The organism is Clostridium muellerianum (assembly GCF_012926525.1).
Taxonomy (GTDB): Bacteria; Bacillota; Clostridia; order Clostridiales; family Clostridiaceae; genus Clostridium_AM; species Clostridium_AM muellerianum.
Genome location: NZ_JABBNI010000011.1, coordinates 1 through 115,343, shown reverse-complemented (window position 1 = coordinate 115,343; position 115,343 = coordinate 1). Strand labels below are relative to the sequence as shown.

The following is a 115,343-nucleotide window of genomic DNA, read 5'->3' as shown; positions in this document are numbered from 1 at the left end:
TAGGATATTAACCCTATAAAGCATATCAAAAAAATCATAAGAACCTTTTTTATGTTATTTGATATATCATTCATAATCTACCTACCCTCTTCTGATATCTTCTGAATTATACCTAAAGAAAAAAACGTAATAAGCATAGAACTTCCTCCATAACTTACAAGAGGTAATGTTATACCTGTAAGTGGAATAGCATTCATAACTCCCCCTACTATAACCAAAACTTGTGATGCAATCATAGCCGCATATCCTACTGCTAAAAGCCTTGAAAAATTATCTTCTTCATATACCGCAGCCCTCATACATCTGTAAAAAAGTAAGAAATACAATATTATTATAGCGAAACCTATAAGTATCCCTAACTCTTCACATAATGCTGCAAATATAAAATCTGTAGTATTAACTGGAACATATTCTGGATGTCCAAGTCCAAGTCCTGATCCTGTGAGTCCTCCTGATGCTATAGAAAACATAGACTGTACTACCTGATAACTCTTTGTTGTAGCATATGGCCAAGGATTCTGCCATATTAATACTCTTGTTCTTACATGATCAAAAAGCTTATAACTTGCTACAGCTCCTATTGAAGATAACGCAAAACATGCAATTACATACTTAAATTTAGATGTAGCTATATATAACATAGTTATTGATATTCCAAAAAATATAAGCGCAGATCCTAAGTCTCTTTGTAATACCATAAATCCTAAGCATAGCATTACTACTATTCCTGGCTCTATTAAATTTTTAAAATTTTTATATTCCTTTAAAGCAGATGCTAGATAGGCTACTAAAAATAGTTTACCAAATTCCGATGGTTGAAATCCATAGCTTCCTATGAAAATCCAGTTTTTAGAACCATTAACTTCCCTACCAAATAACGTAGCAACCCCCATAAAAACTATAGTAATTACTAAATATATATACTTATATTTACTAAAACTTTTTAAGTCTGGAAGTACAACAACTATCAATATAAAGCCTGTTACTCCTATAGCAAACCATATAATTTGCTTTATAGAACTAGCCATATTTAATCTATATATCATAACAATACCTATGACAGATAGTATGCTTGAAAATATAAAAATGTATTTATCTCCATCAGAAAAAAACTTTCTTATTATAAAATAAGAATATCCTATAAGCAAACATGTAACTACAGCCATAACCATAGCATTCCTATCTAGTGGTTGCTTAAGCACAGCCAAATTAGCAAAACACACCAAACACAAAAGGTATGTATATCTTAAAAGTTTTTTCTCATCTCTACTAGTATCCAAATTCACTCACCACCAATTTTAAATTAAAAATTTAATCTTACCTTATTACTTTAAATGATGTGTTTCCTATTGTAATTTCATCACCTGAATTTAAATACTTCCTGCCTTTTAATTTATTTCCGTTTAATAATGTGCCATTAGTACTATTTAAATCTTCTAATATGCAATCATTGTTTTTTAAAAATATCCTTGCATGATAACCTGATGCATATGGGTCGTCCAATACAATAAAATTCCCACTTTTTCTTCCTACGCTTATTTCACCATGAATAGGTATAACAGCACCTTTTCTTAAGTTAGAATTGTTACCAGCATTGATAACTTCTAATCCAAAAGATTTTCTATTTCTTCTTTTATTTTTTTTGCCCCCGCCTTTTATATCTTTATACATTATTCTAAGAGCTAAAAAAATTATAATGTAAACTATAGCTATTATTATAATTTTAAAGATTAAACTTAATTTATTCAGATCCATATAATCACCTTCTTGCTCCTATACTTTTTAATGAACTTTACTTAATATACCTCTTACACATGAAAAGACTAGCATCAGAGTAGATTAGCTGCTAGTCTTATTAAATTATAACATCTTTTTTAAATATTGTCCTGTATAAGACCTGCTACTTTTTACTATTTCCTCTGGTTTTCCAACAAAAATAACTTCTCCGCCTTTTTCTCCACCTTCTGGACCAAGATCTATAATACAGTCAGCACATTTTATAACATCCAAATTATGTTCTATGACGATCACTGTATTTCCCGTGTCTACAATTCTTTGCAATATACTTATAAGTTTGCTTACATCATCTATGTGAAGCCCTGTGGTTGGCTCATCTAAAATATACAGAGTCTTCCCGGTACTTCTTTTAGATAATTCATATGCTAATTTTATTCTTTGAGCCTCTCCTCCCGACAATTGGGTTGATGGCTGACCTAGTTTTACATATCCAAGCCCTACATCCATAAGGGTTTGCAATTTATTTTTTATCCTAGGTATATTTTCAAAGAACTGTAAGGCTTCCTCTACTGTCATATTCAAAATATCATCGATATTTTTACCTTTATACTTAACCTGTAAAGTTTCATTATTATATCTTTTTCCTTTACAAACATCACATGGTACATATACATCTGATAAAAACTGCATCTCTATCTTTATTATTCCATCTCCACTGCAGGCTTCACATCTTCCACCTTTAACATTAAAACTAAATCTTCCCGGCTTATATCCCTTCATTTTAGATTCTGAAGTACTAGCAAAAACTTCCCTTATGATGTCAAAAACTCCTGTATACGTAGCCGGATTAGATCTTGGAGTTCTTCCTATAGGACTCTGATCTATATTTATGATTTTATCTATATTTTCTACTCCAAGTATATTCTTATGAAGTCCTGGATTATTCTTAGATTTATTTAGTATCTTATTTAATCCTTTGTACAATACTTCATTTACTAAAGTACTTTTTCCTGATCCTGAAACCCCTGTAATGCATGTAAACATTCCTAAAGGAAATTTTACATCTATGTTTTTTAAATTATTTTGTCTAGCTCCTTTTACTGTTATATATTTTCCATTACCAGCTCTCCTATGTGCAGGAATAAGTATTTTCTTTTCTCCACTTAAATACTGACCTGTTATAGATCGTTTATTGCTAATTATCTTATCAATATTTCCTGCTTCCACTATTTCTCCACCATGTTCTCCTGCTCCCGGACCTATGTCTACAATAAAATCTGCTTCTCTCATTGTATCTTCATCATGTTCTACTACAACTAAAGTGTTACCAATATCCCTTAAATGTTTTAAGGTAGCAATTAATCTATCGTTATCTCTTTGATGAAGCCCTATACTTGGTTCATCAAGAATGTATAATACACCTACTAAGCTTGATCCCACCTGAGTTGCAAGTCTTATTCTTTGTGATTCCCCTCCAGATAAAGTTCCTGAAGCTCTAGATAAATTTAAATAATCAAGTCCTACATCTATCAAAAACTTTAATCTGCTTTTTATTTCTTTTAATATCTGGTCACTAATTACCTTATTTTTTTCCGACAATTCAACTTCATCTAAGAACTTCAATTCATCCTTTATGGACATTTTGCAAAACTCTGCTATATTTTTTTCTCCAACAGTAACAGCTAAAGCCTCTTTCTTAAGTCTAGTTCCACCACACTCAGTACATGGCGTATCGCTCATATATGATTCAATCTGGCTTTTAATGTAATCAGAATTAGTTTCTAAGTACCTTCTTTTTAAATTATTAATAACACCTTCAAAAGCATGGTTGAATTCCATTACTCCATTTTCGCCTTTATACTTTCCTTTTATCTTATGTCCCTTAGTACCATAAAATATAATATTCATTATTTCTGGATCCAGCTTTTCAACTGGTGTATTTAAAGAAAATTTATATTCCTTAGCAAGTGCCTTTAATATACTAAAAGTCCAGGAATCCTCTTTTAAACTTCCGCTGCCCATTGTTTCAATAGCTCCACCAGTAATGCTCTTGCTTTTATCAGGTACCACTAAATTTTCATCTATCTCCATAAGAGTACCTAAACCATCACAGCATTCACATTTTCCATAAGGTGAGTTAAAAGAAAATGTTCTTGGTGCTATTTCTCCTACACTTATACCACAGTCAACACAAGCAAATTTTTCACTAAATAAAATATCTTTTCCTCCAATAATATTTATAATAACAATACCATCAGATATTTTTAGTGCAGTTTCAATAGAATCAGCTAACCTGCTTCTTATATCTTCTCTAATAATAAGTCTATCCACAACTACTTCAATAGTATGTTTTACGGTTTTAGTAAGCTTAACATCTTCTTCATCTAACTCTACAATATTTCCATCTATTCTAGCTCTAACAAATCCATTCTTCTTTATATTTTCTAATACTTTTACATGCTCTCCTTTTCGTCCTCTTATTACAGGTGCCAATACTTGAATTTTTGTCCTTTCCTCCATGGAAATTATTCTATCTACCATTTGATCTATTGTTTGTTGTTTTATTTCTTTTCCACATTTAGGACAATGCGGTGTTCCTATTCTTGCATACAAAAGCCTTAAGTAATCATATATTTCAGTAACAGTTCCCACAGTAGAACGAGGATTCCTGCTTGTTGTTTTCTGATCTATAGATATTGCTGGAGATAATCCCTCTATATATTCTACATCTGGCTTATTCATTTGTCCTAAAAACTGCCTTGCATAAGCAGATAGAGATTCAACATAACGTCTTTGACCTTCTGCATATAATGTATCAAAAGCTAAAGAGGATTTTCCTGAACCAGATAATCCCGTAAATACAATTAACTTATCTCTTGGAATTTCCAAATCTACATTTTTTAAATTATGAACCTTGGCACCCTTTATTACTATTTTATCCTTCATTACTTCTATTTACACTCCTCATTTTTCTTATAGTAAATATACCTAAATACACTTCACTTCATAATCATTAGCTCTTATTTTTTTGTTTTTTTAATTTTAGTATTTTATCTCTTAACTGAGCTGCCAATTCAAATTGCAATTCTTTAGCTGCTTGCTTCATTTCTTTTTCATACTTTGATATTAATAAATCTATATTTTCATTATTTGCCTCTACAGCCTCTTCTAAACTATCATATTGTGCTTTATCCTCTAAAATCTTAGTAGCTTCAATTACTTCTCTTATGTCTTTTTTAATAGTTTTAGGTGTTATATTATGCTTTTTATTATATTCCATCTGTATTTCTCTTCTTCTATTTGTTTCAGATATAGCTTTATCCATAGAATCTGTCATATTGTCTGCATACATTATAACTTTACTTTCTGAATTTCTAGCAGCTCTTCCTATTGTTTGAATAAGAGAACGTTCAGACCTTAAAAAACCTTCTTTATCCGCATCAAGTATAGCAACCAAAGCAACTTCAGGTATATCTAATCCTTCCCTCAAAAGATTTATTCCAATTAAAACATCAATTTCACCTTTTCTTAAATTTCTTATTATCTCCATTCTTTTTATGGTATCTATATCAGAATGTAAATATGTTGTTTTAATATTCATTTCCTTAAAATAATCTGACAAATCTTCTGCCATCTTCTTTGTAAGAGTAGTTACAAGAATTCTAAATCCTCTTTTTATGGTTTCTAATATATTTGTATATAAATCATCTATTTGTCCCTTAATAGGTTTAATTTCAATTTTAGGATCTAAAAGTCCAGTTGGTCTTATTATTTGTTCTGCCACGTTGGTGGAATGTTCCAACTCGTAATTTGCTGGAGTGGCACTTACAAAAACTACTTGATTTAATTTTTCTTCAAATTCATTGAATTTAAGAGGTCTGTTGTCAAAAGCAGAAGGTAATCTAAATCCATACTCCACCAACGACTCTTTTCTGGATCTATCTCCAGCATACATAGCTTTTACTTGAGGCATAGTAACATGACTTTCATCTATAAAAAGCAAATAGTCTTCAGGAAAATAATCTATAAGTGTTTGAGGCGGGGTTCCTTTTGCCCTGCCATCCATTATTCTCGAATAATTTTCAATGCCGCTGCAATAGCCCACTTCCCTCATCATTTCTATATCAAAATTAGTTCTTTGCTTTAATCTCTGTGCTTCTAAAAGCTTATCTTGAGATGTAAGTTCCCTTACTCTTTCTTCTAATTCTACTTCTATATATTTTATAGCCATTTCCAACTTTTCCTTAGATGCTGCAAAGTGAGATGCTGGAAATATAGACACATGCTTTCTAGTTCCTATGGTTTCCCCCGTTAATGCATCAAATTCCTTTATTTTATCTATCTCATCTCCAAAAAATTCTATTCTTATAGCTTTACCACTGGAAGATGCAGGAAATACATCAAGCACATCACCTTTTACCCTAAATGTACCTCTTACAAAATTCACTTCGTTTCTTTCATACTGTATTTCTACAAGCTTTTTTAAGACTTCATCTCTATCCTTAATCATACCTTCTCTTAAGGATAAAGTAAGCTTCTTATATTCTTCCGGATTTCCTAATCCATATATACAAGATACTGATGCTACTACAATTACATCTCTTCTTTCTAACAAAGCAGAAGTTGCTGAATGTCTTAATTTATCTATTTCATCATTTATTGAAGCATCCTTTTCTATATAGGTATCTGTTTGAGCAACATAAGCTTCCGGTTGATAATAATCATAATAAGATACAAAATACTCTACACAATTATCCGGGAAAAACTCTCTAAACTCCGAACATAATTGTGCTGCTAAAGTTTTATTATGAGCTAAAACTAAAGTTGGCTTTTTTACACGTTCAATTACATTTGCCATTGTAAAAGTTTTACCTGACCCTGTAACTCCTAAAAGAGTTTGAAACTTTTCATTACTATTTATACTTTTTACTATACTATTTATAGCTTCTGGCTGATCCCCTGTAGGCTTAAATTTAGAATGTATCTTAAACTCTCCCATTCTCTATTCATCCTTATCTCTATTTTTTATTTTATCTAATATCTCCGCAAACCTTGTTTCATCAAATTTTACTACCATACTATCCTTTGGCACACCCTTTGGCACAAATACTATTCCTAATCTTTTCGAATTATTCATTTTATTATAACTTACTTCTTCAAATTTACCAGTAACCTTTTTTACCTTAAACCAAATGAAATTTGAGGTTTCCTTAATAATTTTGGTTACCTTTTCTTCATCCTCTATTTTTTCACTATTAACTTCTACTAACAAATCTCCAGTTGAAATCCCCATTTCATTAGCTGGAGAATTAGGCGCAACTTCTAAAACCATTATACCTTCTTCATTACTTATATACTTAGGAGTACCTTTCAACTCAAATTGTCTTTGTAAAATTAAAATTCCTTCATGTGCAAGTGGCGCAAATATAAGTACTAAAATTTTTAAAAATACATTTAACGTAGCTACCTGTGCTAATGCAAACAAAGCTAAACTATATACTATAGTTAGACCTCCAGAAATAAATTTCTTTTCCTTTTTACTTCTTGTAAAAGTTATACTATTATAGCCTATAACTCCATAAAAAGGCATTAAAACAAGAAGTGCATTTTTTAATATATTTTCAGGTAAAGAATTTTTTACTATAGGCCACCAGGTTGGTGTAGACACAGCTACCTGCGATGAAACTCCTATATTCGATGCATTATGCAGAATAAAAAACATGGCTACAGGAAGTGCCCAATATCTTTGAAGAGCGAAACCACCTATTATTTTACCATTTCTATTTGTAAATACAGGTATATAACCTGTACTACCATCTGCAATTATCAAAAGTCCTTCTATAAAATGCAGCACTGCGATCATACTCATAAGGGCTACTATATCTATTTTTAATAAATCTAACCTAGGCATTTGTAAACTAACTGCAAGAAATCCTAATAGCATGCTTATAATGCCAAGTGCTGATCCAGAATAAGAAAAACATATAAATCTCTGATTGAAAAACATAAAAACTATGGACAGCAAAAATATTAAATCTACAGCTGAAGTTTCATCAAACACAATACCTAAATATGACATCATAATACTAGCAAGAGTACCTGCAAAAATACCTATAACAATTTGAGATATAGTAAGCTCAAAAGCAGAATTTATTCTTTCTCCTATTATCATCTTCTGCATGATAGTAGTTTTTTTATTTCGTCTATAAAGCACAAATGCTAAAATCACTAAAAATGTCACTAAATACGGGTTTGTCAACGCAAATGCTACTGATTTTAAAGTATATAACAAAATACTCATTAAGCTATTTTCCCCTCTCCATAAATGAAGTTAGACAGAAAACACTGCCTAACTTAAAATCCATAAATATATTATGTATATTTACTTTTAATTAAAATCATAAATGTCTATTATTTTATTTTTGTTCTAGCTATCTCAAGTGCCTTATTAAATTGAGGATCTGCACTTCTATCATATTCCTTCTTTCTGAGTTCATCCGGATAAGTTACCTCTACATCTGGCTTTATACCAATATGATGTATATTTTCTCCTTTTGGAGTGTAATATTTTGAAACTGTAACCTTAAGTGCAGTCCCATTTCCTGTATCTAACATAGTTTGAACAACACCTTTTCCAAAAGTCTTTTCACCAACTAAAGTTCCTATCTTATAATCTCTTATAGCACCAGAAAATATCTCTGAAGCACTAGCTGAACCTACATTGGTAAGAACTGTAAGAGGTAATCCTACAAACTCTCCATTAACTTTTGATTTATATTCTTGTTTATTTTTATATTTATCTATAGTAGAAACCACAACTTTATCTTTCTGTAAGAAGTTAGAAACCATATCAACACACTCATTTAAAAGCCCACCTGGATTTCCTCTTAAATCTATTATAAGTGATTTCATACCTTTGCCTTTAAGTTCTTCAAGCTTACTTTTGAGATTTTTAGCTGTATTTTCATCAAACATTGAAATTTGTATGTAACCTACATTACTATCTATCATTTCTCCTTTTACTGTAACTAAATTTATTTTTGCTGTATTTAATTTAACATCAAAAACTCCCTTACCTGATCTATTTAAAGTTAAAGTAACTTCCTTTCCTTCTTTACCTTTCATTAAGGCAACTGCATTATCAAGCTCTTTTCCTGTTACTTGAGTATTGTTTACTTTTTCTATTTCATCTTTAGGAAGTATTCCTGCTTTTTTAGCTGGCGAGTCTTCAATTACATCAGCTATAATAATTTTATCATCTTTAGCTTGAACGTGTATTCCTACTCCACTATAATTCCCCTCTGTTTGAGTATTAAATTCATCAAATTCTTTTTTATTCATAAACACTGTGTAAGGATCATTTAGTGCACTTGTCATTCCTTTAATAGCTCCCTCTACCAAGTCCGATTCATTTATATTTCCATCATAATATCTATATAAATCATTCTCCACCTGAAATAGTTTGTAGAACCTACCTATTTTGCTGTTATTCACAATGTATGATTTTGTTCCAAATAAAGTAATGGTATTTGTAACAAGTACAGCTACTATGGTTAATGCTATCCATTTCTTTTTATTATTCAAATTTTTCACCTCTTTAATTTAAAACTTATACATCTGTATATTTATATACTTATATAAATCTTAAATAATTATAACATTAAAAATAAATTTGCAAAACTATTTCTAAAACTTATAAAAAATGAGCATGCAGTATTAAACTGCATGCCTATTAAACATCCAAGAATTTCCTTATAGAAGAAATACTACCTGCTGCTCCTATAATCATACCTGCTAATATAAATAATCCTAGAATATTGAATAAAACATATTGAGGTTCAACTAATTGAATCATTACTAATCCTGATGAAACTTTTGTATAAGCCATTCTGTAAGCATAATATAAAATTATATCTGCTACTATACCGCCTACAACTCCAATTATCATACCTTCAATTATGAATGGCCATCTTATGAACCAATCTGTAGCTCCTATATATTTCATTATACCTATTTCTCTTCTTCTTGAATATACTGTAAGTTTTATAGTGTTACCTATTAAGAATAATGAAACTCCCATTAGTATTACAAACATTACACTTCCAACCCACTTTATAGTCTTTGTTATTGTTATAATTTTGTTTACAACATCCCTACCGTCTTTTATCTGATCTATACCTGTCATATCCTTTATTGCAGTTACAACATTAGATACTACTTCTGGTTTTTGAACCTTTATTATATATGAATTAGGAAGAGGATTGTCCTTTTCCAATCCATCCAATAATCCCTTATTTTTATCTCCTAGCTGCTTTTTAAATTTTTCTATAGCTTGGGCTTTACTTTCATAGTTAACTTCTTCTACACCATCTACATCCTTTATTTTCTTTTCCAAATCTCTTTGCTGCAGCATGGTTATATTATCTTTTAATACAACTTGTACTTCTACTCTTGATTCTACTTCAAGAATTCCCTGGTTAACATTCAATATAGTAAGCCAAAAAACTCCTAATATGAAAAGAGTTGCTGCAACAGTAGCTGCTGCTGCGCTACTTATAGTTTTATTTCTCTTTAAACTCTTTAAAGAATCTATTATAAAGAATTTAATTGTACTAATCCTCATATCCGTATGCACCCCTTTGCTCATCTCTCACTATAACGCCTTTTTCTATAGCTATAACTCTTTTTCTCATAGTATCTACTATATCTTTAGCATGAGTTGCCATAACAACAGTAGTTCCTGCACGACTTATATCATTTAAAGTTTCCATAATATCCATTGAAGTCTCAGGATCTAAGTTTCCTGTAGGTTCATCTGCAATTAGTATAGATGGGCTATTTACTATAGCTCTTGCTAAAGATATTCTCTGTTGTTCTCCACCTGATAGCTCATGTGGGAAAGCCTTATATTTATTAGTTAATCCTACAAGAGATAAAACTACTGGTACCTTTTTTCTTATTTCTTTTAAAGGTGCTTCTACTACTCTCATAGCAAAAGCTACATTTTCATAAACATTTAGTGTAGGAATTAGCCTAAAGTCTTGAAACACTACTCCTATCTTTCTCCTATAATATGGTATTTTACTTCTTTTTAAATTTGTTATATCAGTATTACCTACTATTATACTACCACTGGTTGGTTGTACTTCTTTTAATAGAATTTTTATAAAGGTAGATTTACCTGCTCCACTAGGTCCTACTAAAAAAACAAATTCCCCTTTTTCTATATTTACGTTTATATTTGATAGGGCAAATATATTATTATTATACACTTTGCTTACATTATTAAACTGTATCATTCAAACATCTCCTTACATGCATATTAAGTTTACAGACTCTTGTGCATTAATAAAAACATTATAACATAATACGACATCAAATTAAAAAGTATTATGCTAATTTTTTGTTAATAAAATGATACACTTATAGAAAATTACTCCTAAACTTCAAGTTTCTTAAATTAAAATTGGCGGTATTTTATTAAAATACCGCCAATTACATATTATCCTATTTCAAGTTTAAACCTTTTTTAACTGCTTTTACTATATCGTCTGAAGTCAATCCATAAGCTTTTAAAAGCTCTGCTGGCTTTCCACTTTCACCAAAAGTATCCTTTATTCCAACTCTTACTACTGGTGTAGGAATGTTTTCACTTAATACTTCACACACGGCAGAACCTAATCCACCAATTATACTGTGCTCTTCAGCAGTTATTACCACTCCTGTTTCTCTTGCTGCACTTATTATAGCATCTTTATCTATAGGTTTTATTGTATGTATATTTATAACATTAACCTTTATTCCTTCTTCAGAAAGAGTATTATATGCTTCTAACGCTGCATCTACCATTATACCTGTAGCAATAATAGTTGCATCTTTTCCTTCTCTTAGTGTTACAGCCTTTCCTAGCTCAAATTTATACTCAGGTCTATCATTTATAACCGGCACACCTGATCTTCCAAGTCTTACATAGCAAGGCCCATTAAGTTCACTAACAGCCTTAATTACAGCTTCTGTTTCTACTGCATCACTTGGGCATATCACTGTCATATTAGGTATACTTCTCATTAATGAAATATCCTCTACAGATTGATGAGACGCTCCATCTTCTCCTACTGTTATTCCTGCATGAGTTGCACATATCTTTACATTTAATTTAGGATAACATATAGAATTTCTTATCTGCTCAAAAGCTCTTCCTGCTGCAAACATAGCAAAGCTGCTTACAAAAGGTATTTTACCACAAGTTGACATACCAGCTGCTACTGCCATCATATTACCTTCTGCAATTCCCATGTTTATAAATCTTTCAGGGCAAACCTTTTTAAATTCTGCTGTTTTAGTAGATTTAGATAAATCTGCATCAAGTACAACTATATTTTCATTTTCTCTACCTATTTTTGCCAAAGACTTTCCATAAGCTTCTCTTGTCGCAATCTTATTAGCCATTATTCTTCACCTCCAATTTCCTTTAAAGCCTGCTCGCATTGTTCCATACTTGGAGCGTTTCCATGCCAACCTACTTGATTTTCCATAAAAGATACTCCTTTACCTTTTATAGTTTTACATACTACTACTGTTGGTTTTCCTTTTACTTTCTTAGCTTCCTCTATAGCATTAATTAGCTCTTCAAAATTGTGTCCATCTGCTTCTATTACGTTCCAGCCAAAAGCTGCAAATTTGTCAGTAATAGGCTCTGCGGACATTACTTCTTTACATGGTCCATCTATTTGAAGTCCATTATGGTCAACAAATGCAGTAAGATTATCTAATTTATACTGAGCTGCTGCCATTGATGCTTCCCAAACTTCCCCTTCTTCTAGTTCTCCATCTCCAAGTAATGTATATACTCTATAATCTTTTTTATCAACTTTTCCAGCTAAAGCCATACCTACTGCTGCAGATATTCCCTGTCCTAATGATCCTGTGGACATATCTACACCCGGTACCTCATTCATATTAGGATGACCTTGAAGAATTGATCCAAGTTTTCTAAGTTTTTTTAATTCTGCAACGTCAAAATATCCTTTTCTTGCAAGTGTACTATATAATACAGGTGCAGCATGGCCTTTAGAAAGAACAAATCTGTCCCTATTTGTATTTCTTACATCTTCAGGGTTTACATTCATTTCATTGAAATATAATGTAGTTAAAATTTCTACTGAAGATAGTGAACCACCTGGATGACCTGATCCTGATTCAGTTAGCATCATTATAATATCTTTTCTAACTTTTTGAGCTATCTTTTTTAGCTCTTCTACATTTTTTTTCACAATCTCAACCTCCTAATAAGTAAACAATTGCAATTCACTTACTATTTTATCACAAAACTTCATTTTTATATATAAAAAAATAGGAAGATTGAATTCTTCCTATATCAAAGTTATTATAATCCTACACTCACTAAAAGTGCATCATCAACTTTTTTCATATCTATATCTGTCATATGACCTATCTTTTCTTTTAATCTTCTTTTATCTAGAGTTCTTATCTGTTCAAGCAATACTACCGAATCCTTATTGAGTCCATAAGCTTCTGATGAAATTTCTACATGTGTTGGAAGTTTTGCCTTATTTATCTGAGAAGTAATTGCTGCTACTATTACCGTAGGACTGTACTTATTACCAACATCATTTTGAATAATGATTACTGGCCTTATTCCTCCTTGTTCAGACCCCACTACTGGGCTTAAGTCAGCATAAAATATATCTCCTCTTTTTACTATTGTTGTCATCAGCTAAATCACTCTCCGAAAGCTTTGCTTCATATTCTTTAAAATCTTTCATGTCATTTGCAAAGCCCATTTCTGCAAATTCTAGATTAAGTTGTGCCATCTCTTTATACCCTTTTTCCATTGCTGCTATATTTGATCTTTTTTTCTCTTTAATATATAGTATGATAGCTTCTCTAATAAATTCACTGCTTTTTTTACAATCTTCTTGAAGTACTTTATTTAATTCATTATAAAGTGTTTCTGAGAGGTTTACCACTAATCTCTTTGAATTTGACATATGCAAATTAATACCTCCTATTAACTTAAGCGAAAATATATACATACTAATTATAGTCCTAATACCATTAATATGTCAAAGAAATTATCTGTATTTTCCCCATTTTTCTACTTGTATTTTTTACAAATAATCTCTTATTGTTGCAAATATATTGTAGTATTATGTACTATAAACATGTTATCTTAACTTAATATGTATATATATGTATAAATTAACAGAAAGCAGTTTAATATATAGTTTTCTAAAAGTTATATTCAAATGTAACTTATTAATATATTATGCTCAGTATAAATTTATCCATTCTCATTACTACTAATAATTCAACTTATAGTTTATAAAAGTAATGAATAGACATTCATTTTTTACATAAGCTCCGCTAAAAATCCCTCAAAATTCAAATTCTATATGTTTAAGCTTTACTTATATATATGTAATTTCAGTAAATTTATAATTACTCATGGCAGCAAAGAAATTTTTTCTTCACCACCCTATAATAAATTATTTAACATTTAATATATTCCCTGACCTTTACAATTTTATTATTCTTAATATAAACTCTAGGTACTCTTTTACTTATCATACATAGCAGCTCATAATTAATTGTTCCTAACATTTCTGCTATATCATCAGCATCGAATTTTAAGTTTCCATCGCTTCCCATAAGTATTACTTCATCTCCTACTTTCACGTTTCCTACATCTGTAACATCTATCATGCACTGATCCATACAGATGTTTCCAACTACCGGAGCAAATTTTCCATTAACTATAACTTTTGCCTTACCGGACATAAGCCTAGTATATCCATCTGCATATCCTATAGGTAATGTAGCAATAATACTGTTTCTTTCTGTTGTAAACTTTCTTCCATACCCTATACTTTCTCCTTTTTCAAGAACTTTTATGTGCATCACAGTAGCTTTCCATGTCATAACTCGTTTTATATTTAACATTTTCTTATCAACTTCATTTGAAGGATAATATCCATAAAGTATTATTCCTGGCCTTGACCCCTCATAATGTGTTTCTGGCAATTCCATTATAGCTGCACTATTAGCTATATCTCTAATATTTATTTTTACCCCCATTTCCTGTAACCTTCCGTAAAACCAATTATACTTTTCAAACTGCTTATGTGAATAATCTTTGTTCTTTTCGTCAGCAGTACAAAAATGTGAAAATAAACTTTCTATTTCCACATTAGGAAGCTTACTTATTTTATACACTTCCTTAATGCTGTTCTCATCAGGTAAAAATCCAATTCTCCCCATGCCAGTATCTATTGCTACATGAATTTTTACAATCTTACCCATAGCATGCGCTGCTTTAGACAACTCATAGGCATACTCATAAGAAGTTACTGCTGGTTCTATGTCATATTTTAACAAATCATCTGTTAGAGTATTAGGTGTAAGCCCTAATATCATTATATGTTCTTTAATTCCACTTTTTCTAAGTTCAATGCCTTCACTTAATACAGCTACAGCTAATCTTGTAGCTCCATTTTGTAAAAGTACTGGAGCCACATCTACTGCACCATGACCATAAGCATCAGCTTTTACTACGCCTATTAACTCTTTACTTTTTGATTTTACCTTAATGTTTTTCATATTATATGCAAGGTTATCTAAATCTACTTCTACCCACGTAGACCTGAAATGTCTAAACACAAATACTCCACCTTTCCTGATATAGTAAAATTTAAACTATATTTCTATATATTACTAATTATACAATACTTTTAACAACTATGCCTCTTAAATTTTCAAAAATTAAATTTATTTCAAAATAAAGTAATATTAAATCTAAAAAAATCTATGCAAAATTTCGTTTTGTTAATCTACATTAAAAATACTTTTATCTAATTTAGTATTAAAATCAAATTTAGAGTATTCTACTTTAATTTTTTCTTTTCCATTCCAATCATATATAATTAAATATCCTGGTTTATCATTTTGGGAATCTACATATAAATCAGCCTTGCTAATATTTTTATTATTTCCCGGAATATCTAAAGATATAACTTCATATTTTTTATTATTTATAATTTTTGTAGAAACCTTTATTTTTTCATTTGTATATATAAGGCCTATGTATTCCCCTACAAAACTTAACTTAAAAACACTATCAAAATTCTTATCTGTACTGTACTTAAATCCATTTTTTAAATCTTTTACAACTATGCTATTATCTTTATATATCATAATTCTATTATTTTCAAGCTCAAACCTATATCCATATCTTTTATCGTAAAATTGCTTTCCTTTATAATTTACAACTTGTTTATCATTTTCTATTTTCATATCTATATCACAACTATAGCTATCTAGATTCTTTAAATTATTAATAATTTTTTCTGAGCTGATTCCATTATCCTTACAACCTGATAACAACAAAAAAAATAAAAAAAACATAGTAGTCAATATTAATAGTTTACTTCTCATTTTATTCCTCCTGAAAAAAATTTGCAACAGAGTATCAATTTCACTATTAATAATATTCTTCTATGTCTTTTTATATTCTATAAGGTTTATAGATTATTTACTATTTTTGCAGTTTTTTAATCACAAATGGTATATTGTTTAATATATGTGTTGCATTTACACAAAACATTTCTTTTGATAATGTTTCACCACAATATCCGTGAATAAAGGCTGCAATACAAGCCGAATTCATAGTTCCATATCCCTGACCTATAAATGAAGCTACCATTCCAGTAAGACAATCACCCATTCCACCTGAGGCCATAGAACTATTTCCTGTAGGATTTATCATAATGCTGTTACCATCTGTAATTATAGTATTGTATCCTTTTAAAAGTACTATAACTTTATTTTCTTTAGCAAACTTTTGTGCTACTTCTAATCTATTCTCCTTTACATAATCTATAGATAAACCTGTTATTCTTGACATCTCTCCAAAATGAGGTGTTAAGACAATTTCACATTTTCTATGCTTTAAAACATCCAGGTGTCCTTCCAATACGTTTATCGCATCTGCATCTATAACTACCGGATTCTCGGCCTTATTTATAATCTTCTTTAGTATATTAAGAGTATCTTCATTGTTTCCCATTCCTGGGCCTATAGCTATAACATCACTTTTACATATAAGTTCTTCAACTCTATTTTCTTCTTCAATTAAAACAGTCATAGCTTCTACTAATTTAGAACTTAATATAGGCTGAATTTCGCTGTTGCAGCACAATGTTACAAGTCCTGATCCACTTCTTACAGCACCTTCAGTACAAATATATGCTGCTCCTGTAAATCCTTTTGATCCTGCAAAAATAGTAACCTTTCCATAATCCCCTTTATGACAATACTTATTTCTCTTTACTAAATTACTTTTTATCATGCTGCTATCCATAATAAATTCATTATTATGAAATTTGCTTACAACATTTTGGGGTATCCCTATTTTTTCTATAACTATTTTTCCAGTAACCTTATCTGTTCCATAATTTAAAAATCCTTTTTTATACATCTCAAAGGATACTGTTTTATCAGCTTTTATGCAGTTTCCTAATACCTTACCCGTATTACTATCGAACCCAGATGGTACATCTACGGATATAATATACTTACTATTCTCATTAATTATAGATATAACTGATTCATATATACCTTCTACATTTCTTGATAATCCTGTTCCAAAAATTGCATCTATAGTTACTTCGTTTCTTTCCACACACTCTCTTAGTTCATTAACATCTTCTAAATTGTCTACTTTGTTTATTTTAACTCCTATACTTTTTAATATATCATAGTTAACTTTACAATCAGGCTTCATATTATCTTTTCCGCCAACTAAAAAAACTTGCACCTTTTTACTCAAAATATGTAGGTGTCTAGCTATTGCGAATCCATCCCCACCATTGTTGCCTTTAGTACACACTATGCAAAAGCTTTCATACTTATCCAATTCTATATTTTTTATAACTTTTAAAGCTGCATTCTCCATTAGAACAATTCCAGGTATTTTTAATTCATTTATGCAGTAACTATCTATTTTATTTATTATTTCTGATGTTGCAATCTTCAAACTTATCCACCTCCATTACAGCATAAGCTACAGCGTTATCTAAGCTGTGAGATATACTTACATGAATCTTGTAATCTCCATACTTTTGCGCTATCATCTTAGCTTTGCCTCTTAGAACTACTATAGGTTTTCCTGACGCTGTCCTGTCTATTTCAATATCTTTAATTTCAAATCCACTAAACCCAGTACCCATAGCCTTAACTACAGCCTCCTTTGCAGCAAACCTTCCAGCCACAAATTCGGCCCTTAAGTTTCTTACTTTAAAATATTCTATTTCATTCTTGCTAAATAATCTATCTATGAAATTTGTATGTTTCTCCATAGCTTCTTTAATTCTTCTTATCTCAACAATGTCTATCCCAACACCCAAAATCAAAATATCACCCCCGTGTTTAATTAAACATGTATTTAAATATCCTTACTTAATATAATAAGATAAAATTATTTATTTTTAAAGTCTGAACTATTGCATTAACTTAGTATTCAAAAGAAAAAAAGAGGACTTTTTCCTCTTTATTCTGTAAATGCTCTAATAAGCAATATATTTTATTTCTTTATCAAAATCAACTATATATTCATCAATATTTTCACCCAATACTTCTATTAAGTGTATAGGTGATACCAAATTATCATATAACATTTTTAATAAATTATGAACCTTATATCTTTGGGTACTTATACTCTTAACGGAATCCCTTTCTATGTTCATTAACTTATTATCTACAAAATCCTGTCTTTCAACTTCAATACCATAAGACTGTAGTTTTACAGTATCTGTTCCATATGTTATTGAAATTTCATTTTTTAGTAGTCTGTAAAAATAATCATACCTTACTTTTTCTGTCTTCTGAGTTCTAGCCAGATTTTCTACTACCATGATTTTGCCCCCCCGTAATTAACTTCAACACTATATTAGCACATACTTTTAAAAAAATATGTCATTTCATGATAAGGGCAATTATAAGTTATCTCTTTTATATGACATTAAAAAGCCTGTAATACCAAATCCATCAACTTTTAAATTCCTTTACTGTAATTATTTTCATAATTATCCAGTTAGTATTGTCGAAACTTAAAATACCTTGACTACAATTTATTTACCTGAAAATCAATAGCCTCTACTAAAATCTCTTCTTCTATACTCATATATTTACATATATCTTCCAATATTAATATTACTGCAATTATTACTACACAGTTATCATTTTCATACTTTTTTAAATTATAAGACTCTTTATATCTATCTACCATTTCCTTTTTGCACTTTATGTCACAATATATACTTTCTAATGTATTATATAATTCTACAAAAGATAATATTAAAAAGTCCTTTTTAGACTTTTTATTACTATTTACTATGTAATGAACTATTTTGTTTAAGGAATTTTGTTTATACTGTTGTTCCATGTAAATTTTATAGTTATTGGCTACATGCCTTCCTATTATGTAACTATCTATTAGAGCTATTTCACCTTTTGTACTAAATATTATTGTGGCTTCTATGTTACTCTTTCCTTCACTTTCTATATCTTCAATCAATTGCTTTATTTTTGTATTAAAATCTGTGGTAAAACTAGAGTTCAAAATAAAGTATTCCAGCTCCTTACTAGAACATTCTGTTATAAAATCATAAAAGTTTTTATAAACCTTTCTCATGTAATCCTTACGCTTCAATCTATCACCTTCTAGAATAAGTTTTTTACTTTAGACACACACTTTATATTATTATTAACTTAAAAAAAATTTATACACATTCATAAATCAAACAAAAATTTAAAACTACAAAAATAAAAAGGCTGGTACCAATATTAAACCAACCTCTTTAAAAACTTTTTTCAGGAAATTTTTCTTTTCCTTCTCTATCAAAGGCTAATGTTGCATTTAATTCCCCTCCCATAACCACAGTAATTGATAAAAGAAATAGCCAGGTTAACAATATTATTACAGCACCAATGCTTCCATATATTTTAGAATAATTCCCAAAATTGTTTACATAAAATGCAAAACCAATTGACACTAGTATTAATCCGATGGTAGCAAATACTGCACCAGCACTAACTTCTTTCCAGGTAAGCCTTCTACAAGGCGTATAATGATATAATGCCGCTAAAATAAAAGTGGTTAGTATAATAATAATAATGTATCTTACTACATTCCACACAATTTTAAACTCCTCTGAAAACCCAAGGTTAAAAGCTAAAGCATTTCCGACTATTTGACCAAAAACCAGTAAAAAAATCATAGTAAATATTGCAATCACTAATCCTATAGTGCATAATATTGCTACAAATTGAACTTTCAAAAAACTTCTATGTTCTAACTCGTCATAAGCCTTATTCAACCCTTTAATAACAGCGTTAAATCCACTTGAAGCCGACCATATGGTAAAAATTAAACTAAAAGACAACAAATGAGGATTTTTATAGTCTACAACTTCTACTATAGTACTTTTAATTAATTCTAAAGCATTCCTTGGAATAACCTTATTTAATCCTGCTAACACGTCTGCACTATTAATAGAACTATATCCTAATACAGTCATAAGAAATATTAAAAATGGAAAAAAAGCAAATATTAAGCTATACGCAAGCTGAGAAGATAAGGATAGTACATCATCTTCATTAAATCTAAGCATTAAATTTTTAACATCTTTAATCACTTGCTGATTCATAAAATTTTCGCTCCTTTAATATTCATATCATTCTCTTCAAATTGAAAATAATTGTTCTATTCAGAATATTGACTTTTTTCAGCAGATATAGTATTATTTAATTAATCAATAGCTAACCTATAAACATAAGAACATATCTATTGATAATAAATAAGATTGGGGTGATACCACCAAAATTTTAAACTTTTGTTCAATATTTTAATCTGTAGAAAGAAGAGGGATACACCAATGGGCATTTAATGTTATGTCTAGTAGGTTCTGATTCAAATAATATATTCCCTTAATTTTAATGTTTCTATTCTAATTTTCTATAAGTATATTTTTTTAATATATTAAATTAAAGTATTGAATGGTATTGTTAGGTTAAACAGAGATCAATAAAAGTAATTTTTCTATTTACCTGTTATTCTTAGTCAGGATTTTAGACAATTGCTACAGAAAGGATGGTTGTTAGGATTCAAATATCTGAAAATGAGCTTATTGAATTAGGATCTACTTAGCAGCTGGTGTGTATATGATAAGGGCATATATAAACCAGCTGCTACACATTTTTTTGACCTTAATATTCAAAATATATAACTAGAAAAACATAATACTTTTATAAAATTATTTAAAATTTAAAGTTGATACTTTTCTATCTTTACCCAAAAATGTATTTTCAAATATGTTTGTTGCACTTAAAATATAATCTTCAGGATTTACAAGGGAAGGACTAAAGTGAGTAAGCCATAGTTCCTTTACCTTAGCTGCTTTTGCAATCGAAGCTGCTTCTGAAAAAAGCATATGCCTATTTTCTAATGCTTTTGAAAGTTTTTCATCATCTCCATACATTCCTTCACACACGAATATATCGGATTCTTTTACAAAAGAAACAAGTTCTTCTGTAGGTCTAGTATCTGTACAATAACTTAACTTTAGTCCTCTACGATCTTCTCCCAAAACCATATCTGGCGTATAGGTTTTTCCTCCTTGTTTTATACTTTCCCCTTTTTGCAGTAAGTTCCATAACTTTAAAGGCACGTTATTAAGCTTTGCTTTTTCAACATTAAATTTTTTACTTCTATTTATATTTATACTGTAAGCAAGGCAAGGCATAGTATGATATACAGGCTGTGCCCTCAACTCTATGTCACAAATCTGAATTATCTTATCTTCAAAATAGCTTCTATCATTAGTTGGAAGTTCTATTAACTCTACATAATACGGAAGCACTGGAGCTACCACTGTAATCCCTTTTACTACTTCTCTTAGTCCTTCTGGTCCAACTATGTATAAAGGTTCTCTTCGACCAGAATTTGCTATAGTAAGCAAAAGTCCAGGGAGACCAATCACATGATCAGCATGATAATGTGTAAAACAAATTACACTTATATCTTTAAATCCCCAACCTAAAACTTTCATAGATACCTGAGTACCTTCTCCGCAATCTATTAAAATTTTTTTCCCTTTATAAGATACTAATAAAGAGGTAAGATTCCTATCTGGTGTTGGCACATTACCACCACATCCAAGCAAACAAACATCAATCATAAATATACCTCTTTTCTTAAAAATTATTTATTCTTCGCACACATCTACCCATTCAGCATTAGTAAGTCCTTGAATGCTTAAGGGCTCTATCTTTAAAGCAGTTCCTTTTGGCCCTGCTGCAAGATATACAAAATCAAAATCTTTTATATCATATACGATTATTACAATTATAGTAACCATGTTGTATTATGTCAATTCATAAAAAAATTTAAATTACAGTTATATCTTAATCATAAAAGTCCATAAAAATTAATATAAGTAATTTATATTAATATTTGCTCAAATCATTCCTAATATGATAATTATTGACATAATTAGTCACGTATGTTATTATTGGGTTAAATGAAATATTGATTGCTTAAGAGATTTAGAGTCGAGCAAAAATAGAGGTTATTCGCATTGTTAACCTTTGTTATTTGCTTGACTTTTTTTACAAAAGGAGGAATTGTTTATGTTGAATTTTTTAAAACCAGCACCACACATCGCAAGAATGCCCGAAGATAAAATACCGTCAGCTTATAAAAGATACCGTTTACAAATGTTTTTAAGCATTTATTTTGGATATTTCATTTACTATTTTGTAAGAAGTAACTTTGCACTAGCTAAAGTGTATTTTATTCATCAAGGGTTTACAAAAACCGAAATCGGTTTCGTAGCTTCCGCTCTAGGATTTGCCTATGGAATAAGTAAGTTTGTTATGGGAAATGTCTCTGATAGATCTAATCCTAGATTTTTTCTAGCTATAGGCCTTATATTGTCTGGAGTGGTTAATCTATTTATACCTAATGCTCCAAATATCACACTTATGTTTATATTAATGTTACTAAATGGTTGGGCTCAAGGTATGGGTTGGCCTCCATGTGGAAGAATAATGACTCATTGGTTCTCGGACAATGAACGTGGAGTTAAAATGTCTATATGGAACACAGCACATAATATAGGTGGTGGCTTTATAGCAACTATCGTTTTAATTGGTGTATCCCTTTTCGGAACATGGAAAGGATCATTTTACTTACCTGGATTAATCGCAATTATAGGTGGATTTGTATACATGATATTTGCACGAGATACCCCTCAATCTGTTGGATTACCTCCAATAGAAGAATATAGAAATGATTATCCTGAAGTTGAAGAAAATGTAGAAAATGTAGAAGCAGAACTTTCAGCAAAAGAAATATTATTTAAATACGTATTTAACAATAAACTCTTATGGTGTATCGCTTTAGCAAACGTTTTCGTTTACTTGGTTAGATATGGTGTTATAAACTGGGTACCAACATATCTTCAAGAAGTAAGACACTTTAGCACAAAAGATTCATCTATAGCATTTGCATTATTTGAATATGCAGCAATTCCAGGAACTATAATAGTTGGATGGATTAGCGATCATATTTTTAATGGCAGACGTGCTCCAATAGGAATAATATGTATGGTTGGTGTTGCAATAGCAACAGCTGTATACTGGAAAAGTACAAGCCCTTTAGCTATAAATTGTGCATTGGCATCTATTGGTGCATTAATATATGGACCTGTTATGTTAATAGGAGTTAGTGCCCTGGACCTTGTACCAAAGAAAGCAGCTGGAACAGCAGCTGGATTTACAGGATTATTTGGATATATGGGCGGAGAAGTTTTAGCCGAAATGGCTATGGGATCTATTGTAGATAAATTTAGTTGGAATGGTGGCTTTATAATGTTACTTATTTCATGTGTTTTAGCAATATTTTTCTTATCATTTACATGGAATACTCATAACATAAAGCAAAAGGCTACAGCTAACTGTTGATCATGTTATATTTTTAATTTAATAAAATGACTACTGTATTCATTACACAAAAGTAAAAAATGCATGTTAATATTTCATTAAAAACACCTATGTTCTAATTGAACATAGGTGTTTTATTCATACACATAAATAATTATATTAGTTAATTAATCACCTTTTTGCTAGTATACTCATTATAGCTACTTTCACTTTGTAATAAGCTATTTTTATGTGAATATACTCCGTAAACAACTACCCCTAACGCAACCCATATTCCAAAATATAACCATGTTGTTTTTGATAAACTAAACATAAGAAATACGCAACATGCTACTGCTATTAGAGGCAATACTGGAACTAAAGGTACTTTAAAACTTCTCTCTAATTTTGGATGAGTTTTTCTTAGAATAATTATAGATATTGCTACAAGTGAAAATGTTGCTAGAAGAACCATATTTGTAATATCAGCCAATTGCTTTATATCTGCAACACCACTTAATAAAGCACTTAGACATCCTACTACCCAAGTTGAAAATACAGGAACGTTTGTTTTTTTATTTACACTACAGTATTTTCTAGGAAGTAATCCATCACGACTCATTGAAAATAATATACGTGACGCTCCGTAAACGTATGCAAGTATAACTGCTAAAATTCCTATAACTGCTCCTACTGAAAGTAAGGAGGCTGCCCAACCTTGACCTACAGAACTTAATGCATAGGCCATAGCATCACCAACATTTAGCTTTGTATAATGAACCATTCCTGTTAAAATCAAACTAACTATAACATATATAAGCGCACATCCTATCATTGAAGCAATAATACCTATTGGTAGGTTTTTTTGAGGATTTTTTACCTCTTCAGCAGAAGTTGAAACCGCATCAAAACCTGCAAAAGCAAGAAATACAGATGCTGCACCAGCAAATACGCCTTTAAAACCAAATGGCATAAATGGCTGCCATCTCACTGGCTTCACAAAGAATGCACCTACAACTATAAATAGAGCTATAACACCAAGTTTTGTAAACACCATAACATTATTTATCTTTTTGCTTTCCTTAGTTCCTCTTGATAGAAGAAGAGTGATAACCAATACTATAACTACTGCTGGAATATTTATTAATCCTCCCTGGCTTGGGATATTTACAAAAGCACCTGGTAACTTAATTCCAAATTGTTTTAGTAAACTGTTGAAATATGATGACCAACCACTAGCTACAGTTGCAGCACACACTGTATACCCAATAAAAAGTGACCAACCAACTAAATGAGCAATAAATTCACCTAATGATACATAGATATAGGCATATGCGCTTCCTGATGTTGGAATTGATGATGCAAATTCAGAATAACACAAAGCTACAAGAGTGCAAGCAATTGCAGACGCAATAAATGACAAAACTACGGCAGGACCTGCATCTCTTGCAGCCACAACACCTGCTAGTACCATTACTCCAGTTCCAATTGTTGCTCCAATACTCATCAATGTTACATCAAATGCACCTAAAGACCTTTCTAGAGAATTATTTTTATTATTGTCTAAAATAGAATTTACGTCTTTTTTTCTAGCAAATAAGTTCATATAATAACCTCCCTTAAAAAATATGATTACAACTAACTGTAAAAGTTATAACCTATTATAGATCTATGGTTTTTAACTATATCAAAAGGCTTTTCTTCACTCAATATGAAATATGTGTTATAAGCAAGTAATGTATGAAGGTATCCTTTATGATTCACTTTAAAAAATTAAATTCATTTCTTTGATGTTTATAAATAATCTTTATGTAGAATTCTTATATTTTCTTATCTCCCAAAGAATGTATCCTATAAATATAAATGAAAAACATACAATTAATTTATTTGAATAATTAGTTTTTCAATTGAATAAATTGAAATTAATTATACTAGTAATTTCATAATTGATTATACTAGACCGACTACAAAATGCTTCAGGCTGCTTCAGATTGCTTCAAAATATTTAATCAAAAAAATAAAATGCTTTTAAAAATTCTGAATTTTCAAAAGCATTTTATTTGATATTATACTTATACAACCACAACATGTAAAACTTTACACTTAATATTCAGCAAATTTTTAGTAGTCTTCACACTGCAATAACAATCCTTCAAAAAACTTACTTATTATTACCTTGCCTCCTGTTTTATTCTTTCCCTTTATATAATCCATTTCAGCTTTAACACTTACAAAATCAAACATACCCTTAGAATAATCCTGAAAACTTTCATTATAATAATCTTCTATTCCTATATATGCAAGATTGGTTAATCCAATTTTAATTGCTCTTCTTATTCTTTGTTGTACTGTTTTAGGGTTATCTCCAAGCATAGAACTTAATTCGTTAAAATTACATTCATCAAATGATTTTTTTGTCTCCAATAGGTACATACAAATTTTAATAATATCATTCGTTCCTTTTTCACCTAACATACCAAACCTACCTAGAATATGCTTTATTATTTTAATATTATTGTCTTGTGATTTCTTTTCAGGGCTAACGTCTTTAAATACTTTCTTTATACCATCAAGCATATTTTCAACTTCGATTTTCTCTGCCACCTTACTTGTAACTTTTTCCACCTCAATTTTGTTGATAGGTTTACTAATAAAAAACTCAATCCCAGAATTATAAGATTCTTCTATTAACTTTGCATTTGATACCTGAGAAATCATGATAAACTTAATCCTAGGGTTTAATAACTTTATTTCTCTTACTAAACTATTCCCATCTAATTTAGGTAGAAGCAGATCAACTAACACAATATCAGGATTGCAAACCATTATTTCTCTAAGAGCTGTTTCTCCATCATTAGAACTTCCTATTATTTCACCTAACTCATTTTCTTCAATCAAGTTAGTCAATATCTTAACAATACTGGCATCATCATCAATAATATAATATTGCACCATACTTACCTCCTAAATGAGTCTATTGGTATTTTTATTGTAAAAGTTGTACCTGTATTTTTTACAGATTCCACAGATATACTTCCTTTAAAGATATGCTGAACTAAATCTTTTACCAAGGTAAGACCTATTCCTCTGCATATACTTCCAGTTTTATCATATTTAGTAGAAAACCCAGGACTAAATATAAAATCCAAATTACTTTCATTTATGCCTGTCCCATTATCAGATACAATAAAAATGTATTCATCTCCTATCTCTTTGATCTTCAGCTTAACTACCCCTCTTTTTTTGCTATCTATAGCTTCTATTCCATTAAAAATAAGATTTCTTATGGCCGATACCAAATAAAAGTGTTGTGAAACATAAAAATCACACTCAGCCTGAAAATCCAGTTCAATATTTAATTTTTTGCTTATTATGTAATCCTTTGTATCTAATTCTAAAATACTTATAATATCTTTTATTTTCATATATTCAACATCTATTTTTTCATCAGACATTTCTTCGAGTCCTCTCATAACCCTGATATAATCCTTCTTAATCTCATGAACATCTTTAGCAATATCAAGGGTAAGATTCTTCAGTTCTTCAGAATAATTATTTTTAGAAACAATCTCGTAGGCTGAAAAAGACTTTTGCATTACATCTTCTATTTCAGAAGCATTCTTATTCATAAAATATATTTCACTTTTAAAACTAGACATCATTAACATCAACTTTCTATAACGTTCTTCGTGTTCTTCTTTTATAAGAAATGATTTATAATGTTTCATTGCTATTAATATAATCAAGGCCATTAAAGTTCTTACACAAGCCACTATGAAAAGAGCCTTAATCATATTACCATTTTCACCAATTATTTTAGTTCGAACACTTATTTCAACAACATTTGAAATAAAATCGCAGCAAAGTACCGAAAGTATAAATCTTGTTAGATCTTTATTCTTACTCTTATAATATAAAAAGTAAAATATAAATCCATAAATAGTAAAAAATATTATTTGTGGTGTAGTTATTTTAATGGTTTTCATAAAATTCATGTTACTGGAATAAACCCATATAAACCTATAAAGCGTACACGACACTCCTGTTAATATAGCTGTTCCTATAGGATTTAGCTCAATATAATTATAAAGAAATATAGGAAATATAACTACCGAAAGCGCTATAGTAAAATCTTGAATTAAAAAATCAAAATAAATTTGTGATGCTATAACTACACCAATTACAACTATAAGTATATGTTTTAATCTTTTCATCCGAATACACTTTCCTTTCGCTTACTTCAAGAAACTCAATAACTCAAACTCATCAGTGGACACGTGAATTTTACTTCCATATTAACTAAAAATTTGAATACACCCTCATAATATATTTTAGCATAATAAAGAACATCTCTCAATTTTATCTATGTGAAAGTGTTAGAATTGCTATATTAGTGCTTATTATAAAAATGTTATTGCTTTTTTATTTTATATTTATTTGCACATAACTCTATTAGGCATATGAAAGAAAATAGCAAGTCAAAGATGTTAGTATATTTTGCGATGGACAAGGAAACAGGTTCCGCTGATAGTTGTTCTATCAAAGGGTTCTGTTGACGCAGTATGACGCAAAATATACTAACATACTGACTTGTTATTTTTTTGAATATGCCTTAGTGAAACATCCCCTTCTTTGCGTCATATACAATTTATTTGTTTAACAAATATATAAAGTTTAATTAAAATAGTTTTAATATTCACATAACATTTGCATGGTAACATTAAATTCAAATAAACACTTATAGATATAAACCTATTACAATTTTAACTTTTAAATTTATACTACCTAAATAAATTCATATTATTACTTTGAAACATTTAAAAATAATTAGAAAGAGAGGTAAAGTTATTATGAGCGAAGATGAAAAGAAACTATATAATGTATTATTCCCTAATGACAATAATCGATATTACATAAATTATGCATATTTTACTGGTGGAACTATGAGATCATTATCAATATTAAAATCTAAAATTAGAAATAGTTATATAGATGTTAACTTACTTGAAGGAGAAAAAGATGATGGTTCATTCTTTATAAGAGTATTACAAAAAGATGTAGATATATTTTTGAATATGATTAAACCTTTAAAATATAGTGAAAGAAAAATACCAAAGAAGTATATTAGCAAAATCAAACTTTTATTTGGGGATAATTAATATTAAGCTATTGTAATCCTTAATACATGTCCTCTCTGTAAGTTCAAATATTATTGATTCTAGATACATATTATGTTTTTTCAAAAATTCTTTTGTAAACCATTTTTTATATATAAATGCTTTATAAATTTATATTATTATTTTAAGTTTACTTAACAATATCTTAAAATGTTCTTAAAAATAAGCATATATAATGTATTTAAAGGGGGGCTGATTTCCTATGAAGATACTAAACTATATACAGCATGGCGATACATTTTTACTTAAAACAATTAATATGTCACTGAAATGTAAATGTCTAGATTTTATTATGCCATTAGTTACTCGTTTAGCATCTAACTTTTCACTAATTACATTTTGTCTTTTTACGGAATTAAATCCAAATTACTTTATTCGTATAGTTGGAACAAAATGTACAATTTCTTTAATACTAAGTACTATTACTTCTCAAATATTTAAAAAAAGTATAAGTAGAATCAGACCATTTTTAATAGTAAATAACCTAAATATAAAAAAGATCGGAATAGATGAATATTCTTTTCCTTCAGGACATACAACAGCAGCTTTTACTATTTGTACTATGATTTCATTGTTTTATCCACCTATAACTTTTTTCCTTATACTATTAGCTTCTCTTGTTGGTACATCTAGAATTTATTTAGGAGTACATTATCCTTCTGATGTATTTGCCGGCGCAATTTTAGGTACTTTATCTTCATTCCTAGTTTTTTATCTAATATAAATTGCAGTAAAACTTATAATATTGGTTATAAAATGTCTTATTACCTACTACAACTTTGAAAAGGAAAGGTGAATTAAAAATGTTTGATTATGACAAACAGCAATTTATAATTGTTAGTATGATCTTAATGATAAGTTTATTTATAACCACAATTTCTAAAACATTGTATAACTCTAATTACAATTCAAAACAACAAATTAGCATTCCTAGCAAATTTATTACATTCATTAACTTAGAAGAAACTCCCGATGAAATATCAAGAAACTACCAAACTTCCATAATTAATTCTATAAATTAACAAAAAATGAAATTAAAGGTTGGTGTTAAATATGAAAAGTCTTAATATATGTATTGATATTGACGGAACAATTACTGACCCTTACTTTTGGCTAGATATTGCCAATAAATACTTTAATAAGAATGTAACTATTGATAAAGTAACAGAGTATAAAATTGATATAGTTATGGGAGTAACTAGAGATGAGTATTATGATTTTTTTAATAAAAACAAGTTCAAAATGCATAATGATAATGTGAGTTTAAGAGAAAATGCTAAAGAAGTAATAGAAGAATTAATAAAACTAAATAATATTTATTTTGTTACTGCCAGGGATAAAGATCTAAAACTTCTCACCTACTCTTACTTAAACAACAATGGTATTCCTTACGATGATGTTTTTGTTCTAGGTACTCATTATAAAGTAGATATGGCTCGAAAACTTAAATGTGATATATTTATAGAAGATTGCTATGAAAATGCTTTGCAGTTATCAGAAAATGGTTTTAAGGTATTACTTATAGATACTAATTATAATAGAAAACCCGTAAATGAAAATGTAACAAGAGTGTTAAACTGGAATGAAATATATAAAATAATAAAAGAAATGCCATTATGTAGCAAGGCTATATAATAGCATTTCTTTTGCTCAATTATTCATTCCACTTAAACTGTTTATTCTTATCTACAGTAATATCTCAATTTTCAAGGTATGATGATCTAAATTCATAATTATCAATATGAATAATAAAACAATCTTAATTAATATATTAAATATAAGGTTTTCCTGTAATGGATACAGGTTTTTCCCCCATTGATTTAGCAATAGATAATCCTACTTCTCTAGCAGCAATTACCGATTGTCTTACAGCATCTGAATCTCCTGTTATAGTTATGGTGACTTCGTTTGAATGTGAAGTCTCTTTGCTGCTTGGACTTAAATAATTAACAAGTTCAACATTTGCAGTTTTAAGCGCAGTATCTGCCATTACAACTCCAATTCCTGCTGGAGCACCTACAATTATTCCAAAGGCTTTTCCTATAGGAGCACCAAAGCCTTTATTCAAAGCAAAACTTGCCCTTGCAGTATAGTGCAAGTCTAAATGACCTGCATCAAATAAATAAACGTCACCAAAATTTCTTTCTGTATTACTAAGCGTAATTTCCACTGCCTTTCTTACATCAGATACATCTTCTGCTGCAAGTATGATTAAACAACCATGTCCTGCTCCACCCTTTGCATCTCTTGGAAGTTCAATACTTACTACTTTTGTATTAGTCGCTTTCACAGCTTCATCGGCAGCCATAATTTGCGAACCCACTCCTGTTCTATTGCTTATAATTCCTATGGAACGATGTCCATTATCTAATCCCATATTATCATGCAAAGAACTGTCCACATTTGCTATAACAAGACCTACTGTATCTCCATATTTTACTGATCCTACAAATTCAGTTATTGGTGATGCTACACTCATTATTTATTTCTCCTTTTTGAGGTGAATGTTTCTTTTACCTTTTACCTCTTTTAAATTTTTATCTTCTGATTTTATAATTTTACTAATTTACTTCTTCGGAGTCAAATTTTTTTAATCCACTCTTTTTTATCTCTTCTAAAACTTTTAGTTTCTATCACTTCTAATACTTCTTGTTTAAGTTATTCTTTTTCATTCCAAATGTCAGTTATAACTCATAACAAAGAAAAACTATGATTGATTTGTATTTACAAATTAATCATAGTTTTTATAAACTTATTATTATACACTTGTAATTATTAGCTATTATGAAACTTACCAATTTAATTTAATCAAATAAGCATATGTGGGTTATAATTAATATTGTCATAAAATACTGGCTAAAATATATATTTTTATATTTTGAAGCTGTCATAATTTATAAGTATCTTTGCCACAATCCGTATTAATTATAAGATAAAATGTCCTAATCTGTATTCGGCAATTAAGCAGTCCTTACAGGCTTATAACTATAAAAATATCATTCTAAATACTTATGCAAACCAATGCCCTTAAAAATACTAAAAAAGTTATTTCGTTTAATAAGAAAAATACGTATTATCCTATTCTCTCTATTTTATCGTCTAGAACTAACAATGCTTGGTCATTGTTTAAACGAGTAACCTCATAATTATATTTTGCTTCAAATTCTAAAATTCTTTCTGCTAATTCTGGATGGATGCCGCAATGTTCTTTAAAGTGAGGCCATATTCTTACATCTACTGCATTTAATGTGCTCATATCTGTTGTATGAAATATGTTATCTTCTGGATAAAGATAATTTAAAAGAAGGTTATCCTTTCCTAAAATATATGAGCCACAACTTAATCCAACCATAATTTTACCATCATCAATTAACCTTTTTAATATGATGTCACCACCAGTCCTCTTAAGATGGTGCAAAATATAGAAGGGGTATCCGCCATTTAAAAAAATAATATCATAATCTTGTAACTTATGTGGGTCTTCAAATTCAATATCAATGAAATTAACATTTTTAAATCCCATTTCATGAAATGTGTTTTTTACCGAAATCATTTGATGATGTTTTTCTTTTAGTTCAGGTTGTGATGTAGTAACAATGACTACTTTAAATGTTGAAAAATCTATATTTTCAGGAAGTAATTCGTAAAATGCTTCTTTTATTTTCTCTGTACATAATCCATATGCGGTTAATAATAATCTTTTCATATAAATGTCCTCCATTCTTCTATTTTTAAATATTTAGCTTATTAGGTATTAATAAATAAAAAAGCTCTCCTCCTTTACTCTATATTTCAAGGACGAGAGCATATGCTTCGTGTTACCACCTTAATTTATCTACATTTCACAATGCAGACCTCTTCAAGTACGGAATATAAATATATATTCGATACTCTGACGCTATAATGGGCGTTCCCATGGTAGCCTATACATTTATAGTAGTCGGTACTAAGCTCCAAGACCATTTTTAATAATGCCTTTTGTGCTTCTTTTCAGCAAACGAAGCTCTCTGTAACATATCTCATTATCTACTTTCCTTTTCGTTGCCTTTTATGGATTAAATTACAAAAATTGTAATCTAAAAACGTTGTTTTGTCAAGTGAGAGTTATATGGATAATATTTGCTTCACAAAATATTACTACTACTGAAGTACATTTTTATTTAAATACATTATCAAAGCTATAAAATCCTACAACATTTATTACCTATAATTAGTTACAATATTAATTATTAATATATTTTATAGTATCATAATGTCACAAAGCCTTCTTTTTATAATATAAAATACCATAGAGTGTATAATATTATTCGAAAATATATTTTTTATTTCTGTTATTTTATACCCTAGCTGTATTTTATACATTAAATTTCTTCCAAAATATACTCAAAAATACTTCCACTTTTTATAGAAACAATTTATTAACTAGGCAAATTTTCAATCCATTTTTTAGTCTCTTTTAACCTGAAAGAATTACCATTCATATTAATCATATATGACTTATAAGTAAGTCTGTCAGTCATTGCTGCTGTCATTACTGGATCTTGAAATATCTCTCCCCATCTGTCGAAAGACAAGTTAGTTGTAACTATTGTTGATTTTCTTTCAGTTCTTAAAGATAAATTTGTAAAAAGAAGTTCTGCACCCTCCTTATCAGCAGAAATGTATCCAAATTCATCCAACACTACTAAATCATATTTTTCAAATTTGTTTTGATAAGCTCGAAGAGTTCTGTTTGATCTGCATTCTTTGAGTTGATTTATAAATAAAGGTACAGTGGTAAATAATACTTTGTAACCTTCAAAGCATGCTTTTATGCCAATTCCTATGGCTATGTGAGTCTTCCCCGTACCAGCATTTCCAGCCAATATAATATTTTGACCTTCTTTAATAAAGTCTAACGACGATATAATTTTCATTTTTTTCTTTGCATCTTCTGGAAGATCATCAATAACCAAGTCTTCAAGATATTTTTTATAAGGAAACTGAGCAAGTCTTATCCTATTTTTCTTGCTATTTTCTACTCTTGTATCGTATTCTGATTCTAATAATTTCAATAAAAATTCCTCATAGCTTATATCATTTATAGTAGCTTCTTGCATAATGGGTTCTAAATTTTTTCTTATTGAAGATAACTTTAGATATTCAGTGTATTCTTTTATAGATTTAAGAATTGTTTTTTTATTTTTATCACTCACTAATTTATCACATCCCCATAAGTTTCTTCTTTAGAAGCAGCTGAAAGCATCTTTGTATAGTATCCAAGCATTTCTTTTGATTTATCTATGGTTTCAGAGCTTCTGTTTTCAAAGTAGTTATTATATACATCTAAGGAGTCATCTCTATTACATATAAATTTTATTTTTTCAGTACTTATATCCATAGAATTGGTTGATAGTATTACTTGAATTGCTTTTTCAATTTTCTCCAATCCATTTTCTCCTATAAATTTTAACAACTCGATAAATTCTTTTTCTTTTTGGGTATAATAACTACTGTATATTTTTTTTAGTCTGGAATCCATTTGTTTAACAGCTACGCTGTGAGTAAGTGATCCAGGCTTTTTTGTTAGAGTATTTAGATAATGATCTATATTAAATATCCATTCATTAAACCCATATTTTCTAACATGTTCTGCAATTTTCTTATTGTTATAGAAACATATTATTTTATTAGAATATTTTTTCACCCTAACTAAGCAATTGATATACTTATCTGATACTGAGTAATGACATGTATCAGTAACTATGGTTGAATACTTATCAACTCTTAAGTCTATAATTTCAGCTGTTTCATACATAGGCATTCTTGGAAGAATATATTCTTTTTCTTCGCCAAACATTTGTGATGCACTTTTATTACCATAACTAGGTTGAGATTTGTTATTTAAAGTATCGCAAATACTTTCAAGATAAGCGTTAGCTTCTTCTAAAGATTTAAAAGTATCTTTATCACAAAAAGCCTTATGTCTTATATAATCAACACTCCTTTCAACATGACCTTTTTCATTACCTGAATATGCATTACAAAATCTGAAATTAAATCCATAATAAAGCGATAGCTTTAAGAGCTCATCTGTAGGTTCTTTTTCTGTTCTACCTATAAATTTTTTCACCGCAACTTTCATATTGTCATAAACCATAGTTTTATATACACCTTGAATTTTTTCAAAGAATAGTGCATGTGATTCTAAAAAACAGTTGGTATTTTGTTTTGGAAACAATCTAGCATATCTGTAATTACCATGTGCTGTAGTAAATACAGCCATCTGGTACTCTCTTAAAATATTATTATCTGTGTATAATTTCACAGTACCCCAATCAAATTCACAGCATTCACCTAATTCATATTCTTGCTTTATATAGGCCTCTCGGCCTTTCCTTTGAATATCATTAACTGCTTGAGCTACCGTTGTATATCCTATTTCTATACCATCAGATAGTAAAGCTTCATATATATCAATTTTCCTTTTTTGCTGTTTACTCAATCCTTTAATTCTCTTAGTTTCATTTTCTTTTAAATAGTATTTTATTCTTTCTACAACCTCCTCAGTTACAACTTTTCTTTTTTTTTACCACCATGATACTTGGGAGCTTCTACTATATCTGATATGATATCTGCCTTTTTTACATCATCTCTATCTTGAAGATTATTAAGTTCTCTAAGCTTTTCATCATACTGTCGTATATATTTTCTTATAGTATCTCTAGCAATACCAGTTTCTCTTTGTACTGATCTTTGTGATTTCCCTTCTCTATAATATTTAAGAATTATTTGTTGCTTTTCATTCAAGGTAATCATCTCCACCAACTCCTCTTAGGTTAATTTTCCATAAGAGGATTTATTTTATGTAAAGTGGAAGAGTTTTTTAATAAATTTATGGTATAGTCTTAGTATGTAAAAAACCCTAGCTATAATCTTAAATTTACCATACCCTATAGATATCTTAATTATCATCAATCTGTAAAAACAAAAAACTCTGTATAAATTTTTAATTACAAATCTACACAGGTTTTTTCGAGAAAAATATTCGATTTTATCTTTATAAGAAACTGTTCAATTACCTCAAAATGTTTTATAGCGCATTAACTATAATACTGGTTAATAATATTCCTAGTAAACTCTAGTAATTCTGGAGATCTCTCTATATAATGCTCGCCTTTAGATAACTTTAGTGAAATACTTCTAATAGACTCCCGAATCCCATTCTTAAAACTCTCTACTATAATATCTTCAATCTGCTTCTTATGTTGATATTGAATTGTAAACTTTCTTTTATTATTATATTGATCAATTTGATTGATAATCCACTTTTTAAGCCCTACTCTTGAATTTTTTGGATTATCCAAACTAATTTTCAAGTCACTACACAATTTTTTCAGAGTTAACCTAGTACAATTTATGCTTTCTATATAACTTGAAATTTGTATTTTCATATTAATATTATACTCCAGCCTCCGCATGTACTGCTGTAACTTTCTAACTTTAGCTACAAACCCTTCCATACCATTAACTTTATAATAATGGAGTGTTATTACTCCTGTTTTGCATATGTTGAGCTGATTTATATTTATATTATTTTTCCAAAGATAATCTATAGCGATTTCTAGCTCCTTATTCCAGTCTGTTCCTTGATTTTTGTATACCTTAACATTTGAAACGCGATTATTCAGAATACTTTTATCAAAATAAAATAACTCACGTACTTGTGGTAGCCAGTAATAATAATAGTACTGTAGACTATTCCACCCATATACTAATTTTCCTAGTTTCCTAATTTCACCCTTCATAGAAAGTAAGTATCTAAATTGCTCTACTATGTTATCAGGTATATTCATTGAGTCTCCTTTGTACTCATCAGGCAAGAGACTCATATTAAGTAAATATCCTCTAATTTTATTAATTAAGTAGAAATGTATACTTAATTTTTCAGCAATTTGCCCTATACTCATATTTTGTAAAAATAACTCTTTAACCTTTGTTATATTATCAAAGAATTTACTATCAATTGTTTGCCAACATTTATTTACTTGATTAAACTCATAAACGATATAACAACCCATACAAACATATTGATTGAATCGCTGCCTACGTTTGTACGAATATCCATCAAATTCCTTAATCGCTAAATTTTTACCATAATATTTACACCATGGTGATAAACATACTGTATTTGCATCTATTCTATCTACCACTTTATCTTTCTTTTTCAAAGAATTTATATAAGATTGTGGTACTTTAACACGAGAAAAATCTTCAAGAGATATTCTTTTTTTTCTTACAGTTGTGAATATTGTATTAAGCGTTACTAGATGTTTTTTCTTTTTTTCATTAAAAATATAAGCAAGATTTCTGGTAATAGCCTTACTAAGAATATCGTTTTCCCAAGAATTAAAATATGCCTTCTGATTTTGGGCAACATACATACATTTAGCAGCTAGTGATTGTTCATTAGTTAGACCATAAATTGGGTTGTTAATTATAATTTTAGGGTTTAGCATACACAACCAATCGTTATAATAACCTAATTGTGTCTCTATATTCTCATACCTGACTTCTTCACATTGTTTTATCTTACCAAGATCTTCTCCACACTTACAACACCTGTTTTCAGAGAGTTCTATTGAATAATACTTTTGTTTGCTTTTGCACTTGGGACAAGTATCTTGTAACCTCAGCTTATGTTTATCGCAAATATCTATTTCTCTTACCTGCCATAACAGTTTATATATGCCTTCTTCATTTAAACACTTAGGACAAAATCGCCTAAAATTACCTACTAATTTATTACTTAAAACACATCCATATTCATTTGGGTTCATATCATGAACATATCCTAATTTGTAAAATATATTAGCAAATGTCATTCCCTCAACTTTTTCCTGGAACTTATTTAAAATATAACAAAATCCATCTTTATTTAGGAATCTGAATGGGAGTGTATCCAATCGAAATGCAATAACATAATAAGAATGCCTACCTACCATATTACTAAATGAATAATGGAAATTAAATTCATAACAAATTTGCTTTAACAAATCCTTTGGATCAATATAAAGTAGATTAGCCGACCTCATTAAGTACCCACTTAGTGACTCACCTTCCTTAATTTGAGGTCTAATAGGTAATATATCCATTCTTAACATTCTCCTTTTAAAATAATTGTATATATTTTACATTACTGAAGAAAATTTATTATTAATTCATTTATTTTTCATTTCACATTGGATCTTATAATCTTATTATGCAATTTTATTTTGCATGTTATATCCGCTGTAATGTCTGGATATCTCCTCCATAATATATTTCTAATAATACCTAAATGAGCATATAAATCTTTTGACTTTATAATCTTATTATTATGGATACGTAAATAATTATTTATTTGTTCATTCAACATTTTTTTATTCTCTTCTAATTTAAGTAGTTCTTGTTGTTTCTTAAATTTAGAGATTATTTCATTTCCACCCCAATTTCTTATTGTTCCTGCAGATATTCCCATAGCATTACATACAGTATCAAGTGTAATTTTCTCGCTCCCCTTATGTAGCTCGCCTAAACATTTCTGAATTCTTAACTTATTAACATCAGTATTCTTTCTTTTATTTCTTTTTATTTTCCTTGTATTTAGTTCATAAATCACATCTTTATGAAATCTGTATAGTAAATATTTCCTGTAACCGCCCCAACATTTCCATGAACTAATTTCTTTAATAGTCATATTATTTTTCAAGCCATCTAAGAATAATTCTAATAGTGTATTATCAATTTTACATGTCTCATTACTTTTTAGAAATAACCCTCTTAAATTAAAATAAGCTAAAGCTCTCTTTAACTGATCCTCAGATAAATCTGTAATGTATGATAATTTTTCTAATGATATTTCTTCATTTCAACATTCATTTAATAAGTTATAACTCTCAATATAATTAGTTCTTTCATGAATATTCCCAGATTTATCATAGGCATACTCACATCCACATTCTGGACAGAACATATAATATAAAAGTGACTTTCCGGAAATATGTTTCTTTTCTGAGGTTCCTGTTTTTATAAGTTTGCCTTTTGCATTAATACTGTTGCACCATGGAGATATACAACTAGCAGAATCTATTTTTCTTGTAGATTTTGGATTGACTGAGTGGATAAATGTATCCGGAACATTCATATTTAAGAATTGTTGCATGGAAGTATCATTATCATATAGAATCTGAATAATAGTAGTTAAATGAAGTGCATTTTTTTGACTTGCAGTTCCCCTTGCATGCTGCAATATCACTGCCAACCTATTCTTTTCTTTAATCGAGGCCTTCACGTTGTTCCTATTAAATTTATCATTCTTATTATTTAAAATATATAAAACTTTATATCCGATATCTCTTGGGGTAAACTTATTATATCTTTCATATAACAATGTGTTCCAGGTTTCACATAAATACTTCTGTTTTTTTAAAAATTTGTAGTCAAAGTTTTGATTCTCAATTTTAAAATCTAACTGGTTACCACAATGTGGACACAAACCCAATTCTCTTAACTGCTCATATTTTATTAATTTATTACAAAATAGACATCTATCCAACAGTCTTACTTTGTGCTGATTACACATTTTTATACCTTTTACTCGCCAAATCAATCTGTTGTAAGCTTTTTCTTTCAAGCATAATGGACAATAACGAAATTCATAGTCAAAGATTCCTGAAATCAATCTTGATCTTTCTACTTCGCCATTTTTACAAAACTTTTCTAAAACCTTATAGAATGAATTATTAATTAAACTTTCACTGCTATATCCGGTCCTTTCTTCATATGAATCCCTATCAATATGTCCTAATGGTGCAATATCTAAAATGTTTATTTCACTAAATTGTGCATAGTCTTTTGTGGAACTTTTTATCATGTTCCAAAATGCTAGGTAGGATAACCCATTTTCTTTAGAAACCCTAAAAATATAACTTGATATTGACTCATCTCTGAATATTTCTAATCTTACTGTTAGTTTATTAGTCATACTTATTTTCACCCCCTATATATTGACTAAGTTTGCTCAACTGCATTTTCAAAGTCACTTTCCATCATATCCCCAACTATATTTTTATATGCAACATACAATAAGCCTACATTTATGTTTATTTTTGAAACATCGTTAAAATCTGTATCATAAACTCCTGCCAACCTATAAGCCTCTTGAATAGTCTGTGTTATAATAGATACTACACCTTTACTCATTTTAAAAAACATTTCAGGAAGTAATGTATCCATATCTCCTAGTCCTAAATGCTGTTCTGGCCTAATTTGTTCTTCTATTGCTTTAAGAAATAAACAAAACTCTTTGTCTAATTGTGTGAATCGTTCAAGTTCTACTTGAGGAAATCTTCTAAAGTATTGAAAACTCAACTTTCGCAAACATTCTATTTCCGGTGTACCTATGCAGACCAATGAAATATTAGCCTGATTTCCTATATGCTTAATAGCTTCCATTGCTTCTTGAGGTTTAACATATTTACTACTAAGTATATAATTCATTTCATCTAAAATAAGCATTTCTACTTCCTGCTTTTCAAGTAAATTAAACGCCTGTCGTTTAACTTCTCCTATAGAAGGTCTACCAAATCTTTGAGGAGCACCTAATGCCTTAACAATGGATTGATACAATTCAAGTATAGTAAATGGATCAGGTAGTTCTAAATATACTACTGGTTTAATATCATACTCTATGCCATTAACTACTTTTGTATATCCTGGATTTTGTTCAGCATACTTTTTTACCATATTCGACTTGCCCACGCCTGATTTTCCTATAATGAATAAGTGATCTAGGTTGTTGCCCCCTGCTCCAAACTTGCCAAAACACCTCATAGACATGAATTTATTATATATTTTTTCGATTTTGGAGTGATGAATATGAATATTAGCAATTCTCTGTGCAAATTCTTTAGCTTCTCTAGCTTTGTCAATAGATTCCATATCTTTTTACTCCCTTCTTTTTCTAATTACTTTGCTCTTTGTACTTGTTCTTTTCTTTATTATTTATACGAATCAGATCCATCTTATTCCGTTTTCTTTCAACTTCTAAAATAAGTAATAAATGTATTCCCAACTCGTTCTACAACTTCATCATACTCATTGTTCATTATTTATTTCCTTTCTTTTTTGCTTGCCTTTTTAATAATTTCCTCTAATGACAGTTGTGATGAATCTGATTTAATAGTTTCTGGCTCTGCAACTGTTACTGGTATTCCTGCTCTTTTTGCTAATTTACGTATACTCTTATTAGCCTTATACTTCTTTTCAGTTCTTTCTCTTAATTCTGCCTTAGCTTCACTAATATCATGTGAATCAAGAATTAATTTAGCCTTTTTCTGACCTATTTCCTTTCTTATTTCTTTTAATTTTTTAAAGGTATATTCATTCATGCCTTTCAATTCATCATAAGATGGCTTAACAGCACGAACTTCAACATATTCCTGTGTAATAGGGTGGTATAAAAATACTCTTGAAATATCATCAGGATCATATTTAACTTTATATTTTTTATCCCTATTTCCAATATTATCAATCAAATCTTGTGACTTATAAATGCGATTATTAAATGTAATACCATCTCTTGTGTAAGGCTTCATTTCAAAAGGCAAAAGTTCCATGTAAATCTTTTCTACATCTAATACATAATCCGGAAAACCTGATGTATTAAGTCCCTCATAATATCGCAGAATTGGTATATTAGAATCATCAGGTAAACCTTTATGCTCCTTATAGTGATAAATATCAGTTATATAAACACTGAGTAACTCTTTTAAGTCATCTAAAGTTAAGATGGCTTCCTTTTCAGCGTTATATTCCCCCAAATCTTGAATATTGCTCTTGGTAGTCCCATCTAAACTGTGTATGAGCTGTGAATCAAGTGTACCAAATAGTCTTTCTATAGTTGCACCATATTGTGGAGTTTTTACTGGCCTATATATTACGTGAGATTCCATAACATCTTCTATCATTCTTCTAACTTCAGAGGATTTAAACTCCGGGCCATTATCTAAATAAATAATTGTAGGAACCCCAAATACATCCCAGTCCTTCCTAGTTTTATATACTTGCTTGGCTTTTTTAGGCAAAAGGCCATTAAGCAATGCTTTTCTCACTTTATTTATTGATGGTTCTTCAAAAGATATGTGAAAACACCACACACATCTACTAAATAAGTCTATTCCCATTGTTACCCATGGTCTCCCAATAACAAACCCTGTTTTATCGTCTATAACTTGAATATCTAATAGCTTATGGTCAATTTCAATTATATGAAGTGGAAATAAAGCCTCATCTGTAAATCCACGCTCAACATCATCAAAGCTTCTAGCTGCTTTAGCCCCCAACCTCATTCTTGCTTTAATTTGAGGTTCTATTCTGTCAAGCATTTTTCGAATTGTAATAGGTTTTGGCACTTTCAGCTTATCTTTTACACAAAGTGCACTAATTGAATCATACGTTTGTGAATAGGAAATATTTTTTAATGTAAGAAACTCCTTTTCAATAACCCCTTTAATTATTGGTATATACTTATCATCCAATCTTGTGTTTACTACTCCAAGTACAGTATCAGGCCTCCTAGGATGGTTAATTATTATCTGCTTATTATCCTTTCTAAACTTATATTCTTCACCTGATCTTGGAATAAGACCTTCCTCTCCCCATTTGAAATCTTCATTTTCTGCTTTTTTATATTCTGCTAAATAACGTTTTATAGTTCTTGTAGATTTTCCATACTTTTTACTAATACAGTCTATTAATTCTCCTTGCGTTACTTTGTCAATAGTCTTATCCTCCACAAGATATTCCTTATACACTTCCTGAAATTCACAAATAGCTTTTACATCACCAGATTTAGCTTTTTCAAAAACCAAGATCGGCCTTATTATCTCTAATTTTTGAGACACTATTTCACGCTTCTCCTCAGTAATTGAATCAAGTATACTTTTCCTCATAATCTATACCTCAACTCCTTATTAGTTTGTACTTTCTTGCTTAAATGTACTGTCAATAATTAATTCTTCATAGCCTATATCTATAAAAAAACCATCCCCTATTCTCCTAATTGTTAAATTGGGTGGCATTATGTCCATAACAACAAATTTTTGTCCACGAAACCATATAATCGAATTATTTCTTAATCTCATATATTTCATTTAAAACACCTTCCAACAAGCCTTCGTTTACAATAATCTTTATCTCACTGGACTGATTTATTTTCTTACTAATACTTGTATAGAATACTCCTGTTGCTATTAGGTGATAAATAGCAGGTAATAATGACATCACATTAATTCCTATCTGTAACCTCTCCGCTAAATCTATAATTGTTGTGCTACCCATCTCAGAAAGTTGTTCAATTAATTTAGGTTCCAAAATATCAAATCCACTTCTATGCTTAGTAAAAGCCATTAAAAAATTTATATTTTCTAAAACAGTTTTAGAAAGCTTTTTGGGATAAATTACACAATACCCCCACCCACGCTCTTTGGTATATCGTGAACAAATCTTATTTATAAAAGAATTCTTCTTATTTTCCTCTTGTTTTTCTTTAACTTGGTATAGTACAGGCATCATGCCTTGTCTAAATACAAGAACATCTGAAATATGTGACCATGTCTTTTTATTTCCATGTTCATCTATATACGGTATATCAATAGTCACTGGCTGGGGGTAATACCTTTTTGTCGCATTATCAAGTTCTAACAAAGAATAAAACAACCATTCATTCAGACTCTCATGTTCTATTACTCTATTCATTTTATAACTATAGAATGCACCCATTATATTATGTAATTCATGACTCGCCTTATTATTCACTTTTCTCTTTGGAGCAAACTTGGTATCTTCTTCTTCCCAATTTTTATTGTCCCACTTCATATAAATTACACCTCCTATAATGCTTATTTTGTTTTTTCTTCAAGATCATGTAGTATATCAATTGCTTCTTATTTGGTTAAAAACTTTTCTTCTTTTACCAGAATACATCTTTATTTTTGACCATTTACATCTAAATATTCACAGTTAAACTGATTAAGTTAACTTAATTTCTATTTTCTTCTATTTAATACTATATGTTTAGAATTTCAACTGATTTTATAACATTCTATGTTTAGTACCCTATGAATATGTGATGTGGTTCCTCTAGATTCATTTACTATAATGATCAATGAGAATAGAAATGGAGTTTACTTGTTAAAAGGAAAGATTCTTCAACATGAAGTTTATAAGAAGGCGAAGTAGCTACTGATAAAACATGAAACATTTAAATTAAAATGCTTTAAAGTAATTGATTGCCTTTTTCTTATAGTTTCTCATAAAAAAAGAACACCACATAATTCAAGTTCGAATAATGCAGTATTTTAGTGGATTTTTCATATGCACAGTTGTTACTTAAATAGGAATAATATTTTTTAAGAACTAGAAAAGATTTATTTAAATCAGTTGATGTTGTTACTTAATAGATGAATAATTATTCCCATAGGATCTAACTTAGCGGTAGTTAAGCCTTTCAATAAATACCAAAACCTTCTTCGACTGTAAAAGAACTATTGTTAATCCCTTGAGATAAGATCATTTATAATAAGTTAACAGTAGCAAAATAGTTTTTTCTAAGGTATCAAATCAAAAGGCTAGTCCATTATTTTACTGCCATAATACTATTAATCATTTATATTCATATCTCGCTCATAGATAATTTTTATTAGATTGCCAACTATTTTATCTTTAAATTCTGTTGAGTTATTTCCTAAACTAGATAGTATATTTATAATTTTAACAGCACAGGTTTCTAAATCAGTTAAAGAATTCAACGGTATTACTATTCCATCTTGTCTATGCATAGTGCTTCCTATAGGTATCCTTGATATCTTTATGTTATATATTGAAACATAATCATCTTTAATGAAATCTACTTTCTTTAGAATATCAATGCATTCTTGCAATATTTTCCTTTTCGGCTCATCTAACTCTTCTATACTTAAGAGATTTTCTTCAGCAATAGTTGAATCCTCAATGAATAGGTTATCCTCAACTATATCTTTTTTATACTTTTTTATATCTTCTTTAATTTTTTGGGATACATTAATTATTTCCGTATCTTTACTTTTACAAAGTACATCATATAATTCTTTATTATTGCGAATATCAATGTTACCTATAAATCTTACATTCTTATGTTTATATTTATTTATAATATAGTTGCTGACCATGACTAATACAGTATTCCATTTTATTTCCGAATAGCTATTATCACTATAGGTTCTTTTAAGTTGTTTTTCAAAAGTATCTAGTACATATTTTTCTTTACAATTTTCTATGATTTTCTTTATATCTTCTCTATAAGCATCTCTACTTACATACCTTCTATCTCTGTTAATGGCACTTTTTAATTTTGAAGATATATTTTTTATATTATACGAAAATGCCAAGTTTTTATCTTCACTTATTTTCATTCCATTTATATAAATATCAGCAACACTATTTTCCTTTATTAGAATATCACCATAGTGTGTTTCCTCAATAATCTTGACTTCTTGATCTTTGTATATTAAAAATTGATTCTTAGCTTGCTCTATATGCTCCCAGTTGCACTTTTTTAGAGTAAACTTCGTTCCTTTAAAATCCTTTTCATCATTTCGATAAGCTTGTACATGCAATGTTTTAATTCTTGTTATTTGACTTTTCTCTTGCATATTAAGTTCGAATATATACTTAGCCGTCATAATCTCTATCTCAATACCATTATTACTAAGTACACTCAATGCATCCTTCAATCCTACACCGAACTTTCCTATTACATTATTCTTAGTAGCCTTATCACTACCCATCATGATAAAGTTCTCTATTTTTAATCCACTGCCAAAATCTCTAATTATATACTCATCTTCAGCTTTTTCTACTATCTCAATCTTCTCACTTTTCTTCTCATCCAGTGCATTAGCAATTATTTCTCTTATTGCATAATAGACATCCCAATCATTTAAATAATTTTCACCAATATTTAAATCAATGCTGTCCACTAATTGCTTATTCATTTATACACCTCAACAAAAACTTCCAATACTAATCATATTATTTGTTATATAAAATATTCTTCTAAATAAAAAATATCTTTATATATTTAATTTCACTTATACAATAATAGATAAAAGGACCTCTGATCTCAATTAATCAAAAGTCCTTTTTAAACCATTATCCTAATTTGTCATATATAATAGAATCCTTATAATATTCTGGGTTATTATAAATTGTATTAAAATTGTCTTTATACATTTTTGCTACAGTTGTTGTATTACAGTAATTATATTAAAGCGGTAATTTAATATAATTACTACTATTTTATTGCTATAGTTTATAATTTTCAATTCACAAATGATTTTGCTTGATTGCGATGTTGAGAGTCAAAATTGACTCATAAGTTAATTTCTAACTAATGAAAATTATTCACTAAGAATAACGACTATTTATATGATAACAGATATGAGGCATAAGTTATAATAACTTCTCTAATCATTAAAATCCCCTATCATACTGTACCTCTACCTCATTGCTCCTTCTTCTTAAAGATAGTCTGGAGCAGGTTGACCTTCACCCCTCTCTCACCCCCTTCAACCCCTTATTCCATGAGCCTTACCATACATTTTCCCTATTCCTCCCCAAACCCCCAGTAAAAAATAGTAAGAAAAAGCCTCTTTCGAGGGCGGTCTATTTAATTTTTTCTTTATATAGTTCTATTGAAACCTAGTAATTTCATCATATTAAGACGTGTTTGTCTGGTTATCCTTCCAATTAGTTTTCCAATTATAAATCCAATAATTTAAAAAAGGAGGACTGCCGTACCCCTTGGAAGCAAAGAAAAGTCATGCAGCATGGCAGGGAAATTCCTGCGACTGGTGCATGACTTTTCATAGTACTTTATTTTTCTTCGTATAAGTTTATTTAACTTCGTTAAAATTTATTTTACTGGTACAATTGGATTCCTCCATACGGTCATATGTATCGTGGGTTTTAATGGCGGATGCGAAACACGGTGGGTGAAATCCACTAAATAAAATCATAACACATAATCAAATATGTATTTTTTATTGGCTGAATTTCATTTTACAACAGGTCGTTAATGAAAAAATTATTAATCATAAAAACAAAATGACTACACCTTGCTTCAATCAACAATGCATAACTAATAAAATATATTTAAAGGGACTATCTAAATTGAATTTTGGTTCTTTCTCAGCTTTGGATATATTGCTTCTCTCAATTCTCTGGAATATTCTTTTATATCCAGGAAAATTAGAAGAGCCACATATAACAAATATCCTAACATGAGAAAGAACCTGAATTTTAGCATAGCCCCTTTAAAATTTTATGATCTCTACAAATTTAAATTTGATTCTTCTACATTAGCTTTTCTCGTTTTTATTCCAAATCTTTTGAATTTTCTTTTTAAATCATCTAACAATGTATATGCTATTGGTACTACAACTAATGTTAAAATTGTAGCAGTAATTAAGCCTCCAATTACAACTTGCGCCATTGGTGCAGTCATTTCTGATCCTAAGCTTTTAGAAACTGCTGAAGGAAACATACCAAATACCATAGCTAATGTTGTCATAATTATTGGACGTAATCTTGTAAGTCCTGCTTCCTTTAAGGCTTCATTTCTAGGTATACCTTCTTGGATCTTTGCCTTAGCTGCATCAACAAGCAATATTCCATTTTTTGAAACCAATCCCATGAGCATTACTATACCAAGTAATGCTGTCATACTTATATCACTTCCAAAAACAAATAATCCTATCATCGCTCCTATTATTGCAAGTGGCAAGGCAAACAGAATAGATATAGGATCAATAAAGCTTTCAAATTGTGCTGCCATAACTAAATATAAGAAAAGAACTGCCAACCCTATTGATTGAATTAAACTTGCTACACTTTTTTGCATCTGTTGATTCATTCCACCAACAGATAATGAAACTCCTTCTGGCAAATTACTTTTAATTTTTTGAAGATATTTATTTTCAAAAGTACCTGTTGAAATTCCTGAAACATTGCAAGAAATTTCAACTTGTGCTTGTTTACCATATCTATGTAACTCTGATAAAGTCGTTCCAACTACTTTCTTGGTTACTTGAGTTAATGGAATTTGAGCATTATTTGAACCTGAAATATAAATTTCATCAAGATTTCCAATATTTTTGCGCTGTCCTTCATCAAGAGATACTTTTACGTTATATCTATCTGTTCCACCATCGTATTTCGTCACGGTTGATCCATTAAATAATGTATATAACGTACTTGCTACATCTGCACTATTAACGCCTAGATCTGCTGCTTTATCTCTATCGACCTCTATTTCTACTTGTGGCGCACCAGATTTATTATTACTGCTTACATCTCTGGAATTAGGGTCTTCTGCCAATTCCTTCTTTATTTTTTCTGCAAAAACTTGAAGTTTTTCCCTATCTTCGCTTACAAGATTGTAAGTTATATCTTTTGAGGTTCCTCCTCCACCTGCAATTGATGAAGCTGATACTGTAACCTTAGCTCCTGGAATTCCGTGTAAATCCGTTCTGAGCATCTCTGCTATCTCTCTTGAACTGTTCTTACGATTTTTTTTATCTATCAACTCTAGTTTTATTGATGTTTTACTTTTACTTACAGCAGAATAAATCCCTTCCACTTCTGGATGCTTACTTTTTATGATTTCTTCCAACTGTTTATTTTTTCGGGAAGCTACATCTAGAGTCATTCCAGAATCGAAATCAGCATTAACTGTTATCTTATTATTATCAGATGAGGGAATCATTGAAAATCCTAAACTCGTAGCTAATATAATACTTGCTGCAAACATAGCTACACAAGCAATTAAGACTAATAATCTATGATTAAGGGTTTTTATCAACAAATGTGAATATTTTTCAGCTAAGCTATCAAACATTTCATTGAACCATTCAAAAAACTTACCAACAAATGTTTTACTTTCTTTTTTCCCACCTTTAAGCATTTTAGATGACATCATTGGTACAAGTGTAAAAGATACAAACAATGAAACTACCATACTGAAAACAATAGTCAAAGCAAATTCAATAAAGTATTTTCCAAGAATCCCTTCAATCATTGCTATAGGCAAAAATACTGCTATAACAGCTGAAGTCGTTGCTATTACTGCAAACCCAATTTCAGATGTAGCATCTCTAGCTGCTTCTATTGGTCCTTTTCCCTTATGCAGATGACTTACAATATTTTCAATAACGACTATTGCATCATCAATTAAAAGCCCTACTGCCAGTGATAATCCAGTTAAAGACATTGTGTTTAATGAAAAGTTCATAATTTTCATGCAAATAAAAGTAGTTATAATTGAAATAGGAAGTGATAATCCACTTATAAAAGTACTTTCCCATTCATGTAAGAACAAGAATACAATAAGAACTGCAAGTACACATCCCTCTATAATAGTTTGATTAACTCCTTCTACTGTACTTTGAATGGCTTTTGAATTATCACTAACAATATCAATATGGACACTTTCTGGCAGAGAAGTTTTAACCTCATTGACTACCTTTTTAACATTTTTAGCAACTTCAACAGTATTAGCACCGGATTGCTTAACTATATCTATACCAATTGATTCATTTCGTTGATAAAAAGCAAGACTTGTCTTATCTTCAATTGCATCTTCAACCTTTGCAATATCTTTTAATCTAATTTCAGATCCATTTTTTTTAGCTATTAGAATATTCTTAAAATCTTCAACTTTTTGTATCTTACTATTTGTACTAATAGCAATTTCATTGTTTACAGTTGAGACTTTTCCACTTGATTGATCAATATTGTCCGTTTTAATACTGTTTACTATTTGACTTGATGTAAGACCATACTGTAATAGTTTACTATTATCTAACTTTACATGAATTTCCCTTGTATCTTCTCCTGATACATCTACTGATCCAATTCCAGAAACTGTATACAATTTAGGTTTTATAGTATTATCTATAATATCTGATAATTTTTTATTATCATCTAAGCCATAAACAGCAATAGATACTATAGATGATGCTGACATATCAATCTTAGAAATAACTGGATCATCAGTATCCGTTGGTAATTGCCCCTTAATGCTTGATACCTTATCTCTAACTTCTTGTGCTGCAATATCAGAGTTTTTGCTTAAATCAAACCCTATAGTAGTTTGTGAAACTCCTTCTGTTACAGTAGAAGTTATAGTGTCAACCCCTGAAATTTTTTGAACTGCATCTTCAACTTTTTTTGTTACCTTTGTTTCTAATTCTTGTGGTGTTGCTCCCCTTTCTGTAACAACAACTGAAACATAAGGCATATCTGCCTCTGGCATATCATTAAGTACTAGTTTCTGATAATTTGTAAATCCTAAAATAGTGAGGGCAATCATTATAACTGTTATAAGTACAGGTCTTTTTATACTAATATTGGCTATATTCATTTATCATCCCTCCTATTTCGAACCTTCTTGCAGTAAATCATCTTTTTGTATACTATTTGTTTGAGATAAATCATCATTTCCACTAGAAGTTACCTCTATCTCATCACCATCTTGCAATGTACCAGTATTTGTACATATTATTTGATCTCCATCTTTTATTCCTGATGATATTTCAACCTTATTATCATATGTTTCTCCAATAGTAACTTTTTGCTTTTTAGCTTTGCCATTATCATTTATGAAAACTGAATAATTACCCTCATTTCCAACTAAAACATTTACTGGCGTGGTAATAACTTGAGTTTTTTCTAAACTTAGAAGCTCTGTTTTAGTATAAACACCTGGATATAATGCCTTATCATTATTGTCTATTTTTATCTTACAATTAAATACTCTAGATGCTACATCCGCTGACAAATCTATATTTTGAACTTTTCCATGAAATACTCGATCACTTCCCCCAACTGTAACTGTAGCAGATTGTCCTATTTTTGTATCACTTATTTTTTCTTGCGGCACTTGTATTGTTGCATATATAGATGATGTATCATTAACCTTTGCAAGTACTGTACCTGGAGATACCATTTGTCCTACATTTATAGCCTTATCACTTATCACACCACTTATAGGTGCTTTAATCACCACATTAGATAAATCATTTTTAAATTTTTCTATGTTAACTTTTTGTGCTTCTATGCTGGCTTTTGATGTTTCAATACTTACTTTTGTTATTTTAATATTTGCATTTCCTGAATTGTAGTCAGCTTTAGAATTATTTAATCTAGTCTCAGCTGCTTCGAAATCTGACTTTGATATAGCTCCACTCTCAAAAAGAGTTTTTTGTCTATCATAATTACGCTGTGAATCATCCAAATTAATTTGAAGCTTTTGCATAGTTATTTGTGCTGAATTTAATTGCTGTTCTGTTGAATTTAGTTGCTGCTCGTTTATTTTTAATTGAGCTTGTGCAGATTTGAGATTATTTTGTATATCTGTATCGTCTAAGGTAACTATAGCATCACCTGAATTTACATACTGTCCATTTTCAATTGTTACTGAAATAACCTTTGCCGATATCTTACTTGTTATCATTCCTTGCTGGTATGCCTCTAAAGTCGCTTTATATATATCTCTTGTATTTTTTTCTACCATTTTTGCTATTTTAACTTCGACTGCTGTTTTGTTTACTTTTACTGCATTGCCTGTATTCTTTCCAGTTGAAGTCATCTTATTTTTTACAACTATAGCACCTATTACTACTAGAATAATAACTGCAAATGCAGCTATTTTTTTTATTTTTTTCATTTTTATAACTATTCCTTTCACGCTTCTTTTAGGGCACAAAACGCCTCGAAATGTTGTTTCTTGGTTTTAAGCAAGTTATTTTATATTCTTTATTTGTAAGGATAACAACTAACTACAAATAAAGAATAATCTTTAAACTCCACTATCCTCATTAAAATGAACACTTTCAATGCCTTTCTATATAACATGCATATGATGATGCTTATTATAACTTTAAACTCTATAATATATCCTTAAATAATTGCTTAATCAGCTTTTCAAGTTCACATACATGTACCTCTATGCCTTTCTATAATTCTAGTAATTTTCACTAATACTAAAAATAATCACTTGTTAAAAAATATATTTATGCTAACTACTTCATTATCCGTACCGATTCGAAATGGAGGTCCCCAAGTACCTACACCAGAGGAGACAATTACATGAGGACTATTTTGATCTTTTTTATAATATCCATAATCAACATCAAATATAGCTTTTGTTATATAATTAATAGGAAATATCTGTCCTCTGTGAGTATGACCACATAAGACAAGATCTATATCCGAATTACATTCCCTAATATTTGAAGGCTGATGATCTAGAACTATAATTGGCAAATCTTTATATTGCACACCTAAACTAGGAATTTGTGATCTTACTTCACCCTGATCTCCAATAGGGCTTGAATCCCTTCTTCCCGCAATTACAAATTTATTATCAATATTGATATAGTTATCATATAAAACATTTACAGATGATTTTTCAAGAAATTCAATCATTTGATTATAAGTTTTCCCTGCATCGTGGTTGCCAATACACGCATATATTCCATATTTAACCTGGATACTCATCAACAATTTTTGTATCTTTTCTGGACTTTCCGCTGCATAATAATCTCCGTCAAAAATATCGCCTGAAAAGCATAAAATATCTGGATTTATACTATTTATTTTATCAACTACTTTGTTAAAATGGTCATAATTATTTATAGCATTCAAATGAATATCGCTAATTAGTGCTATTTTCAATTCACTAATCTCAGATTTCTTTTGAATCTCTACCTCATAGGAATTGAGTTTAATATCTTCCGCATTAACTCTCCCATAGATCAAAGATGCTGAAACTATAAAAAATACAATCCATCCTGTTATTAGAACAGCTTGGCGTTGAAAATCTGGACTCACAAGACCAAATCGGAAACAAAAAAACAGTATTATCATTGAAATTAGAATCGCTAAAAGCAGATAAAAATAAATGCCCATCCAATAATACGAAAACAAGGTGATATACTTTCGTATGGTAAAACTAGCAGGCAGAAAAAACACGATAACTACTGACAAAGCACAAATGGAATAAATAATATAAAAAACAAAAGGGGATAAACTTGGCCACATAGCAAGAATCCATGTCATTGCCTCTTTAGCAATTATGAAATTGGTAAGGCCATAAATAATAAATACACTAAGAATAACTACAATAAATATCATAATTAACCTCTTTCCTTCATTTCATAAACCTTTTTAATCTTATAATCTCACCATTTCATAGTAGCTTCTAATATATCTTACTAACTGAATAAATCTTTATTTTATAATACGTTCTGTTTCTTCCTTTGACAATTTTGAAGATTTTTTATTATAAAAACCATTTTTACTTTTTTCTAATGGAACAAAACTGTCATCCTTGTTATAACAACGTATCCTGAACTTTCATTCATATCTATACTCCTTTCAGATTCTTGTTACAAATTATCCTCAATCCAGTCTAATAAAATCTCTGATGCTACAGCATAAGCCCCCATCTGTGTATGATTCTGTGCGGTTGTATCTTCATCAAACAATAGATATTCCTTTGGACATTTGAGTACATCATACATATTCTTTGCTTCACCGTATGTTATTTCAGCCACTCCATCCATTACAAGCATCTTGCAAGTGATTTGATCAACAATATTAGTATTATCGTATTTCTTTAATTCCTCAATAACTGCATCAACAGTATTCTCTACTCCCTGTTTCCAAGCATAATCAGCAACCATTGTAGTCAGTGATTTAGGAATCATTATTTTGGGAAGTTTCTTACTCTTTCCTAGATTTTCAGAAATACTTTTACCCCAGTTAAGATTACCTGGATCTGTGATGCATAGTTTAATACGTTTTTCAAAAGCAACTGCTCTTGGTGCTAAGAATCCACCAAAGCTCATTCCCATAAGACCTATTTTCTCAGGGTCAATTTCTGGAAATTGCACTGCATAATCTATCACTGGTGTGATAACTTTTTCCCAATCTGGTCTGAATGGAAGTCCCTGCAATCTAAGTGCAAATCCCTGTCCAGGTCCATCAAATACCAGGCAGTGAATACCACGTTTTAATGCTGCATCATATACCCATCTGGTATCTTCTCCCCATGTATCACGACCTGGTGTAAGAATTAATAATGGTGCCTTCTCATCTGCTACAGTAGAACGATAAAAGTGTCCTGGTAGATAAGTATCTTCATATGGAATCTCTACATATCTTCCTGGATATCCAGACAATTCAAGATATTTTTCGTAGCAGCTATGGCTTTCCATACAGTATTCTTTCATTCTATGATCTTCTGGCCTGCTAAAATACATAAGGGCAATTCGATAATAGCTGGATGCTCTTAAATATTCTGCTCCAGCAGATAACTTTTTACCCTTTTCTTCTGCACTCACCGCTCTCTTTTTTAATCTGCTTCCCATATTTGCCCATGCTTCTACCCAACCTTCTTCATCTGCTGATTTCATATGACCAATAACATCAACTATTTCTCCAAAATCTGTCATTCCATATTGAATCAGACCAAATGCATGCTTCATCAGAGCATCCATCATAATCTGATCAAAAATTTTCATTTCAGACCACGCTTTACCGGACATCACATAATGCCCCATATCTAATTTTTGTTTCATCATATCCATTGGACTTGCCATAAATTATTCCTCCTTAAGTTTAGTACTAAACTATAAATTATATTCTATAGTGACTTAACAAATTTTTGTGCTTTTCTAATATCCTTATCATTAGGATGTTTTTTAGCTATCCCACCAATTTTAGCAAAAGGTCCAAATGTATCAAAACCTCTGCACTGATAGCTGCCTAACACTTCAATATTCTTTTTAGCTAAAATCTTCTTTGCAGGCTTTGTATAATCTCTGATTATCACTCCACATGTTGCAATTAAAAATACTTTTTGTCCTTCTCTAAAGTTTGTTTTCTCAATACAATTTAAAATACCTTTATGCATACTTTGGTAAAACACTCCAGATGCAAAACCAATCCTATCATATCCTGATAAATCTACAGATTTATTCTTTGTAATATCTATGAGATTAACTTCTATTTCTTTTGCAACTCCTTTTACTAATTTTTCTGTATTCTGATGATGTATAGATGCATATACTATTACCGTTTTCACTTTTCTGTCCCTCCTAATATTTCAATTTTATAGTATTCCATAAATTGGCTTATTTCCGAAAGAAATTTTCCGATTTTTTCAATATCGTTCTCGTCATAGCCTTCTAAAATTTCTTTTACCCCTTCATGCATCTTCTTGCGAATTTCATTCTGTTCTTGATTGATTTGTTCTCCTTCCTTGGTTAATACCAAATAGATGTCTTTCCCATTGTCTTTAGATTTTTCTTTTTTTATCAGACCTTTTCCCTGAAGTTTTGTAGCCATCTGAGACACTGCTCCTTTTGTCAGACCGAGGATTAAACATATTTCTGACATGTTGACATTTGGATTTTTTCCTATTGTGTCGATAAAATCTAATCCAGCTGAATTTACTGTTATATTCCCTGAAAATGTCACTGATGTATTACGAATATGATTTATTTTATTTGATATATTATAAAAATCTTTCATAAATGATCTCATATATTCTTGTTTCATATTCCGTCCTTCTGTTTAGTACTAAACTATACTTTTTTATTTTAGAGTGAACATTACCTCTTATCTATATTTTTAGTTTAGTGCTAAACTATACTTTTGTCAATACTAAATTTTTATATTTTGCCCTCTATAAAAAACTTTATGCATCTTTAGTATACTATTCCGTTTTTTTGTTCTACAATCTTCCACAATTTATAGCATTAAAATAATCAACAACATTTTATATCGTAGGTTTTATGATGGATGTGAACCTCGTTGAACTCCTATGTGTTCTTTATATTGTAAAACATCTCAACTTCGCGTTATAGACATTAGTAGAAGTTTATCCATACAACTTTTTACTTTAGATATTCTTGATATAAATTAATTTTCATTCTAAAATAGAAAAAAACATGGAGTTGATGCAGAAAAAATTACTGCATTAACTCCATGTTTAATATGACTACTTTATTGCTACGAAGTGAGTTTTTATTTAAATACATTATCAATGTTGTAAAATCCTGTGACACTTATTACTTATAATTAGTGACTGTAGGTTTGTAAAAAAATTTGATCAAAACAATAATTATAAATGGCTTAACTCCGTAAAAATAACTTTCTATTTTTATAAAAAAGTTTGATTAAAACTTGATATATTAAGAAAATTAAGCATTTAAACTTTATAAAAAATATTGATCAAAATATGTCTTTGAACTAAATTAAATTCATAAAAATTCGAATTAGTTTTTTAAATAAATTTTACTATCAGTAAGTTATATAATTCTTAGCATTAATGATATCTTTATCAATCTTTGTTTTTTTATTATAGAAATGTAGAAAATAGCATCTTCGTTTATAATGTCATAATTTCGAGTAAAATCAAAGAAAAAGAGTTAAAATAAGTGTAATCATATAAATTACTATTTGAGTTCCCTAAAATAAGAAAACTAATCCAATGTTATATTTATATTACATTATTTATTGTATTTTTTTAAAAGTATATCCCTTATACTGTTTTCTTTTTCCTAGACAAACAATTGATATATTAGATTGATATAATTTAACTCCAAACAACTCTAAACTTTGTCTTTCTAGTTCTCTTGATGACTCAAATATACCTAAACTTTTGTTATCTTTAAAGATTTCAACTTTTTTTCCATTAGCCTTTCCATTCTTAATGCTAGTCTTTGTAATTTCTTCTTGTACATCATAATTACACCATGATAAAGAATTTCCTCTTTTCAAATACTTTGATATAGTTGTATAGGATAAGTTCATAATCTTTCCAATATCATTAGTAGTCATATTAGGATTGTTTTTTTTATAATCGCAAGCAACTTTCACTAAATTAGTACAAGTAAATTCTTCAACTTTAAGCCAATCAATAGTTGATAAATCAAATATATCAATCAATATACTTTTTTTAATGCTATTTTTAATATATTCTAATTTACTAGGGTTACAATCAATTCTTATAACTTGAATTCCATTTTCTCTTGCTAATCTATCTTTCTCAGAATCAATAAAATTACTTTTTTCTTTTGTTTGACCACTCATATTGTTGTCAGAATTATGCCATTGGCCGTCCATTTCTATAATATATTCTTTGTCATTTAATTTTACATAGAAATCATATCTACCTGTTTTTAATTTATTGTTTAAACTATATTTACACCAATCAAAAATTTTTTCAGTTTCAAATTCTACTTGTAATTGCTCCAATACACTAAACATTATTTTATTAGGTTTTGAAATTGAATCACTGCAAGTACAACCTATTCCATACCTGTAAATCGTAGCTATTTTCATTTTTTTTGATTTTATTCTTCCGCAATCAGGACAAATTGGATATATTTCATCACCTCCACTTTTAGTATACAATTTAGCTTGATCTATGCCATTTAAAAAATACTTAATTAAATTTGGTGAGGTAGTGGGAATATCATTAATACCTTCGACAACAGTTTTCCCATTGCAACATGAGCAACCATTTTTTAATAATGAACTTTCATCAATCCATCCTTCATGCCAATTACATTTATTGCATTTATATTTATACCATTTTTGTTTTTCTATATAACTATTTTTTTTTCTTCCTATACCTATATTCTCTATCAATTATTATGATATCACGTTTATCATCTTTAAAAGTTTGTCCTATGACATATTTAAAGTCACCACTTTTAACACCTATAATTCCACCTATTTTACATTCTAATAAATGTCCAGTAGATATTGGTTTTAGTATTCTTCTATCTAATTCTAAGATTACTTTGTTCTCTCTTTTTATGTAATCTTTAATACAAAAACAATATTTTTTATTTTCATATAATACTTTTAAATATCTATTAATATTGCTACCCCAATTTATTTTACCTTTATACATACCTTCATCATATTTTATTAATTCATCAGTATAAATTGTATTATTTTTGTTCATTTGCAATTACATCTTTCTAAGTATTAATATCATTATTAATACTCATATTGTTATCTTTAGTGAGAGATTGTATAACAAGTACCAAACCCTCACTAAAATTCACTTCCTTTCTTTTTATACTATTTTCTGTGTATAACATATTAATAACTTTGTTGATAATTCGTTATATAAGAAAGATACGACTTAACTGGCACTAAAATTATGATACTTCACCTCTACAAATTGTAACTTGTTTTTTACAATATTTTAAAATATTTCTTTAGTGCATTGACATGCATAAGAAAAAATCTATCCGGATTAGCTTTTAGCATATCTAGTATAAAATCAGCTTTTTCCCAATGTATATTTTGTGTTTCATCTGTTGTTTCAGCTAGTACCCCATCAGCCTCGCAAAGAAATGTATTTAAAATAAGTGAATATGCTCCAGATAAATTTTGAGTAACACAGTATGGCTGAAAACTAATAACTTTATTGCCATTAATACAAGATTGTACACTACACTCTTCTCCATTTATTTTTGTAATAATTAATCCTGTTTCTTCTTTTACTTCTCTACGCAAAGCTTCAAAAACATTTTCATATTCTCTAATCTTTCCAGCTGGGATTTCAAGCATTCCATTTTCTTTACCACCATCTTCCTTTTGTCTTTCCTGCACTAGAATGAATTTTTCTCCGTCTATTTCCTTTTCAATAATTGCACCTACTGCTGGTTTTGCAAACTTTTCCATGCGCTTATCTCCTTAGTTATAAATTTTATTTTCTGAATAGTTGACAAATTACTACTTATTGAGTTATTTATATGAATATTCTGTATTAAATCTACATTGAAGTAATGCCGTTCATTAACAAGTATAGTCCTATTGAATAAATACCCATTATAGATGATATTACAGGTAATATCGTAAATTTACTATCTCTATGCATGTAAAAGTGTACGCCAAATGTAAGAATTATTAAAAAAAACTCAACAGCCCAATAATTAAAAATCATAAATGGAAATCCTATTATGCCAAGTAATGCAACCATAATAATTGTACTTTCTGGTTTTTTTATTTCTTTATTTATTCTAAAGAATAGAACCCCAAATGAAATGCCCAACAAAGCCGAACCTACCCATACTATATCTACTAAATTTATTGGATAATTTGAAAGTTTATCATTAAAAAATAAATATAAAACTATAGACTGTAGAATTATCATTATAGTAACAATAATTGAAATAAATTTTTTCATTAAATATATTCCTCCATCCACGTTTGTCACAATAATTTACAAATGTGATTTAATCATTATGAAAATCATACCATCTGTTATATATTTAAAATTTTGTTTCAAGAACATAAAAGTAGAAGCTAGTATATAAACATAATCAGCTTCTATTTTTCCTTAAAAACCATGAAAATAATTAAGATTATTTAATAGTATATTTTTGGGCTAATCTATCAATAATAGCTTTATCTTTACCAGTATATTGAAAAGATGTATTACTAGGTTTCTTTCCTATATTTATTTTTAATTTACCTTGTTTAATTTCCATTTTTAAATCACCTCAACATAAAAATTCTAGTTTTTTTAGCATTTCTATAATATGGCTCTCGTACCTATAACGATTGTAGTTTTATTATATAACAAAACTATTTTCCTTTGCATCTAAAACTGGGAAAATTGTTTTATGTGAAAAGGTTATAGGGATAGATAATATTGTATTTATAATAGAAAGTGATTTCATGAAGAAACTATCGTATCTTAATTTAATAGGTACAGTAGTTTTTTTAAATAACATTAAGTTACTAATTTTCCTCTAAAAATAAACCCGCATATCATCTAAGAAATATCCTGAATTATTTTTTATTCTTTTTTTGTAATACTGTTGAATATTATTGAAACATAAGTTGTTATTAATATAGTAGTTAATGCATTAGAATTATATATAATCCATTGCGTAATATTAGGAAAAAGAGACTTATTTGATAAAGAAATACCTTTAACTCTTCCTGAAATTAAACATTCTAACTTATTTTTATTACTTCCTTTATTGTTATCTGAATTATTAGGGTTGTTTTCTACCTTTATATCAAAATCATTATTTATCATCTGAGTAGGGTCATCTTTAGCTTGTAAATATTCATCATTATTCTTATATCGCGCTTCTGTTTCTAATCTTTTTATACTTAAGCTAGTTAATGGTACTTGAAGCTGTTGAGGAGTAGAGGAATTAATAAATGTTAAATTAGCTTTGCTGGCAGTTAACAAACCTACATTATCTGATTTTCCAGTAAACCGAAATCTATTATCCACTTTAAAACTTAAATTTGACTTAGTATCTATTGCAAGTCTAAGTGGGAATTTCTCATCCGATGATTGGATTTTCATTATGTTATCCTTTATATTCCTAAGATTCAATGGTGTGTCATTAATAAAAACTGAATATAAATTATCTATACCAAATTGGTCAAATAAAATTTCCATGTTAGGTGCCCCACCTAACTCCCAGGTTATTCCATGTAGCTCATCATCTTTTTTATTATATATATTATGTTTTATGCCTTCATAAATTTCGCCATTACCTACTGTTGCAATATCTCCACTTACTTGAAGATGATTTGTTATTAGTGCATTACGATTGTATATATTTACACAATTATTAAATCCTAGTCCTATATTTCCCGCACATGATACATTACTCCGCTTACTAAAAACAATTTTAAATCCACCTTCCTTTAATTCTACCGTTTTATCATTGTACTGAATTTTAATAGGTAGATAATTACTAATTATTCCTCCACTTGAATATACAAGTTTGGTTTCCCCTCCAATAGATCCAACTACATTCTTAGAAAGATTTATTGAATTTAAGGTTCCATCAAAAGATACCCATGCATCTTTGGGAATTGTATAAAAAATTAAATAAATAAGAGAACAAAATACCCTTGTTGCTACTAACATTTTGACTATTGCATGTACTTTTTTAGAATTAGTATCATTTATCCTAGTTCTTCTTATTTTCTTAGATTTATTTCTTTTTTTCAAATTTATTCTTCGTGACAATATAATTCTCCTTTGTTAGTAAAATATTAATACCATTTTTTATTAATTCGACAATTACTATAGTTTTCCTTTTTACACTTCTATCATTAACAAATACATATCCAAAGTATCTTACTCTTCTCATGGTTACTACCATTCTCATTTAAAATGAATTATGGTTATTTTTGTTTCCTTAAGATTTAATTTTTTTAATATAAGCATATATTCTACTAAATATTTCATGAATAAAATTCTCCCAAGCATAATCTCAAGCTTTATGTTTTCTTTCATGTCTTCAACACCAATGTCTAATTTTTCAGTTAAACCTTGTATTATGTCCTGTTTATTTACTATTGTAATTATAAATATCCTATTGTAAAATATACCCCTCAAACCATAAACATAAAGCTTATATTCCCTCTTTCTTCTACCTCCAGTTTTAAAATCACAAATAAAGTATTTCCAATAGACCATATAAAATAATAAATTTAAAATAAGCATAAATAAAAGAGCTTACAATTAAAATATCCATAAGCTCTTTTATGCCAATGACTTTCCCTATTTTCACGAATATAATCTTTTATCTAAAATCATATTTTCTTCCTCAATGCTTTATATTTATTGTTTACCATAAAAAAATTAATGCTATATAACACAGTATCATAAATCTATTTATAATTTTTTATCTAATTTATAATAATCAACACTTTACAATTCCATAATCTTAAGACTATACCCATTTGCAAATTATTCCACATATTGTACTGCAGCTATTAAATTACGTCATGCTAATATCTAAAATACGTATAAACATTCAACTCTCTTTTAATAAATATAAATTATTTAATATTAAAATTTTTGTTATTATGATTTACCAACACAACTTTATTAAATTCAATATAATAATCATCAATCTTATTTAACGCTTGTCTTAAAACTAATTTTTGTTCTTTATGATTTAAAGTTTCAATTTTTTTGCGTATTTTATCTCTAGTATCAAATAGTTCCTCACATAACCATACTAAATTAAAAAATAATATTTTGAATAAATCTTGATAAAAATATTACTCCTTTACTTTAGTCTTATATTTATTTTTGTAATAAAATTTGATTAAATCATTAATATCTTTCCTATCTATAAATTAGCAATTATAAATAATTTATAAAGTCATTAATATCTTTATCGAAGTCCGTAGTATGTATAGTTAATAATTCTTTCACTTTTTCAATTGTTAAGTCGATTCTATTTTTCATACAAATTGGTTTTTCATATTTTAAATTGCCATCTTCATCATAATATCCATTATAACTATTCCAATCGTAATAACCATCTAACTTCTTAGTACCTTTAACACAATCTATAAAATATTCATGTAAGTCCTCATAGCCAGAGGCTTCCCAACTACTTACATCAGGTAAACAAAAAGTTATATATTCTATTTTAATTTGATTATTATTGACATTCAGCTTTAATATACTAGCTTTTTCCCTATCAAAACTAGATCTGTTTGAAATATCTTTTATGTAAAAAATCGAATCAGAAAACCAAAGAAATCTCTTTCCATAACTCACAAAATCATCTCCTTGTTTCTATACTAAAACTTTGTTGTAAACCTACAGCAACAATATAAATTATCTAATTATGTTTTGCCATTGATCTTTTTCAAAATCAAAAACATTTAAAATCGATAGGATAATTGTTAGAATATAATATAATGATTCACCAAAATTAGGCTCTTCATCGCATGGCTCTCCATGAGCAACTTTGTTCCTATATGTCTCTATTTTTTTAAACTCTATTTTGTATATATTACACAATTGTTGGAAACTAGGATTATTGCCTTTTATATTAACCTCACTCATTATGTCTTTTAATTTTTCTACTAGTCTTCTATTATCTCTACTGCAATTTTTTATCTTATCTTGCAGATAAATTTTAGCCTCTAAGTATGCTTTGTTATCATCAACATATGTATCTAAAAATCTTTTATAATTCATTAAGTAGTAGTCTAAAATTTCTCGAATCATATCCTCAATAAAATTGTCTAAAGATGCAAATATATTAAATAAAGCCATCCTGTAATTATTGTTTACATAATTAATACAGCCTTCTACTAGGTAATATACCCAACTTGGAGTATTAACTTCATTTGCTAAACCAGTGACACTTAATTTAACTTTAGTTTTTAATGCAGAGTCTATGTCCATTAATGTTAGTTCTGGCTGAAATCCTGGTCTTGTATATGTTCCCTTAATTGAAATTTTGCCACTATAATTGTTAAAATAATCCATATAAGCATCTATTCCATAATATGAACCTTCTGTTATATTACCTAAATAGTCTTCAAATACATAAGTTATATCAGAAACATCAGTAATAAGTGAAAAGTGATTAATATGAAGGATATCATATATATTAATAGGATGATCTTCTCTAACATCATCATTTGATTCAATGGACGTACTAAATTTTAATTCTTCAGTGACTATATGTGGAATTATTTGATTTATTATTGTAATAGGATCTTTTTTTAGCTTATTTATGATATCTTCTTTATTTGCATACGATCCTCTTAGAAGGATTAAATTTGTATTAACTTTAGTCATATAAATACGTTCTAATTCAGATTTTGTAACATTAAATATTTCTTCTTTTACATTCATTTTCTTTCCACCCCCCAATTAATATTTTTTTCAATAAGTATTTATTTTTTGATACCTATATAAATTATACAAAGCATGTCCATCTAATTCAAAAGTTGTACTATTTCCTGTAATTTTTCCGCACAAAGTATTGTACCTATTGGTGATTCTTTGCCTTCATTTTTTCATACTTACTTAGCAACACTAAATATAGTTTCACCTGACCTATATTATGCGCAACTATGCATAATATAAGCCAAATAATATATTGTTGAGTTTGATAGATCCACTACATTTTATCAAAGGAGATCTTTTTTTCTGCTAACGGCTGAAAACCTTTTAAAACATGTAGTATCCAAAATATAAAACAGGTTCCCTTTTAACTACAGCAAATTAATATCTATATCTGAGTTTTCATTTGATTCAACTATTTTTAGTTTATATCCTTTTCTTTTTATGGCTTTTCTTAATCTCTTACATTTATCCCATTGGTTAAACCATGAATTTTCAGGTAATAATTTTTCGATTTTATCCCATTCACTATTTGGAAAGGTTTGCTTTGCGACACTAGAATAAATCATTTTAAATACAAAATTAACATTATGCAGAGGAAATATAGTACTTGACTGCAGAATAATAGGAAAATAAAATAATGCCACCTTCATCTTATCTTCATATGTTAATTCATTGATATTGATCTTATCAAAAATTGATACCAGCAATTTTTCATTCATCTTCAGGACAATGTTAGAAAAAAGATTGATAATCTCAAGCATCAGAATCAATTGATAATTATCAAGTTCCTTATATTTTGTTTCTATAATTTTCATACAATATTGCTCATGATTTTTACATACTTCTTTAATTGATTCAGGGTTTTTACTGGCTAGAGTTCTAATACCTAATAAATAATCAAAAAAAACAATAACTGATTTTTCACCAAACAAATCAAATAGTTCCCTACCAAAATCATATATACTATTATTTAAAACTACAAACAATATATAATCTTCCAATTCAACTCTTTTGGTTTGTATTTTTAAACACTGTAAAATCTCTTCTTGAAATACTTTGGGTTGATACCATATTTTTACACATTGAGCCAAATCGGGGTTCAGCATTACCAGCCGGCTACACATATTTAATTCCATGTTAGTAAAATCATCAAACATTTCAAGTGGAATTGTTTCTGCGTATATTGTTAGCACATTTTCCCCAATATTGCCAATATCACTTTTTGCTAAATACCTTACTAATTTTTGGGAATTAACTTTATCTGTCATTAATCCTATATTTATTAACACTTTGAGTTGTATTGGGTTAATTGAAAGCCAATTACTATCAACGAGATACAATAAAATTTTCGATGAATCATTCTTACTACCCCATTCACAAAATTCATCATCTATATAGAGATCTATAAATAGACTGCCTAGTTTTTCTTTTTCAATTGTTGGAAATATCTTTTGAATAATATTCAATCCTTCAGCAATATCTATACATCTCATTTCTGCTCTAGCACCAACATATATTTTAACAAACTGTGCAAAATATTTGCTTTGTAAATATTGTTCTCCAAATTTGTTTCTGAATCTATTAAAGTTTTCCCAAGAATCTCCAACCTCAAATTCACATGATTTATCTATCCAGACAGGAAAAGCTCTTATGGAACTAATTTCTTGAAGAACTTTACATTCATTTTCCGTTCTCAATACATTATTGATAATATATTTTGGTACAACTTGTAGATTTAATGTTTCGGTTTCAAACTTTCTAATCGCTAATGAACCTGTTGAAAATGAAAATCCTTGTTTCATATCTTTGTTATGTCGAGTCCAAAGATATATCAATTCTTTTGCATAATAATTTGAGTTTTCCGCCAAAATAATCGAAGGCGATTCATTTCCCCATATAGCCCAAATCAGATATTTTAGTTTTGTATTATCCATAGACAAAGTATTAATATCTTTTTCTGCTTTTATCAATACCTGTTTAGTATACCTTATGAAACCTTCTGAATTATTTGGCCTGATAAAAATATTAATCAACTGATTGATATTTGCTCCTATTGCACATAGATCCCTTGGTTCTATAAGCACTGACTGTGTCCACACACATCCCGGTCTCTGCATTTCATAAGCATACCAGGTATAGCTTAAAACAGCTTTGTTATCATCCGGTAAAAAGTAACCAGTATAATATTCCTCAAATCCACTTTGAATTTCAGGACCTGATAAATCACTTAAAATTTCCATTTTTCGTTTTGATTTTTCCGATAAATTTATAGATGAAGCGATTAAATGATGCCCATTTGCATATCCATGTAAAGATTGTTCAATTAAAATTTGTCTATTCAACATTTTCTCCACCTACCACCTTATAAATAGGCAATGTAATATCATGACTAATTTCTCCACAATTGCTTTCAACAACTATTCTTTTCATAGGTTCATCTATATTTAACAAATCGTCTCTAGATTCTAATTCTCCACCTTGTGCACTTACTCCCCAGAAACTTGTTAGGAATATATTATTAGATTTTAAAAATTGCCATAACATATTCATTTCTTTCTTTATATATTCTTCCGGTGTTAGCTTAACTTTTAAGTTTTTTGTTAAATCCCACGCTGATAGTACAATACCAAGATTAGAAACTTTGTTGTTTTTTATTAATTTTACAAATTGTAAAAGTTCAATTACTTGAATTTGTATTGGATCATCTTGCTTAGGATTACGTACTGGATAATTCCTCTCACCCATTTCAGCCTTATCTTGTAAGGGAATAGAATCATTAGGCATGTCTGTAATAAAAGTGATTCCTTTTATATCATTAACATTTATAAACATCAATATACCATCTGCTGATCTAATATATTCAACTAGTTCATCTGAAATTTCTCGCTTCTCATATTGATTTTGAAAAGTTTCTCCAGAAAAGTCAGGGAATCTTAGATTGAAAATATTTTTGTTTTCATCAATAATATCTATTGATATTTCAGTTTCTTCATATCCTAATTTAGTTCTATCTAATTGGTCTGCATTAACCCATCTTTTGCTAAGATCTGCTAAGTATTTTGCATTGCCTATTGTATTTAATTTTATTCTATTTTGCATCGATGCATTGTTTAAAGAATACCATAATGCCGCTAAATATGTAGTCTTACCTGCATTAGGAAGTCCCATTATATAGCATCGTTTTAAATTATCCATTACTATCACCTAAAAGCTTTTCATAGAGTTTATCAAACTCAGATTTAACTTTTCTTTCTCTTTTATTATTTTTAAACGATAAAACTATACTATTTTGTGGGGTGGACCACGAATCCATTAATTCTTTAATTCCATGTCCCACCTCAAATATTGTATTATCATTCGGCATAGCAGCAACATTATAAAAATTAATTTCATTAATATATGATTTTAGGCGTTGTTCTAGTTCTACTTTCACTCTTGTAGTAAATGTTTCTACAGATGGATCTTTCAATAAGATTTCTTTAATAATATCATATTTACTAGTTACTACTTGTAAATTTGTGTGAGCAGTATAAAGCCCTGCATCAAATATTGTTCGTAACAACTGTGCCATCTCTTCAAATGCACCATTTCTTCTTCTTTTATCAGCTAATAACTTTCCATCGAGAACAGCTATAATGTAATCTGCTGATTTAATAAAATTAAAATCTTTCTTCATTGATTCGATGCTAGCTATATGATTCTCGAAATCTTCACCAGACAGGTCTGCAAAAAGAAAATTTATATACTTATCGGTTTTACAATTCCATAACTTTAAGTGTAAAAAAGTCTCTTGCGATCCACGGCTAGTTCTAGGTGTAGTGGATATATTTTGTTTTGACTTCGTTCTGGTATAATATGATCTTTGCTCATAGCCTTGTAAGGTTTTAGAACCGGCAAAGTAATAGTCTCCAACTACATCATTCTGAAACATCTGGTACAGTGTTGTTTCAATGGTCGTTTTTCCGCATGCAGACGGTCCGATAAGAATAATGATTTTGGTATTTTCTGATGCTGTTATTTCATAAGTTTCTCCTAAAGTAAGTGCTCTCCCTGATGGTAACCGACGTATTCCCTTTTTTTCACTATTAGAAAGCTCCTCATCAGTAATATCTCTATCACTTATATCAGTTTCTATATCATCATTAATAAGCTTATTTATATTTTCATCATTTTCAACTGTAGGTTTAATATCCATAACTATTCCTCGCTTATATTATCTTTAACTAATAGACATTCCAAATACATTTGATATGACCAAGTCAGTGGATCACTCTTCACTTCTTCTACATTAATTTCCATTACTTTTTGATATGCATATTTCCAAACGTTTTGTTCACTTGTCTCTAATGATTTAGAAATAGCTAGCAAAATTGGTGTATTTTCTCCATCTCCGATTATACTATAATCATTAAGTAACTGTTTCTTCCAATCTTCATCCAACAAATCTATAATTTCCACTAATGTAATATTGTTTTTATCTACTTTGCAGTGTCCTAACATCTTCCTTAAAAAAGCTTTTGCAGCATATGGCCCGGGAATCAGTTTAACTAAATCAGCTAACTCTTTACCAATAACAAGTGATATTTGATTTTGATTGACCTTCTTATTTAACTGCTTTTTCAAGTCATTACTCCACTCTCCGAATAACCAAGACAAAATATCAGAGTCTTCTTTGTAAATTTCTAATGACTTTTCCATGTTTTCTTGATTGTTCTGAAGTATATTAAAATTTGATACTATCTGACCAAGTGTTTTTGAAAAAGCAATAATACTTTCTGGGGTAAATGTTCCTGACTCCAAAGTTTTGGCTAATTCACTTATACCTTTATTCGTTATGTACCTCATACTGTGCTCGGTTTCTGATTTTCTTATGTCAGTGGCTATATCATCTAGTTTATCAGAAACAATATCTATGACCTCTGGAATAATACTTTCTTGCTTGAATAATGCAATACACATAATGGCCAACACAATATTAGTTACTTGTATGTTTTTTTCTAGCAATTCCATTAATGTCGCCCCAGCAAGCATGGATATTTCGCGTTCATTCTCATATAGAAACGTCATATCTCTATTACTGTATGATTCAACAAACTCTGCTTTAAAAGCTTCCTCTGTTGGTAATCCAAAAAATAACTTGGTCAATTCTAAAACATTAATGTCTTCATTCTCACAATACTCTTGCAAACTATCCCAACGATTCTTCAATTGCTCATGAGTTGGATCTAAGCAAACAAACTTATACCATTCACAAAACTTATCTTTCATAGTTTTCCTCCCTTTTACTTCTAATCATTTATTTTGTTCCATAGCTCATACATTTTGTTTCCCAATTTAGCTTTGTTAATTATTTTAGTTATTATATCGGAATACCGCCTAGCTCTATCGTCTTCCTCTAGCAAATCAAGTTCAATTAGAATCTCAGTCTGCCTTATATATGAGAGATCAAAAAATTTATACGCCAATTCACGTTCATTTATCTGAACTTCAGATTCGTTACTGTTCTTTTCTTTCCATTCTAAATTAATATCTTCATTGTTTTGTTCTTTTTTTAAAAATATATCTGACAAGTCTTTTTCTCTTTTTTCATCAATATTCAATATATGTTCAATAAAATTCTTACCAGCACAAAGGTCTACGTCTGGAATAAATCCATCTCTATGTTCAGCCAGTGTTCTTGGGTAAATCAGTATTTTAATTATTTTTTTATTATTAGACATCACGCATTCTATTGTTATCCAATTATATCGTGGATTCCAGTCATCGCCTCTAACAGGTTGTGCTGCACCTGATTTGATAATCACATTATCTTTTGTTAATAAAACTGATTGTGTATGCTTATGACCATATAATTGTATATCTACTCTTCTATTCATCTTTGTTTGAATATCCAAAAGAAATTTCCAACACTCTGGTGGGTGATGGCATAATGACATCATAACCGTGTCTTGTTCTCTGTTGGGAATCTGTGCTTGTCCAATATACATTAATCTATTATCTTTTGGGTATTTATGATCATCTGCATTAGAAAGAAAACATGAATTTATCCCTTGAATCTTAAGTTTCATATTATAATCTAAATTAAAGGTATGAGTCCAATTAATCATACCTGAATGTGTATTACACCCAAACATACTTGCAAAATTATTATATTCTTGAGTTGTCTTAAATAAAAGATCATTATAACAAACATCATTTATATAACTCTCAAATGCCCTATCTGTTTCATCTAGTGATTTTATACCATCTAATCGGCACTGTGCTTCGTATACAATGGAGCTTTTTCTAGGTATATTTTGATCAACATCATGGTTTCCCGGTACACAATACACTGAACTTTTACTTATATTAAACAAATTTGTTATTTCTTCTAAGAATTTTCTAGCTTTTATATACTCTTCCCTGCTTCCAGAAAACGCTATATCCCCACCCACTAAAACTCCATCAATTCTTTTTAAATTCTCAGTTGCATTAATTCTTATATCTGTAAGAAGTACATCTCTTAGATCACTATCAATATCAGCCGAATTCCCACTAGTTTTTACAAAATGAATATCAGATAAGTGTATAAAAGATATCTTTCCCATCTTAGCATCACCTCATTTCTTTAATTATGTATAGATAATCTATTACCCAATCTAAAACGTTATATTTACATAATTCAACAAACATTCATAATTATCCTTTATATTTCCTTAATAAAAACTGTAATTATTGGTATACTATTATAATATTTTCCATTAAATTCATGAAACTCGTCATATTTTATATATGATTTAAACTTTTAATTGGATATTACATAATTAGTAAATAAACTCTTAAATAACAAAAGACATTCTTCCCTATTCGTATTTCGATAGAAGAGTGCCTTTATCCTTTTAATCTATTACATTTGAATATGTTAATACCTATTTGCTCATTGTAACTAAACATTAATGTCTGTCCTAACTTCTTCATTATTTAAATTTCAACTAGTATGATACTTTTCTACTGATAGAAAATATGTGCTTTCCCAGTCTAATGTAATTCTATTTGAAGCTTTATTACTTTTAAAATATATATTAACAATCGATTTATCATTTTCCTCAAAAGCTCTCCTATCCATGTTAGCCTTGCTTTTTCTCCTTTTGAAAAAGGCCAAACTTTTATCTTAACCGCTTCCTTGCTCATGTATCTCATTGTTATTTTCTACATTAATATAATCCAAAATTTTTTCTTTTATTTTTTCAAAATCCTCACCCCTAATAGCTGCAGTTCTTTGTATCTTCCAAATCCTTATATCTTCATCGTTTTTCAATTTTCTATCTATTATCTTTTTACATCTTCTTATTTGAAATTCTTCTACTGTTTCTGTTATCTCTTTTAAATATTTTTCTGTTCTTGGCAACCTATAAATGTTATTTACTAGAGTCGTAAGGATTCCTAAAGATCTTCCTATACCAAACTTTGTTATTCTTACAGGAGTCTCTTCACTTAGCAATTCCTTATATTTATCTTTTATCAAATCAATAATTTCTTCATCTCTTTTAATCCAATCCACTTTTTTATTGCCTTTAGCAACTTTATTTTTGTTCATCAAATTTCTTTGTAACCACTCTTTATCGTTTCTATACAGATACATATACTCTTTTCCACACATTTCTCTTATTTCAGTTCTTGTTGATGTTGGATTTTGAACTACAATTTGCAAAATTACCTCTTTATATTTTTCTAATATATTACTATTCCCTATTTTTTCTTTAACTTCTACATTTACCAAACTTCTATGCCTATTAAAATAATTTACTCCTAATAAAGCATCAAATTTCAATATAGTTTTAGGATCACAGCACATAAGTCTTGCTAATTCTCTAAGCCCATATCCTTGTCTTAAATATTTTTTTAACTTACTTTCCCATAGACCTCCAAAGCTTTTTATCCTACCTATCTTATACCTATCATTCTCATGATTATCAGGGCCTTTTCTCGAATACATAAAACCACAATCACATTTGAAAGTTCCAACTGGTAATCTAGTTTTATAATCTGATGTTATTTTTAAATCCGTTACTACATCCATTTTATAATGATCTGCTACCTTGTTTAAGCATGGCCATGGACCTGCTCCAAAAGGGTTAAATTCTTTATTTATCCCCTTAAAAAATTCATTTATATCATTAACTAAAAAATTTATTAATAGCAAATGTCTTATTGGGTGTACTGTTCTACTTAAATCTCTAGTAACTACTCTAAGCCAATTATACTCATTATAATTATCTATACTAGATTCCATTAATTCTAAAAACTGTTCACCATAAAATGCTATGAACTCTTCATATAACTCGTTTTGTTTTATTCTCTTACTTGGAGTAGTTAAACCTTTTTCATATAATAAGTTCTGATATTTTTCCAATACTTTTTCTTTAGATATAAAATGTAAATCCATCTGCAATAGGTTATATGCATCCTTTGATATTTTAAACAACTTATCTTCATAATTTTTATTAGCTAAATTTATGCTTCTTAAATCAAGTAATTTTTCATTTAATCTTATAAATTCAATTCTACTAGAGTTAGTTTTATCTATAACATATTTCTTCAATTTGACTCCATGATGAGGACATACATATATACCTTGCAACTGATGTTCTCTATGAATATACGCTTCTTTATATGTCTTTAATTCATTACTAGCACAACATGGACAGTAGTATATTCCTATCTTTTTGCATATACTTCCTGATACTAAACCTAATTTTGTATAAATTCCTTTACCATCCTTACATTTTATTTCCTTGGTGAGTTCTCTTTTTCTTTGCATTGGTAAAAACGGGCTATAAAAAGGAAAAATAGTATGATTGTCTATAATATACTTTGCCGTATATTTTCCTCCTAAATTTTTAGCCAATGTATTTATGTTGCTTCCTATCTCTAAACTAGGAATTGTATTCCTGTTGCCAAACGTCTCTTCTAAGGTATCCCTACAATCTAAGTTCCCTGTATAATAGTGATATCTTGCAATTGCTGAATATACAAGTTCATCCTTGTATGGGTCTGTAAAAAAATGCATTTTATTTTTCTCCTTTTTAAATACATTTATAACCACCCATTCCATTTTTATACTATATTTTACTTAATTATTTTCTTTAAATAATCATCAATAATTTCATTAATTTGTTCCATTAATTCATTTGATATTTGTTTTTTTAATATGCCAGTTTTACCTATTATATAAGATTTTGTTGTTTTAATTTCATTCTTATATAGTTTGTCACAAAAAATTTTAACTCTTCTTAATCTGAATTCATCCACGGTTTCTAATATTTCATCAAAATATTTCTTTGTTTTAGGTAAATTATGAATACGTGTATATAATTTAAAGTTCAAACTATCTTCAATAATTGATAATGTTATTCTTTTAGGTTTTTCTAAAGAAATTAACTCTTTATATTTTATTTTTACACTCTTTAAAGTTTCCTTATCTAACTCTTCATAACTTATTCTATTTAAATTTAATTTAAAACGTTTAGTTGGTTTTGGTAAATTATCTTCTAGCCACTTTGGATTATTGTTTTTAAACCAACTAACTTGCTTTTTCAAGTTTAGACGAATATCCTCCCTTAGACAATTTGGATTTGATTTCATATAATTGATGATTTGGTTGCTATATTCAATGAAGTTATCTTTTTTTCTTCTTTGTGCAACTTCTTCTTGAGTTATAAATCCCTGTCTCTCTATATATCCTTTAACATAGACTTTAGAGCATCCCATCTTTTTAGAAGTATATGATACATTATAATTGCTTTGCTCTAAGTGCTTTACAAACTCTATTTTCCACTTTTCTCCTCTTTCTATTACTTTACTTTTTCTGAACATATCTTCTTCACTTATATCTCGTCCAGTTCTAGTATATACGTATCCACATTTACATTTAAATATTCCTTTAGGGATATTTGACCTATAGCCATTTTCAATTTCACATTTATCTATAACTTTTTCTAAATAATGTTCTGAAATCGGATTTAAGCATGGCCAAGGTCCTTTTCCAAAAGGGTTCTCATCTTCTTGAACTTTAAAGAACATCTTTATATCATCATTAGTTAGAAATAAAATAAGTAATATATACCTTAGTGGATTTACAACACTTCCTCTATTTTGAGCAATATTTCTAATCCAATTTACTTTAATATCATTAATTTTTGAGTTTAACAATTGTAATATAACATGTCCATAATATGAAGAAAAATCATTTATTAACTTATTCTGTCTAATCTTATTTTTATGAGTAATATAATTTTTCCTATTTAATAATATCATTAATTTATGTTTTATATCTTCCACGCTGTACTCTAAATAAGGTAATGTTAAAATAAAGTATGCAGCTTTAGCTATTTTTATTAGCATTTCATTAATACCTTTTTCATAAAACATTGGTTTAATCGAATTCAGTCTATTAATATCTAATCTTATGAACCTAGAGCTCGGCTCTACATTATATTCTTGCAACAAACATCCATGTTTATGACAAACCATCACCCCTTGCAATTGATGATACGTGTGAAAATACGGTTCTCCAAACATGCTTTCATCACTTTTTACGCATTCTGGACAATACCTATATCCTTTTATAGTTTTAATATCTCCTGTGGATATACCTAATATATGATATATTGCAGAACTTCCTTCAGATTTCATCAAATTTATTACTTCTATTTGTTTACTTTTAGTTATAAATGGTAAATATAAGGGAACTACTGTATGATTGTATATAAAATAATCAGATGTATATGTTTTATTACTTAATTGTTTCTCAAGATAACCTAATCTGGAAGGAAATAATTTAAATGATGCTATATCTCTTTTTCCAAACAGCTCCATTAGGGTATCCTTCTTATTAACATTGCCAATATAATAGTCATATCTTGCACAAACACTACTAATTAACTCCTCAGGGTATGGATCAGTAAAAAAATCAATCATCATTATTTACTCCCTTATTTTATTTACTCTGCTATTAAAAATTCATCAATTGGATTTTTAATATACTCATTTCGTTTTAATACTTCATATGGATGTTCTTTAGTTTTTATTGCTTTATCATATAAAGACAATAATCCAACTTCTCTAGGTTTAATCTTTTCCTTCAATTTGCCACTTTTTATTTTTTCATTAAGTTCCATTGCTTCTTTTATTGCCATAATCTTTATATCGTTATATTCCTTATTTATTGGCTGTTTCTGTACTAATTTTTCAACCAACTTCTTTATTTGTATATCATCCAAACTATCAAATATGCCTATTGAACATAAATCTATTACTAGACCTTCTATAACACTTCTCCTCTTAAGGTCTATAGTATTATTACGTTCTCTAAATAGTTCTTCTATTCTTCCAGTTAAATCAATATCTTTTCTATAATTAAAAGCTATATCATCTAAATTTATTGAAATATCTCCATATCGTCTTATTGCATATATATCATTATCTCTAAGAGCCTTTATCATGGGTTGAATCATGGAAAGATCTTCTTTTGCAGTACTTCTTAACATTTCACATGTTATCTTTTCTTTTCCTTCACTTAATGCTCTTTCCTGTGCTAGTATAAATATACTAACTGCGACTACGGTTATTCCTTGGCACTCATCATAAAATGCATTCCTTATTTCATCTGATAAAACAGTATTTTCTTTCAAGCATTGAAATTCCCACAAAGTTTCCAAGAAAAAGTTCCATTCAGCACTTTCTTTAGTCATTCTATCCCATATTACTGATCCAACACTTCCTGCTCTTCTTGCTTGTCTAAAGTTAGTAAACATTTTTTGTGCCTCATTTGTACCTATAAGTATGGTTGGAATACCTACAATATTGCTGAGAGTAACAAAAAAGTTCAACATTTCTTCTCTATCTTCTTTAGAACTAAGTAATTGCTGAATTTCATCAATTACTAATACCCCCATGCCATACATACTAACCAAGGTGGTCATATGCAATATCATTGAAGATGTGATTTTATTAGTATAGCCAAACTTCTCTAAGTATCTTGTACCCAACAAATCATCTATAGCGCTAAAAAAACTTTTACAAAGAGCTGGTAAACTTCCATCATAAGAACAATCTATTTTAAGCCACACTATTTGCGTTCTAGTAAAATTTTCACCTTTATATTGTTCATGCTTTATTATTTGTGGATACATCAATAAAAGCCTTTCAATAGCTGTGGTCTTTCCAATTCCTGATATTCCTATAACTAATAAACTATCAGCTGTAGATCTAATATGACTCATCTTTTCATTAACATTTTTTATATCAGAACCCTCATTTCTTAATTCATTTAATATTCTTAATCTTTCCAAAAAAGTTTTATCCAAAGGATTCCTGGCCAAATATCCACGTCTAATTAATACTGATAATTTTCTTTCTACCCTAATATGCTCTGGTAAAGGTTGAACAAAATTTTTAGCTCTTTTTATAATATGATACCTTAAGTTTGATGGTTTAACTTTATCATTATCTGTAATTATTGGTATTGATGTGAATCTATCTATAACCTCATCGTCAGAAAATATATTTGGTAATGCCTCTATAAAAGGGTTTTCTTTGTATTCCTCTATTTCCTGTTCCTTATAATTAGCCCTTTCAACATCACCTTTTAATATAATTATTCTTTCATTATTTTTCACGTCTCTCATCTCTTTTCTTTTTAATCATTTCCATTATTCTACTGTTACCAATATTACTCTTTTTCTCTAATTTCTCATTAATCTTAGGTAAGCTAATTACTTCTGAAATCTTATCTGAACTTTTTGCTTCTTCTTCAATTCTAAAACTTTCTTTTTCTCTATTAAATTCTTTTTCAACCGCTCTATTATCTTTTATACCTTTAACTCTCTTACTTTTGCTCATTCCATAATCTAATTCTTTTGATTTTGCTATTTGAGCTTTTTTAACTATTTTTCTTATTTCATTATCTATATCAACATTCAATTGATTTTGGTTACTCTTTTGCATTTCTTTCAATTCAGAAATAAGTTCAAAATTCAATATAATCTCTTCTAAGATACAATCCTTATATTGCTTACTTTTTTCTAAAAGATAGCAAGACTCAAAGGCTCTACCATCTTTATGTAGTATATATATATTATTCATATTTCTAGGATCATAAACTATTTCTTTGCTCCTCACTTTCGATTTAATAAACCACTGCTCTTCTAGCGCCTTTTTTGACCCATAATATAAGCCTTTGAATTTAATACCTGCTCTAGAAACACTTGCTTTACCTTTTGGAAGAATATTTAGCCTTAATATTTCCCTATCAACAATTCTTAATCTTCCTTTTTTATTCTCTATTCCCCAATTCCATAACTGTAATGGTGTGGCAACTACATTATCTATTAACATTTCTTTTTCTATTGGATATTCATTAATTATTTTTTTGTTGTGATGTATAACAAGATTAATAAATATCTTCATAAATTCTTCTAAAGTAAGAGTTGCATCTAATCTATAATCAGCATCTCCTCTTTTCCTAAATTCTTTTTGAATTGCACCTGGTGTCATATGTTTCAACTTTATATTTAAAGTTCTGAAGTATCTTTCAACAATTCCTTTCAAATCACCTCTATAAGGTGGTGTGTTTTCAACTTTAATATTTAAGTTGTTAATTAAATTTTCTACTGAATATCCTTCAAATTCACCTCTATCTGCTATTAAAATATCTGGTAGGTGGTGTGCAGGCCACTGTTCTTCATTGATATTTATGCCATAACTTTTACAAAATTCTACCTTGTCAGATATCATATTATCTAATGCCATCATTGCACCCATCCATGATGGGCCTTCTAATCCTGCATAAATACCTGTTACAAGCCTTGAAAATACATCAATTATTGCATATACTACTGGTCTTCCTATTATTCTATTCCTATCTAATGAACTAACCAAATAAACATCCGCAACTGTAGCATCAACTTGAAACCGAGTACCTGGACCATTTGTTTCAATAGTTGAATTACTTAGTAATTCCCTATTGTTTAACTCAAATTCCTTAATTCCATCTCTAAAAATAATATCTTTTTTAGGATCCTTAAATTTTTTAAACCAATAATAGAATTGATCATAAGTAGGTATTCTATCTTTATCCCAAACAATAAAATCTTTTTCTCCATTTTTAATGATAGGATCTGAAAAAAAATGTGTTAAAACATAATTATAAGTTTCAACAAGGCTTATTTTATTACTGTCTCTATAACATTTCTCAATTGCTAATTCAAACTGCCTTTTTATATCTTCCGTAACGTTTATACCTATAACAACATCACCATTAGCATCAACTCTTCTAGGTTTACCTATCTTTTTATCAGATAGCTTTTTTTCTTTTCCTTTTCCTCCTAGTTTTTTATAATCAGGAAGTAATGCATTTTTACTCATTCCTCTTTTCCAGAATTTACTGAATATTCTTTTTAAAGTTATGTCTGCCATGCCTGAAATCTCAGATATATCTTGTATAACTTTAGCTCTTGTTTTTGACTTTAAAATTTCTAACAATCTATTTTCATATACATCACTAACTATTTTCCAATAGGAGTCTCTTTTTTCCCTTTCCAATTGAGATATGCTATTCTCGTCAATACTTTTTAAATATGGATCAGAGATTTTAACTAATACATTATTATCAATTTCTTCTTTAATTTTACTTAACTTTTCCCATTTAGGCATACAAAATTCAATATCTAAACTAACAAAAGCGAATTCGTCTTTAGGTTCATCAATGTAAATTATTCTTATTCTTTCACCCACATCATCCATATACTTATAAACTGTGTTTTCAGATATCATAACGTTTTAAACTCCTTACTCAATGCATCATTTGAAATTTCAACATCAACTTTTTTATCAATATTAATTGATTCAGTTATATCTATTTTAATTACTTTTCTTGCTAATAAATGTTTAAATAAAGATATTCCTGTTCCCTTCGGTAATGACATATCTCTATCAAATAAAGATGATACTACTCTAACAGTTTCTGTTGAATCAATTATTCTTCTTATATATTCTAAAACCAAATCTGTAACTTCTGTACTTTCAATATTAGAAAACGAATCTAGCATGTCTATGTTATAATAGCTGTTAAAAAAAATTATATTTTCTGCAATTGTTTTATTTATTTCATCTTCAGTAACTATAGCCCAGCTTATACCTCTTCTCTCCCAATAAATGCGCTCAATTTCAAACTTTTCTATAATCCTTCTATTTAAAAGATCATCTTTGCTTTTAATAGTTCTAGCTACATCAATTAGATTTTCATCTTGTTTTATACTTATAAAAAAATCTGTTGTCATAACTATGTATTCACCTGTTTTTCTGTTTTTCGGATGTTCTATTCCTAATTCCTTTGCAATACTTAAAGTTTCTGACAGTGGTTGCAATGGATACTGCTCTTTTATATCCAGTACATAATCAGAATATTCCAATAAATTCAGATAATTTCTTTCCATATCTGATAACACATCATGCTGCCGTCCTGTCTTTATACCCTTAAATCTTGAACTTCTTCCTTTTGATCCTAAATCTTGTATCTTTATCCACGGCTTATATTCTTGTCCACTTCCAACGCCATATCCCTCTTTAATTCTTTTATCAATATCAAGTTTTCTAGCCCTTTTTGCCATTTAATCACTCTCCCTTTTTATAAAAAAACGCACATTCTCACCTTAGTGAGAATGTGCAGTTTAATTAACATATTCTGTATTTCACTTTCAAGCTATATACTACACATCTCAAGCATAGTATTTACTCTTTTCTTCAATTTTAATCAAAGTTTATTTCAAAATTTCAATATTTTTTTCAAAGTTTCATGATTTTTTACGAAATTTCAAAGTTTTTTACAAACCTACAGTGACAATATTAATTATAATTTGTGACAATATTAATTATAACTCACAAGCATATTAGTAAAAGTTAAACAAATTATTCAACTGTAACGCTTTTTGCTAAATTACGTGGCTTATCAACATCGCAGCCTTTTTGTATTGCCATATAATAAGATAGTAATTGTAGTGGAATTACAGATATTACTGGTGCTAATATATCCTTCACTTCTGGTATATATAATGCTGAGTCTACAGTTTTTTCTATTTCAGTATGACCTTCAAATGCAATACCTAAAACATTAGCTCCTCTTGTCTTAACTTCCTTAATGTTACTTACCATTTTGTCATACAACTTTTCTTGAGTAGCTCCTGCTATTACTATAGTTCCTTTTTCTATTAAAGCTATAGGACCATGTTTTAATTCTCCACCTGCATAAGCTTCAGAGTGAATATATGATATTTCTTTAAGCTTTAATGAACCTTCCATAGCAACTGCATAATCAAGACCTCTTCCTAAGAAGAACATATCTTTATGCATATAAGTCTTGGAAGCAAATTTCTGTATAGTTTCTTTATTTTCTAATACCTTTTCTGCTCTTTCTGGCAGTGTTAGCATTTCTTTCTTTATTTCTTCTATTTCTGCTTCACCTAATGTTTTCTTATTTTCAGCAAAGAATAAAGCTATAATATACATTGCTATAAGCTGAGTTACATATGCCTTTGTTGAAGCAACTGCAATTTCTGGTCCTGCCCATGTATACAATACATCATCTGCTTCTCTTGATACTGAACTTCCTACAACATTAGTTACCGCTATTACTCTAGCACCGTTATTCTTTGCTTCTCTAAGTGCTGCTAAAGTATCTGCTGTTTCTCCTGATTGACTTATAACAATCATTAAAGTTCTTTCATTTATTATTGGATCTCTATATCTAAATTCAGAAGCAACATCTACTTCTACAGGTATTCTTGCTAATTTTTCTATTACATATTTGCCTACAATTCCTGCATGATAAGCAGTTCCGCATGCTACTATATATACTTTATCTATATTTTCTATTTGCTCTTTTGTTATTGTTATTTTATCAAGTGTTATTGGTTTGCCCGGCATAACTCTTGATGTCATTGTATCCTTTATAGCCTTTGGCTGTTCATGGATTTCCTTTATCATAAAGTGTTCGAATCCACCTTTTTCAGCCGCATCAGCATTCCAAGTTACATGATATACATCTCTCTTTATTTCTTCTCCTTCTTCTGATAAAAGTTTTACTCCATCTTTAGTCATAACTACAAACTCTTTATCATTTAGGAGATATACATTTCTAGTATGATTTAATATTGCTGGTATATCTGATGCTATAAAGAATTCGCCTTCGCCAAGTCCTACTATCAATGGACTATCTTTTCTTACTGCTACAAGCTTGTCTGGTTCTTTTGAAGATATTACACCTATAGCATAGCTTCCTTCCATTTTAGCAACAGCTTTCATAACTGCATCTACTAAATCGCCCTTATAAAAATAATCTACTAAATTAGGTATAACTTCTGTATCTGTTTCTGATGCAAATTTATATCCTTTTGAAGTTAACCATTCTCTTAAGTGTATATAGTTTTCTATTATTCCATTGTGAACAACACTTATTGTCTCATCCGCATTACTATGAGGATGAGCATTTAAATCTGATGGTTCACCATGAGTAGCCCATCTTGTATGTCCTATTCCTAGTGCTCCCTTTAAAGGAGATTCTTCTAACTTCTTTTCAAGATTTACAAGTCTTCCTTTACACTTTGTAACATTTATTTTTTCTCCATCAAATATAGCTACTCCTGCTGAGTCATATCCTCTATATTCTAATTTACTTAATCCCTCAACTAAAATTGATGATGCATCTTTTTTTCCTATAAAACCAACTATTCCGCACATAAAAATCTCCCTTTCTTAAATCAAATTAATTTTTTTCACAACTCCAAAGCCTATAAAGTTTATCATTTTAAAACAAACAAAACTTAATAGACCTATAGCAAATTCAAAACTTGCCTTAGATTGTATTATAATAAAGGTTTTAACACCAGGCTAATATTGTGCCAGAAATCACTTTCTGATTTTATTAACCGTTAACGGTAGTGCGTTACCGTGGGGCACCCGCCGAAGATTCGATACTCCCCATCCTCGTCAACTTAAGTGAAACTCCAAATCTACGATTTGGTTAGTTGAACTTACTCGGCATAAGCCGAGTTTCCTTTTAAAATCAAATCTACTATAATCTCACAAAGTTTTTGTCCACTCCCTATAATCTACAACAAAAGTAGATTGGGTTGTTGGAACCTAAACTTATTATAAGTTCTATTCTTTCACTTAAGTCCTGGCGCTTTAAATTAAGCTATCATTTATATTTTATATTCTATTCTCATCCCCTCTCTATTGTTACTCTTATCAAGTATAATCAAGCTGTCAATTTATTATATTTATAACTACTTTTTTTGTCAACTTAAATGGTGCACTTTAAATCCTTGTTTATCATCTTATTATGTACATAAAAAGCATTTAAAGATATGTTTTATGTATTTTCAACTAGCAATTATTACTACATTTTTATATTTAAATATATATTAACTGGCAAATAGAATAGCATTTTAACTTTTACTGCTGTACATTTAACAAATTAACCAGACATCTAAATTTTTTGTTAACTTGTAATTAAAGTAACAAAAATCCTTAGAGTTACACTAACCTCTAAGGATTTTCATTATGGTGTTTTTATTTATTAAGATCAATTCTAAATTTTAAATTTTCTCCAAAATCAACATTACTAAAATCATTAGTATATATGGTATATTTCTTATTAGGAACTAATGCTTCAAATGTCTTTGTAAATTCATTAGGATTATTTTCATCTTTTCTCAAGTTATAATCTCTAATCTTAATATTTTTTCCTTTCTCATCTTTTATAAGAATATCTTGTGCTTGAAAATACGGTGCTTTACCTTGTGCTGTATATTTAACTCTAGTTTTATTATTTTCCGTTTTTATTTCTTTTATTATAATCTTACCCATGTTGCCTTGAGGAAGTTCTATTGGATATATTCCATCTATAACTTTACTTATTTCTTTAGGCTGTTTTGTATCCATTTTAATAGATGTTTCCTTACCATTCTTATCCACACTTACTCCACCACCGCCTGACGGAGTAATTTTACAAGGAATAATGGTTAAATATTTAGGAATATTTTTCATACTTATATAATTCATTTCAGAAGTAAATGTTCCTTCTTTCAAATTTCCTTCTCCACCGCCAAGACCCTTTGGAGTAAGTTCTATTCCCTTGTCATCAAAAGCAATCCAATAATCATAATCAAGCAATCCTTGTCCTCCGCTTTTTTTAGTTTTGGACTTTCCACTTAAGAAAATGGATGTATCTATTGGTGAACATACCACCTTATCAATTGTTGCACTACTATCTGGAAAATCTATTTTCTTATTTGGCTTAAACACAGTACTATTCTTTAATAATTCTTCTTTTGATATACTAAATGCGAAGTTCCATTTACCTTTTACATTTCCTATTTCGCTAACATTCAAATCCACATTAAATTTATTAGAATCTTCAGGTATTTTAGTATGGATCTCTTCAGTACCTACATAAGTATAATCATCTATATAATTTCCAGTTGAACTACCATGTGATCCACCAGGCATTTTCCCATTTATCTTTACCGAACTTAACATAAACATTGCTTCTTCATCACTTATTTTTTTGTCACTTTTTATTGTATATCCTATAACCACTTTTGAATCATCTGCTAGAACTTCATTTAATGTAAAAGTTATACCTTTATCTTTAACACTTTTATTTACTATCTGAGAATACTTTTCATATTCTCCATGAAACCCAAATTTATCGTTAAGTGTTTGTGTTATAGAACTCAATACTGGAATATTTTCAGCAAAAGCAGGTGAAGCTGTCCCTATGCCTATAATACTTATTAAACTTATAGCTGCTGCTATAGAACCATATTTTAATCTCTTAAAACCTTTTTGTCCTTTAATCTTTTTATTTAAATTTTTCTTTATTCTTTCCTTTTCAATAGTAGATATTTCTTCTTCCATTTCGTTAAATTCACTTTCTTCCATCTTTACTTCATTGAATAACTTATATATATCCTTTTCTTCTAAATTAAAATCCTTATTATTCATTACAATATCTCCCCCTTCAAAGGTATAAGCTTTTCTTTTAAAAATTTACGACCTCTTGAAAGTCTTTTATCCACCAAATTTCTGTCTACGCCAAAAATTTTTGCTATATTTTCTATTCCTTCATATAAGAAATATCTTCTTATAAATATTTCTTTATCCTCAGACCTCATTCCATTTATAGCAGTTAAAATTTCTTCTCTGTTTTCTTTTGATATTAAAGTGTTTTCTACATTAAGCTCATCTTTCAAATTATAGTCATCTATAGATTCATCTGTACTATGCTTAAAAAGTTTTCTTTTATAATCTATAGCTTTATACTTTGCTATAGCAGTAATCCAATATTTAAAACTTCCTTTTTCTGAGTCAAAGCTTTCGATATTATTCCACACTGCCCAAAACACATCATTTACACATTCTTCTACATGTTGAGCATGAAAACTTGAATTAAGCACAGTCCTCACTATCTTAAAAATCAAATTGCTATATTCATCTACAACAAATTCTAATGCTTTTCCATTTTTCTTTTTTATCTGTTCTACAAAATTATTTTGATCTATATTCACTTTTTTTCCTCCTTAAGAAGCCTCTCACAAATTAATACGAAGGTTCTATGGATTTTCTGACATTAAATTTAACAAATAATAAAAAACACCTAGTTTTCACTAAGTGCTATTAATAATAAATTTGTAATTATTGCTCATTAAGTAATGACATGTAATCTCTTTTCCCATGTAAAACACGTTGAATTGAAATTACAGCATTTTCATAAATATAAAATATAAGATACTGATTACAAATGATATATCTATATTTTGTATTTACTCCTATTTTATATTTAAGCATTGTTCCCATTTCAGGAAATTGACCTAAGTTCTCAATTTTTTCTATAATTTCTTTAACTATTTTTGCAGCAATATTAATACTTTCTTGTGCAATATAATCCTTAATATATTGTAAATCAGCAGCTGCTACTGGGTTTATTCTAATATTCACTATTAAACCCCCAAACTGCGTTTAATATCATCTAAAGTTTGCCACTCATCTCCTGTTTTTATTGCTTCATCAGCTTCACTTAACTTTGATATAAGTTTTATTATTGTCTGTTGTTTTTCATATTCAGCTATATCTAAAATGACATATTTACCTCTACCATTTTTAGTAAGAAAAACAGGTTCTCCATTTTCACAATCCCTTAGTACTTCATTATAATTACGTAAATCTGATATAGGTTTTATATTTGGCATACATATCCCTCCAAACTTGTTGTCATTATTATATGATAATTTTACTTAAAATACAACATAAAATTTATCACCATATAAAACACCTGTATTATTAAAAAAATACCCACACTCCATTACCATCAACCATTTGCATATACTATTTCTTAAAAACAAAGAGTCCATACACACTAAACTGCATATAGACTCTTTGATCTCTTATCTCATTTAACACTATTGATCATTTATTAAGATCAATTTTAAATTTTAAATCATTTCGTATTTCTATATCATCATTTATATTAGTTCCTATTCTATATTTCATGTTTTTATCCAAAGGTTTAAATTCCATAATATAATCATTAGGACTATTTTTATCTTTTTTCACCTCAAAATTATTATCCTTTCTTTCAAGATCTTTGTCTTTTTCATCTAGAATAAATAACCATCTTGCCTGATAAAATGGTGCTTGCCCTTCTGCTGTATACCTAACAATAGTTTTATCCTTTTCAGTTTTTATCTCTTTAATTATAAGCTTACCCATTTTCCCCTGAGAAAGCTCTATAGGATAAATCCCATCTATATTTTTGTATATTGGAGCTATAGTTTTTCCATCATTATCTTTACGATAAATATTCCTATAAGGTATAACTGTTAAATATTTAGGAATATACTTTGAACTAACAAATTTAAGATCATAATAAAAATCATAAGATGAATTTTTAATCTCATTACTCGAAGATCCCTTTTCTGTAATTTCGTTCCCTTTATCATCAAAAACAAACCATTTATCATACAACATATTTCCCATCATAATATCTTGTTTAAAAGCTTTTTTTCTCTTATCAACATTTTTATACTCTTCTTTGTTATATTTACCATTAATCTTTATAGAAGTATTTATAGGTGTAAAACTTACTTTTTCCACATTAATAGTAGCATCTTGAAATTTTATTTTAGTATTAGGTTTAAACGTCTTGGTATTTCTAAGTATTTCATCTTTTGAAACACTAAATTTAAAAATCCAGTTTCCTTTTACACCATATATCTCTTTTACATCTATATCTACATTAAAAACAGATGGAAAATTTTTATTTCCTATATCCATATTATCTGAATTTATATAAGTATGATCATCTAAATATTTTCCATCTTGCCATGAGCCACTATCAGCATATTTACCATCTATTTTTATGGACCTTATCAGTGTGAAAGGCGTGAAATTTTCATTTTTTCCTTGAGCTTCAATAGTATCCTTTCCACTTTTAACAATATTCTTTATATCACTTTCACTTTTTATAGTATAACCTATCATTAAGCTGCTTTCATCACACAATACTTCATTTATTGTTAACGTTATTCCTTTATCTGTTACACTTTTATTTACTACCTTAGAATACTTTTCATATTCTCCATGATCACCTGATCTACTATCATGAAATGCTTGAATTATAGAATTTAAAGCTGGAACATTTTTAGCAAGGGCAGGCATAGCTGCACCAATGAATACTACAGCTACTGCTGCAACAGCCGCAACCTTATATCTAAACTTTCTCACACTATTTTTATCTTTAATGTTTTTCAATAAATTCTTTTTTAATCTTTTCTTTCTCAAATCATCCATTTTTAAACTTCCATCTTCATAATTTTCTTTATCGTCCATATCTATATAATTCAATAATTCCAACATATCTTTTTCATCAAATATATCTCTATTCATTTATGCACCCTCCTTTTCTTAAAAATGTAAGCTTTTCCTTTAAAACTTTCCTACCTCTAGAAAGTCTATTATCAACTGTGCTTCTATTCATTCCAAGACAATTTGCTATATCAACTATATCTTCTTGTATTAAATATCTTCTTATAAAAATTTCCCTATCTGGTTCATTTAAATCTTTTATAGCTTTAATAACTTCTTCTTTGTTTTCTTTTGATACAACTAAGTTTTCCACTTGTTCCTTTGCCTCAAAAATATAATCTTCTATACAATCAACATTAGTATCTTTAATAATTTTCTTTTTATAATTTATAGCTTTATATTTTGCTACTGCCTTAAACCAATATTTAAAACTTCCCTTTTCCTCATGAAACTTATCTATGTTATTCCAAAGACACATGAATATATCATTAATACATTCATCTATATAGCTAGAATACTGATTAGAACCAAATACTGAAAATACTACTTTATATATATAATCACAATAATTATCAAAAACATATTCTAAAGCTTTTGAATTCTTATTTTTCAGTTCTTTAATAAAATTGTCCTCATTTATTCGCATTTTTACCTCCCAATTATTCATTATTATTTTTACACCTAAATTACATTACACATATGAAATAAATATACCAACTTACTTTTCGTTTATTTTCTAATGTTTTTTGTATAAAACAATTCAAAAAGCGCTTTCATATACTAATACAAATCCTTTTATGCTTTTCTATCACTAAAAGATACTTTTTTCTATACTTTTAATATAAATGTAAAAAAAGACACAGGATATTCCCATGTCTTTTTGTATATTTATATTAATTATTAGCTTTTTTCTCAATAAGTGCTGCTAGACCATGTGCCATTTCATCTAATTCACTTTGAACTTCACCTTCAAGCATTACTCTAACTAATGGTTCTGTTCCTGAAGGTCTTATTAAAACTCTTCCACATCCATTTAATTTTGCTTCTATTTTATTTATTTCTTCAACTATTTCAGCATCTTCTAAATATATGTTTTTCTTATTATTAGGAACCGTAGCATTAGCTAAAACTTGTGGTAATTCTTTCATCATAGAAGCTAATTCTGATAAAGTCTTTCCAGTTTCCTTAACTATAGCAGCCATTTGGATACCTGTAACTAGTCCATCTCCAGTGGTATTAAAATCTGTCATAATTATATGACCTGATTGTTCTCCACCTAATTTATATCCTTCCTTAACCATTTCTTCTAGTACATATCTATCTCCAACTTTTGTTTTTACTGTATGTATATTTTCTTTCTTTAATGCAATATCTAATCCAAGATTACTCATAACAGTAACAACTACTACATCTTTATCTAGCTTGCCCTTATCTTTTAAATGCTTACCTATTATGGCCATTGTAAAATCACCACTAATTAAGTTTCCTTTTTCATCTACAGCTAAACATCTATCAGCATCTCCATCAAAAGCTAATCCTAAGTCGCATCCTTTTTTCACAACATAGTCCATTAGCTCTTCTGGATGTGTTGAGCCACAATTTTTATTTATGTTTATTCCATCTGGATCATTATTTATGACATAAACCTGTGCACCAAGATCTTTAAAAGCTTTTACTGAAGTTATATATGATGCTCCATTTGCACAATCTAAGGCAACCTTAAGTCCTTTTAAATTTACATCTATAGTTGATTTAGCAAATTCTATATAATCTCCTATAGCTTCTCCTGCTTCTTCTATTTTTCTTCCTATATCTTCACCAGTTGGCATTGGTACTCCCTGAAAGTTACTTTCTATAACACTTTGAATTTTATCTTCTAATTCATCTGATAACTTGTATCCTTGTGAATTGAAAAATTTTATACCATTATATTCTACTGGATTATGAGATGCTGATATAACAACTCCTGCATCAGCTCCATACTTTCTTGTTAAATATGCTACTGCTGGAGTTGGAATAACACCTACACATACCGCTTCTGCACCTACTGAAAGTATGCCTGATACTAAAGCATTTTCAAGCATGTCTCCTGATATTCTTGTATCCATTCCTACAAGTATTTTAGGTTTATGTGTTCCTTCTGTAAGTACAAATGCTCCCGCTTTTCCTAATTTATATGCCAATTCTGCTGTTAACTCTTTATTAGCTATTCCTCTAACTCCATCAGTTCCAAACATTCTATGCATAAACAATACCTCTCTTTTTATTATTAAGTTCTAATATAGTATTTTAAACATTTTAAATTCTTCATTAATCAAGTTATATTATATTACAATTCAGAATTAGTAACAATACTAAAAAATCACCCGGAATAAATCCAGGTGATAAACTGATTTTTTATTTTACAAAATCTATTCCCTTTTGAATAGCATTCTTATTTGACTCAAAGAATTTTTCTTTTCCGTGAGCTTTTAAAGAATCTAGTAAAGCTTCTATAGAAACTATACCTGTTTCCTTTACAAGCGCTCCCAAAAGAATCATATTAGCAATCTTTTTACTTCCTAATTCTTCTGCTATAGTCTGTGCAGGTATTGATATAACTTTTAAATCAGTTCTCTTAGGAACTACATCTATTAAGTCCGAATCCATTATTATAAGACCATTAGGTTCTACCATGTTTTCAAACTTTTCTAATGAAGGTCTATTCATTACAACTATAGTATCAGCTTTTGTAACTATTGGTGAGCCTATTGCCTCATCAGTTAGTATAACTGAACAGTTAGCTGTACCTCCTCTCATTTCTGGTCCATAAGATGGTAACCATGAAACATTTAAATTAGCATCCATTCCTGCATATGCAAGAAATTTACCCATTGATAATATACCCTGTCCTCCAAATCCAGCAAATATTATTTGTTGTGATGCCATTTTATTTCACCTCCTCAGTAATATCCTTCTTAACACCAAGCGGATAATACGGAATCATATTTTCTCTTAACCATTTCATTGATTCTGAAGGTGACAATCCCCAGTTAGTTGGGCAGATTGATAACACTTCTACAAGTGAAAAACCTTTTCCTTCTAATTGATTTTGAAATGCTTTCTTTATAGCTTTTTTGGCCTTCATTATATTTGGTACTGTATCTACAGATACTCTTTCTACATAACAAGCTCCTGTTAAAGTTGAAATCATTTCAGAAACTCTTACTGGATATCCAGCGATTTTAGGATCTCTTCCATATGGTGTTGTTTCAGTTACTTGTCCTGGTAATGTAGTTGGTGCCATTTGTCCACCAGTCATACCATAAATGCAGTTGTTTACAAATATTCCTGTTATATTTTCTCCTCTTGTAGCAGCATGAACAATTTCAGCAGTACCTATAGCTGCAAGGTCTCCATCGCCTTGATATGTAAATACTACTTTATCAGGGTTAGTTCTCTTTATTCCTGTTGCACAAGCTGGTGCTCTACCATGTGCAGCTTCAAACATATCACAAGCAAAATAATTGTAAGCTAAAACTGAACATCCAACTGGAGCTACTCCTATAGTTTTATCTAATATACCAAGCTCATCTATAACTTCTGCAACTAGCTTGTGAATTACACCATGTGTACATCCTGGACAATAATGTGTAGGCACATCTAATAATGCCTTTGGATTTTCATATACTATTGCCATTATTTTGCACCTCCTACTATAGATTTAACTTTTTCAAGAATATCTGCAGGTTCTGGAATCATTCCACCAGATCTTCCGTAAAAATCTACAGGTTTTCTTCCATTGGAAGCAAGTTTTACATCTTCAACCATCTGTCCGCAGCTCATTTCTACTGATAAATAACCACACTTAGTATTATTGATAGTTTTTTCAAATGCTTCAAATGGGAAAGGCCATAAAGTTATTGGTCTTATTAATCCTACTTTTATTCCTTCCTTTGCTGCCATCTTAATGACATTCTTGCATATTCTTGAGGTTGTACCATATGCAACCATTATTAGATCATTATCTCCATCACAGTTAAACATTTCATATCTAACTTCATTTTCTTTTATGCATTTATATTTAGCTTGAAGTTTTTCATTATGCTTTTCTAATTTTTCTGACTCTAAGAATAATGAATTTATTACATTATGCTCTTTTCTACCATTCAATCCATTAGCAGCCCAAGTTTTTTCTGGAAGAGTTTTGGCTGGTCTTTCTTTAAATTCAACTGGTTCCATCATTTGACCAATCATTCCATCTCCCATAACCATACAAGGTGTTCTATAAGTATCTGCTACATCAAATGCATCTTGAATCAAATCAACCATTTCCTGAATTGAAGCTGGTGCAAATACAGGCATATTAAAGTCTCCATGAGCACCACCTTTTGTTGCTTGGAAATAATCTGATTGAGCCGGTTGAATACTTCCAAGTCCGGGGCCGCCTCTAACTATATTAACTATAACGCAAGGCAATTCTGCTCCTGCTATATATGATATTCCTTCTGCTTTTAAGCTTATTCCAGGTGAACTTGATGATGTCATAGCTCTAACTCCACTGCCAGCTGCTCCATAAACCATATTTATAGCAGCAATTTCACTTTCAGCCTGTATAAATACTCTTCCTATCTTAGGCATTTTTCTTGACATATAAGCTGCAACTTCTGTTTGTGGAGTAATTGGATAACCAAAGAAGGCTTTACAATTAGCTCTTATGGCAGCTTCACCAATGGCTTCATTACCTTTTATTAATACTTTTTCTCCCACAAAGAATCCCTCCTTATTCCTTTTCAACTGTTATTACGCAGTCTGGACATATTTTTCCACAAGATGCGCAAGCAACACATTCTTTCATTTTGTCTTCTGTAACAGTAGCTGGATGATATCCTTTTGGATTCAGTCTATCTGCAAAGCTTATTATTTTTTTAGGACATGCTTCTATACAGTGTCCACAACCTTTACATCTTTCTTCTCTAAAAGTTACCTTTGCCATAAGAAAGTTCCCTCCTCAATTTTGGTAATTAAAAAAATCTTGTCAACATAAAATTTCTAATATCTTTCAAAGTATAAAGAACTAGAAATCTATGTTTTTTATGTTAATGTTAATTCTAGCATGCAATAAAATTTTAATTTTACTTATCTCCAAGGTGGTTTCATATATATATCTATAGGGAATATGTCACCTTGAACCTTTCCCTCTATAGCTTTCTGTAAATCTTTTCTACAAACTGTATATCTATAAGGTATATTAATTTGCTTAGATAATTCTCTAACTTCTCTATCTCCTTTTAATATGTCATCTATACTTGTTTCATATGACATATTTGTATTGGATATTAGATGAGTGACTTTAAGTCTGGAAACAATTTCAATGGAATTTATAAATTCCATTGTATCTTTATTGTTAGAAGTAAATGGTCTATTATTATTTATCACAAAATACATATCATACCCATCCTGCTTAAAATAATTATTATACTGACCAAGCACTATAGCTCCTTGTTCATCTCCTCCTACATCCATTACAACTTCATAACTTTTATCATTAAATACTGCAAGTACTTCAGCTGGCACTACTGCTAATTCTGCATTTGAAAGATTAGGATCTGAAGATATTAATCTTACTCCATTTTCTTCAAAATAATTTTTTAAATCCCTTGAGCAAAAATACGGATTTACTATATCCAAATCCACAATTGCTACTTTCTTTCCTTGTTTTGCAAGGTTTATTGCATAATTTATTGATACCTCTGTTTTTCCACTTCCAAAATGACCTGTAAAAATTCTAATTCTACTCATTGCATCACCTCGTGTTATGGGTTACATTAAGTTTTGGTTTTGTAATCGTATTCAAAAATGATATTAAAATAATATGAATGTTATAACTAATACTGTGCAAATAAAATTTGTTAAATGAAAATGACTTTATTTTTAATTGGCTCGTTAAAGTTTCATGAAAACCTTTTAATATGAAACTTTTACTTTAAAATTGACATGATTATGATTTTTTTATCCATATGCATATTATATCACAAACCTTTTAAATATTCTAACATAATTTTTACTCCATATTATGTTTATATTGTTTCTTATAATAATTAAATACATTTCATCCTTTAATTTACTTAACCTAACTCTCTCAATTTACTTATTACAAGGCTTTACTTTTAATCAAAAAAGTGTAAAGCCAAAAAACTGCTCTACACTTTTTATGTTTATTTATATTCTTTAGCTTCTTCTTCCCCTTTTAATACTCTAAGTCCACCTTGTGCTAAAGCTAATAATTCATCTTCACCTGGATATATTACAACTGGTGCAATGAATCCAATCATGTCCTTTATTGCTGCTGTAACAGCTTTACTATAAGCTATTCCTCCAGTTAAAAGTATGGCATCAACTTTTCCATGTAAAACTGCAGCACATTTTCCAACCTCTTTACCTATTTGTAGTACAAAAGCATCAAATACTAATTTTGCTTTTTTATCTCCTGCCTCTGCTTTTTGCTGCACATCTCTAAAATCATTTGTATTTAAATAAGCTACAATTCCACCTTTTCCACTTATCTTTTTCTTCATTTCTTCTAAAGTATATTTACCACTATAACAAAGCTTTACCAAGCTTCCTACAGGAAGTCCTCCTGATCTTTCTGGTGAAAATGGTCCATCCCCATCTAAACCATTGCTTACATCTATAACTCTTCCTTTTCTATGAGCTCCAACAGTTACTCCACCACCCATGTGTGTCACTATTAGATTTAATTCATCATATTTTTTATTGTTTTCTTTTGCATATCTTTTTGCTACTGCTTTTTGATTTAAAGCATGGAATATACTTATTCTTTCTATTTCTGGCATTCCAGATATTCTGGATACTTCGTCTAATTCATCAACAACAACAGGATCTACTATAAACGATGGCTTATTTATGGATTTTCCTATTTCATTAGCTATTATTCCGCCTAAATTTGAAGCATGCTGTCCCTGAACTCCAGCTTTTAAATCTTCTAACATAGTATCATTAACTTTATAAGTTCCACTTTCAATTGGTTTCAAAAGTCCACCTCTGCCTACTACTGCATCTAATGTATTAATATCAAAATTTTTCTCTTTTAAAACATTTAATATAACTTCTTTTCTAAATTCGAACTGATCATAAATGGTAGAGAACTTCTCAATTTCTTCTGAAGAATGTCTTAATGTTTCTTCTAAAACCTGATTTTCATCATCATATACTCCTATTTTTGTAGATGTTGATCCTGGATTTAATATTAACAACTTATATGACATTTTTTTCCCTCCCGCAAAAATATCTTTACTTAGTATGTAACTACAGTAAAAAGATTATTTGTTTCCTTTTAGCTTATTTGCAACTAATGCAGCTAAAGCTATTGCATTCATTTTTGTTTCATGACTATCATTTCTTGAAGTTAATACTACTGGTGCTGAAGTTCCAACTAATAAAGCTCCGCTTCTACATTCTGTTGTATAAGTTAAGGTTTTATACATTATATTTCCTGCTTCTATATTTGGCATTAATAATATATCTGCCCTTCCAGCTACGGAACCGTTTACACCTTTATGTGCAGCAGCTTCTATAGACAATGCATTATCTAACGCTAATGGTCCATCAATTAAACATCCTTTTATTTGTCCTCTATCACTCATTTTGGAAAGTATTGATGCGTCTATGGTTGCCTGCATACTAGGATTTACAACTTCTACAGCACATACTGGTGCTACTTTTGGTATTTCTATTCCTACTGCTTGAGCAACAGTTACTGAATTTTTCACTATATCTATTTTATCTTTAAGTTCTGGATACATATTAAAAGCTGCATCTGTTAAAAATATTAATCTATCAAGTTTAGGTATTTCAAAAACTGCTACGTGAGACATTAACTTTCCTGTTCTTAATCCAACTTCTTTATTTAAAACTGCTCTTAAAAAATTGGCTGTGTCAATAAGTCCTTTCATTAGCATATCAGCTTTACCCGTTGAAACTAACTCTACTGCTTTTAATGCAGCTTTAACAGGATTTTCTTCATGAACAATTTCAAACCCTGTTAAATCCATCCCTATTTCTGATGCCACAATCCCTATTTTTTCCTTGTCTCCAACTAATATTGCTTCTGCTATTCCCTGTTCTTTAGCATCCCTAATAGCTTCAAGTACTGGTTTATCTTGAGCTACTGCTACTGCTATTTTTTTTGTTTCTTGACTTTTGGCTTTTTCCAAAACCTCTTGAAAATTTTTAACCATCTTTTTGCACCTCTTTCTCATAAACTTTACACTTCTTCTACCCCTTAAACACCCTTAACACTTCATATATTATAGATATTATTCGAAACCGTTTTCAATTTCTCATATATTATGATATATTTAAAACTGTTTTTAGTTTCTTTTATATATATAATAATACATTGGAGACCGTTTTCGGCCTCACTTATATTTTATCAGATATATTCAGAAAACACTGTTTTTCAGAATATTCAATCCAATGGAGAATATTCCTTTATAATATTCTCTGCCACTTTTATGCCATCAACCGCTGCAGACATTATTCCTCCTGCAAATCCAGCTCCTTCACCACAGGGATAAAGTCCTTCTGCTGATACACTTTGAAGCTTTTCATTTCTCAATATTCTAACAGGAGCTGAAGTTCTTGTTTCAATTCCAGTTAAAACTCCATCACCACTAGCAAATCCTTTAATTTTTTTATCAAAGTTTATAAAACCTTCTTTCAAAGATTCTGTTACGTAATGTGGAAGACACTTTCTTAAATCCTTAAACTCATAGCCTGGTTTATATGTAGGTTTTATATTTCCTAACTTAGTGGAAACTTCATCTTTCAAAAAATCCCCTATCAATTGTACTGGAGCAATATATCCACCTCCACCTAAAATGTAAGCCAACCTTTCATAGTGCCTTTGAAACTCCATACCTTTTAATGGTGTATCTCCCTGAAAATCAGATTCATTTACAGAAACCACCATTGCTGAATTAGCATTTTCCTTATCTCTTTTAAAAAAACTCATTCCATTGGTTACTAATCTTTCTTCCTCAGATGCTGCTGCCACTACTTCACCTCCAGGACACATACAAAAACTATATACACCTCGTCCTGTAGTTCTTGTATTATATGTAAGTCTATAGTCAGCTGCCTTAAGCTTAGGATGATTTGCATACTTTCCATATTGATTCTCATTCATCATTTGTTGAGAATGTTCAACTCTTACGCCTATAGCAAAAGCTTTGGCTTCCATAAATATTCCCTTTCTGTATAACATTTCATAGGTATCTCTTGAACTGTGTCCTATAGCTAATACTAAACTTTCACTTGGAATCTCATCTCCATTTACTATTACAGACTTTACAGCTCCATCACTTACAATTACATCCTCAAGCTTACTATTAAACCTTACCTCTCCACCTAATTCTATTATCTTTTCTCTTATATTTTTTACTACTTCCTTTAATATATCCGTACCTATATGTGGTTTACCATTATATAAAATTTCTTCAGGGGCCCCAGCCTTCACAAACTTATCTAAAACAAAGTCACATCTAGCATCCTTTATTCTAGTTGTAAGCTTACCATCTGAAAATGTTCCTGCTCCACCTTCTCCAAATTGAACATTAGATTGTAAATTTAATTTCCCTGTGCTCCAAAATTTATTTATGCTGTTAGTTCTGTCCTCAACCTTTTCTCCTCTTTCTATTATTATTGGTCTGTATCCTTTTTCAGCTAGTAAAAGACCTGCAAACATGCCTGCAGGTCCCATACCAACTATAACTGGTCTATGACTCATTTTTTTACTACCAAAAATAAATTCTTCAGTGTAAACTTCTTCTTGCACTTTCACATCTTTATCATTAACTTTATTTACAATTTTTGATTCTTTATCACATTTTACTTCTACAACATAGTTAAATTTTATATTATCTTTTCTTCTAGCATCTATAGACTCTCTTAAAATTTTAAAGCTTTCTATACTTTGGGACGATACTCTTAATTTTTTACATACTTTATCTTTTAAATCATCTATGCTTTCATCTATACTTATATTTAAATTACTTATTTTAATTGACATTTTTGCCCTCCAAAACTTTTTTCTTCGCACTAACTTTAACTTGTGACATACTTTGCGAAACCTTTGTTACTCCATCTGGCAAACTTATGTTTAAAGGTACTGAATTTTCCCCTTCTACTATTGAACTTAAATCCGCAGAACATTTTACATCTTCTGTTTTTAAATTATTTATAATTTTCTCTTCGCCAGATACTACTAAAGTAACTTTATCTCCACTTAAACTATTAGAATACTTACCATTATCATTTATAGTTTGTATATTTAAGCTTAATTCCTTCTGAACATTCTTTCCTTTATTTAAATTAACCTTTAATTTTACAGTGTCTGAACTATTTACAAGAATAACTCCTTTAGGTACTATTAGTTTAACCTCTATTGTGTCTTTTCCATACACTTTATTTAAATCTACGTATTCTGTATTTAAAGCATTTATATCCGCTATTAAATCCTCTTCTCCTGCTATATCTATTTTATCCTCAACAGGTACTAAACTTTCTACATTAGCATTATTATTTTGCTGAATTTGAGTTTTAACATTTACAGATACAGTCTTAACTTTTTTTATCGGAATAGTTACTTTTAAAGAGCTTGGATTAACTATCACATCTTTCACTAATGTACCTGATGAATCTACTGGTTGTAACTGTATATTTGCATCAATATCCTTTGAGGCGTCCTTAATGTTATATCTTGCCGCTAAATATTTTACTGCTTCTACGGCTTCTTTAGGACCAGTTATTTCTTTCTCCTTTATAGTAGGTTTAAAAGCATAAAATCCACTTTTGGCATTTCCATCAAAAATTACTTTAACTGGAACATTTCTTTGTTTCAAATCATCTAAAGTAACCTTGACCCATAGATTATCACCATTTGTTATTCTGACATTAGAAGGTCTATTTTTAACCTCAACAGGTATTCTATTTTCTCCTTTTTTAACTGCATAGGCACTTAGGTCTGATACAAGTTTAAAACTACCTGGCTTCACAGAATATACATTAGATGTACTTCCTTTTATAGTTAAAGTTACAGTTAAATTATCTTCCTCTATAGGAACTAGATTAGATTTTGCAACAACATCTTTATTTATAACCTGTACAGGCACAGTAACTTGTACTTCTCTCATTGGATTTTCTACGTTATAAATGTACAACCATAAAACTAAAGAAGCTATCACACAACATATCTTAATAATTACTTGGTGTTTTTTGACCTTTTCGTCCATTTAATCACCTGCTCCCTAAAGGTTAATTTTCTACTTTGCCTCTTTTTCATTATTCTTATAAGAATATCCTTAAGCTTTTCTTTATTATATCCTCTTGTTAAGTTACCATTTACAGCAAGGGAAACAGTTCCTGTTTCCTCAGATACAACTATAATTAATGCATCTGAGTTTTCAGATATGCCTATAGCTGCTCTATGTCTTGTACCAAGCTTTTTATTTAGATCCTGATTATTAGTTAAAGGCAAAAAGCATCCTGAAGATATTATTCTATCATTTCTTATTATTGTTGCACCATCATGAAGCGGAGTATTAACTACAAAAATATTTTCTAAAAGTGCTGCTGAAACTACTGCATCTATTTTAGTTCCCGTTTTCACTATATCTTCAAGACCTGTAACTTGCTCTATTATTATTAATGCTCCTGTTTTACTATTAGATAAACTTTCTATAGAATTAGTAATTTCCGTTATCACCTTTTCCATTATTTCATCGTTTTCTAATATATGCTTGTCATTAAAAGCTGTTCTACCTAAATGTTCAAGCGCCCGGCGAATTTCTGGTTGAAATATGATTATAAAAGAAAGCAGACCAATAGTAATTGTCTTAGTTAAAATCCAATTTAACATAGTTAAATTGAAAAAATTACTAATAGGTATAAGTAAGACTATAAGTATTATTCCTTTTAAAAGTTGTTCAGCCCTAGTTTCTTTTATAAGTGTATAACCCTTGTAAAAGATATAAGAAACCACTAATATATCCATTACTGATGCTACACTAATATTTTTAATAGAATTAACTATCATATCTAATAGTTCCAACCATATCACCGCCCTAACAAAAATCTCTATTTACAATTATACACTATTTAATATTGTTTATATCAAAACCTTAATTTATTTTATAAAATATTAATAAAATTTTTTATACAGTGTATTTTTTTTTAATTCCTGGCTATACTACCATTAGCCTAAGTTTTTTATTAAACACGGGGAAACCGGAAATTTTTGGGGTGAATCGTATTTACGTAGGTTATGCCTTTACCGAACCCGTCAGCTAACCCCGTAGGTAACAAGGAGAGGATTTTATTGAAAAAATTTATTTTTTGTATACTATTTTTATTGGCACCAAGCATTTTATTACCATTTGGTGTAGAAGCTGCTAGTTCTGATAATATAGATTCTACTTTATTTAAAGAGCAAGATCAGATTGTTGAAGTTTTTAATTATTCTGGTAGGAAAGTGTATGTAACTCAAAAAGATATACACTTAATGGCTCAAGTGGTTTATGCAGAAAGTAATTGTGAACCTTTTGAAGGGAAAGTTGCTGTAGCTTCTGTAATATTAAACCGTTTAAAATACCCTGAATTTCCCAAAACCGTAGAGGAAGTAATAACACAAAGAAGTGCTTTCTCTTGTGTAAGAAATGGCTGCATAGATGTTGTTCCTGATGAAAGTAGTTATAAGGCAGTACTTCAAGCTTTAAAAGGAGATGATCCTACAGGTCAAGCAGTTTTCTTCTATAACCCTAAAATAGCTACCTGCAAGTGGATGAAAAGCATAAATAAAAAGAATGTTAAAACTATAGGAAATCATGTGTTCTTTGTAGCAAATTAGACATATTTTTATTTAGCTAAAAATTTAGCTAAGCACATATATATCCCCACAAATTAAAATTTGTGGGGATAGTTTATTTTAGAGAATCTAAATACGCAACAGCATTTAAAGCTGCTATTTGACCTTGGCCCGCCGCCTTTATATATTGATAGGGTTTTCCTACACAATCACCTGCTGCAAAACATCCTTGAATATTAGTTTTCATATCTATGTCTACTTTAATATGACCATTTTGCATTTCTATCCCAGGTACAAGTTGATTTGGCGCTACACTATCCTTTAGTATAAAAACCCCATCTGTAGCTATATCCTTATTTTTCATAACTATATCTTTAACCCTATCTTCTCCTCTAATTTCTACAGGCTTATCCTTAACTATTTCTATATTTTCTTTTATACTATAATTTCCTTCATACATAGGTACATAGTAAAGCTTATTTGTTAATTCGGCCACATAATTAGCCTCTTCTTCTGCTTCCTTGTTATATCCTATAATTGTAACTGTTTTGCCTCTGTATAATGGTGCATCACAGGTTGCACAATATCCTACACCTCTTCCTAAAAACTCTTCTTCACCTTTTAATGACTTTGTATGTTCCATTCCCGTAGCTATTATAACGGATTTTGCTTCATACATTTTTTCATTTACCATCAAAGTAAAGTATGATCCCATTGCATACACAGCATTTATTTTTTCAGTTACTATATCTATATTCATATAATCAATGTGCTTTTGAAATTGATCTTTTAACTGCTGTCCTGTAAAATCATAAAATCCTAAATAATTATTTATTTTAGGTGCTTTAACCAGCTTATTACTTAAGTCTCTAATTCCAAATAAAATAATACTTTTATTTCGTATTTTTGAATTTATCGCAGCCGATAATCCTGCTGGTCCTGTACCTATTATAGCTATATCATATTTGTTATCCATATATCCAACCTCCTTTTATAAAAAATGACAAATTAACTTTTGCTAATTTGTCATTGCTGTTATTAATACTTTAAATATGCTTTTCTATAACACCTTTTATTGCTTCCTTAGGTCTAAATCCTACTAAAGTATCTACTACTTTCCCACCCTTGAATACCATAACAGTAGGTATACTTGCTACTCTGTATTGAGTAGATGTTACTGGATTTTCATCTACATTCAATTTTAAAAATTTAACTTTATCATCGAGTTCTTCAGAAATTTCATCTATTACAGGCGCTAACATTTTACAAGGTCCACACCAAGAAGCCCAAAAATCCACAACTATAGGTGTAGAAGCTTCTTCAAGAGTTTTTGTAAAGTCCACATCTTTTATTTCCTGTACCATAACTTATCCCTCCATACTATACCTTATTGAGGTACTATTTATATTTCAATTTTATATTAAGCATTACATTTAGTCAATAGTTAGTAATAATAATTATTAATACATTTTAATTACATGGTCATTACTATTTTATCTATTAATTACACTTTTTATTACAGAATTATTATATATTGATTTAGGATATTTATCTACCAACTTTTGGCCATAATCTGCCGCCTTAGTTTTATCTGAATCTTTATACATTATAGCTAAAGCGTAAAGTACTGCTTCTTCGTAATCACTTTGTGCATACTTTTCATCGTACTGAGTATAATATTTTATACCATTGGGAAAATCTCCTGATAAATAAAATGCACTTCCTAACATATATATTATATGAGGATATAAATAATGCTTATCTCCTAATTCATAAGCTTTTGCAAGATAGCTTTTAGCATTAGAGTAATCTTGACTATTTATATAGTTGAAACCTCTACCATAAAAATATTCTACACCCTCACCTTTCAATAGTTGATCAGCACTTGCAAGAATTGATTTGTCATTATTAGATATATTCTTATCTTTCCATTTCATATAATCTTCATATACATTTTCATAGTTTTTATTTTGTAAATCATTTTTTATTTTATCTCCTGGAAAGCTTTCCTGCTGAACTTTCTTAGGAGCTTCCTTAACTACCTTATTTACATTATTGCTAGGTGTTTTTTGTATATTACTTTTTGATGTTTTGTCATTATGACTAAATTTAACTGCTATATTTTTAGTACCTCTAAAAATAGCTGGTATTCCAAATACTATTACAATTACTAGTAATACACCCACCAAACAATAAACAGCTTTTCTCGCATCTATCCTATTTTTAATTATTCCATACTTCACTAGAGTTTTCTTGTTTTCTTTTGCTATACTATTATTTTTATCTACTTTCATTACGTTTTCTAAACTATTTATAGCCTTATCATATTCACCTTTTTTTATATAGCATATAGTTTTGTAATTATTTACATTTATATAATTGTAATCACTTTCTGAACACTTCTCTAGAAGTTCTAATGCTGCATTTACATGCAATTCTTTTATAAGACCTACTGCCTTTTTATAAATATACAGCTTTTCTTTATCTGTTTTTGTATTAATTAAATACCTTTCAGCAACTCCATCTTTATTTATTTCATAATTCATTTTCCAAAGTTTTTGAGCATTATCTATATCTCCTTTTAAATAATAAAGTAATCCTTTAAGATTTATAGATGCTGCATTTTTTATATCCATTGATATGCTTTGTTCACATAAATCTATGGCCTTATCTATATAACCATTATTATATTTATTTAGCGCTTTGACATATGTTTTTTTAGATTTATCCATATACTTAAGTTCCCCTTAAATCTATCATATTTACTTAATTGTATATATAACTTTACCTTCAGAATTTTTTACTTCCATTGATTTATTTAAACTTGAATCAAAAGAGTAAATAGTCCAATTTTCTACATGAGACTTATTATAGTTATCGTCTTCATATACAGTAACTTTTAAATTTACATTATTATCTACTTTTTTTGATGACATTATTTGTTGTTTCTTATCTGATGTTTCAATAATTGATAATGTGTTTCCTGTATTTATATTTAACATATATAAATTGCCACCCTTAGAAACAGTTCCTTGAGATGATCCTACTACTACAAGTAAATTTTCATCATCTACCCATTCTATATTTCTAGGCGAAAGCTTATTATTATTTATAATTTCAAAGCTAAAATTATTTCCATTATTATTTTTTACCAATATTTTTCCAGTGCCTTCTTCTGATGCTTCTTCTCCCTTTCCTTCAATACACGCCTTATATGTCTCCTTACTTGAAGTTTCCCAAGGAGTACTAAACTGTGTATTTACACTTTTACCTAATTGCTCCTTTGAAAATTTTATAGCACTTGTATTTTTAGTATTTGTGTTTTTAGCTTGAGTTTTTTCTTCCTGTACTTTTTCTTTAGTTTGCTCCGAAGAAGTATTTTTTTCAACATCATTTTTCTGAACAGATGCTGTTTCATTATTTGCTGAAGTATTTTTTTCTTTATTTCCTGAACACCCAACTAAAGTTAATGATAACAGTATTGATATTGAGAAAATAGCTTTAACTACTTTCCTTGACTTTAAATTTTTCATATTAATTTCCTCCTTTTATTGCACAAATATTAGAACGAACTTTTTATTCAACATTTTAATATATATTTTATATTATATACTAAAACATAGATTAAAGATAATACTTTCATTAATAATAAAACCTGATCAGAACTTTTGTTCAAATCAGGTTTTATCTTATATATTAAGTTGAATAAGCTAGCTAAATTAGTTCTCCATTATTAATTGTTTTGCTTTTAATATTGAAGATGCGCTCATAGAAAATTCATCCAAACCATATTCCACTAATGTAGAAATAGCTTTTTCATCTCCAGCCATTTCTCCACACATACCACACCATTTTCCTTCTTTGTGAGCAGCTTCTATAGTCATTTTTATAAGTTTCAAAACCGCTGGATGCATTGGATTATAAGGGTATGATATTTTTTCATTCATTCTATCTGCAGCTAAAGTATATTGTATTAAATCGTTAGTTCCTATACTAAAGAAATCAACATACTTTGCAAGTTCATCTGCACATACTGCTGCTGCAGGTATTTCTACCATTATTCCTGTTTCTAATTCTCCATTAAATGCTTTTCCTTCCTTCTTCAATTCTTCCATACATTCACTTAGAATTTCTTTTGCTTGTAAGAATTCTCCTAAGGAAGATATCATCGGAAACATTATTTTTAGATTACCAAAAGCTGAAGCTCTAAGTAATGCTCTTAATTGTATTTTAAATATATCCTTTTTATCAAGACAAAGTCTTATAGCTCTGTATCCTAAGAAAGGATTCATTTCTTCTGGTAGTGGTAAATATGGCAGCTTTTTATCTCCACCTATATCTAATGTTCTTATTACCACTGGTCTCCCTTCCATCTTTTCTACTGCATACTTGTATGATTCAAACTGTTCTTCTTCAGTTGGCATATCATCTCTATCCATATATAAGAATTCTGTTCTGAAAAGACCTATTGCATCTCCGCCATTTTCTATAACTTGATGAACATCTTGTGGTTTTCCTATATTCCCTGCTACTTCTACTCTCTTTCCAGCTTTGGTAACAGTTTTTACATTTATAAGCTTTTTAAGTTCTTCTTTTTCTTTTTCGTAACCCTCTTTTTTAACTTCATATTCTTTTATAGTATTTTCATCTGGATTTATTATAACTATACCCTCATTACCATCTACAATTACTGTATCGCCGTTTTTTACTGAAGTTGTTATATCATTTAAGCCTACAACAGCTGGAATTTCTAAAGTTCTTGCCATTATAGCACTATGCGATGTTCTTCCTCCTATGTTAGTTAAAAAAGCTATAACTTTACTTTTATCCAGTTGAGCAGTATCTGAAGGTGTCAAATCATGAGCAATCACTATTGTATTAGCTGCCATTTCTTCTGAATCTGCTGATACTTTTCCAGCAAGATTAGCAAGAATTCTCTTACTAACATCTTTAACATCAGCACCTCTTTCTCTCATATACTCATCTTCCATAGCTGCAAATATACCTGCATACATGGTTGCAACATCGTTAAGAGCCTTTTCAGCGTTAACCATATTGTTTTCTATTTCCATACCAACTGCACCAGCAAATTCTGGATCATCTAAAAGCATCATATGGCTTTCAAATACTGCCGCTTTGTCAGCACCCATTTCTTTCTCTGCTTTTTCTTTTATTTTAGTTAATTGTTCTCTTGACAAATCTAACGCCTTTTTAAATCTTTCTTTTTCGGATTTTATATCTTCTATTTTTCTTTCCTCAATTTTAACTTCACTGTCTTCCTTTATTAAAGCTTTGCCTATAGCATATCCTTTTGAAGCTGCTATTCCTTTTTTCATATTTTACTTATCCTCCTCAAAAATAATTACAATAATTATCAAACCTATATTTAAAATTTAATTTCTAATTTTACAATAATTGTTTAACTCTAAAATATTTAAAGCAATTTCCATGCCAAATTCAAAAAACTCTTAAACTATTTGACACTGATTTTTTTGCAGACCTTAATTTATCAATAAAAATTACAATTCTGAAACAAAATTATAAAATTCATATAAGAATTTTATAATATTTTGTTTAAGAAAGCTTGCTAAAAATTATCAACTTAAACTATCATATTCTTATTAAGTAATTAAAAAATTACTTTTAACATGTAGACTTACATGGGGTTTTGAGTTAATATTATACTTGATAAATTTTATCAGCATTTACACACATATATGATATTTTTTATCAAACGGAGGTGAATTATGTACAAAAGTAGTATAACAATACAAATACATAATGGAATACATACACGAATTGCCGCTATGATAGTTCATAAAGCTACAGAACTCAAAAATAAATATGGAATAAATCTATACATAAGAAATTTATCTGCAAAAGAACCTTTAGCTATAAGCATGTTAGCTTTATTATCTTTAAAAATAAAAGAAGGCGAAATAGTTGAAATTTCTTGCAAAGAAAATTCTATAGAAGGTCAAAATTCAGTACTGGAGTTATGTAACTTTATAACTATATATATTGTAGATAATAATAATTCAGTTTTATCAAAAATAGATGACATAATTGAAGAGAATACTATAGCTTATGATCAAATAGTAAAAAACATACCTGTAGGAATATTAGTTATTGATGTAAATGGATATATTACAGCTATGAACGACTATGCTCTTAAAATAGTTGATAAAAATCAAAAAGATGTAATAGGACGTTTCGTAAAAGATATCATTCCAACTTCTGATTTACCTCACATAGTAACTTCAAAAGAACGTAAAGTTGGAGAAACACAATATATAAATAACCACCTTGTTTTAACAAATAGATCTCCTATATATTCTAATAATAAAATTATTGGAGCTTTAGGCGTATTTCAAGATATATCTGAACTAATAGGTATCAAGGAATTAAATGAAAAATTTAAAAAAATATTAGAAGCATCTCATGACTTAATTTGCTTTGTAGATGATAGAAGAATTGTAAGTTATGTAAATCCATCTTACGAAAAACACTTTGGTATTAAAAATAAGGATATTGTAGGAAAAGATTTAATTAATATATCTCCAAATGGACTCCGAATTAAAGTATTTAATACAAAATCACCAATTGAAAATAAAATTTATCGTAAAGATAACATAAGTATAGTATCCACAATAGAGCCTATTTTCATAGACGGAATATTTAAAGGTGTTATTTCTATATCAAAAACTGTAGATGAAATTAAAGACTTAGTTAAAAAACTTGAAAAATCTGAAGAGGAGTTAAATTATTATAAAGATGAATTAAATAGGCATAACTTTAGCAGTTCCTTTAATTCTATAATAGGCTGCAGTAGTTCCCTTAAAGATTGTTTATTTATTGCACAAAAAGCTTCCAATTCACCTTCTACTGTATTAATTCGTGGTGAAAGTGGAACTGGTAAAGAACTCATTGCTAAAGCTATTCACAATAATAGTAATAGGAAAAATAAGCCTTTTGTTAGAGTAAACTGTGCCGCTATTCCTGAAAATTTACTTGAAAGTGAATTATTTGGATATGAAAAAGGGGCTTTTACTGGAGCTGCTAAAAGTAAACCTGGAAAATTTAATATAGCAGACGGTGGCACCTTGTTTCTAGATGAAATTGGCGACATGCCTGTATCTATGCAGGTTAAACTATTAAGGGTTCTTCAAGAAAGAGAATTTGAAAGTGTAGGTGGTCTTACTACTCAAACTGTAGACATAAGAATAATTGCTGCTACTAATAGAAATCTAGACGAAATGATAAAGGAAGGCACTTTTAGAGAAGATCTTTATTACAGATTAAACATTATAAATATTATATTGCCACCTTTAAGAAATAGAAAAGAAGATATAAATCTTTTAGTAGAACACTTTATTCATAAAATAAATATTAAATTAAACAAAAATATTATAGGTATAGATAAAAAATCTCTTATGCATTTACAAGAATATCATTGGCCCGGCAACATAAGAGAATTGGAAAACATTATTGAAAGAGCCATAAACATGTGTGAGGGTGAACATATAACAGAGAAGGATCTGCCTTTTTATATTAAAAACAGTAAATTAGAAGACGGTTCTTTAATAAATTTAAGAAATGGTGAGCTTCAACCTTTAGAAGCATATGAAAAAGAACTAATAACTATAGCTATGAAAACCTATAAAAGCTATAACAAGGCTGGTAAAGCTCTAGGAATTACTCATAGAACCGTATCTTTAAAGTGTAAGAAGTATGGAATAAATATACCTTAATCATATAAAAAAATATTGCTCGTTTTGTTTTTTTACATGGAATTAAGCACTTTCCCTTAAATTTCTACAATTCATTTACAAAATTACAGTTTTAATTACAGCGCAATATTTTTTAACTTATCCACATTTTTAAAATAAAATAATCCCCATAAGTTAATAATTACTGGGGATTACTTTATTATATCCTGAAACTCTTTAGAATCCTTCACTGGATTAAAATCTTCTTCTTTTGCTGCAATGTTCTTTACATCTGGTGACATATTTACGGCTATTTTTAAATATTTCACTGTATTTTGTACATCTCCACGCCTGCCATATATACTAGCTTTGCCATAATAACTCCATATGTAATTTTCAACCTCTAAATTTTTATCATACCAGGTTAATGCAGCATCATAATTACCTTGTAACTCATAAGCCAACGCTTTGTTAAATCTAGCATATCCAAAATCAGGTTTTAATTGAAGAGCTTTGTCTATATTCTTCATTCCTTCATCAAAATTACTTTTGTAACATAGTGCTATTCCCTTAATGTTATAAGCTTTATAAAAATTTGAATCTTCTTTTATAATTTCATCAGCTAATGCTATTGCATTGTCATATTTCTTTTCTCCAAAAGCCTTATAACTTTCATTATATTTTTCATCTTCAACTTTTTGAGCTTGTGACTTTTTGGAAATATTACCATCTTCTTTTTCTTTTATTACTGAGTTATTATTAGAATTCTCTTTATGTATATTTTCGATTATACTATTACTTCTCCGATTATTTAATGCTTCTCTATATGATATACCAATTACTACACACACTAATATACAAAATATTATTACTTTAAATTTCATAGGAACTTTTCTATACAATCCATCATCATTACTTCTAAAAAACATAAAGTACCTCCACATTTCTGTTATATAAATTATTATAACCACTTATTAAAAATATTTCATTCATTTTTTATAATTACAGTACTCTATGCCATCTACAATAATCTTCATATTTGTTTTTAATAAACTCTTTTATTTCTTGTTCATTATGCTTTCTTGACCTTACGCAGTTTTGAGCAACATCACTACATATATAACATCTTCTTGGCTTAAATCCCAATGTTCCTCTACTTAAACTATTATTGTTTTTATCGTAAACATCAATATCCACATATCTTCCTAAAAAATGATGGTTTTCTATACTAACCGTTATTTTCTTTGTTTCCTCTGCATCTTTATTAACAATAAGTGTTAAAGATGGTCCTTCCGCTGTTATAGTAAAATTTTTATATGATACATATTGGTTAAGCTTTTCCATCAAAAATTTATTCATAAATTTCATTATTCCAAGTGTTATAGTATTGTTTTTAGTAACTCCAGGATAATTAACTCTCATAAAAACTAATGTTTTTTTATAAAAATTAATTAACTTTTCCTGTTCACACACTCTTTCTTCTCTGCATATTAATATATCTTCTGGAGTATATTCTTTTATTCCTTTTATATGATCTTTTTTTTGTTTATCTTTAACATAATCTTCATAAGTATAATTTGTTAACCAATATCTATTCATAAACTAATGTGGAGAGTTACTTTTTCGTATTTTCTCTCTTATCTCCTTTCCTTTATTAGAATTTAAAAACTTCCATGTTATTTCAGGTACTATTTTTTTTATCTGATCCATTTGGTCGTTCTTTATAAGTTCTCTAACTTTAGATGCACTTATATAATTTCCTTCATAGCTCTTTCTCTCTATTTCTATAAGTTCTACGCCATAGTCAGGCATAACTTCTTTTAATGTATTATTATATGTATTAGTAACATTACAGTAAGGCTCTTCACCTACAAATCTCTTTATTATATTTAATCTTTTACAAAAATATTCCCCAAATATGTTACAATCAATATTTTCATAGGATTTTAGTCTTTCATCTTCTTTTCTAATGAAGTAAGATGGGAAAGTAGCTGATGATATAATATATTCACTGCCTGGAACAACATTTACATTTTTTAAATCTGATAAGCCTTCTTTTACTATTGAATATCTTTCATTGAAAGGAAATAATGATTTGTCTTCTTCCACCACAAACACTATAACTTCTCTGCACTTTTTTGAAGCTTCCTCTACTAAATACCTATGTCCATTAGTAAATGGATTGCAATTCATTACAAGTGCACCTTTTTCAGTTGTTACATCTATTTTATTCTTAGCTATCATTTTATCCAAAGCTTTATTTATATTATAAATTCCATACTCTAATAAAGCAGCACTTTTTTCTTTATATATAAGATTAAAATTTAAGGAAGTGAATATTTTCACTTTATCTGGTTTAGTAAATAAAAAACTGTGGTAAATTCCTTCTTCAAAAAGCTTATCTATTAAATTAGATATAAGAGAAGAAGTTATATTTTCTCCTCTTATATCTTCTGATATGGCAAAGCATTTAAATATATTCTTAGCTTTAGAACAAGTAGCTTTAATTACATTATTTCCATCTCTAAAAACCACTGTATAATCCACATCTTTATCCAGTATTAATCCAAAGCTTTCTAAGAACTCATATACTTCATTTTTTTCTTCTTCATTATTTAAACTTATTTTCTCAAGCTTTAAATCATACATTTTTTATCTCCTTAGCTTAATGGTTTTCTAACTACATCTATTATAGTACCATCTCTGTATTCTACTACTGCTACAACTTTATCTGTAAATTCTATAGGTTCTGGCTTTCCTGTCATACTTTCAGCTAAATTTTTTAATTCTTCTATAGTCATAACAGGTAAGTTTTTAGCTTTTAATTTTTCTATTAAATCTTTTCTTATTGGATTTACGGCTATACCTCTTTCTGTAACTACTACATCTATACTTTCTCCTGGAGTTGTAACTGTAGTAACCTTATCCTTTATAATAGGAAGTCTTCCTTTTATAAGATTTGTAACCACAATAGCAAGCTTTGCTCCTGCAGCAGTATCGCTGTGTCCACCTGAGCCTCCCATTATTACCCCATCAGATCCTGTTGTTACATTTACATTAAAATCTGTATCTATTTCTGTAGCTCCAAGTATCATAACATCTAGGTTATTTACTACAGCGCCTTTATTATGAGGGTTACCATACATAGACCCGCTCATACCTTGATGTTTAGGATTATTTCTATATGATTCTACAGCTTTTAAATCAAAGCATTGTACATCAAATATATGTGTGAATAATCCTTCTTCAAACATATCTACAATATAACCTGTTACTCCACCTGCTGCAAAACTTCCTGTTACTTTTTTCTCTCTCATTATTTCTTTTAAATTTTCTGCTACTGCAAGGGATGTTCCACCAGCTCCTGTTTGAAATGACATTCCGTCTTTTACAAGACCTGAAGCTTCCATAACCTTCGATGCCATTTTAGCTATTTTAAGTCCCACAGGATCTTTTGTTATCTTTGTAGTACCTGATACAATACCTGCTGGATTTCCTATGGACTCAACTTTAACTACATAATCTACATATGTTTGATTGATTTCAATAGGGCATGCAGGATAAGGAACTAAATTATCAGTAATTGCTACTACTTTATCTGCATATTCAGCATCACTTACAGCATATCCTAAAGCACCACAAGCAGCATTTCCATAAACTCCATTTATGTTTCCATAAGTGTCCGCAGTTGGTGCTCCTATAAATGCTACATCTATATGTAAGTCTCCACTTTCTATAGCTCTTGGTCTTCCACCATGGGTCATCATTACTGCCGGTTTCTTTAAATATCCTTTAGATATAGCTTCTGCTACAGGTCCTGACATATAATTTGCAACTATACCTGTTACGATACCTTTTTTCATATATTCTACTAATGGTTCATGTATTGGAAATATTGAACTTGCAGCTATAGTAATATCTTTTATTCCTCTTTTAGAAATAGCATACATTACATTATTAAGTATAAAATCTCCATTTCTTAAATGATGGTGAAAAGATATAGTCATTCCATCTTTTATTTCCACTTTATCTAAAGCTTCTTCTATACTGTTTAATACCTTATCTTCCCCTGGCTTTACGGAACTTACCTTTACACCTACTTTTTCTTTAACACCACAATTTGAAAAAGCTCCTTTAAAAGGCTTTACTTCTCCATATCCCTCTATATTATCAGGAATTTCTCTTCCTAGTATATTTTTCATAGTAATACCTCACTTTTTCCAGATTTAGTTTCACATATATTAATTAAATAAGACCTAATAATTTGGCCAACTCCACAGTAGTTACAGCTCTGTTTATTACAGGTGCATCTACCATTTTTCCATCTAGTGAAAATACTCCTAGTCCCTTTGCTTTAGCCTCATCTCTTGCTTCAAGAACTCTTACTGCATGTTTTATTTCAGCTTCTGTTGGTGCAAATACTGAATGTATAGTATCTATCTGTCTTGGATTTATGGATGCTTTTCCTGTGAAACCTAAGCTCTTAGCTTTAAATGTATCTTTTTCTAAACCTTCATAATCGTTGGTATCTGTAAAAGGTGTATCTATAGCATCAACTCTAGCCGCTCTACAAGCTGTAGATACCCTGTTTCTAGCATAAAATATTTCTTCTCCTACTTTTGTTCTCTTAATTCCAAAGTCTGAAGTTAAATCTTCTGCGCCTAAAAGTACTCCTACTACTCTTTTAGATGATTTAATTATACTGTATACATTTTCTAATCCATAAGCTGTTTCTACAATTGGAATTAGCTTTATGCAACTATTTTCAAATCCTTCTTCGCCTTCAATTTTGGAAAGCACTTTATCTATGGTTTCAAGCTGTTCTTCTGTAGCTTTAGGAATCATTAATGCATCTGGTTTAACCCTAGATATAACATCTACATCCTTTGGTCCGAATTCAGTATCTAATGGATTTACTCTGACAACTAATTCTACTTTTGAATAATCTATAGCTTTTATAGCTTCACTAACAAGTATTCTTGCACTGTCCTTTTCTGTAAGGCTTACTGCATCCTCTAAATCAAGTATTACTGAATCAGCTCCAAGTATGGGTGCATTTTGAAGCATTCCTGGATTATTTCCAGGCATAAAAAGCATTGTTCTTCTTAGTCTTTTCATATATCTCACCTCAATTTTAAATTTACATTGCTCTTTCTATAGCTGTTTGAACTCTTGATTTTATTGTATAATCTAATGCCCCTTTATCTTGAGCCTTTATAGTTACACTTTCTATCCCTAATTCTTTTACTTTTTCTAGTATAGTTTTTTCTATTTGTTTTCCAAATTGCTTCATTACTATACTTTCAAGTTCTAGTTCTACTTTACCGTTTTCATTTGGTGCAACCATAATCATTATGTCATTTGATTCTAATGTACCTGCTTTGGCTACATTTTTTATTTCCATTAGCTTTCTCCCCTCACTTTGTAATTTATAGCTTATTCAAATTAATCATTTACAGACTTTAAATATTCCTTTTGTCCCATTTCGTATAAATTATTTCCTTCTGAATCTATTACCACAACTAAAGGTAAATCTTCTACTTCTAATCTTCTTACAGCTTCAGATCCTAAATCTTCATAAGCTATAACTTCTGCCTTCTTTATAGCTTTTCCCATAAGTGCAGCCGCTCCACCTATAGCTGCAAAATAAACAGCTTTATTCTTCTTCATAGAAGCTATTACATCTTTTGATCTTAAGCCTTTTCCTATCATTCCTTTTAAACCTATATCTAATAATCTTGGTGCATAAGGGTCCATTCTATAACTTGTAGTAGGTCCTGCTGAACCTATTACTTTTCCTGGCTTTGCTGGACTTGGTCCTACATAATATATAATTGAATCTTTTACATTCATAGGTAATTCTTCACCCTTATCTAAAAGATCAACAAGTCTTTTATGAGCTGCATCTCTTGCAGTATATATAACTCCGGATACTAAAACACTGTCTCCAGCCTTTAAATCTTTAACTTTTTCCTCTGTTAAAGGAGTTGTAATTCTTTTTTCCATGTCTATACCTCCTATTTATAAATTATTATAGTTCTATCTCTGCATGTCTTGTAACATGGCAGTTTATGTTAACTGCAACTGGAAGTCCTGCTATATGAGTTGGATAGGTTTCTATATTAACTGCAAGTGCAGTAGTCTTTCCTCCGAATCCTTGTGGTCCAATTCCTAAAGCATTTACCTTCTCTAAAAGTTCCTTTTCTAAGTCTTCATAAAATGGATTTGAATTTCTCTGTGCTAAAGGTCTAATTAATGCTTTTTTAGCTAAATTTGCCGCCCTATCAAAGGTTCCACCTATTCCTACACCTACTACTATTGGAGGGCATGGATTAGGTCCTGCTTCCTTTACTACTTTAAGTATAAATTCTTTAACTCCGTCTAACCCATCTGCAGGTTTTAACATTTTAATTTGACTCATGTTCTCTGAACCAAATCCCTTAGGTGCCACAGTAATTTTTAGCTTATCACCTGGAACCACATTGTAATATATAACAGCTGGAGTATTGTCTTTTGTGTTAACTCTATCTAAAGGATCTTTTACTACAGATTTTCTTAAATAACCTTCTGTGTATCCTTGACTTACTCCTTCATTTATAGCGTCTTCTAAGCTTCCTCCTACTATATGAACCTCCTGGCCTAATTCTACAAATACACACGCCATACCAGTATCCTGACACATAGGCATCTTCTCATTTTTAGCTATATCTACATTTGTAAGTATTTTTTCTAAAATTCCCTTTGCCATAGGCCATGTTTCTTCCTCTTCAGCCTTTTTAATCTTATTTTTAACATCATCTGAAAGAAAGTAATTAGCATCTATGCATAGTTTTTTTATAGAACTTGTTATTTCTGATACATTTATATCTCTCATATTCATCTTTCTCCTTTTGGTAAATATTTTGGTGCTTTTTCGTAGATGAAAAGGCAGTTTAATTAAACCGCCTTTCACCAATTAAAGTACAATTATTTTCTTCTATTTATTAGCGCAATAATTCTATTCATTTCATTATTAACTATCATATATCCTTCATCTACGCCCATTCCAGGTTTAGCAAGTACTTGTTTTGCACCGCAAGCCATACCTATATTGGTAGTTACTTCAGCAGATCTATTTGTTTCGTTACATGTTCCTCCACAGTATGCTCCCATACCATGTTCTTTACAGTAGATTATTGCATCTGCTATATTATTTACTCCACCTAAATCAGGTGTTTTTATCTGTACCATATGTCCTGCTTTATTGTCTGTAAAGAATTTTACATCTTCAACTGTATTACACCATTCATCTGCAACTAATTCTACTTTTATTCCTCTTCCGTCTAATTCTGCTCTTAAATCTCTCATTGCTTCCATTTGTTTTTGTCTTTCTTCTACGTCCATTGGTCCTTCTATTCTTAAATGGAATGGTTTTGCTGCTTCTTCTAATGTTTTTATATAATCAGCCATTGCTTTTGTATCATAATTAAATGCGGCACCTATTGTTCCATATACATCTATATGGAATATTGGACTGTAATCTTCTTTTGTTCTTAATTTTATTACCCTATCTCTTAACCATTCAACATACTTTAGTAATTTTTCACCCTTTAATCCTAGTTTTTCTTCTACGTTATTTATAAGTGCATGTGGCATTACATCTGCACCTTTTATTATCATTTTATCTGAGTTGTCGTATCTGTCATCTCCAGATTGAGTAAATATTGGCACTCTTTTTATTTCATAACCTGAATTATATTCATTTCTTATTACTTCTGCCATAGTTAACTTTTGAGATTTTGCTACTGCATCAAGTATTGCTTGAGTTACTCCGTATCTTATAGCTGTATGCAGTCTTTTTCCGTTAACCTGCATTTTATCAAATTCTTCTGCTAATGCTTTGAACTCTTTTAATTCTCTTCCTATAAGTTTAGGTGCTATTTCCTTTTCTATAACTGGAATAAAATCTTTAGCTAAAAATAGAGGATCTCTTCCGCCTGCTCCTGAATATTGTACTGCTGCACAATCTCCATATGCTACCTGGCCATCTTCTAATATAATCATAACAGATATAGCTTCTCCGGCCTGTCTTACGTTTTTAAAACCTTCTGTTACTGGTTCTCCTACATAAGTGAATCCATCATGTCCTGCTCCCTTTTTTATAGCTCTCTGATCATCGAAAT

100 protein-coding genes, 1 pseudogene, 1 riboswitch and 1 other annotated feature (1 of these 103 running past the window's edge) are annotated in these 115,343 nt (G+C 29.4%); of the genes and pseudogenes, 6 read left to right on the top strand and 95 right to left on the bottom strand.

Going from position 1 to position 115,343, the window contains the following annotated elements; translation table 11 throughout:
- From HBE96_RS06135 to HBE96_RS06030, 22 genes are all read right to left on the bottom strand, one after another.
- Positions 1-74 carry the 5' end (the start) of a peptidoglycan D,D-transpeptidase FtsI family protein gene (locus HBE96_RS06135; RefSeq protein ID WP_169296874.1) on the bottom strand. It extends 1,354 nt beyond the left edge of the window, so the window shows 74 of its 1,428 coding nt (coding positions 1-74); the start codon lies at positions 72-74; the stop codon falls past the left edge of the window.
- Positions 75-77: 3 nt separating this feature from the next.
- A complete protein-coding gene (locus tag HBE96_RS06130; protein ID WP_169296873.1) occupies positions 78-1,280 on the bottom strand; it encodes an FtsW/RodA/SpoVE family cell cycle protein in 1,203 nt (400 codons plus the stop codon).
- 37 nt (positions 1,281-1,317) lie between these two features.
- The gene (locus HBE96_RS06125) at positions 1,318-1,755 is read right to left on the bottom strand and encodes an FHA domain-containing protein (RefSeq protein WP_169296872.1); all 438 of its coding nucleotides are present in this window, start codon (positions 1,753-1,755) and stop codon (positions 1,318-1,320) included.
- A gap of 105 nt (positions 1,756-1,860) precedes the next feature.
- Positions 1,861-4,683 (bottom strand): excinuclease ABC subunit UvrA, encoded by a 2,823-nt coding sequence (gene uvrA / locus HBE96_RS06120; protein WP_169296871.1) that lies wholly within the window; start codon positions 4,681-4,683, stop codon positions 1,861-1,863.
- 67 nt (positions 4,684-4,750) lie between these two features.
- Positions 4,751-6,736, bottom strand: coding sequence for an excinuclease ABC subunit UvrB (gene uvrB / locus HBE96_RS06115; RefSeq protein ID WP_169296870.1), 1,986 nt, complete (start codon positions 6,734-6,736; stop codon positions 4,751-4,753).
- A gap of 3 nt (positions 6,737-6,739) precedes the next feature.
- Positions 6,740-8,038 (bottom strand): PDZ domain-containing protein, encoded by a 1,299-nt coding sequence (locus tag HBE96_RS06110; protein ID WP_169296869.1) that lies wholly within the window; start codon positions 8,036-8,038, stop codon positions 6,740-6,742.
- A gap of 110 nt (positions 8,039-8,148) precedes the next feature.
- The gene (locus HBE96_RS06105; RefSeq protein WP_169296868.1) at positions 8,149-9,321 is read right to left on the bottom strand and encodes a S41 family peptidase; all 1,173 of its coding nucleotides are present in this window, start codon (positions 9,319-9,321) and stop codon (positions 8,149-8,151) included.
- Positions 9,322-9,469: 148 nt separating this feature from the next.
- Positions 9,470-10,360: a permease-like cell division protein FtsX gene (gene ftsX / locus HBE96_RS06100; RefSeq protein ID WP_169296867.1), complete on the bottom strand. Its 891-nt coding sequence runs from the start codon at positions 10,358-10,360 to the stop codon at positions 9,470-9,472.
- The gene (gene ftsE, locus HBE96_RS06095) at positions 10,350-11,036 is read right to left on the bottom strand and encodes a cell division ATP-binding protein FtsE (RefSeq protein ID WP_169296866.1); all 687 of its coding nucleotides are present in this window, start codon (positions 11,034-11,036) and stop codon (positions 10,350-10,352) included. Before ftsE ends, ftsX begins: the two co-directional genes overlap by 11 nt.
- Before the next feature lie 208 nt (positions 11,037-11,244).
- A complete protein-coding gene (locus tag HBE96_RS06090) occupies positions 11,245-12,186 on the bottom strand; it encodes a transketolase family protein (protein ID WP_169296865.1) in 942 nt (313 codons plus the stop codon).
- A complete protein-coding gene (locus HBE96_RS06085; RefSeq protein WP_169296864.1) occupies positions 12,186-13,010 on the bottom strand; it encodes a 1-deoxy-D-xylulose-5-phosphate synthase N-terminal domain-containing protein in 825 nt (274 codons plus the stop codon). Before HBE96_RS06085 ends, HBE96_RS06090 begins: the two co-directional genes overlap by 1 nt.
- A gap of 113 nt (positions 13,011-13,123) precedes the next feature.
- On the bottom strand, positions 13,124-13,471 hold the full coding sequence (locus HBE96_RS06080; RefSeq protein ID WP_007059241.1) for a type II toxin-antitoxin system PemK/MazF family toxin: 348 nt from the start codon (positions 13,469-13,471) through the stop codon (positions 13,124-13,126).
- Positions 13,431-13,748: a CopG family ribbon-helix-helix protein gene (locus tag HBE96_RS06075; RefSeq protein ID WP_169296863.1), complete on the bottom strand. Its 318-nt coding sequence runs from the start codon at positions 13,746-13,748 to the stop codon at positions 13,431-13,433. The genes HBE96_RS06080 and HBE96_RS06075 overlap by 41 nt, the downstream gene beginning before the upstream one ends.
- Before the next feature lie 502 nt (positions 13,749-14,250).
- Positions 14,251-15,417, bottom strand: coding sequence for an alanine racemase (gene alr / locus HBE96_RS06070; protein WP_169296862.1), 1,167 nt, complete (start codon positions 15,415-15,417; stop codon positions 14,251-14,253).
- 165 nt (positions 15,418-15,582) lie between these two features.
- On the bottom strand, positions 15,583-16,191 hold the full coding sequence (locus tag HBE96_RS06065) for a germination lipoprotein GerS-related protein (RefSeq protein WP_243186843.1): 609 nt from the start codon (positions 16,189-16,191) through the stop codon (positions 15,583-15,585).
- Between the two features lie 100 nt (positions 16,192-16,291).
- Positions 16,292-17,791, bottom strand: a complete 1,500-nt coding sequence (locus HBE96_RS06060; RefSeq protein WP_169296861.1) for an NAD(P)H-hydrate dehydratase — start codon at positions 17,789-17,791, stop codon at positions 16,292-16,294.
- Positions 17,760-18,167, bottom strand: coding sequence for a holo-ACP synthase (gene acpS / locus HBE96_RS06055; protein WP_169296860.1), 408 nt, complete (start codon positions 18,165-18,167; stop codon positions 17,760-17,762). The genes HBE96_RS06060 and acpS overlap by 32 nt, the downstream gene beginning before the upstream one ends.
- A gap of 153 nt (positions 18,168-18,320) precedes the next feature.
- Positions 18,321-18,668, bottom strand: coding sequence for a DUF6514 family protein (locus HBE96_RS06050; protein WP_169296859.1), 348 nt, complete (start codon positions 18,666-18,668; stop codon positions 18,321-18,323).
- A 209-nt stretch (positions 18,669-18,877) separates the two neighbouring features.
- On the bottom strand, positions 18,878-19,465 hold the full coding sequence (locus tag HBE96_RS06045) for a hypothetical protein (protein ID WP_169296858.1): 588 nt from the start codon (positions 19,463-19,465) through the stop codon (positions 18,878-18,880).
- A gap of 148 nt (positions 19,466-19,613) precedes the next feature.
- Positions 19,614-20,462 carry a YihY/virulence factor BrkB family protein gene (locus HBE96_RS06040; RefSeq protein ID WP_169296857.1) on the bottom strand — a complete coding sequence of 283 codons (849 nt, stop codon included), beginning with the start codon at positions 20,460-20,462 and terminating at the stop codon, positions 19,614-19,616.
- A 606-nt stretch (positions 20,463-21,068) separates the two neighbouring features.
- On the bottom strand, positions 21,069-21,992 hold the full coding sequence (locus HBE96_RS06035) for a ribonuclease Z (protein ID WP_169296856.1): 924 nt from the start codon (positions 21,990-21,992) through the stop codon (positions 21,069-21,071).
- 27 nt (positions 21,993-22,019) lie between these two features.
- The gene (locus HBE96_RS06030) at positions 22,020-22,172 is read right to left on the bottom strand and encodes a YbaK/EbsC family protein (protein WP_243186842.1); all 153 of its coding nucleotides are present in this window, start codon (positions 22,170-22,172) and stop codon (positions 22,020-22,022) included.
- A 271-nt stretch (positions 22,173-22,443) separates the two neighbouring features.
- On the opposite strand from HBE96_RS06030, the gene pgtP reads away from it, so the two are divergent.
- Entirely contained in the window at positions 22,444-23,778 is a 1,335-nt protein-coding gene (gene pgtP, locus HBE96_RS06025; protein WP_169296855.1) for a phosphoglycerate transporter protein PgtP, read from the top strand.
- A 142-nt stretch (positions 23,779-23,920) separates the two neighbouring features.
- Here pgtP and HBE96_RS06020 read toward each other — a convergent pair whose 3' ends face one another.
- The 3 genes from HBE96_RS06020 to HBE96_RS06010 all read right to left on the bottom strand — a co-directional run bounded on the left by HBE96_RS06020 (position 23,921) and on the right by HBE96_RS06010 (position 27,950).
- The gene (locus HBE96_RS06020; protein ID WP_169296854.1) at positions 23,921-25,342 is read right to left on the bottom strand and encodes an amino acid permease; all 1,422 of its coding nucleotides are present in this window, start codon (positions 25,340-25,342) and stop codon (positions 23,921-23,923) included.
- A gap of 515 nt (positions 25,343-25,857) precedes the next feature.
- Complete coding sequence (locus HBE96_RS06015) at positions 25,858-26,691, bottom strand: DNA-binding domain-containing protein (RefSeq protein ID WP_206154845.1); 834 nt, start codon at positions 26,689-26,691, stop codon at positions 25,858-25,860.
- Between the two features lie 2 nt (positions 26,692-26,693).
- Complete coding sequence (locus HBE96_RS06010) at positions 26,694-27,950, bottom strand: sensor histidine kinase (RefSeq protein ID WP_169296853.1); 1,257 nt, start codon at positions 27,948-27,950, stop codon at positions 26,694-26,696.
- A 636-nt stretch (positions 27,951-28,586) separates the two neighbouring features.
- On the opposite strand from HBE96_RS06010, the gene HBE96_RS06005 reads away from it, so the two are divergent.
- The 3 genes from HBE96_RS06005 (at position 28,587) to HBE96_RS05995 (ending at position 30,548) form a co-directional block, all read left to right on the top strand.
- The gene (locus HBE96_RS06005) at positions 28,587-28,895 is read left to right on the top strand and encodes a hypothetical protein (protein WP_169296852.1); all 309 of its coding nucleotides are present in this window, start codon (positions 28,587-28,589) and stop codon (positions 28,893-28,895) included.
- 220 nt (positions 28,896-29,115) lie between these two features.
- A complete protein-coding gene (locus tag HBE96_RS06000; RefSeq protein ID WP_169296851.1) occupies positions 29,116-29,637 on the top strand; it encodes a phosphatase PAP2 family protein in 522 nt (173 codons plus the stop codon).
- 329 nt (positions 29,638-29,966) lie between these two features.
- Complete coding sequence (locus HBE96_RS05995) at positions 29,967-30,548, top strand: 5' nucleotidase, NT5C type (protein ID WP_169296850.1); 582 nt, start codon at positions 29,967-29,969, stop codon at positions 30,546-30,548.
- A 136-nt stretch (positions 30,549-30,684) separates the two neighbouring features.
- On the opposite strand, the gene pduB is transcribed toward HBE96_RS05995, so the two are convergent.
- The 56 genes and pseudogenes from pduB to cdaA form a co-directional block, all read right to left on the bottom strand.
- On the bottom strand, positions 30,685-31,392 hold the full coding sequence (gene pduB, locus HBE96_RS05990; RefSeq protein WP_169296849.1) for a propanediol utilization microcompartment protein PduB: 708 nt from the start codon (positions 31,390-31,392) through the stop codon (positions 30,685-30,687).
- A 594-nt stretch (positions 31,393-31,986) separates the two neighbouring features.
- Entirely contained in the window at positions 31,987-32,619 is a 633-nt protein-coding gene (locus tag HBE96_RS05985; RefSeq protein WP_169296848.1) for a Type 1 glutamine amidotransferase-like domain-containing protein, read from the bottom strand.
- An 85-nt stretch (positions 32,620-32,704) separates the two neighbouring features.
- Positions 32,705-32,964, bottom strand: a binding site (T-box leader).
- A 367-nt stretch (positions 32,965-33,331) separates the two neighbouring features.
- Complete coding sequence (gene istB, locus HBE96_RS05980) at positions 33,332-34,108, bottom strand: IS21-like element helper ATPase IstB (RefSeq protein WP_342590157.1); 777 nt, start codon at positions 34,106-34,108, stop codon at positions 33,332-33,334.
- Positions 34,108-35,711, bottom strand: a pseudogene (istA, locus tag HBE96_RS05975) (IS21 family transposase). Before istA ends, istB begins: the two are co-directional and overlap by 1 nt.
- A 284-nt stretch (positions 35,712-35,995) precedes the next feature.
- Positions 35,996-38,047 carry a TniQ family protein gene (locus tag HBE96_RS05965; protein WP_169296845.1) on the bottom strand — a complete coding sequence of 684 codons (2,052 nt, stop codon included), beginning with the start codon at positions 38,045-38,047 and terminating at the stop codon, positions 35,996-35,998.
- Positions 38,048-38,124: 77 nt separating this feature from the next.
- A complete protein-coding gene (locus HBE96_RS05960; protein WP_169296844.1) occupies positions 38,125-38,643 on the bottom strand; it encodes a hypothetical protein in 519 nt (172 codons plus the stop codon).
- 159 nt (positions 38,644-38,802) lie between these two features.
- Complete coding sequence (locus HBE96_RS05955) at positions 38,803-39,918, bottom strand: TniQ family protein (protein WP_169296843.1); 1,116 nt, start codon at positions 39,916-39,918, stop codon at positions 38,803-38,805.
- A 26-nt stretch (positions 39,919-39,944) separates the two neighbouring features.
- Positions 39,945-40,874: a TniB family NTP-binding protein gene (locus tag HBE96_RS05950; RefSeq protein ID WP_169296842.1), complete on the bottom strand. Its 930-nt coding sequence runs from the start codon at positions 40,872-40,874 to the stop codon at positions 39,945-39,947.
- 170 nt (positions 40,875-41,044) lie between these two features.
- A complete protein-coding gene (locus HBE96_RS05945; protein WP_169296841.1) occupies positions 41,045-42,886 on the bottom strand; it encodes a Mu transposase C-terminal domain-containing protein in 1,842 nt (613 codons plus the stop codon).
- Between the two features lie 21 nt (positions 42,887-42,907).
- The gene (locus HBE96_RS05940) at positions 42,908-43,087 is read right to left on the bottom strand and encodes a hypothetical protein (RefSeq protein WP_169296840.1); all 180 of its coding nucleotides are present in this window, start codon (positions 43,085-43,087) and stop codon (positions 42,908-42,910) included.
- Positions 43,062-43,811, bottom strand: coding sequence for a TnsA endonuclease N-terminal domain-containing protein (locus HBE96_RS05935; protein ID WP_169296839.1), 750 nt, complete (start codon positions 43,809-43,811; stop codon positions 43,062-43,064). Before HBE96_RS05935 ends, HBE96_RS05940 begins: the two co-directional genes overlap by 26 nt.
- Before the next feature lie 782 nt (positions 43,812-44,593).
- Positions 44,594-45,967: an ATP-binding protein gene (locus HBE96_RS05930; RefSeq protein ID WP_169296838.1), complete on the bottom strand. Its 1,374-nt coding sequence runs from the start codon at positions 45,965-45,967 to the stop codon at positions 44,594-44,596.
- A 1,337-nt stretch (positions 45,968-47,304) separates the two neighbouring features.
- Positions 47,305-50,394 carry an efflux RND transporter permease subunit gene (locus HBE96_RS05925; protein WP_169296837.1) on the bottom strand — a complete coding sequence of 1,030 codons (3,090 nt, stop codon included), beginning with the start codon at positions 50,392-50,394 and terminating at the stop codon, positions 47,305-47,307.
- 12 nt (positions 50,395-50,406) lie between these two features.
- Positions 50,407-51,699, bottom strand: a complete 1,293-nt coding sequence (locus tag HBE96_RS05920; RefSeq protein ID WP_169296836.1) for an efflux RND transporter periplasmic adaptor subunit — start codon at positions 51,697-51,699, stop codon at positions 50,407-50,409.
- A 326-nt stretch (positions 51,700-52,025) separates the two neighbouring features.
- Positions 52,026-52,865: a metallophosphoesterase gene (locus HBE96_RS05915; RefSeq protein ID WP_342590156.1), complete on the bottom strand. Its 840-nt coding sequence runs from the start codon at positions 52,863-52,865 to the stop codon at positions 52,026-52,028.
- A gap of 557 nt (positions 52,866-53,422) precedes the next feature.
- Complete coding sequence (locus tag HBE96_RS05910) at positions 53,423-54,637, bottom strand: alpha/beta hydrolase family protein (protein WP_206154844.1); 1,215 nt, start codon at positions 54,635-54,637, stop codon at positions 53,423-53,425.
- Between the two features lie 44 nt (positions 54,638-54,681).
- Entirely contained in the window at positions 54,682-55,122 is a 441-nt protein-coding gene (locus tag HBE96_RS05905) for a flavodoxin domain-containing protein (RefSeq protein ID WP_169296834.1), read from the bottom strand.
- The gene (locus tag HBE96_RS05900) at positions 55,119-55,598 is read right to left on the bottom strand and encodes a MarR family winged helix-turn-helix transcriptional regulator (protein WP_169296833.1); all 480 of its coding nucleotides are present in this window, start codon (positions 55,596-55,598) and stop codon (positions 55,119-55,121) included. Before HBE96_RS05900 ends, HBE96_RS05905 begins: the two co-directional genes overlap by 4 nt.
- Positions 55,599-56,555: 957 nt before the next feature.
- Positions 56,556-57,695 carry a hypothetical protein gene (locus tag HBE96_RS05895; RefSeq protein WP_169296832.1) on the bottom strand — a complete coding sequence of 380 codons (1,140 nt, stop codon included), beginning with the start codon at positions 57,693-57,695 and terminating at the stop codon, positions 56,556-56,558.
- Positions 57,658-58,017, bottom strand: a complete 360-nt coding sequence (locus HBE96_RS05890; RefSeq protein WP_169296831.1) for a hypothetical protein — start codon at positions 58,015-58,017, stop codon at positions 57,658-57,660. Before HBE96_RS05890 ends, HBE96_RS05895 begins: the two co-directional genes overlap by 38 nt.
- Before the next feature lie 236 nt (positions 58,018-58,253).
- Positions 58,254-58,745, bottom strand: a complete 492-nt coding sequence (locus HBE96_RS05885; RefSeq protein WP_169296830.1) for an NUDIX hydrolase — start codon at positions 58,743-58,745, stop codon at positions 58,254-58,256.
- A 91-nt stretch (positions 58,746-58,836) separates the two neighbouring features.
- The gene (locus HBE96_RS05880; RefSeq protein ID WP_169296829.1) at positions 58,837-59,250 is read right to left on the bottom strand and encodes a hypothetical protein; all 414 of its coding nucleotides are present in this window, start codon (positions 59,248-59,250) and stop codon (positions 58,837-58,839) included.
- A 178-nt stretch (positions 59,251-59,428) separates the two neighbouring features.
- Positions 59,429-59,554, bottom strand: a complete 126-nt coding sequence (locus HBE96_RS26620; RefSeq protein ID WP_281064330.1) for a hypothetical protein — start codon at positions 59,552-59,554, stop codon at positions 59,429-59,431.
- A gap of 311 nt (positions 59,555-59,865) precedes the next feature.
- A complete protein-coding gene (locus HBE96_RS05875) occupies positions 59,866-61,065 on the bottom strand; it encodes a hypothetical protein (RefSeq protein WP_169296828.1) in 1,200 nt (399 codons plus the stop codon).
- Positions 61,066-61,203: 138 nt separating this feature from the next.
- Entirely contained in the window at positions 61,204-61,545 is a 342-nt protein-coding gene (locus HBE96_RS05870; protein WP_169296827.1) for a hypothetical protein, read from the bottom strand.
- A gap of 648 nt (positions 61,546-62,193) precedes the next feature.
- Positions 62,194-62,616, bottom strand: coding sequence for a hypothetical protein (locus HBE96_RS05865; RefSeq protein ID WP_169296826.1), 423 nt, complete (start codon positions 62,614-62,616; stop codon positions 62,194-62,196).
- 60 nt (positions 62,617-62,676) lie between these two features.
- On the bottom strand, positions 62,677-63,708 hold the full coding sequence (locus HBE96_RS05860) for a HEPN domain-containing protein (RefSeq protein ID WP_169296825.1): 1,032 nt from the start codon (positions 63,706-63,708) through the stop codon (positions 62,677-62,679).
- 362 nt (positions 63,709-64,070) lie between these two features.
- The gene (locus HBE96_RS05855) at positions 64,071-66,047 is read right to left on the bottom strand and encodes a GAP1-N1 domain-containing protein (protein ID WP_169296824.1); all 1,977 of its coding nucleotides are present in this window, start codon (positions 66,045-66,047) and stop codon (positions 64,071-64,073) included.
- Positions 66,037-66,897 carry a TRAFAC clade GTPase domain-containing protein gene (locus tag HBE96_RS05850; RefSeq protein WP_169296823.1) on the bottom strand — a complete coding sequence of 287 codons (861 nt, stop codon included), beginning with the start codon at positions 66,895-66,897 and terminating at the stop codon, positions 66,037-66,039. Before HBE96_RS05850 ends, HBE96_RS05855 begins: the two co-directional genes overlap by 11 nt.
- Positions 66,890-67,897 (bottom strand): TRAFAC clade GTPase domain-containing protein, encoded by a 1,008-nt coding sequence (locus HBE96_RS05845; protein ID WP_169296822.1) that lies wholly within the window; start codon positions 67,895-67,897, stop codon positions 66,890-66,892. Before HBE96_RS05845 ends, HBE96_RS05850 begins: the two co-directional genes overlap by 8 nt.
- A 2-nt stretch (positions 67,898-67,899) precedes the next feature.
- Positions 67,900-68,970: a GTPase-associated system all-helical protein GASH gene (locus HBE96_RS05840; protein ID WP_169296821.1), complete on the bottom strand. Its 1,071-nt coding sequence runs from the start codon at positions 68,968-68,970 to the stop codon at positions 67,900-67,902.
- 20 nt (positions 68,971-68,990) lie between these two features.
- Positions 68,991-70,289 (bottom strand): metallophosphoesterase, encoded by a 1,299-nt coding sequence (locus HBE96_RS05835; protein WP_169296820.1) that lies wholly within the window; start codon positions 70,287-70,289, stop codon positions 68,991-68,993.
- A 380-nt stretch (positions 70,290-70,669) separates the two neighbouring features.
- The gene (locus tag HBE96_RS05830; protein WP_169296819.1) at positions 70,670-70,807 is read right to left on the bottom strand and encodes a hypothetical protein; all 138 of its coding nucleotides are present in this window, start codon (positions 70,805-70,807) and stop codon (positions 70,670-70,672) included.
- A 45-nt stretch (positions 70,808-70,852) separates the two neighbouring features.
- On the bottom strand, positions 70,853-72,751 hold the full coding sequence (locus HBE96_RS05825; protein WP_169296818.1) for a TnsD family Tn7-like transposition protein: 1,899 nt from the start codon (positions 72,749-72,751) through the stop codon (positions 70,853-70,855).
- A gap of 59 nt (positions 72,752-72,810) precedes the next feature.
- Positions 72,811-74,661, bottom strand: a complete 1,851-nt coding sequence (locus HBE96_RS05820; protein ID WP_169296817.1) for a TnsD family Tn7-like transposition protein — start codon at positions 74,659-74,661, stop codon at positions 72,811-72,813.
- Positions 74,662-74,684: 23 nt separating this feature from the next.
- Positions 74,685-76,361 (bottom strand): ATP-binding protein, encoded by a 1,677-nt coding sequence (locus HBE96_RS05815; RefSeq protein ID WP_425350704.1) that lies wholly within the window; start codon positions 76,359-76,361, stop codon positions 74,685-74,687.
- On the bottom strand, positions 76,351-78,516 hold the full coding sequence (locus HBE96_RS05810; RefSeq protein WP_169296815.1) for a Mu transposase C-terminal domain-containing protein: 2,166 nt from the start codon (positions 78,514-78,516) through the stop codon (positions 76,351-76,353). Before HBE96_RS05810 ends, HBE96_RS05815 begins: the two co-directional genes overlap by 11 nt.
- Entirely contained in the window at positions 78,513-79,352 is an 840-nt protein-coding gene (locus HBE96_RS05805) for a TnsA endonuclease N-terminal domain-containing protein (RefSeq protein ID WP_169296814.1), read from the bottom strand. Before HBE96_RS05805 ends, HBE96_RS05810 begins: the two co-directional genes overlap by 4 nt.
- A 298-nt stretch (positions 79,353-79,650) precedes the next feature.
- Positions 79,651-81,477 carry a glutamine--fructose-6-phosphate transaminase (isomerizing) gene (glmS, locus tag HBE96_RS05800; protein WP_169296813.1) on the bottom strand — a complete coding sequence of 609 codons (1,827 nt, stop codon included), beginning with the start codon at positions 81,475-81,477 and terminating at the stop codon, positions 79,651-79,653.
- A gap of 834 nt (positions 81,478-82,311) precedes the next feature.
- Complete coding sequence (locus tag HBE96_RS05795; RefSeq protein ID WP_169296812.1) at positions 82,312-83,748, bottom strand: DUF4179 domain-containing protein; 1,437 nt, start codon at positions 83,746-83,748, stop codon at positions 82,312-82,314.
- Positions 83,748-84,311: a sigma-70 family RNA polymerase sigma factor gene (locus HBE96_RS05790; protein WP_169296811.1), complete on the bottom strand. Its 564-nt coding sequence runs from the start codon at positions 84,309-84,311 to the stop codon at positions 83,748-83,750. Before HBE96_RS05790 ends, HBE96_RS05795 begins: the two co-directional genes overlap by 1 nt.
- A gap of 127 nt (positions 84,312-84,438) precedes the next feature.
- Complete coding sequence (locus HBE96_RS05785) at positions 84,439-84,741, bottom strand: type II toxin-antitoxin system RelE/ParE family toxin (protein ID WP_169296810.1); 303 nt, start codon at positions 84,739-84,741, stop codon at positions 84,439-84,441.
- Between the two features lie 2 nt (positions 84,742-84,743).
- Positions 84,744-84,992 (bottom strand): type II toxin-antitoxin system prevent-host-death family antitoxin, encoded by a 249-nt coding sequence (locus HBE96_RS05780; RefSeq protein WP_169296809.1) that lies wholly within the window; start codon positions 84,990-84,992, stop codon positions 84,744-84,746.
- 217 nt (positions 84,993-85,209) lie between these two features.
- Positions 85,210-86,688, bottom strand: coding sequence for a DUF4179 domain-containing protein (locus HBE96_RS05775; RefSeq protein ID WP_169296808.1), 1,479 nt, complete (start codon positions 86,686-86,688; stop codon positions 85,210-85,212).
- Positions 86,681-87,253 carry a sigma-70 family RNA polymerase sigma factor gene (locus tag HBE96_RS05770; RefSeq protein WP_169296807.1) on the bottom strand — a complete coding sequence of 191 codons (573 nt, stop codon included), beginning with the start codon at positions 87,251-87,253 and terminating at the stop codon, positions 86,681-86,683. The genes HBE96_RS05775 and HBE96_RS05770 overlap by 8 nt, the downstream gene beginning before the upstream one ends.
- Before the next feature lie 247 nt (positions 87,254-87,500).
- Entirely contained in the window at positions 87,501-88,853 is a 1,353-nt protein-coding gene (glmM, locus tag HBE96_RS05765; RefSeq protein ID WP_169296806.1) for a phosphoglucosamine mutase, read from the bottom strand.
- 151 nt (positions 88,854-89,004) lie between these two features.
- Complete coding sequence (locus HBE96_RS05760) at positions 89,005-89,535, bottom strand: 2-oxoacid:ferredoxin oxidoreductase subunit gamma family protein (RefSeq protein WP_169296805.1); 531 nt, start codon at positions 89,533-89,535, stop codon at positions 89,005-89,007.
- A gap of 1 nt (position 89,536) precedes the next feature.
- Entirely contained in the window at positions 89,537-90,286 is a 750-nt protein-coding gene (locus HBE96_RS05755; protein ID WP_169296804.1) for a thiamine pyrophosphate-dependent enzyme, read from the bottom strand.
- Entirely contained in the window at positions 90,286-91,356 is a 1,071-nt protein-coding gene (locus HBE96_RS05750; protein ID WP_169296803.1) for a 3-methyl-2-oxobutanoate dehydrogenase subunit VorB, read from the bottom strand. Before HBE96_RS05750 ends, HBE96_RS05755 begins: the two co-directional genes overlap by 1 nt.
- Before the next feature lie 13 nt (positions 91,357-91,369).
- On the bottom strand, positions 91,370-91,582 hold the full coding sequence (locus HBE96_RS05745; protein ID WP_169296802.1) for a 4Fe-4S dicluster domain-containing protein: 213 nt from the start codon (positions 91,580-91,582) through the stop codon (positions 91,370-91,372).
- Positions 91,583-91,725: 143 nt separating this feature from the next.
- Entirely contained in the window at positions 91,726-92,388 is a 663-nt protein-coding gene (locus tag HBE96_RS05740) for a nucleotide-binding protein (protein ID WP_169296801.1), read from the bottom strand.
- Between the two features lie 416 nt (positions 92,389-92,804).
- Positions 92,805-93,875, bottom strand: coding sequence for a butyrate kinase (buk, locus tag HBE96_RS05735; RefSeq protein ID WP_169296800.1), 1,071 nt, complete (start codon positions 93,873-93,875; stop codon positions 92,805-92,807).
- Between the two features lie 54 nt (positions 93,876-93,929).
- Positions 93,930-94,847 carry a phosphate butyryltransferase gene (ptb, locus tag HBE96_RS05730; protein ID WP_169296799.1) on the bottom strand — a complete coding sequence of 306 codons (918 nt, stop codon included), beginning with the start codon at positions 94,845-94,847 and terminating at the stop codon, positions 93,930-93,932.
- Positions 94,848-95,077: 230 nt separating this feature from the next.
- Positions 95,078-96,679 (bottom strand): NAD(P)/FAD-dependent oxidoreductase, encoded by a 1,602-nt coding sequence (locus HBE96_RS05725; protein ID WP_169296798.1) that lies wholly within the window; start codon positions 96,677-96,679, stop codon positions 95,078-95,080.
- Entirely contained in the window at positions 96,669-97,901 is a 1,233-nt protein-coding gene (locus tag HBE96_RS05720; protein WP_169296797.1) for a CdaR family protein, read from the bottom strand. The genes HBE96_RS05725 and HBE96_RS05720 overlap by 11 nt, the downstream gene beginning before the upstream one ends.
- Positions 97,871-98,719, bottom strand: coding sequence for a diadenylate cyclase CdaA (cdaA, locus tag HBE96_RS05715; RefSeq protein ID WP_169296796.1), 849 nt, complete (start codon positions 98,717-98,719; stop codon positions 97,871-97,873). Before cdaA ends, HBE96_RS05720 begins: the two co-directional genes overlap by 31 nt.
- Positions 98,720-98,855: 136 nt before the next feature.
- Positions 98,856-98,984, top strand: a riboswitch (cyclic di-AMP (ydaO/yuaA leader).
- 2 nt (positions 98,985-98,986) lie between these two features.
- On the opposite strand from cdaA, the gene HBE96_RS05710 reads away from it, so the two are divergent.
- Positions 98,987-99,514: a cell wall hydrolase gene (locus tag HBE96_RS05710; RefSeq protein ID WP_169296795.1), complete on the top strand. Its 528-nt coding sequence runs from the start codon at positions 98,987-98,989 to the stop codon at positions 99,512-99,514.
- A 73-nt stretch (positions 99,515-99,587) separates the two neighbouring features.
- On the opposite strand, the gene HBE96_RS05705 is transcribed toward HBE96_RS05710, so the two are convergent.
- From HBE96_RS05705 to ptsP, 5 genes are all read right to left on the bottom strand, one after another.
- On the bottom strand, positions 99,588-100,448 hold the full coding sequence (locus tag HBE96_RS05705) for an NAD(P)/FAD-dependent oxidoreductase (protein WP_169296794.1): 861 nt from the start codon (positions 100,446-100,448) through the stop codon (positions 99,588-99,590).
- 70 nt (positions 100,449-100,518) lie between these two features.
- Complete coding sequence (trxA, locus tag HBE96_RS05700; RefSeq protein ID WP_169296793.1) at positions 100,519-100,836, bottom strand: thioredoxin; 318 nt, start codon at positions 100,834-100,836, stop codon at positions 100,519-100,521.
- Between the two features lie 129 nt (positions 100,837-100,965).
- Positions 100,966-102,204: a tetratricopeptide repeat protein gene (locus HBE96_RS05695; RefSeq protein WP_169296792.1), complete on the bottom strand. Its 1,239-nt coding sequence runs from the start codon at positions 102,202-102,204 to the stop codon at positions 100,966-100,968.
- Positions 102,205-102,234: 30 nt separating this feature from the next.
- Positions 102,235-103,005 carry a DUF4652 domain-containing protein gene (locus tag HBE96_RS05690; protein WP_169296791.1) on the bottom strand — a complete coding sequence of 257 codons (771 nt, stop codon included), beginning with the start codon at positions 103,003-103,005 and terminating at the stop codon, positions 102,235-102,237.
- Positions 103,006-103,191: 186 nt separating this feature from the next.
- Positions 103,192-104,808 carry a phosphoenolpyruvate--protein phosphotransferase gene (ptsP, locus tag HBE96_RS05685; RefSeq protein ID WP_169296790.1) on the bottom strand — a complete coding sequence of 539 codons (1,617 nt, stop codon included), beginning with the start codon at positions 104,806-104,808 and terminating at the stop codon, positions 103,192-103,194.
- 411 nt (positions 104,809-105,219) lie between these two features.
- Here ptsP and HBE96_RS05680 point away from each other — a divergent pair, with 411 nt between their 5' ends.
- Positions 105,220-107,223, top strand: coding sequence for a sigma 54-interacting transcriptional regulator (locus HBE96_RS05680; protein WP_169296789.1), 2,004 nt, complete (start codon positions 105,220-105,222; stop codon positions 107,221-107,223).
- Between the two features lie 170 nt (positions 107,224-107,393).
- On the opposite strand, the gene HBE96_RS05675 is transcribed toward HBE96_RS05680, so the two are convergent.
- The 9 genes from HBE96_RS05675 to HBE96_RS05635 all read right to left on the bottom strand — a co-directional run.
- Positions 107,394-108,110, bottom strand: a complete 717-nt coding sequence (locus HBE96_RS05675; protein ID WP_169296788.1) for a tetratricopeptide repeat protein — start codon at positions 108,108-108,110, stop codon at positions 107,394-107,396.
- A 73-nt stretch (positions 108,111-108,183) separates the two neighbouring features.
- Positions 108,184-108,780 carry a citrate lyase holo-[acyl-carrier protein] synthase gene (gene citX / locus HBE96_RS05670; RefSeq protein WP_169296787.1) on the bottom strand — a complete coding sequence of 199 codons (597 nt, stop codon included), beginning with the start codon at positions 108,778-108,780 and terminating at the stop codon, positions 108,184-108,186.
- Positions 108,781-108,783: 3 nt separating this feature from the next.
- Positions 108,784-109,830, bottom strand: a complete 1,047-nt coding sequence (citC, locus tag HBE96_RS05665) for a [citrate (pro-3S)-lyase] ligase (RefSeq protein WP_169296786.1) — start codon at positions 109,828-109,830, stop codon at positions 108,784-108,786.
- 11 nt (positions 109,831-109,841) lie between these two features.
- Positions 109,842-111,383, bottom strand: coding sequence for a citrate lyase subunit alpha (gene citF / locus HBE96_RS05660; RefSeq protein WP_169296785.1), 1,542 nt, complete (start codon positions 111,381-111,383; stop codon positions 109,842-109,844).
- Between the two features lie 43 nt (positions 111,384-111,426).
- Complete coding sequence (locus HBE96_RS05655) at positions 111,427-112,299, bottom strand: HpcH/HpaI aldolase/citrate lyase family protein (RefSeq protein ID WP_169296784.1); 873 nt, start codon at positions 112,297-112,299, stop codon at positions 111,427-111,429.
- A gap of 22 nt (positions 112,300-112,321) precedes the next feature.
- The gene (citD, locus tag HBE96_RS05650) at positions 112,322-112,585 is read right to left on the bottom strand and encodes a citrate lyase acyl carrier protein (RefSeq protein WP_169296783.1); all 264 of its coding nucleotides are present in this window, start codon (positions 112,583-112,585) and stop codon (positions 112,322-112,324) included.
- Between the two features lie 41 nt (positions 112,586-112,626).
- A complete protein-coding gene (locus tag HBE96_RS05645; RefSeq protein ID WP_169296782.1) occupies positions 112,627-113,187 on the bottom strand; it encodes a Fe-S-containing hydro-lyase in 561 nt (186 codons plus the stop codon).
- Between the two features lie 25 nt (positions 113,188-113,212).
- Complete coding sequence (locus HBE96_RS05640; protein ID WP_169296781.1) at positions 113,213-114,055, bottom strand: fumarate hydratase; 843 nt, start codon at positions 114,053-114,055, stop codon at positions 113,213-113,215.
- A gap of 92 nt (positions 114,056-114,147) precedes the next feature.
- The coding region (locus HBE96_RS05635) for a methylaspartate ammonia-lyase (RefSeq protein ID WP_169296780.1) at positions 114,148-115,343 on the bottom strand (1,196 nt) is incomplete at its 5' end.

Bases quoted from the DNA above. Each gene is read 5' to 3' on its own strand.
- HBE96_RS06125 (WP_169296872.1), bottom strand. From the start codon at position 1,755: ATGGATCTGAATAAATTAAGTTTAATCTTTAAAATTATAATAATAGCT.
- uvrA (WP_169296871.1), bottom strand. From the start codon at position 4,683: ATGAAGGATAAAATAGTAATAAAGGGTGCCAAGGTTCATAATTTAAAA.
- uvrB (WP_169296870.1), bottom strand. From the start codon at position 6,736: ATGGGAGAGTTTAAGATACATTCTAAATTTAAGCCTACAGGGGATCAG.
- HBE96_RS06110 (WP_169296869.1), bottom strand. From the start codon at position 8,038: ATGAGTATTTTGTTATATACTTTAAAATCAGTAGCATTTGCGTTGACA.
- ftsX (WP_169296867.1), bottom strand. From the start codon at position 10,360: ATGAGGATTAGTACAATTAAATTCTTTATAATAGATTCTTTAAAGAGT.
- ftsE (WP_169296866.1), bottom strand. From the start codon at position 11,036: ATGATACAGTTTAATAATGTAAGCAAAGTGTATAATAATAATATATTT.
- HBE96_RS06090 (WP_169296865.1), bottom strand. From the start codon at position 12,186: ATGGCTAATAAGATTGCGACAAGAGAAGCTTATGGAAAGTCTTTGGCA.
- HBE96_RS06080 (WP_007059241.1), bottom strand. From the start codon at position 13,471: ATGACAACAATAGTAAAAAGAGGAGATATATTTTATGCTGACTTAAGC.
- HBE96_RS06075 (WP_169296863.1), bottom strand. From the start codon at position 13,748: ATGTCAAATTCAAAGAGATTAGTGGTAAACCTCTCAGAAACACTTTAT.
- HBE96_RS06065 (WP_243186843.1), bottom strand. From the start codon at position 16,191: ATGAGAAGTAAACTATTAATATTGACTACTATGTTTTTTTTATTTTTT.
- HBE96_RS06050 (WP_169296859.1), bottom strand. From the start codon at position 18,668: ATGGTAGTAGAAAATCTGGCTAGAACTCAGAAGACAGAAAAAGTAAGG.
- HBE96_RS06040 (WP_169296857.1), bottom strand. From the start codon at position 20,462: ATGAATCAGCAAGTGATTAAAGATGTTAAAAATTTAATGCTTAGATTT.
- HBE96_RS06035 (WP_169296856.1), bottom strand. From the start codon at position 21,992: ATGATTGATGTTTGTTTGCTTGGATGTGGTGGTAATGTGCCAACACCA.
- HBE96_RS06030 (WP_243186842.1), bottom strand. From the start codon at position 22,172: ATGGTTACTATAATTGTAATAATCGTATATGATATAAAAGATTTTGAT.
- pgtP (WP_169296855.1), top strand. From the start codon at position 22,444: ATGTTGAATTTTTTAAAACCAGCACCACACATCGCAAGAATGCCCGAA.
- HBE96_RS06020 (WP_169296854.1), bottom strand. From the start codon at position 25,342: ATGAACTTATTTGCTAGAAAAAAAGACGTAAATTCTATTTTAGACAAT.
- HBE96_RS06015 (WP_206154845.1), bottom strand. From the start codon at position 26,691: ATGGTGCAATATTATATTATTGATGATGATGCCAGTATTGTTAAGATA.
- HBE96_RS06010 (WP_169296853.1), bottom strand. From the start codon at position 27,950: ATGAAAAGATTAAAACATATACTTATAGTTGTAATTGGTGTAGTTATA.
- HBE96_RS06005 (WP_169296852.1), top strand. From the start codon at position 28,587: ATGAGCGAAGATGAAAAGAAACTATATAATGTATTATTCCCTAATGAC.
- HBE96_RS06000 (WP_169296851.1), top strand. From the start codon at position 29,116: ATGAAGATACTAAACTATATACAGCATGGCGATACATTTTTACTTAAA.
- HBE96_RS05995 (WP_169296850.1), top strand. From the start codon at position 29,967: ATGAAAAGTCTTAATATATGTATTGATATTGACGGAACAATTACTGAC.
- pduB (WP_169296849.1), bottom strand. From the start codon at position 31,392: ATGAGTGTAGCATCACCAATAACTGAATTTGTAGGATCAGTAAAATAT.
- HBE96_RS05985 (WP_169296848.1), bottom strand. From the start codon at position 32,619: ATGAAAAGATTATTATTAACCGCATATGGATTATGTACAGAGAAAATA.
- HBE96_RS05965 (WP_169296845.1), bottom strand. From the start codon at position 38,047: ATGGATATATTACCTATTAGACCTCAAATTAAGGAAGGTGAGTCACTA.
- HBE96_RS05955 (WP_169296843.1), bottom strand. From the start codon at position 39,918: ATGACTAATAAACTAACAGTAAGATTAGAAATATTCAGAGATGAGTCA.
- HBE96_RS05950 (WP_169296842.1), bottom strand. From the start codon at position 40,874: ATGGAATCTATTGACAAAGCTAGAGAAGCTAAAGAATTTGCACAGAGA.
- HBE96_RS05945 (WP_169296841.1), bottom strand. From the start codon at position 42,886: ATGAGGAAAAGTATACTTGATTCAATTACTGAGGAGAAGCGTGAAATA.
- HBE96_RS05940 (WP_169296840.1), bottom strand. From the start codon at position 43,087: ATGAAATATATGAGATTAAGAAATAATTCGATTATATGGTTTCGTGGA.
- HBE96_RS05935 (WP_169296839.1), bottom strand. From the start codon at position 43,811: ATGAAGTGGGACAATAAAAATTGGGAAGAAGAAGATACCAAGTTTGCT.
- HBE96_RS05930 (WP_169296838.1), bottom strand. From the start codon at position 45,967: ATGAATAAGCAATTAGTGGACAGCATTGATTTAAATATTGGTGAAAAT.
- HBE96_RS05925 (WP_169296837.1), bottom strand. From the start codon at position 50,394: ATGAATATAGCCAATATTAGTATAAAAAGACCTGTACTTATAACAGTT.
- HBE96_RS05920 (WP_169296836.1), bottom strand. From the start codon at position 51,699: ATGAAAAAAATAAAAAAAATAGCTGCATTTGCAGTTATTATTCTAGTA.
- HBE96_RS05910 (WP_206154844.1), bottom strand. From the start codon at position 54,637: ATGGCAAGTCCAATGGATATGATGAAACAAAAATTAGATATGGGGCAT.
- HBE96_RS05900 (WP_169296833.1), bottom strand. From the start codon at position 55,598: ATGAAACAAGAATATATGAGATCATTTATGAAAGATTTTTATAATATA.
- HBE96_RS05890 (WP_169296831.1), bottom strand. From the start codon at position 58,017: ATGAACAAAAATAATACAATTTATACTGATGAATTAATAAAATATGAT.
- HBE96_RS05885 (WP_169296830.1), bottom strand. From the start codon at position 58,745: ATGGAAAAGTTTGCAAAACCAGCAGTAGGTGCAATTATTGAAAAGGAA.
- HBE96_RS05880 (WP_169296829.1), bottom strand. From the start codon at position 59,250: ATGAAAAAATTTATTTCAATTATTGTTACTATAATGATAATTCTACAG.
- HBE96_RS26620 (WP_281064330.1), bottom strand. From the start codon at position 59,554: ATGGAAATTAAACAAGGTAAATTAAAAATAAATATAGGAAAGAAACCT.
- HBE96_RS05870 (WP_169296827.1), bottom strand. From the start codon at position 61,545: ATGCTTATTTTAAATTTATTATTTTATATGGTCTATTGGAAATACTTT.
- HBE96_RS05860 (WP_169296825.1), bottom strand. From the start codon at position 63,708: ATGAATGTAAAAGAAGAAATATTTAATGTTACAAAATCTGAATTAGAA.
- HBE96_RS05855 (WP_169296824.1), bottom strand. From the start codon at position 66,047: ATGTTGAATAGACAAATTTTAATTGAACAATCTTTACATGGATATGCA.
- HBE96_RS05850 (WP_169296823.1), bottom strand. From the start codon at position 66,897: ATGGATAATTTAAAACGATGCTATATAATGGGACTTCCTAATGCAGGT.
- HBE96_RS05845 (WP_169296822.1), bottom strand. From the start codon at position 67,897: ATGGATATTAAACCTACAGTTGAAAATGATGAAAATATAAATAAGCTT.
- HBE96_RS05840 (WP_169296821.1), bottom strand. From the start codon at position 68,970: ATGAAAGATAAGTTTTGTGAATGGTATAAGTTTGTTTGCTTAGATCCA.
- HBE96_RS05835 (WP_169296820.1), bottom strand. From the start codon at position 70,289: ATGGGAAAGATATCTTTTATACACTTATCTGATATTCATTTTGTAAAA.
- HBE96_RS05830 (WP_169296819.1), bottom strand. From the start codon at position 70,807: ATGGATAGGAGAGCTTTTGAGGAAAATGATAAATCGATTGTTAATATA.
- HBE96_RS05825 (WP_169296818.1), bottom strand. From the start codon at position 72,751: ATGCATTTTTTTACAGACCCATACAAGGATGAACTTGTATATTCAGCA.
- HBE96_RS05820 (WP_169296817.1), bottom strand. From the start codon at position 74,661: ATGATTGATTTTTTTACTGATCCATACCCTGAGGAGTTAATTAGTAGT.
- HBE96_RS05810 (WP_169296815.1), bottom strand. From the start codon at position 78,516: ATGATATCTGAAAACACAGTTTATAAGTATATGGATGATGTGGGTGAA.
- HBE96_RS05805 (WP_169296814.1), bottom strand. From the start codon at position 79,352: ATGGCAAAAAGGGCTAGAAAACTTGATATTGATAAAAGAATTAAAGAG.
- glmS (WP_169296813.1), bottom strand. From the start codon at position 81,477: ATGTGCGGAATAGTTGGTTTTATAGGAAAAAAAGATGCATCATCAATT.
- HBE96_RS05795 (WP_169296812.1), bottom strand. From the start codon at position 83,748: ATGAATAATAAGGATTTTAATTTAGAAGAAAAGGATATATATAAGTTA.
- HBE96_RS05780 (WP_169296809.1), bottom strand. From the start codon at position 84,992: ATGCCAAATATAAAACCTATATCAGATTTACGTAATTATAATGAAGTA.
- HBE96_RS05775 (WP_169296808.1), bottom strand. From the start codon at position 86,688: ATGAATAGAGATATATTTGATGAAAAAGATATGTTGGAATTATTGAAT.
- HBE96_RS05770 (WP_169296807.1), bottom strand. From the start codon at position 87,253: ATGCGAATAAATGAGGACAATTTTATTAAAGAACTGAAAAATAAGAAT.
- glmM (WP_169296806.1), bottom strand. From the start codon at position 88,853: ATGCATAGAATGTTTGGAACTGATGGAGTTAGAGGAATAGCTAATAAA.
- HBE96_RS05760 (WP_169296805.1), bottom strand. From the start codon at position 89,535: ATGGCATCACAACAAATAATATTTGCTGGATTTGGAGGACAGGGTATA.
- HBE96_RS05755 (WP_169296804.1), bottom strand. From the start codon at position 90,286: ATGGCAATAGTATATGAAAATCCAAAGGCATTATTAGATGTGCCTACA.
- HBE96_RS05745 (WP_169296802.1), bottom strand. From the start codon at position 91,582: ATGGCAAAGGTAACTTTTAGAGAAGAAAGATGTAAAGGTTGTGGACAC.
- HBE96_RS05740 (WP_169296801.1), bottom strand. From the start codon at position 92,388: ATGAGTAGAATTAGAATTTTTACAGGTCATTTTGGAAGTGGAAAAACA.
- buk (WP_169296800.1), bottom strand. From the start codon at position 93,875: ATGTCATATAAGTTGTTAATATTAAATCCAGGATCAACATCTACAAAA.
- ptb (WP_169296799.1), bottom strand. From the start codon at position 94,847: ATGGTTAAAAATTTTCAAGAGGTTTTGGAAAAAGCCAAAAGTCAAGAA.
- HBE96_RS05725 (WP_169296798.1), bottom strand. From the start codon at position 96,679: ATGTCAATTAAAATAAGTAATTTAAATATAAGTATAGATGAAAGCATA.
- HBE96_RS05720 (WP_169296797.1), bottom strand. From the start codon at position 97,901: ATGGACGAAAAGGTCAAAAAACACCAAGTAATTATTAAGATATGTTGT.
- HBE96_RS05705 (WP_169296794.1), bottom strand. From the start codon at position 100,448: ATGGATAACAAATATGATATAGCTATAATAGGTACAGGACCAGCAGGA.
- trxA (WP_169296793.1), bottom strand. From the start codon at position 100,836: ATGGTACAGGAAATAAAAGATGTGGACTTTACAAAAACTCTTGAAGAA.
- HBE96_RS05695 (WP_169296792.1), bottom strand. From the start codon at position 102,204: ATGGATAAATCTAAAAAAACATATGTCAAAGCGCTAAATAAATATAAT.
- HBE96_RS05690 (WP_169296791.1), bottom strand. From the start codon at position 103,005: ATGAAAAATTTAAAGTCAAGGAAAGTAGTTAAAGCTATTTTCTCAATA.
- ptsP (WP_169296790.1), bottom strand. From the start codon at position 104,808: ATGAAAAAAGGAATAGCAGCTTCAAAAGGATATGCTATAGGCAAAGCT.
- HBE96_RS05680 (WP_169296789.1), top strand. From the start codon at position 105,220: ATGTACAAAAGTAGTATAACAATACAAATACATAATGGAATACATACA.
- HBE96_RS05675 (WP_169296788.1), bottom strand. From the start codon at position 108,110: ATGTTTTTTAGAAGTAATGATGATGGATTGTATAGAAAAGTTCCTATG.
- citX (WP_169296787.1), bottom strand. From the start codon at position 108,780: ATGAATAGATATTGGTTAACAAATTATACTTATGAAGATTATGTTAAA.
- citC (WP_169296786.1), bottom strand. From the start codon at position 109,830: ATGTATGATTTAAAGCTTGAGAAAATAAGTTTAAATAATGAAGAAGAA.
- citF (WP_169296785.1), bottom strand. From the start codon at position 111,383: ATGAAAAATATACTAGGAAGAGAAATTCCTGATAATATAGAGGGATAT.
- HBE96_RS05655 (WP_169296784.1), bottom strand. From the start codon at position 112,299: ATGAAAAGACTAAGAAGAACAATGCTTTTTATGCCTGGAAATAATCCA.
- citD (WP_169296783.1), bottom strand. From the start codon at position 112,585: ATGGAAATAAAAAATGTAGCCAAAGCAGGTACATTAGAATCAAATGAC.
- HBE96_RS05645 (WP_169296782.1), bottom strand. From the start codon at position 113,187: ATGGAAAAAAGAATTACAACTCCTTTAACAGAGGAAAAAGTTAAAGAT.
- HBE96_RS05640 (WP_169296781.1), bottom strand. From the start codon at position 114,055: ATGAGAGATATAAATGTATCAGAAATAACAAGTTCTATAAAAAAACTA.